The 115,343-nt window shown below is 40.7% G+C and carries 91 protein-coding genes and 1 pseudogene (1 of these 92 running past the window's edge); 49 read left to right on the top strand and 43 right to left on the bottom strand.

Going from position 1 to position 115,343, the window contains the following annotated elements; all coding sequences use genetic code 11:
- Together MMO42_RS13515 and MMO42_RS13510 are read right to left on the bottom strand one after the other, a co-directional pair.
- A protein-coding gene (locus tag MMO42_RS13515; protein ID WP_241320896.1) for an arylsulfatase crosses the window boundary here: on the bottom strand, positions 1 to 113 show its beginning. 1,570 nt of this gene lie to the left of the window's left edge; 113 of the gene's 1,683 nt are visible here — the first part of the coding sequence; it begins with the start codon at positions 111 to 113; its stop codon lies beyond the left edge, outside the window.
- A 134-nt stretch (positions 114 to 247) separates the two neighbouring features.
- On the bottom strand, positions 248 to 865 hold the full coding sequence (locus tag MMO42_RS13510; protein WP_241320895.1) for a rhomboid family intramembrane serine protease: 618 nt from the start codon (positions 863 to 865) through the stop codon (positions 248 to 250).
- Positions 866 to 1,018: 153 nt separating this feature from the next.
- Here MMO42_RS13510 and nfuA point away from each other — a divergent pair, with 153 nt between their 5' ends.
- Both nfuA and MMO42_RS13500 read left to right on the top strand, forming a co-directional pair.
- Positions 1,019 to 1,657 carry a Fe-S biogenesis protein NfuA gene (gene nfuA, locus MMO42_RS13505; RefSeq protein WP_004652044.1) on the top strand — a complete coding sequence of 213 codons (639 nt, stop codon included), beginning with the start codon at positions 1,019 to 1,021 and terminating at the stop codon, positions 1,655 to 1,657.
- Between the two features lie 224 nt (positions 1,658 to 1,881).
- Positions 1,882 to 3,927 (top strand): TonB-dependent receptor, encoded by a 2,046-nt coding sequence (locus MMO42_RS13500; protein WP_241320894.1) that lies wholly within the window; start codon positions 1,882 to 1,884, stop codon positions 3,925 to 3,927.
- Positions 3,928 to 3,949: 22 nt separating this feature from the next.
- Here MMO42_RS13500 and MMO42_RS13495 read toward each other — a convergent pair whose 3' ends face one another.
- Together MMO42_RS13495 and MMO42_RS13490 are read right to left on the bottom strand one after the other, a co-directional pair.
- Complete coding sequence (locus MMO42_RS13495; RefSeq protein WP_241320893.1) at positions 3,950 to 4,960, bottom strand: hypothetical protein; 1,011 nt, start codon at positions 4,958 to 4,960, stop codon at positions 3,950 to 3,952.
- Positions 4,961 to 4,985: 25 nt separating this feature from the next.
- Complete coding sequence (locus MMO42_RS13490; protein WP_241320892.1) at positions 4,986 to 6,002, bottom strand: alpha/beta hydrolase; 1,017 nt, start codon at positions 6,000 to 6,002, stop codon at positions 4,986 to 4,988.
- A 233-nt stretch (positions 6,003 to 6,235) separates the two neighbouring features.
- Here MMO42_RS13490 and MMO42_RS13485 point away from each other — a divergent pair, with 233 nt between their 5' ends.
- Together MMO42_RS13485 and aac(6')-I are read left to right on the top strand one after the other, a co-directional pair.
- Entirely contained in the window at positions 6,236 to 6,850 is a 615-nt protein-coding gene (locus MMO42_RS13485; protein ID WP_005145019.1) for a carbonic anhydrase, read from the top strand.
- Positions 6,851 to 6,957: 107 nt separating this feature from the next.
- Positions 6,958 to 7,398, top strand: coding sequence for an AAC(6')-Ighjkrstuvwx family aminoglycoside N-acetyltransferase (gene aac(6')-I, locus MMO42_RS13480; protein ID WP_241320891.1), 441 nt, complete (start codon positions 6,958 to 6,960; stop codon positions 7,396 to 7,398).
- A gap of 25 nt (positions 7,399 to 7,423) precedes the next feature.
- Here the strand turns inward: aac(6')-I and MMO42_RS13475 are convergent, their stop codons facing one another.
- Positions 7,424 to 8,053, bottom strand: coding sequence for an arylesterase (locus tag MMO42_RS13475; RefSeq protein WP_241320890.1), 630 nt, complete (start codon positions 8,051 to 8,053; stop codon positions 7,424 to 7,426).
- 36 nt (positions 8,054 to 8,089) lie between these two features.
- Here MMO42_RS13475 and MMO42_RS13470 point away from each other — a divergent pair, with 36 nt between their 5' ends.
- Together MMO42_RS13470 and MMO42_RS13465 are read left to right on the top strand one after the other, a co-directional pair.
- The gene (locus tag MMO42_RS13470; RefSeq protein WP_241320889.1) at positions 8,090 to 8,794 is read left to right on the top strand and encodes an ABC transporter ATP-binding protein; all 705 of its coding nucleotides are present in this window, start codon (positions 8,090 to 8,092) and stop codon (positions 8,792 to 8,794) included.
- Positions 8,791 to 11,277: an FtsX-like permease family protein gene (locus MMO42_RS13465; RefSeq protein WP_241320888.1), complete on the top strand. Its 2,487-nt coding sequence runs from the start codon at positions 8,791 to 8,793 to the stop codon at positions 11,275 to 11,277. The genes MMO42_RS13470 and MMO42_RS13465 overlap by 4 nt, the downstream gene beginning before the upstream one ends.
- Here MMO42_RS13465 and MMO42_RS13460 read toward each other — a convergent pair.
- Positions 11,274 to 12,080: a rhomboid family intramembrane serine protease gene (locus tag MMO42_RS13460; protein ID WP_241320887.1), complete on the bottom strand. Its 807-nt coding sequence runs from the start codon at positions 12,078 to 12,080 to the stop codon at positions 11,274 to 11,276. The two genes, MMO42_RS13465 and MMO42_RS13460, sit on opposite strands and share 4 nt — an antisense overlap.
- A 72-nt stretch (positions 12,081 to 12,152) precedes the next feature.
- Here MMO42_RS13460 and mtgA point away from each other — a divergent pair, with 72 nt between their 5' ends.
- Positions 12,153 to 12,827: a monofunctional biosynthetic peptidoglycan transglycosylase gene (mtgA, locus tag MMO42_RS13455; RefSeq protein ID WP_005296075.1), complete on the top strand. Its 675-nt coding sequence runs from the start codon at positions 12,153 to 12,155 to the stop codon at positions 12,825 to 12,827.
- A 113-nt stretch (positions 12,828 to 12,940) separates the two neighbouring features.
- Entirely contained in the window at positions 12,941 to 15,019 is a 2,079-nt protein-coding gene (ppk1, locus tag MMO42_RS13450; protein ID WP_005296072.1) for a polyphosphate kinase 1, read from the top strand.
- Between the two features lie 48 nt (positions 15,020 to 15,067).
- Here ppk1 and MMO42_RS13445 read toward each other — a convergent pair whose 3' ends face one another.
- Both MMO42_RS13445 and MMO42_RS13440 read right to left on the bottom strand, forming a co-directional pair.
- On the bottom strand, positions 15,068 to 16,111 hold the full coding sequence (locus tag MMO42_RS13445) for a nitronate monooxygenase (protein ID WP_241320886.1): 1,044 nt from the start codon (positions 16,109 to 16,111) through the stop codon (positions 15,068 to 15,070).
- Between the two features lie 118 nt (positions 16,112 to 16,229).
- Positions 16,230 to 16,931, bottom strand: a complete 702-nt coding sequence (locus MMO42_RS13440) for a VIT family protein (RefSeq protein WP_005296065.1) — start codon at positions 16,929 to 16,931, stop codon at positions 16,230 to 16,232.
- A gap of 230 nt (positions 16,932 to 17,161) precedes the next feature.
- Here MMO42_RS13440 and MMO42_RS13435 point away from each other — a divergent pair, with 230 nt between their 5' ends.
- Positions 17,162 to 18,376, top strand: coding sequence for a hypothetical protein (locus tag MMO42_RS13435; RefSeq protein WP_241320885.1), 1,215 nt, complete (start codon positions 17,162 to 17,164; stop codon positions 18,374 to 18,376).
- On the opposite strand, the gene MMO42_RS13430 is transcribed toward MMO42_RS13435, so the two are convergent.
- From MMO42_RS13430 to MMO42_RS13390, 9 genes are all read right to left on the bottom strand, one after another.
- A complete protein-coding gene (locus MMO42_RS13430) occupies positions 18,373 to 19,272 on the bottom strand; it encodes a hypothetical protein (RefSeq protein WP_241320884.1) in 900 nt (299 codons plus the stop codon). The two genes, MMO42_RS13435 and MMO42_RS13430, sit on opposite strands and share 4 nt — an antisense overlap.
- Complete coding sequence (locus MMO42_RS13425; protein ID WP_241320883.1) at positions 19,250 to 21,097, bottom strand: hypothetical protein; 1,848 nt, start codon at positions 21,095 to 21,097, stop codon at positions 19,250 to 19,252. Before MMO42_RS13425 ends, MMO42_RS13430 begins: the two co-directional genes overlap by 23 nt.
- Complete coding sequence (locus tag MMO42_RS13420) at positions 21,098 to 22,348, bottom strand: glycosyltransferase (protein WP_005296056.1); 1,251 nt, start codon at positions 22,346 to 22,348, stop codon at positions 21,098 to 21,100.
- Positions 22,335 to 23,240 carry a hypothetical protein gene (locus MMO42_RS13415; protein WP_241320882.1) on the bottom strand — a complete coding sequence of 302 codons (906 nt, stop codon included), beginning with the start codon at positions 23,238 to 23,240 and terminating at the stop codon, positions 22,335 to 22,337. Before MMO42_RS13415 ends, MMO42_RS13420 begins: the two co-directional genes overlap by 14 nt.
- Complete coding sequence (locus MMO42_RS13410; protein ID WP_241320881.1) at positions 23,240 to 23,989, bottom strand: hypothetical protein; 750 nt, start codon at positions 23,987 to 23,989, stop codon at positions 23,240 to 23,242. Before MMO42_RS13410 ends, MMO42_RS13415 begins: the two co-directional genes overlap by 1 nt.
- Before the next feature lie 186 nt (positions 23,990 to 24,175).
- Positions 24,176 to 25,615, bottom strand: a complete 1,440-nt coding sequence (locus tag MMO42_RS13405) for a deoxyribodipyrimidine photo-lyase (protein ID WP_241320880.1) — start codon at positions 25,613 to 25,615, stop codon at positions 24,176 to 24,178.
- 119 nt (positions 25,616 to 25,734) lie between these two features.
- Positions 25,735 to 26,217, bottom strand: coding sequence for a peptidylprolyl isomerase (locus MMO42_RS13400; RefSeq protein ID WP_004801387.1), 483 nt, complete (start codon positions 26,215 to 26,217; stop codon positions 25,735 to 25,737).
- A gap of 125 nt (positions 26,218 to 26,342) precedes the next feature.
- On the bottom strand, positions 26,343 to 27,629 hold the full coding sequence (locus MMO42_RS13395; RefSeq protein WP_241320879.1) for an NAD(P)/FAD-dependent oxidoreductase: 1,287 nt from the start codon (positions 27,627 to 27,629) through the stop codon (positions 26,343 to 26,345).
- A 95-nt stretch (positions 27,630 to 27,724) separates the two neighbouring features.
- Entirely contained in the window at positions 27,725 to 29,044 is a 1,320-nt protein-coding gene (locus MMO42_RS13390) for a D-alanyl-D-alanine carboxypeptidase PBP6B (RefSeq protein WP_241320878.1), read from the bottom strand.
- Positions 29,045 to 29,481: 437 nt separating this feature from the next.
- On the opposite strand from MMO42_RS13390, the gene MMO42_RS13385 reads away from it, so the two are divergent.
- Entirely contained in the window at positions 29,482 to 31,182 is a 1,701-nt protein-coding gene (locus tag MMO42_RS13385) for a PDZ domain-containing protein (protein ID WP_241320877.1), read from the top strand.
- Between the two features lie 127 nt (positions 31,183 to 31,309).
- Here the strand turns inward: MMO42_RS13385 and paaI are convergent, their stop codons facing one another.
- Entirely contained in the window at positions 31,310 to 31,708 is a 399-nt protein-coding gene (gene paaI / locus MMO42_RS13380) for a hydroxyphenylacetyl-CoA thioesterase PaaI (protein WP_241320876.1), read from the bottom strand.
- 109 nt (positions 31,709 to 31,817) lie between these two features.
- Between paaI and MMO42_RS13375 the strand changes: the two are divergent.
- The 3 genes and pseudogenes from MMO42_RS13375 to MMO42_RS13365 form a co-directional block, all read left to right on the top strand.
- Positions 31,818 to 31,997 (top strand): annotated as a pseudogene (locus MMO42_RS13375) (ATP-binding protein); the annotation flags it as partial.
- A 328-nt stretch (positions 31,998 to 32,325) separates the two neighbouring features.
- Positions 32,326 to 34,557: an NADP-dependent isocitrate dehydrogenase gene (locus tag MMO42_RS13370; protein ID WP_241320875.1), complete on the top strand. Its 2,232-nt coding sequence runs from the start codon at positions 32,326 to 32,328 to the stop codon at positions 34,555 to 34,557.
- 112 nt (positions 34,558 to 34,669) lie between these two features.
- A complete protein-coding gene (locus MMO42_RS13365) occupies positions 34,670 to 35,314 on the top strand; it encodes a hypothetical protein (RefSeq protein WP_241320874.1) in 645 nt (214 codons plus the stop codon).
- A 62-nt stretch (positions 35,315 to 35,376) separates the two neighbouring features.
- Here MMO42_RS13365 and MMO42_RS13360 read toward each other — a convergent pair whose 3' ends face one another.
- A complete protein-coding gene (locus MMO42_RS13360; RefSeq protein WP_005184119.1) occupies positions 35,377 to 36,195 on the bottom strand; it encodes an rRNA large subunit pseudouridine synthase E in 819 nt (272 codons plus the stop codon).
- 193 nt (positions 36,196 to 36,388) lie between these two features.
- Between MMO42_RS13360 and icd the strand changes: the two genes are divergently transcribed.
- Positions 36,389 to 37,642, top strand: coding sequence for an NADP-dependent isocitrate dehydrogenase (gene icd / locus MMO42_RS13355; RefSeq protein ID WP_005296019.1), 1,254 nt, complete (start codon positions 36,389 to 36,391; stop codon positions 37,640 to 37,642).
- A 142-nt stretch (positions 37,643 to 37,784) separates the two neighbouring features.
- Entirely contained in the window at positions 37,785 to 38,405 is a 621-nt protein-coding gene (locus MMO42_RS13350) for a pentapeptide repeat-containing protein (protein ID WP_241320873.1), read from the top strand.
- A 79-nt stretch (positions 38,406 to 38,484) separates the two neighbouring features.
- On the opposite strand, the gene MMO42_RS13345 is transcribed toward MMO42_RS13350, so the two are convergent.
- Positions 38,485 to 38,649 (bottom strand): DUF1427 family protein, encoded by a 165-nt coding sequence (locus tag MMO42_RS13345; protein WP_241320872.1) that lies wholly within the window; start codon positions 38,647 to 38,649, stop codon positions 38,485 to 38,487.
- Between the two features lie 13 nt (positions 38,650 to 38,662).
- Complete coding sequence (locus MMO42_RS13340) at positions 38,663 to 39,274, bottom strand: DJ-1/PfpI family protein (protein ID WP_241320952.1); 612 nt, start codon at positions 39,272 to 39,274, stop codon at positions 38,663 to 38,665.
- A gap of 273 nt (positions 39,275 to 39,547) precedes the next feature.
- Between MMO42_RS13340 and MMO42_RS13335 the strand changes: the two genes are divergently transcribed.
- Both MMO42_RS13335 and MMO42_RS13330 read left to right on the top strand, forming a co-directional pair.
- Positions 39,548 to 40,366: a PhzF family phenazine biosynthesis protein gene (locus MMO42_RS13335; RefSeq protein WP_241320871.1), complete on the top strand. Its 819-nt coding sequence runs from the start codon at positions 39,548 to 39,550 to the stop codon at positions 40,364 to 40,366.
- Between the two features lie 144 nt (positions 40,367 to 40,510).
- Positions 40,511 to 43,279 carry a pitrilysin family protein gene (locus MMO42_RS13330; protein ID WP_241320870.1) on the top strand — a complete coding sequence of 923 codons (2,769 nt, stop codon included), beginning with the start codon at positions 40,511 to 40,513 and terminating at the stop codon, positions 43,277 to 43,279.
- A 43-nt stretch (positions 43,280 to 43,322) separates the two neighbouring features.
- Here MMO42_RS13330 and MMO42_RS13325 read toward each other — a convergent pair whose 3' ends face one another.
- A complete protein-coding gene (locus tag MMO42_RS13325) occupies positions 43,323 to 43,706 on the bottom strand; it encodes a DUF3144 domain-containing protein (RefSeq protein WP_005145099.1) in 384 nt (127 codons plus the stop codon).
- Positions 43,707 to 43,811: 105 nt separating this feature from the next.
- Between MMO42_RS13325 and MMO42_RS13320 the strand changes: the two genes are divergently transcribed.
- Positions 43,812 to 44,444 carry a hypothetical protein gene (locus tag MMO42_RS13320; protein WP_241320869.1) on the top strand — a complete coding sequence of 211 codons (633 nt, stop codon included), beginning with the start codon at positions 43,812 to 43,814 and terminating at the stop codon, positions 44,442 to 44,444.
- Between the two features lie 390 nt (positions 44,445 to 44,834).
- Here MMO42_RS13320 and MMO42_RS13315 read toward each other — a convergent pair whose 3' ends face one another.
- On the bottom strand, positions 44,835 to 46,292 hold the full coding sequence (locus MMO42_RS13315; RefSeq protein ID WP_241320868.1) for a CYTH and CHAD domain-containing protein: 1,458 nt from the start codon (positions 46,290 to 46,292) through the stop codon (positions 44,835 to 44,837).
- Between the two features lie 177 nt (positions 46,293 to 46,469).
- Between MMO42_RS13315 and MMO42_RS13310 the strand changes: the two genes are divergently transcribed.
- From MMO42_RS13310 to rapA, 6 genes are all read left to right on the top strand, one after another.
- Positions 46,470 to 46,841, top strand: a complete 372-nt coding sequence (locus tag MMO42_RS13310) for a DUF962 domain-containing protein (protein WP_070076818.1) — start codon at positions 46,470 to 46,472, stop codon at positions 46,839 to 46,841.
- A gap of 153 nt (positions 46,842 to 46,994) precedes the next feature.
- Complete coding sequence (gene thiE, locus MMO42_RS13305) at positions 46,995 to 47,606, top strand: thiamine phosphate synthase (RefSeq protein WP_241320951.1); 612 nt, start codon at positions 46,995 to 46,997, stop codon at positions 47,604 to 47,606.
- Between the two features lie 82 nt (positions 47,607 to 47,688).
- Positions 47,689 to 48,987, top strand: coding sequence for a glutamate-1-semialdehyde 2,1-aminomutase (gene hemL / locus MMO42_RS13300; RefSeq protein ID WP_241320867.1), 1,299 nt, complete (start codon positions 47,689 to 47,691; stop codon positions 48,985 to 48,987).
- Positions 48,988 to 49,340: 353 nt separating this feature from the next.
- Positions 49,341 to 49,757 carry a heme-binding protein gene (locus tag MMO42_RS13295; protein WP_241320866.1) on the top strand — a complete coding sequence of 139 codons (417 nt, stop codon included), beginning with the start codon at positions 49,341 to 49,343 and terminating at the stop codon, positions 49,755 to 49,757.
- 143 nt (positions 49,758 to 49,900) lie between these two features.
- Positions 49,901 to 50,545, top strand: a complete 645-nt coding sequence (locus MMO42_RS13290) for an RluA family pseudouridine synthase (protein WP_241320865.1) — start codon at positions 49,901 to 49,903, stop codon at positions 50,543 to 50,545.
- Between the two features lie 143 nt (positions 50,546 to 50,688).
- Positions 50,689 to 53,526: an RNA polymerase-associated protein RapA gene (gene rapA, locus MMO42_RS13285; RefSeq protein WP_241320864.1), complete on the top strand. Its 2,838-nt coding sequence runs from the start codon at positions 50,689 to 50,691 to the stop codon at positions 53,524 to 53,526.
- A 57-nt stretch (positions 53,527 to 53,583) separates the two neighbouring features.
- Here rapA and dps read toward each other — a convergent pair whose 3' ends face one another.
- The 3 genes from dps to fabR all read right to left on the bottom strand — a co-directional run bounded on the left by dps (position 53,584) and on the right by fabR (position 56,102).
- Entirely contained in the window at positions 53,584 to 54,081 is a 498-nt protein-coding gene (gene dps, locus MMO42_RS13280) for a DNA starvation/stationary phase protection protein Dps (protein ID WP_241320863.1), read from the bottom strand.
- A gap of 216 nt (positions 54,082 to 54,297) precedes the next feature.
- Entirely contained in the window at positions 54,298 to 55,314 is a 1,017-nt protein-coding gene (locus MMO42_RS13275) for an AI-2E family transporter (RefSeq protein WP_005145126.1), read from the bottom strand.
- A 92-nt stretch (positions 55,315 to 55,406) separates the two neighbouring features.
- Positions 55,407 to 56,102 (bottom strand): HTH-type transcriptional repressor FabR, encoded by a 696-nt coding sequence (gene fabR, locus MMO42_RS13270; RefSeq protein ID WP_005145127.1) that lies wholly within the window; start codon positions 56,100 to 56,102, stop codon positions 55,407 to 55,409.
- 140 nt (positions 56,103 to 56,242) lie between these two features.
- On the opposite strand from fabR, the gene MMO42_RS13265 reads away from it, so the two are divergent.
- Both MMO42_RS13265 and MMO42_RS13260 read left to right on the top strand, forming a co-directional pair.
- Positions 56,243 to 57,310 (top strand): ferredoxin reductase, encoded by a 1,068-nt coding sequence (locus tag MMO42_RS13265; RefSeq protein WP_241320862.1) that lies wholly within the window; start codon positions 56,243 to 56,245, stop codon positions 57,308 to 57,310.
- 14 nt (positions 57,311 to 57,324) lie between these two features.
- Positions 57,325 to 58,419 carry an acyl-CoA desaturase gene (locus tag MMO42_RS13260; RefSeq protein WP_241320861.1) on the top strand — a complete coding sequence of 365 codons (1,095 nt, stop codon included), beginning with the start codon at positions 57,325 to 57,327 and terminating at the stop codon, positions 58,417 to 58,419.
- A 52-nt stretch (positions 58,420 to 58,471) separates the two neighbouring features.
- Here the strand turns inward: MMO42_RS13260 and MMO42_RS13255 are convergent, their stop codons facing one another.
- A complete protein-coding gene (locus MMO42_RS13255; protein WP_241320860.1) occupies positions 58,472 to 58,939 on the bottom strand; it encodes a hotdog fold domain-containing protein in 468 nt (155 codons plus the stop codon).
- Between the two features lie 112 nt (positions 58,940 to 59,051).
- On the opposite strand from MMO42_RS13255, the gene MMO42_RS13250 reads away from it, so the two are divergent.
- Both MMO42_RS13250 and MMO42_RS13245 read left to right on the top strand, forming a co-directional pair.
- Positions 59,052 to 59,684 (top strand): TetR/AcrR family transcriptional regulator, encoded by a 633-nt coding sequence (locus tag MMO42_RS13250; protein WP_241320859.1) that lies wholly within the window; start codon positions 59,052 to 59,054, stop codon positions 59,682 to 59,684.
- 25 nt (positions 59,685 to 59,709) lie between these two features.
- On the top strand, positions 59,710 to 60,171 hold the full coding sequence (locus MMO42_RS13245; protein WP_241320858.1) for a GFA family protein: 462 nt from the start codon (positions 59,710 to 59,712) through the stop codon (positions 60,169 to 60,171).
- A 49-nt stretch (positions 60,172 to 60,220) separates the two neighbouring features.
- On the opposite strand, the gene MMO42_RS13240 is transcribed toward MMO42_RS13245, so the two are convergent.
- From MMO42_RS13240 to MMO42_RS13230, 3 genes are all read right to left on the bottom strand, one after another.
- Entirely contained in the window at positions 60,221 to 62,377 is a 2,157-nt protein-coding gene (locus MMO42_RS13240) for a TonB-dependent siderophore receptor (protein ID WP_241320857.1), read from the bottom strand.
- A gap of 260 nt (positions 62,378 to 62,637) precedes the next feature.
- The gene (locus tag MMO42_RS13235) at positions 62,638 to 64,854 is read right to left on the bottom strand and encodes a TonB-dependent siderophore receptor (RefSeq protein ID WP_241320856.1); all 2,217 of its coding nucleotides are present in this window, start codon (positions 64,852 to 64,854) and stop codon (positions 62,638 to 62,640) included.
- A gap of 189 nt (positions 64,855 to 65,043) precedes the next feature.
- The gene (locus tag MMO42_RS13230) at positions 65,044 to 65,745 is read right to left on the bottom strand and encodes an SIMPL domain-containing protein (RefSeq protein WP_241320855.1); all 702 of its coding nucleotides are present in this window, start codon (positions 65,743 to 65,745) and stop codon (positions 65,044 to 65,046) included.
- A 466-nt stretch (positions 65,746 to 66,211) separates the two neighbouring features.
- Between MMO42_RS13230 and MMO42_RS13225 the strand changes: the two genes are divergently transcribed.
- The 3 genes from MMO42_RS13225 (at position 66,212) to MMO42_RS13215 (ending at position 70,845) form a co-directional block, all read left to right on the top strand.
- A complete protein-coding gene (locus MMO42_RS13225; RefSeq protein WP_241320854.1) occupies positions 66,212 to 67,582 on the top strand; it encodes a diaminobutyrate--2-oxoglutarate transaminase in 1,371 nt (456 codons plus the stop codon).
- Positions 67,583 to 67,585: 3 nt separating this feature from the next.
- Positions 67,586 to 69,118, top strand: a complete 1,533-nt coding sequence (locus MMO42_RS13220) for an aspartate aminotransferase family protein (RefSeq protein WP_241320853.1) — start codon at positions 67,586 to 67,588, stop codon at positions 69,116 to 69,118.
- A gap of 296 nt (positions 69,119 to 69,414) precedes the next feature.
- Positions 69,415 to 70,845 carry an aldehyde dehydrogenase family protein gene (locus MMO42_RS13215; RefSeq protein WP_241320852.1) on the top strand — a complete coding sequence of 477 codons (1,431 nt, stop codon included), beginning with the start codon at positions 69,415 to 69,417 and terminating at the stop codon, positions 70,843 to 70,845.
- Positions 70,846 to 70,917: 72 nt separating this feature from the next.
- Here MMO42_RS13215 and MMO42_RS13210 read toward each other — a convergent pair whose 3' ends face one another.
- On the bottom strand, positions 70,918 to 71,403 hold the full coding sequence (locus MMO42_RS13210; RefSeq protein ID WP_241320851.1) for an Lrp/AsnC family transcriptional regulator: 486 nt from the start codon (positions 71,401 to 71,403) through the stop codon (positions 70,918 to 70,920).
- Between the two features lie 135 nt (positions 71,404 to 71,538).
- Between MMO42_RS13210 and MMO42_RS13205 the strand changes: the two genes are divergently transcribed.
- The 3 genes from MMO42_RS13205 to MMO42_RS13195 all read left to right on the top strand — a co-directional run bounded on the left by MMO42_RS13205 (position 71,539) and on the right by MMO42_RS13195 (position 76,075).
- On the top strand, positions 71,539 to 73,260 hold the full coding sequence (locus tag MMO42_RS13205; RefSeq protein WP_241320850.1) for a thiamine pyrophosphate-binding protein: 1,722 nt from the start codon (positions 71,539 to 71,541) through the stop codon (positions 73,258 to 73,260).
- A 137-nt stretch (positions 73,261 to 73,397) separates the two neighbouring features.
- Positions 73,398 to 74,780: an amino acid permease gene (locus MMO42_RS13200; protein WP_241320849.1), complete on the top strand. Its 1,383-nt coding sequence runs from the start codon at positions 73,398 to 73,400 to the stop codon at positions 74,778 to 74,780.
- A gap of 242 nt (positions 74,781 to 75,022) precedes the next feature.
- Entirely contained in the window at positions 75,023 to 76,075 is a 1,053-nt protein-coding gene (locus tag MMO42_RS13195) for a DUF6670 family protein (protein WP_241320848.1), read from the top strand.
- Positions 76,076 to 76,168: 93 nt separating this feature from the next.
- Here the strand turns inward: MMO42_RS13195 and MMO42_RS13190 are convergent, their stop codons facing one another.
- A complete protein-coding gene (locus MMO42_RS13190) occupies positions 76,169 to 76,618 on the bottom strand; it encodes an SRPBCC family protein (protein WP_241320847.1) in 450 nt (149 codons plus the stop codon).
- 356 nt (positions 76,619 to 76,974) lie between these two features.
- Here MMO42_RS13190 and MMO42_RS13185 point away from each other — a divergent pair, with 356 nt between their 5' ends.
- From MMO42_RS13185 to blp2, 6 genes are all read left to right on the top strand, one after another.
- A complete protein-coding gene (locus MMO42_RS13185) occupies positions 76,975 to 78,006 on the top strand; it encodes a substrate-binding domain-containing protein (protein WP_005295954.1) in 1,032 nt (343 codons plus the stop codon).
- Positions 78,007 to 78,105: 99 nt separating this feature from the next.
- Positions 78,106 to 79,485: a phosphate ABC transporter permease subunit PstC gene (gene pstC, locus MMO42_RS13180; protein ID WP_241320846.1), complete on the top strand. Its 1,380-nt coding sequence runs from the start codon at positions 78,106 to 78,108 to the stop codon at positions 79,483 to 79,485.
- Entirely contained in the window at positions 79,482 to 80,876 is a 1,395-nt protein-coding gene (gene pstA / locus MMO42_RS13175) for a phosphate ABC transporter permease PstA (protein WP_241320845.1), read from the top strand. The genes pstC and pstA overlap by 4 nt, the downstream gene beginning before the upstream one ends.
- Before the next feature lie 14 nt (positions 80,877 to 80,890).
- A complete protein-coding gene (gene pstB, locus MMO42_RS13170) occupies positions 80,891 to 81,805 on the top strand; it encodes a phosphate ABC transporter ATP-binding protein PstB (RefSeq protein ID WP_241320844.1) in 915 nt (304 codons plus the stop codon).
- A gap of 146 nt (positions 81,806 to 81,951) precedes the next feature.
- The gene (gene sohB, locus MMO42_RS13165) at positions 81,952 to 82,914 is read left to right on the top strand and encodes a protease SohB (protein ID WP_241320843.1); all 963 of its coding nucleotides are present in this window, start codon (positions 81,952 to 81,954) and stop codon (positions 82,912 to 82,914) included.
- A 229-nt stretch (positions 82,915 to 83,143) separates the two neighbouring features.
- On the top strand, positions 83,144 to 85,291 hold the full coding sequence (gene blp2, locus MMO42_RS13160) for an Ig-like repeat protein Blp2 (protein ID WP_241320842.1): 2,148 nt from the start codon (positions 83,144 to 83,146) through the stop codon (positions 85,289 to 85,291).
- Between the two features lie 25 nt (positions 85,292 to 85,316).
- Here blp2 and MMO42_RS13155 read toward each other — a convergent pair whose 3' ends face one another.
- On the bottom strand, positions 85,317 to 85,955 hold the full coding sequence (locus tag MMO42_RS13155) for a DUF2238 domain-containing protein (RefSeq protein WP_241320841.1): 639 nt from the start codon (positions 85,953 to 85,955) through the stop codon (positions 85,317 to 85,319).
- A 38-nt stretch (positions 85,956 to 85,993) separates the two neighbouring features.
- A complete protein-coding gene (locus MMO42_RS13150; protein WP_241320840.1) occupies positions 85,994 to 86,344 on the bottom strand; it encodes a hypothetical protein in 351 nt (116 codons plus the stop codon).
- Positions 86,345 to 86,675: 331 nt separating this feature from the next.
- On the opposite strand from MMO42_RS13150, the gene MMO42_RS13145 reads away from it, so the two are divergent.
- Positions 86,676 to 87,083 carry a hypothetical protein gene (locus MMO42_RS13145; protein ID WP_005295932.1) on the top strand — a complete coding sequence of 136 codons (408 nt, stop codon included), beginning with the start codon at positions 86,676 to 86,678 and terminating at the stop codon, positions 87,081 to 87,083.
- Here the strand turns inward: MMO42_RS13145 and rsmD are convergent.
- Positions 87,080 to 87,628 carry a 16S rRNA (guanine(966)-N(2))-methyltransferase RsmD gene (gene rsmD / locus MMO42_RS13140; protein ID WP_241320839.1) on the bottom strand — a complete coding sequence of 183 codons (549 nt, stop codon included), beginning with the start codon at positions 87,626 to 87,628 and terminating at the stop codon, positions 87,080 to 87,082. The genes MMO42_RS13145 and rsmD overlap by 4 nt on opposite strands.
- Positions 87,628 to 89,646, bottom strand: coding sequence for a penicillin-binding protein 2 (gene mrdA, locus MMO42_RS13135; protein WP_241320838.1), 2,019 nt, complete (start codon positions 89,644 to 89,646; stop codon positions 87,628 to 87,630). The genes rsmD and mrdA overlap by 1 nt, the downstream gene beginning before the upstream one ends.
- 239 nt (positions 89,647 to 89,885) lie before the next feature.
- Between mrdA and MMO42_RS13130 the strand changes: the two genes are divergently transcribed.
- The 4 genes from MMO42_RS13130 to MMO42_RS13115 all read left to right on the top strand — a co-directional run bounded on the left by MMO42_RS13130 (position 89,886) and on the right by MMO42_RS13115 (position 92,761).
- The gene (locus MMO42_RS13130) at positions 89,886 to 90,404 is read left to right on the top strand and encodes a hypothetical protein (RefSeq protein WP_005295925.1); all 519 of its coding nucleotides are present in this window, start codon (positions 89,886 to 89,888) and stop codon (positions 90,402 to 90,404) included.
- A gap of 62 nt (positions 90,405 to 90,466) precedes the next feature.
- Positions 90,467 to 91,780: a hypothetical protein gene (locus MMO42_RS13125; RefSeq protein ID WP_005145186.1), complete on the top strand. Its 1,314-nt coding sequence runs from the start codon at positions 90,467 to 90,469 to the stop codon at positions 91,778 to 91,780.
- A gap of 83 nt (positions 91,781 to 91,863) precedes the next feature.
- Positions 91,864 to 92,517: an adenylate kinase gene (gene adk / locus MMO42_RS13120; protein ID WP_241320837.1), complete on the top strand. Its 654-nt coding sequence runs from the start codon at positions 91,864 to 91,866 to the stop codon at positions 92,515 to 92,517.
- Between the two features lie 61 nt (positions 92,518 to 92,578).
- Entirely contained in the window at positions 92,579 to 92,761 is a 183-nt protein-coding gene (locus MMO42_RS13115) for a hypothetical protein (RefSeq protein ID WP_005208308.1), read from the top strand.
- Here MMO42_RS13115 and nth read toward each other — a convergent pair.
- Positions 92,758 to 93,444: an endonuclease III gene (gene nth / locus MMO42_RS13110; protein ID WP_005183976.1), complete on the bottom strand. Its 687-nt coding sequence runs from the start codon at positions 93,442 to 93,444 to the stop codon at positions 92,758 to 92,760. The two genes, MMO42_RS13115 and nth, sit on opposite strands and share 4 nt — an antisense overlap.
- On the bottom strand, positions 93,445 to 94,242 hold the full coding sequence (locus tag MMO42_RS13105; protein ID WP_241320836.1) for an RnfABCDGE type electron transport complex subunit B: 798 nt from the start codon (positions 94,240 to 94,242) through the stop codon (positions 93,445 to 93,447).
- A 374-nt stretch (positions 94,243 to 94,616) separates the two neighbouring features.
- Between MMO42_RS13105 and gdhA the strand changes: the two genes are divergently transcribed.
- Positions 94,617 to 95,963 carry an NADP-specific glutamate dehydrogenase gene (gdhA, locus tag MMO42_RS13100; RefSeq protein WP_241320835.1) on the top strand — a complete coding sequence of 449 codons (1,347 nt, stop codon included), beginning with the start codon at positions 94,617 to 94,619 and terminating at the stop codon, positions 95,961 to 95,963.
- 91 nt (positions 95,964 to 96,054) lie between these two features.
- Here the strand turns inward: gdhA and MMO42_RS13095 are convergent, their stop codons facing one another.
- The 5 genes from MMO42_RS13095 to MMO42_RS13075 form a co-directional block, all read right to left on the bottom strand.
- A complete protein-coding gene (locus tag MMO42_RS13095; protein ID WP_241320834.1) occupies positions 96,055 to 97,161 on the bottom strand; it encodes an META and DUF4377 domain-containing protein in 1,107 nt (368 codons plus the stop codon).
- Between the two features lie 190 nt (positions 97,162 to 97,351).
- Positions 97,352 to 98,125: a dioxygenase gene (locus tag MMO42_RS13090; RefSeq protein ID WP_241320833.1), complete on the bottom strand. Its 774-nt coding sequence runs from the start codon at positions 98,123 to 98,125 to the stop codon at positions 97,352 to 97,354.
- Between the two features lie 100 nt (positions 98,126 to 98,225).
- Complete coding sequence (gene rlmH, locus MMO42_RS13085) at positions 98,226 to 98,705, bottom strand: 23S rRNA (pseudouridine(1915)-N(3))-methyltransferase RlmH (RefSeq protein ID WP_241320832.1); 480 nt, start codon at positions 98,703 to 98,705, stop codon at positions 98,226 to 98,228.
- A gap of 326 nt (positions 98,706 to 99,031) precedes the next feature.
- On the bottom strand, positions 99,032 to 101,461 hold the full coding sequence (gene lon / locus MMO42_RS13080; RefSeq protein WP_241320831.1) for an endopeptidase La: 2,430 nt from the start codon (positions 101,459 to 101,461) through the stop codon (positions 99,032 to 99,034).
- 144 nt (positions 101,462 to 101,605) lie between these two features.
- Positions 101,606 to 102,193, bottom strand: a complete 588-nt coding sequence (locus MMO42_RS13075) for a 5-formyltetrahydrofolate cyclo-ligase (protein WP_241320830.1) — start codon at positions 102,191 to 102,193, stop codon at positions 101,606 to 101,608.
- Positions 102,194 to 102,675: 482 nt separating this feature from the next.
- Here MMO42_RS13075 and ata point away from each other — a divergent pair, with 482 nt between their 5' ends.
- The 3 genes from ata to MMO42_RS13060 form a co-directional block, all read left to right on the top strand.
- Positions 102,676 to 110,109, top strand: coding sequence for a trimeric autotransporter adhesin Ata (gene ata, locus MMO42_RS13070; protein WP_241320829.1), 7,434 nt, complete (start codon positions 102,676 to 102,678; stop codon positions 110,107 to 110,109).
- Between the two features lie 62 nt (positions 110,110 to 110,171).
- Positions 110,172 to 110,963 (top strand): OmpA family protein, encoded by a 792-nt coding sequence (locus tag MMO42_RS13065; protein WP_241320828.1) that lies wholly within the window; start codon positions 110,172 to 110,174, stop codon positions 110,961 to 110,963.
- A gap of 412 nt (positions 110,964 to 111,375) precedes the next feature.
- A partial coding sequence (locus tag MMO42_RS13060; protein ID WP_277603341.1) for an ESPR-type extended signal peptide-containing protein occupies positions 111,376 to 115,343 on the top strand: 3,968 nt, incomplete at its 3' end.

Here is a 115,343-nt window from a genome sequence, read left to right as displayed (position 1 = left end):
TTCTTGGTTTCAACTACAGTATTTGAATCATCAGAATCATTATTACTGCAGGCTGAAATTGAAAGGCTAAAAAGTGCAATCGAGAGTGTGCTCAGGAGGCTGTTACGAGACATTAGAATCAGCTGAATTTTATAAAAGAATTATGGCGAGTTTAGAGAGATGATTTTTATGATAAAAATAATTAAAATTTGATTATTAATCTAAAAAAAAGAAAAGCCCCGATATCGGGGCTCATGCTTAAAATGATTTAGAACGGCAGTTTGGCCAATTGGTTCAGAAAATGAGGAATGACTCTAGGTTCCAGAATGATGGTTACTACGACACCATAGGCAGCACCCCACAGATGAGCGCTGTGGTTGATGTTGCTATTGCCGCGTTTGCCAGACCAGATGCTATAGGCCACATACAAAATGGCGAAAATAATCGCAGGAACAGGGATAAAGAATACAAAAATCAAGTTCCAAGGCTGGAACAGGATGTAAGCAAACAAGACCGCAGAAACTGCACCAGAAGCACCTAAGCTTGCCCAGCGTGCATCATGACGATGTTTTATGTAACTCGGTAGAATCGCAACAATCAATCCGCCGAGGTAAAATAAGACAAAGCCCATGTCGTAGAAAAACTGACGATAAAAGCTTTCAATGATATTGCCAAAGAAAAACAACGTGATCATGTTGAACAATAAATGCGTGCCATCGGCATGAATAAAACCATGCGTGATAAAACGGTCATATTGCCCACGTTGCATTGCAGGTGGCCAAAAGATCAAACGATTCATTACTGCTTGATTGGAGAATGCCAACAAGGAAATTGCCACAGTAATAATGATCAGCGTCACAGTGTGACCAAAGGGTAGATGTAACATAAATATTTTAAATTGATCAGAGTCTAAGCAATAATGCCATTAAAAACTTAATAAACAATGTTCTTGCATAGAATTCCTACAAAAATGGTTGATTTTTTTTAATTACCCTCCATCTTCGGTTAATATAACGACATCAGCTTGAGGATTATTGTTATGTCGACTGAGAACACCAACACTGCTGTCGCAGAAGAAATTCCAAACCTTTTAATTACTCCCTCTGCACAAGAGTATTTAGGTGATTTATTAGCAAAGCAGAATACCCCAGGAATTGGCGTTCGTGTTTTTGTAGAACATCCAGGTACTCCACGTGCTGAATGTTGTATGGCATATAGCGCGCCTGAAGAAGTCGTACCGACAGACTATAAGCAGGATTATCCTAACTTTCCTGCTTATGTTGACGCGCCATCAATTCCGTATTTGGTTGATGCTGTAATTGACTACAACAAAGATCGTTTTGGTGGTCAATTAACATTCCGTGCACCAAACTCGAAAGTGCCACGCGTAGGCCCAGATGCTTCAATTGAAGAGCGCATTACTTATGTATTGCAATCTGAAATTAATCCAGGTCTTGAAGGGCATGGCGGTAATTGTAGTTTGGTAGAAGTCAATAATGATCCAGAACACGGTCTTACTGCTGTATTGAAATTCGGTGGTGGTTGCCAAGGTTGTTCTGCGATTGATGTCACCTTAAAACAGGGTGTGGAAACAACGTTGAGACAGCATGTGCCTGAACTACAGCGTGTGGTTGACCAAACGGATCATACACAAGCAGAAGGCGCTTATTTTAAATAATTGCTAGAAATTTACTGTATTTTTAAAAGCCCTTTCGAGGGCTTTTTTTATTGATTGATCAAAAAATACGGTATTTTTCTTTATTTCATAACAAGATATATGCAAAATAAAGTGAATACATAAATAATAATAATTATCATTTTTATTGAGTTTTATTTGTTTTTTGTTAGAATTCTCATGAATTTTTAAGCAAATCTTAAGATTTATCTGAATCAGGTGGGAATATGTCTAACAAAATAGCACGTCGATCATTACTCGCAGTCTCTGTTATTAGCAGTATGATGACCGTTGCATATGCAGCAGAAACTCAAACGACTAAAGATGCGGTTCAATTAGAAAAGATCGTTGTGACAGCAAGTAGTCAAGCTGTAGACGTAAAGGATGCACCAGCCAGTATTAGTGTTATTACGCGTGAAGACATAGAAAAACAACCAGTTAGCAGTATTGGTGAATTATTGAATAAAGTTCCTGGTGTTACAGGTGGAACGAGTCCTAATGGTGATGGTTCAAAAATTAAATTACGCGGTTTACCTGACAATTACACTCTTATTTTAATTGATGGAAAACGTATTGGCTCTTCTCGTGATACAAACTATCGCCCAGATTTAGGTCGTCAGGATTTAAACTGGATTACACCTGAAATGATTGAGCGAATTGAAGTGGTACGAGGCCCAATGTCTTCACTTTATGGTTCAGATGCGATGGGTGGGGTAATCAACATCATTACCCGTAAGATTCCAACCAAATGGGGCGGGAGCTTAACTCGTAATTATACTGTTCCGACGACTTCAGGGGATTTAGGCCATACTGACCAAATGGGTGTTATGGTGACAGGCCCATTAACTGATAGTTTAGGCTTGCGCTTAACTGCTGGTCGTACAGAGCGTGAAGCTGATCAGAATATTAAAGCTGGTAAAGGGACTTCTGGATACATTGATGAAAACTATAATGCATTATTGAATTATAAAATTAATGATAAACATCAAGTTGCTGTTGAAGCAGGAATTTCAACTCAAAAAAATAAAGCAGGATTTGGTGAGGTCGTTGGACGTGGTGGTGCGATTAGTGAGGGGGAGATCTCTTGGGGACCAGACAATTTAGAACATCACACTTATAGTATTTCCCATGATGGGGATTGGGGTTTTGGTAAATCTAAACTATCTGCATATTACAATGATTACGATAGTAGTAATGAGAGTGGAATTGCCAAATCAAATGAAACAATTGTTGAAGGTAATTTGAATATCCCATTCAATGTACTGTTTGAACAATCGTTAACAGTTGGTGGGCAGTGGAAGAAAAATGAGTTAACCAATACTCAAACGATTGGAACATCGCCAGATGGAAGTTGGGATGGGCAGAAATATTCAGACCCAACTGTTGATAATAAGACTTGGGCAGTTTTCTTGGAAAATAATATAAGTTTATTAGACAACTTAAATTTAACGATTGGTGATCGCTTAGACCATGATGATAAATACGGTTCACATCATAGTCCACGAGCTTATCTTGTTTTTCATCCAGTGACAGATTTCACTATCAAAGGTGGAGTTGCAAAAGGTTTCCGAGCACCATCATTAAAAGAAACAACTGCAGGTGCAGCGACCTTTTCTAGAGGGGGCGGTTGTAGTTCTCTAATCCCATTGGGATATACCACAGGTGGTTGTTACATGGCAGGTAATCCAAATCTGCAACCTGAAGAAAGTACCAACTATGAAATTAGCTTCAATTATACGGGCTTTAACGCTGATCTTGGTGTGACGTATTTCCATACTGATTTCAAAGATAAAATTGATTATGCTGCATTAGATAAGATTAACGGTCGTTGGTATACCCGTTATGAAAATATAGGTAAAGCACGGACGAAAGGTTTAGAGGTCGTTGCAAACTTCCCACTCACAGATACGTTGTATTGGAACAATAATATGACTTATTTCTTTGAGGCAAAAAACTTAGATACAGGTGAAGAGCTAATTACGACACCTAAAATTACAGTGAACTCAGCTTTAAATTGGAAACCAACAGATGCTTTTGCTTTTGAATTCAATGCAAAACATTCAGGAAAACAATATTTTGGTAATAATGTAACAACCAGTAGCCTGCAAAAACCTCATACCATTTTTGGGGTGTCTGCAAACTATAACTACAATGACAATCTGACGTTTAGAACTGGTTTGAGCAATCTATTTGATAAGAACTTATCAAATGGCGATGATTCATATTTAGTAGAACGTCAACGTGCATTTGTCGGCGTAACTGTTAAATACTAAGTGAATAAGTCAGAAAGATCGTTTAACGATCTTTCTGACTTAGAATGTTTTGGGTTTTTTCAGAATAATAAAACTTTTCTAAATACGTACGTGCGCGTTGTCTTAAGTAACCTGTTTGAATAACTTGATTTAAAATTGGTGTAAGTAGGTCAGTTAGCTCATTTTCAATCAATTCTTCATCGATATTCAGATCACGCAATAACAGGTCAAAAGTGCGTTCCTGATTATGTGCATACCATGCATATACGCCATCGTGCACTTGCTGTTTGAGATAAGGGGTTTGACGAATGTGATCCCAAATTTCGTGTCCCATGCCCACTGTTTTAGGTAAATCTTGCACTTCGACATAATGACGCAATACCGATAAAGGCATGACTTTAATTTTATGCCAAAGGTTGGCTTGGAAATGGTAAAGCTTATCGTCATTAAAATGTTGATTTAAGACTTTTTCACTCATCTGGCTAATTTTTAAAATATTCTTTTGCAGGTAATGTCCAATCGTGTCATTCAGGTTGGAATCAGTCACAGATTCTAAAACTGATTTTCCCATTTTCATGAAATGTCCAACACCAGGAACACGTTTAGACACCATGGAGTTATCTAAATAGTCTTGAATGGAATGCTGAATCAGTTGTGTAATCAGTGCTGAGAAAGCAGGATTATTGACAATGGTTTTGATCAAACGTTGGCGATGACTACTTTTACTCGCCACATACTGTGCGATTGAGTCGATGGTAAGTACAGGAATGACATCTTCAATGCGGGTTTGATCGTTGGCAGGATGGATCAAGGCAAAGCGGATATGTTCAGCAATCTGTTCAACTAAAAATGAGCTGGCAGGTGTAGCTAAAATTTGTGTTTCGATCAATTTAAAAATTTGTTCAAACGACCAAATATGTTGTAGCTGTTGTAGACGCAACCAATGATAGAACTGTTTAAACTCAAGTTGAATGGTTTCTGCTTGTGCAAACTCTGCATCAAGGAAATCAAGTTGTGCATCAATCAGTTGTTCTATCATTGGATGTTTAGACATAAAATCTCAAATTATTGCTTCAAAGTTATGGTGATGGCGCAGTTGCAGGTTTTTGTGCCTGAATTTTGCTTAAAAACGGTAAATATTGCTGAACCACCAATTGATCTGCTTCCAAGATTGGCATATGTCCAACATTATCCAAGATCACTGGTGCTTGCGCATTTTTCATCAGTGATTTTAACTCAGGTGCAACCTCGACATTGATAATTTTATCTTGCTTGCCCCATAAAATGAGTGTTGGTGCATCAATTGAACGCGCAAGTAAGGCAAATGAATCGGGTGTATATAATTTATTGAGTGCAATGATTTGATCGACCATTTTCTGGGTTTGCTCAATCTGACCAATCATCATTTTTTCTTGCGCTTGGGCAATTTCCTTTGGAATGAAAGGTGGGCTATACATGGCCTGTTGCATTAAGAAGTTAAAGTCACCTTTCTTGCTCACGATCATGTTTTTCAACTGATTTGGATCTTTTAAGTAAGGGGTGGTGGCAGACTTATAAACACCAGCAGCATCTATCAAAAACAAACTTTTGGTTTCAAACGGATATTGGCCTGCATAGAGCATCGCAATTGAGCCACCCAATGAATGACCAGCAACATGTGCAGGTCCTGTGAGGTTGGCTGCTTCGACAAAACGACGGAGTTTTTCGGTAACATTTGGAACCGAATAATCAAAGTCTTTCGGAACCTGTGTTTCACCGCTGGCCGGCAAATCTGGAATCACCACATGATAATTTGCAGTCAGCGCACGTGCGACACGGTTCCAGTTATCACGGCTTCCTGCTAAACCATGAATCAAAATCACAATCGGTTTTCCGGCCTGTCCGCCTTCACTATACGACCATGTAATATCACCCACTTTTAACGTCTTGGTTTGTAGGCCAGCCCATGCACGTTCTTGTTGTAGAACATTTTGAAAGCTCATCTCAATTTCTGCTGCTTGTGTCGTGCTGATTGCAGCTGTTGTGAAACTACAGGCAAGCAAAGCAGCGGTTAAGGTCTTACGAAAGGGGAAGGAAAATCGATTTCTCATGTTCATTGTTCTGTCCTTGATTTATTTTTAAACATATTGATTATTAGGGAAGACGCTACAGGAGTCATTTGCATAATTTACAGATGTCTGGAAATTCTTGCCAATGAAATCATCAATTTTCTACGATTTTCGCAATGAAAAGATTGCGAGTTCGATTGAGAGTTTCTGTTTTTGTCAGTGACTTTCAAACAGGCGCACATTAAACTGTTTGGCTAGCTCAATCACAAATGGATACACGCATGCTCACCGCACAAGAAGCATTAGAACGTTTAAAAGCTGGTAATGCCCGTTTTGTAAAAGGGGAAGCAGTTCAACAAAAGTTGTTATCTCACCAAGAACGTGCCGAGATGGCAAGTGATCAAAATCCTTTTGCAATTGTTCTAGGTTGTTCTGATTCACGTGTACCCGCAGAAATGGTGTTTGATCAAGGCTTAGGTGACTTGTTCGTGATTCGCGTTGCAGGAAATATCGTTGCGCCGTCACAAGTGGGAAGTGTTGAATTTGCTGCTGAGCGCTATGATTGTGCAGTTGTGGTGGTACTTGGTCATAGCCACTGTGGTGCGATTCAGGCCACGATTGACACCTTGATGCATCCTGATCACCCGCCTTCATCAAATTTAATGTCGATTGTGAACCGTGTTCGCCCTTCGGTTGAAATTTTGATGCAAACTGAATTGAAAAACGATTTGAAAAAGCTGTCTGCGCATGCGGTACGTTCCAATGTATTTGCTTCGGTAAATCAACTTCGTCATGGTTCTGCCGTGTTAGAAAGCCTGATTGAAAAAGGTAAAATGATTGTTGTCGGGGCAGAATATTCGCTTGAAACAGGTGAAGTAACTTTTTTTGATTTTTAATACTGATAGCGGGTGAATAAGCTCGCCATTATTTTTGCGAATGCAGCAAATCGAAATTTCTTTTTTGTGGTTTCATGCAGTAATGGATAGAGAAGGGTCATAGGGCTATGAAAATTATGCCTATATCTGAAGCGTTATTGGCAGATTGGTTACAATTAAGAATTTTGCTTTGGCCTGATCATGAAGATGCGCATTTATTGGAAATGCGTCAGTTACTTACACGAGCAGATAGTTTGCAGTTATTGGCATATTCAGAAAGGCAACAGCCGATTGCGATGTTAGAAGCATCAATTCGACATGAATATGTGAACGGTACGCAAACTTCACCTGTGGCGTTTCTGGAAGGGATTTATGTCCTGCCTGAGCACCGACGTTCAGGTATTGCCACTCAATTGATTCAACAAGTAGAACAATGGGCCAAACAATATGCATGTACTGAATTTGCTTCAGATGCAGCAATTGATAATACCATCAGTCATGCAATGCATCAGGCTTTAGGTTTTCATGAAACTGAACGCGTGGTTTATTTCAAGAAAAATATCAGTTAAAAGATTCTAGTTATTAAAGAGGCGCTTATAAGGCGCCTTTAATATAAGGATAAGCCACATTCAGCATCATTGGTTGTGCTTTGGCATTGGGATGGATTTGATCATTCTGGATCAAATTTTTCTGCCCAGCCACACCTTCAAGGAAGAAAGGCAGTAATTTCACTTTATATTGCTGACTTACAATTTTGTAATTATTTTCAAAAGCCGCACTATAGGCTGTCCCATAATTCGGTGGTATTTTCATACCAAACAGTAAAACATTGGCTTTCTGTTTTTGGCTAAGTTGTACCAATTGAGCAAGGTTCTTTTGGATCATTTGTGGCGGTTGACCACGTAATCCATCATTGCCGCCAAGTTCAATGACGACCACTTCAGGTTTATAGGTTTGCAATAATTTTGGCAGTCTTGCCAGTGCACCACTGGTGGTTTCACCACTGACACTTGCATTGACCACTTTATGCTGTTTCGGATACTGTTGGTCTAAACGCTGTTGTAATAAATGAACCCAACCTTGCTTTACATCTATGCCATAACCAGCACTCAGGCTATCACCCAAAATCAAAATAGTCTTTGCTGAAACCCATGTTGGGATCAAACACATGCTGATGATCCCAACTGCTTTTGATACTGACCAGATAACTTTAGATTTTTGCATCGTATTTCAAATTTGTCCTAAAGGATACGTGACATCATGCCACAACCGATTATCTCTGCCCAAAAAGTTACACAACATATTCAAATTAATCAGCAAAGTCTTACGATTTTAAAAGACATTGATTTAGATATTTATCAAGGTGAACAAATCGCGATTACGGGACGTTCAGGCTCAGGAAAATCAACTTTACTCGGTATTCTCGCGACACTGGATCGACCAAGTTTGGGTGAGTTATGGGTCTGTGGTGAGGCAGTACATAGCTTATCAGAAGAGCAACGGGCTCGTGTTCGGCTAGAAAATATTGGCTTTGTATTTCAGTCTTTTCAGCTGTTACCGCAGTTGAGTGCTTTGGAAAATGTGATGTTGCCATTACGTTTGCAGCCTGATTTTAATTTCAAGCAAGCTGAGCAAAAAGCATTGGCGTGGCTGGGACGGGTGGGATTAATTCGACAGGCTCAGCAAACGCCGAAGGTCCTTTCTGGTGGAGAGCAACAACGTGTCGCGATTGCACGTGCCTTGATTGCAGAACCAAAAATTATTTTTGCCGATGAACCTACAGGCAATCTCGATGGGCAAACTGCGGAAGAGGTTGAGCAACTTTTATTTGATTTAAATCAAGAACTCGGTACAACTTTAGTGTTGGTGACGCATGATCAGAGCTTGGCTGCCTTATGCCAACGTCATGTCAAACTTGCCGATGGTCGGATCCAGGAAATCGTAAAGCTGAAGGAGGGACTATGAGTTCAGTACTTAAACCCTTACTGCTACAAAGCTTTCGGACAGGTGGATTATATCTGCTGATTATTGCACTTTCGTTGGCAATCAGTGCCACCACGGCACTCAAGTTTAGTAATACCCAAGTCCAAAATGCAGTTGCATTGCAAGCAGCTGAGATGTTGGGAGCCGACTTGGTGCTATCGGATAAAGATCCGATTCAAGCCAACTGGCGGCAACAGGCAGACCAGTTGAAGTTGAAACAAGCGCCTGTCACCCTATTTAGTTCTATGGCGCATACACAAGATCAGTTTGTGATGGTTAATGTCAAAGCGGTAGATACGAATTTTCCGTTACGTGGTCAGTTAGATATTCAACCTAAAGCACAAGCGATACAGCCTGGGCAGGTTTGGTTAAGTCAGCGAGCCATGGATTTATTGCAGGCAAAAATGGGAGAGCCGCTTGCGATTGCTGATGGCCAATTTACAGTCACAGGCATTATTGAGCGTGATTCTAACCAAGAGACTGGATTTTCAGGTTTCTCTCCAACAGTGATGATTCACCAAGCTGATATTGCGAAAACCAATGCAGTTCAGGTGGGCAGTCGAATCGAATATCGACTGTTAATCGCGGGTGGGCCAGATGCAGTCAAGCGCTATAAACAGATTTTTCAGCAATCGCAGCATCCTGAACAGGATGTTGATCCGCAGGCAGATCAACAATTGGAGGAGAATGAACAGAGTTCGCTTAAACTCCGAGATGCCAGCCAATCCAATACTCGTTTAATGAAGCCGATTGAAAATCTGGATACTTTCTTACAGCTTGCCAATTTATTAACCATATTGCTGTGTGGCATTGCGATTGCTTTAACCAGTCAGCGTTATGTGCAGCAGAATCAAGATCATATTGCATTGATGCGTTGTTTAGGGGCGAGTAAGCGACAAATTTTATGGGCTTATATTGCCTTGCTTGGCATCGTCAGTGCCTTGTCGATTGTATTGGGCAGTTTGATTGGGATTGCTTTGGGCTATGGCTTATTGCAGTTGATGCTGCAACTGATTCCACAACTGCAATTGAGTTTCGCAATCGCAGATCTGCTTTATGCCTTGCCGATTGCGATTTTTACCAGTGTGATGGTGTTGGTTGGCTTTATTTTGCCAAGCATTTGGGAATTACTGAATACACCACCGATTCGAGTGATCCGCCAACAAGAACGTTCGCGTAAGTCATATTTCGCTATGTTTGCGATTGGTATCGCCAGTTTGATTATGTTCAGTTTGGTGTTGAGTGATAACTTGCAGTTGAGCATGTTGGTGCTCACTGCAATTTTGTTGCTTTGCGCTATTCTTTATGCGGTGATTTGGTTGTTACTGAAAGCCATTAAACAGCTTAAGCATCCTATTTCTGCCTATGTTCGGATTCCTCATCAGACCGCCTTACAGATTACTGCTTTGGCGTTGGGGTTAAGCTTGATCACGGTATTGAGTGTATTAAGAACAGACCTACTGCAACGTTGGCAACAGCAATTACCTGTGGGTACACCCAATCAATTTGTTTACGGTTTACCGCCATTTGATATGCCGCAGTTTAAACAACAAATTGAACAAAATGGTTGGCAATCGACACCGCTATATCCAAATATTCGCGGGCGGCTGGTCGCTAAAAATGGTCATGCCTTTGCGCCAGAGTTAGTTAAACAAAACAATTCATTGCGCCGTGAATTGAATTTGACTCAAGCAGATTCCTATCCCAAAGACAATGTGATTACTCAAGGTGTAGCTCATTTTACTCAAGTCGGGCAAGTGTCTGTGGAGGAAAAAACAGCGCAGGAGTTAGGGATTCAAATTGGTGATCAACTTAGTTTTAGCTTACCTGAAGGGACATTAGAGGCAACGGTGATTAACCTGCGTACAGTGGAATGGGAAAGCTTTAGTCCGAATTTCTTCTTTATCTTCTCACCTAAAACCATGGATGAAAATGCGGGTAGTTATTTAGGTAGCTTCTATTTACCCTCAGCGGATCAGCCAAAAATGGTGCAACTGATTCAGCAGTTTTCCAATACGGTTTTTATTGATGTTGGACGTATCTTGGAAGAAGTGAAACGGTTGATGAATGTATTGGTTCAGATTGTCACCGTACTGGCTGTATTGGTCGGGCTATCTGGTGTGTTGGTGCTGATCGCTTGTTTGAATGTCTTGATGGATGAGCGTCGCAAAGAGGTTGCTTTATTGCGTTCATTTGGTATTGCTAAAAATAAACTCAAACGTATGCTCAGTCTTGAGATTGGTTTCATTGGATTGTTAGCAGGTATTGTTGCCTGTTTATTTGCTGAGGTCATTAGTGCGATTGCAAGTCACAGGATGCAAATGGCAGTGCAATGGCATCCTGAAATTTGGTTGATTTTACCGCTGAGCATGATGATCATTTGTACGTTGATCGGCCGTTATCGTCTCAGTTATTTATGCGATATTCCACCGCTACAGAGTTTAAGAGAAATGAATCAGTCTTAAAATGTAGATTGGTTTTGGCGCAGGATTTCATGCCACAATGGATTGAGTCCTGTGCTTAACGCGGTGCAATACCAATAAAATGCAGCAAGTAATAGCGTACCCAAAATTAAAGCAAGGATTTGAAAGAAGGCTTTATTTTGCATTTTTTGGCTGAAATACCATGTTGCTGCAAGTAGAGCACCCATGATCATGCCACCGATATGTGCAGCATTATTAATACCTGAAACCGTAAAACCAAAGACAAGGTTAATCCCCATAATCATCAACAAGGATTTTTTATCCAGCCAAAAACGTTGCTGTGGTAATGCAGGAAATAGAGAGATGACCGTCAGTGCAGCACCAAGTCCCATGACTGCTCCTGATGCGCCTGCACTGATACGTGGCAAGAGATTAGGATCAAAGTGCTGCAACAGTTCATAGCCATCACGAATGCTTAAATAACTTGAAAGTACGCTTCCCATTAAACCCGCAAGGAAATACAGCCCGATGTAGTAGCTTCGTCCAAATAGTTGCTCGGCAACGCTGCCAAAGATATACAGTGCCCACATGTTGAGCATTAAATGAATCATGCCAAAATGGAAAAACATGCTACTGAACAATCGTTCTGGTTCACCTGTGAAGGTGAGTGGCGTAAAATCTGCACCCCAAGCAATTGCATCTACTGGGGCAGGGTCGGTAATATTCACACCTGAAAGAATTTGCCAGCCAAATAATCCGACATTGACTGCAATCAGTAGCGCAGTAAACCACCATGTTTGTATTTGCAATTTTTGATTGATTTGTGGTGGAGTCGTTTCAGTCATGTGTTTACGCTAGTTATTGATATAAAAAATAGCTTAGCATGAATTTGTTGCACGATGGAGTGATGCACTTTAATGAAAGCCTTTTTAGCACGCGCAGTAATGTTGATTATCGGGGTTATTCTACTGATCCAACTATGGATCTTCAGTAGTTTGGTCTGGTGGCGGACACATCCTGTTGAAACCACAATGTTTATGCGTTGGGACTATTTGACCGACTTCAAACCGATTAAGCAAGAATGGCGTGACTATGACAATATTAGCGATAATTTCAAACGCGCCATTTTAGCGGGTGAAGATGCCAAATTTATTCATCACCATGGTTTTGATTGGGCTGGGATTCAATTTGCATTGGAACGAAATAGTGAAAAAGGTGAGCTCGTTGCAGGCGGTTCAACGGTTTCGCAACAGTTGGCAAAAAACCTGTTTTTATATAATAAACGTTCATTCATTCGTAAGGGACAGGAAGCGGTTGCAACTTGGATGATGGAACGGATGTGGTCGAAACGCCGTATTTTAGAAGTGTATATGAACTCGGTTGAGTTTGGCCAAAACATTTATGGGGTTGAAGCTGCAGCTCAATTTTATTATGGCAAAAGTGCGAAAAGCCTGACTCGGGAGCAGGCTGCTTTCTTGGCTGCATTATTGCCAAATCCTAAATATTATCAAGACAATCGCAATGATCGTAAGCTGCAATACCGTAAACGTGTGATCTTGAAATATATGAATGGTATACAACTTCCGCAATAATTCGAAAATTTTTAAAAAAAGCCCAATAATTTTGGGCTTTTTTACCAAATTGACATAATTTTGCAGCATACTTAAATCATCACTTGATGAATGATAAAGCGACAAGGTTCGGTATGAATACTGCAGTGACGACAACAGCGCCCATAGAATATAGTTACAACGATCGTTATATTAATCGTGAACTTTCAATTCTCGATTTCCACCTTCGAGTACTGGAACAGGCTGTCGATCCACTTCACCCATTGTTAGAACGGATGAACTTCCTGCTGATTTTTTCACGCAATTTAGACGAATTTTTTGAAATTCGTGTTGCCGGCGTGATGGAGCAACTGACCTTAGACAATGAAAGTCGTACCCCAGATGGTTTAACCCCTAAACAAGTTTTAGATCAAATCTCAAAAACCACACATGCTGCAATTGAGCGTCAATACCGTATTTTAAATGAACAAATCTTGCCGAAGCTGCGCGAAGAAGATATCTGTTTCTTACGTCGTGGAGAATTAACCCCTGCACAATCGGCTTGGATTAAAAAATATTTCCAAGAGCAAGTCGCACCTGTACTTACTCCAATTAGCCTTGATCCTGCACATCCATTCCCACGCTTAGTCAACAAAAGCTTAAACTTTATTGTGACTTTAGAAGGGAAGGATGCGTTTGGCCGTCAGATTGATCTTGCGGTTGTGCCTGCACCGCGCTCTTTACCGCGTGTAGTACGTTTGCCTGATGAGCTAACGGATGGTAAAGAACATCATGTGATGCTCTCGGCGATTATTCATGAACATGTGTCTGATCTGTTCCCTGGAATGACTGCAACGGGTTGTTATCAATTCCGTGTCACACGCAATGCCGATTTGGCTCTGAATGAAGATGTAGAGGATCTGGCGAAAGCACTCAAAGGTGAATTAAGTTCACGTCGTTTTGGTCGTGCAGTCCGTTTGGAAGTAACGCATAACTGTCCAAAGCATATCTATGAATATTTGTTAGATGAGTTTGATCTAAACGAAGAGCAACTTTATCGTGTTGATGGTCCAGTCAATTTGGCTCGCTTACTCTCTAATTTTAAGCGTCCGCATTTGCGTTATGACTCACATACACCTGTCATTCCAAAAGCATTTAAAAAGTCTGAAAGTATTTTTGCTGCGATGCAGAAACAGGACATTTTATTGCACCACCCATTTGAATCCTTCGCACCTGTGATTCAGTTGTTGCGTGAAGCTGCGCGTGATCCACAAGTATTGGCAATTAAGCAAACGCTTTACCGTAGTGGGGCAGATTCGGAAATCGTACAGGTACTTGCCGAAGCCGCTCGTAATGGTAAAGAGGTGACGGCTGTTATTGAGCTTCGTGCACGTTTTGATGAAGAGTCCAATATCGAAGTGGCGAACGTGTTGCAAGAAGCGGGTGCTGTGGTGGTATATGGCATCGTGGGGTATAAGACTCATGCCAAAATGATTCTGGTGGTCCGCCGTGAAAACAATAAACTGGTGCGTTATGTGCATTTGGGAACAGGGAACTATCATGCAACCAATGCGCGTATTTATACTGACTATGGTTTGATGACCACAGATAAAGACCTCTGTGAAGACGTACACCGTATTTTCCAAGAATTAACGGGTATGGGGAAAATGGCCAAGCCGAAAAAGCTGCTCCATGCACCATTCACTTTGCATGCACAACTCATTAACTATATTGATGATGAAATTGCCAATGCCAAAGAAGGTAAACCTGCGCAAATTATCATTAAGGTAAATGCACTAACTGAAGTGCAGTTAATCAATAAATTGTATGAAGCATCGCAAGCAGGTGTGCAGGTTGACCTGATTATTCGTTCGATTTGCTGTTTACGTCCAGGTTTGCCACATCTATCTGAAAATATCCGCGTGCGTTCGATTGTTGGGCGTTTCTTGGAACATACACGGGTTTATTATTTCAGCAATAATGGTAATCCACGTATTTATGGTTCAAGTGCAGACTGGATGGATCGTAATCTATTCAACCGTGTTGAAGCCTGTTTCCCGATTGAAGACCCTGCTTTGAAAAAGCGTATCTATCAACAAGGGTTATTAAATTATCTCAAAGATAATCAACAAGCGTGGTTGTTACAGGGAGATGGTGTTTGGGATCGTGTGCGACCTGTAGCAGGCGAGGCTCCACACAATGCACAACATACTTTGCTTGAAGCAATTAAATAAGATCAATAAAAAACCGACCTGCATAGGTCGGTTTTTTGATTCAAATATTTAATAACTTTTGATTTCTAACACCAGTTGGTTTACGAGATCGGCTGCTTCCAGTTCTCTGATTTGCCCGACATTGCTGCCTGCCCAAAATGCTCCATAACTAAAATCTTGCTTTGCACTTGCAACAGCCATGAGTTGTTTAGCCAAATCATAGGTATAAGGGTAAGCAGGGACCTTAGGACGATTCGGTGAGTCAATCTGTGTATGCCATGTCCCAAGCAAGCCACGTGCTGGTCGGCCAGACAGGCTGGCGCTGATTTGAGTAATGTTCTGATTAAATAATGCTTTACGGTATGCTGCATTTGCACTTGAACTTTTGCATTGTACAAAGGCAGTACCCAGTTGTACTGCGGCAGCTCCTAATTTGAGTGCGGCTTTAGCTTGATCACCATTCATGATGCCACCAGCTGCAATCACGGGCAGCGTGCAATGTTGGGTGATGAGTTGGACAAGATCAAAGGTTTTTATTGCAGCATCAAAATGTTGATTGAAAATACCACGATGCCCACCTGCTTCAATTCCTTGAGCAATAATGATGTCTATACCTGCTGCTTCAATTGCTTGGGCTTCAAGCAGATTGGTCGCAGATACCATGGTGATAATACCTGCATCTTTTAGCGCTTGAATTTGATGCGGATGTGGAATTCCAAAATGAAAACTGACCGCTTTGGGAGCTGTTTCAAGAACCACATTCAGAAAGTCATCATTATCTAAAAAACTTGGATAAATGCAGTTCAGTTGAGTCGGTACTGCTGCACCAAATTTCTCAAATTGGGGGCGAATATAATCAATCCAGTGTTGTGCTGTTCCAGGATCCAGTTGTTCAGATTGATGGCAAAAAAAGTTAACTTGAAATGGTTTGTCGGTAAGTTCTTGAGTCTTTAGGATTTGGACTTTAGCTGCTTCTGGCGTATTTGCGCCGAGACCCAAAGAGCCCAAGCCACCTTGATTAGAAACTTCAGCGGCAAGTTCTGGCGTTGAAACGCCTGCCATCGGTGCAAGTAAAATCGGATGTTTTATTTCTAATAATTCTAAAATTGACATGATGTTTTACTCAATCCATTTTTAATCACCTTAACGTAAAAACAAAAAGGCTTGCAAATAATAATCGCTATTTACTTATTGAATATAGAGGTTATTTTTAGATCAAAAAAATAGCTTTCTATAATGGTGTGACATTAAATAGAGAGCCGACCCAACTCGAAAATGCCATTGCAAGCATGCCCCATAAGGTAATGCGTAAACTGCCTTTGAGCATGGAGGTGCGTGCAAAGTAGCTGGATAATGCACCAAGCAGAGCCAGTGAAATTACCCCAGTAATGAGTACTGAACGTGCGACCCAAGAATCTGGAGTGAGTAAAATTGCTAACATCGGCAGGGCTGCACCGCAAGAGAAGGAGGCTGCTGAGGATAAAGCGGCTTGAACTGGATTGGCTGCGGTATTTTCATGAATCCCAATCTCATCTCGTGCATGTGCGCCGAGTGCATCGTGTTCGGTCAGTTGTTTGGCAACTTCATGCGCAAGTTCAGGGTTTAGGCCACGTGAAATATAAATTTGTGTCAGTTCTTTCAGTTCTGCATGTGGATTTTTTTCCAGTTCTCTGGCCTCAAATCGCAGATCAGACTTTTCAATGTCTTCTTGAGATTTGACCGAAATGTATTCGCCAGCCGCCATGGATGTGGCACCAGAAATAAGTCCTGCAATACAGGTAATCAATAGGGTATGAGAGCTTGCACCGCTTGCAGCCATCCCCATAATCAGACTGGTGACAGAAATAATGCCATCATTGGCACCCAAAACAGCCGCACGCAGCCAGCCTGAACGTTGTATGACATGCGGTTCTGCATGTTGGGAATAGGACATAATGTACTCTTTAAAATCGGTTGAATTTAATTATTTATAACGTAGTGAATCATGGGTTATTTGTAAAATTCTATTGATGATTCATAAACTTAATCTATTATAAAATAACTTATTTTAACGATAGCATAACGATGATTTGGTTATAATATGTGAATAATTTAACACTTTAACTTTGGGTTACATTGGTGTTTTATGGCCCATATTGTTGATATTTTTAGTTGAGATCTGCGATGAACAATTCGAACAATAAGCTGCTGAGTCATACACTATTAATGTTGGGTCTTATCTTACCTGTACAACATGCATTCAGTGCTGAAGCTGATTTTGTCAAAGAAGGGGATGCCGCGTATAAACCCGGTAATCCAATTTATGATCGTTGGGACAAGTTTTATAAAATTGAACAAAGCCAACCCGAACAGGCCGAGAAAATTTTGATTGAGTTAGGCCAACTCACGCCCCAAGATATTAAGGTCTGGAAAAGTCTGACTTATTTGCAGATTCGGTTAAATAAACAAAATGATGCGCTCCAAAGCGTACGCAAGGCTGAACAGCTTGCTCCACAAGACGATCAATTGAAATTACAAGAAGCCTATTTGCTGAATCAGCAGAAACGGAATAAAGAAGCCTTAGTTATTTTTAAAGGATTATCGACATCATCAGATGCTGATATTGCTGCAAAAGCGCAACAAGCCGTGCAAAATCTGAGTGGTTCAAGTGTTCCATCCACCTTTAAGGATGTTTATTTTGCGCCGTCTTATGAGTCACGCTATGACGATTTCATTTTTCCATTGAAAATGCGTTATGGGAAGAACTTGGATAACGGACGGGCGCAAGTCTATGGCTTTGTAAATCTAAACCGTGATACTAAATCTAAAGGTGGCGTTCGTCCCGAAATCATTGATGAAAATGCAGTCACTGTCGGCATCGGGGCAAACTATCAGCCATGGCAATCGATCCCTGTTCGTGCCTATTTGGAAGTAGGGGGAAGTTATGATTTGATCGATCGTAATCGTGATAAATTCCGTGAAAGTGTGGTAGGTGGGGTCACTGGCTATCAAGAGTGGTATGCCAATCCTGCTGTAGAACAACGTACACTATGGAATGATTACTTTACTGACTTGTATGGCAATGTCGCGAGTTACTCGCGTGAAGATTATAATGTGATTGCTGATTTGAGATTGCGTTCTGGTTTTAATGTTTATCGTGGTGAAGTAGGTACAGTACAAGCCTATGGCAAACTGCACACCTTAGCGGATTCAGAAGGCGAAAATTACAATAATTTATTTGAATATGGTGCTGGTGTTGCCTGGCAGCCATTTAACTATATTCCAGTGAAATTGCGAGTTGAGCGTCTATATGGGCATTATTTCAAAGATGCTTTAGCCGATGGAACTGAAAACTATAATAACACCCGTACTGAACTGGTTTTTTATAAGAACTTCTAACTAGCTTTAATGGTATGTGCTCCATACCTCAGCTTGTACCACAACGCGACAGTGTAAACAGTCATACGGTTCATATAGTGTGGGCCGTCAAAGATATACACTTTTTGCCCTTCGTATGCTTTAAGCTGTTCAATGACTTCCCATGGATAGGCGGAACGGAACTTACCGCCTTTCACTGGTCGAAAAGCTTCTAATACAATGATGATATTATCTTTTCCAAATTCTTTTTGAAGGTCTTCAAGCACAATACGTGCTTGTTTCGGAGAGCGAGTTCCGACGCCTACACCATCCTGAAAGAATACGCCCGTATGACTAGGTAACCAGCTTTTTAACCAAGTATCTAAATGTTCTGGTGCTTGTTCACCACTATAGATACTGATCCAAAGTGGTTTGGGTAACGTTCGAATTGCTTTGGCGAGATCATCTACACAGATCCATGTTGGGTCTGCCTCGACAGGAAAATAATAACCTTTGAGTGGAATGATTTTAGTATTGTCGATGATTTTTTTCGAATTTTCAGCCAGTTGTAAAACATTGGAGCGAGCTAATTTTTCATCATATTCTCCAGCCAAGCCTAAAAGAATATGTTGGGCCCATGGTTTTTGCTGAAGTTGCTTAAGGTTGATGTTTTTATCCCATTTTTGTAATCCGATCTCATGATCGAACCATGATTTGGACTGCACCACAGACCATTGCGGAACAAACGTAGAAACACCGAGTAGATTCCAATTTCCAGAAGGTGGCGTGGTCGCTAAATCAGGTTGCCAAAACATTCCTTCAATTTGTGGAGGTTGTACATCTGCTTTAAGCTGATGAATACAACCTCCTAAAAATAAGAGGGTTGATAGGGTTAGCGTAATAAATATTGTTGATTTATTCTGCCTTATTTTTAGCATTAGGTCGTTTACGCCAGTACCAGAGCAAAATTGCAATAATCATGATAGCAGAGATCGTCACAACCAAGATAAAGAATGATGATTGCTTAACCAGAGGTGCTTTTTGATTGCCGACCAGAATCTTCTGTAAAATAAAGACTTGCCCACTTTCTGTGACCAAAATTTTACTGGCATTGTTTGGGATATTTTGTTGAATTTTCTCCCAAAGTTTGGTGAAGTTTTGCGCGCCTTGCATTGAATCCGTAATAATATCAAAACGTTGATCATGGAAGCTGACCAAGAAGCCATTGGTAGCAGCAGGTGCGTAAAGGGTATTTTGATGCATTAAAACTTGTTGGCGATAAATATTTGGATTCACTTGTACATTCAAAAGTTCAGGTTTATTTGGATCTAATTTCACCAGATTTAAGGGAATTGGATCATTGGTCATCAGCATTTTCTTGGCCACTTGGCTGACAACCATTGCAATTTCCAAACTGCCTGCATTGCCATCAATAGCGATAGTAGGGTGCGTTGCAAAGGTCATTGATAAAGATGCAACACCATTTTTCAATTTATGTGGCAATTTCACTGTCGATTTTTGCGTATCAATCCAAAGTGAACCTTTTGCAGTAGGCAAGCACTGCGAATTTACGATCACTGAATTTTCAAGTTTCAGGTTAAAGGTCGTATTATTCGAAATAGTCTTGGCGAAGTAATTAAACTGACGGTTAACTGGGTCTGAATCTAGGTTGGCTGTTTTTAAACTGCCTGCCAAGCCCCCATCAATCCACGTGGTAATGTTGGAACCTTCCAGTAAACCACTTTGTACGCGAAGTGCGATTTGCCCCTGTAAAATATCAGTAGGCTGCCAAACCGCAGGGAAATTTAAAAATAGATTTTTCTCAGCTTGGTTCAAACGGAAATCACTAATGCCCAAGTCGGCAAGGGTATGGATTTGCTTGATCTTAGCCCAGTTTGGTGCTGCGAGTTTATTTGGAAGAAAGGTCGCAGAGGTATTTAATTGTTGTAAGTAATTGGGATTGAGTAATCCATTGATTGCAGAAACGAGTTTCTCAGGCTGATCATATTGAATCTGTAAGGTCGGAATATCATTTGCCGTACTGATTTGGACTAGCGTCCCTTTCGGTAAGGGTGCTGCTGATTTTGTAATTTCAATATAGAAGTTTGGTGTTTGCTCTATTGGCGCATTTTGTTCATACCATTGGATAGGTGTGACCGAACCCCACGCACTGATCAAACGTCCTAACATGCTTGCTTCGTTTACGTTTGCTGGGTTGTATTTTAAGACACCGACAAAAGGCGTCGGACGGACAACCTGTGGATTAAATAAAGCATCAGGCAAATCTTTTAAACGATAAATCGGTCTATATCGAACGTAGTCAATTTTAGAATTGCTTAAATAGGTGACTTGATCGACATCCTCACTACAGAAGGTGGTTCGGTCAGCGGCAGGTGAGGTATTGGGTGAGTACTGCTGCAAAATAAAGTCTAGGCGATGGAAGCCACTTTGGGTCGCTGGAATATCAAAGCTTAATGAGCCATCCCCGTTTAAAGTGGTGTTGTAAATCAGCTTGTCATCAAATTTGACCAATAAAGTCGTGAAATGCTCGGTGGAATAATCACTGGTAAAGCGGATATTCTGCCATTCAGAACCTTTGCCCACATAAAAGAAGTGCGGTTCAATGGTATATTTATTGGAGGTGTTGATGTTATCAAACGTCCAAGTATTGAGCGTGTCTGCCACAGAAAAGACGGGCAAGAAAAGAGCGACACTTGCAACTACTACTTTTAGAAAATGATGATGTAATGGGTTATTTTTCATTTATTTTTTCTCCTTGCTACGCTCAGTTTTATACCACTGCAATGAATTTCCTTGGATCTTATTTTTGAGCATGTCATATGCAGCTTTAAACACGATAAATAAGAACACTTGTGAATACGTTACGTAAGATAAGACCGCGAAGAAATATAGTTGAGGTTTGGCTCTTTCTAAAGATAAGGTGAACCACATTTGTGCGACATATAAACAGAAGGATAGGCCCCAAAGTAGGGTAAATGGACCAGGAACGGTAATCCCTGCAATACCCAGTAAACCTAAAGTTAAGGTGACATGACTCCAGATCAGTGCAGGTACAAACAGTACATAACACATGATGTTGTTAAAAATTTCGATTCCGATCGGGAACGGTTTCCGAAGTGCGATTGGCAAGTATTTACTGGTGACGTAGAAATTCCCTTGAGTCCAGCGTGAACGTTGTTTTACAAATACACTGAGAGAGGGTGGGTCTTGTTGCCAACCAACGGCGTAGGGCACCCATTTAATCCGTCTTTGGCCCAAGAAAATCCGAAAGCTCATCTCGGTATCATCAACCAAAGACTTTTCATCAAAACCACCCAGCGTTTCTAAGGCATCGCGCCAGATCACATAATTTGTGCCCATTAACGTCGATAATTCAAAACGTTGCCAGCGGCCGCCTTGGAAAATCCACTGGAAGAAAATAAATTCAATCGCAATAAAACGGGTCAAAATACTGTCACGCCAGTTACGGGTACGAACTTTACCGTTTACCGCGACGAGTTTTTTATCCGCCAATAAGGTCTGTGCCAATAGGCGGACACAGTCGGGTTCAGGGGTACTGTCTGCATCATAGACGACAATCAATTCTCCGGTGGCATGCGGTAAACCATTATTCAGGGTACGTGATTTACCTTTCCCGCCCATGCCTTTGGGTACATTGACAATTTTGATGCAGGGATAAATGGCTGCCATGCGTTCCGCAATTTCTAAAGTATTGTCTTTAGAGCCGTCATTAATCAGTAGAACTTCATAGGCATGTGCAGGATAGTCCTGCTGAGCAATGGCATGTAGGGTATCTTCAATCACCACACCTTCGTTATAGGCAGGAATCAAGACACTGAGAACTGGCCATTGTTCAGGGACTGGCATATTTTCCAGTTCTTTGGCTGCATTTTTAGAATACTTCCATGCCTGAAAACTCAACCACGCCCAAAAGGCTTGTGGAATCCAGATTCCCAGAAAACCAAATAAGAAAAGAATATCAATTGCGGGCATTTATTCTTCTCCTGCGAATGATAGAAATGATCAAAATTAGGAGTAATCCGCCGCCAAGTAATAATGAAATCCAAGAAATTGAACTGCCAAAAGTACTGAGTAAACTTGGATAATGTGCTGAATAGATATAGTCGAGTGGGATCACTACGGTGCTTAGCACAATTAGAATATAGCCGAATAAGCTGGTTTCAACGCCATCTGTGGTGCTGGTAAATTGGGTACGATTCAGATCCCATGAGATACCGAGTTTAGGATACTCAATGGTATTTAAAGGCATACCGACAGGTGGGTTAATTACTACTTGATAACCTGAAGTTTGTGATGGATCGGTAATTGCTTGATAGAAATAATGTTGATGGTGCTGAATTTGACGGGCAGGGATACGCAGTTCATTGGGGCTGTCAGATTGAATAATATAGCTGCCAGCAGGTTGAGCAATCAGGTTTTCATCCCAGCCTGTTTCAATCAATGCGGCCAAGGGGCGTAAGCCAATGGCTGTGGAAAAAGTTGCTTTGGCCGCAAAATACTTTGCATGAGACATTTGATAGAAGGCGACAGGAATAGCGCCGTCATTGACGGCTTTTTTAATTCTATAATATTTAATCGCACTAAAATATTCATTCGGCAGAATCACACCAGGTTTGATTCCTTGTGCAATCAATTGCTTAAAGCTGTCGGAGTCCAGTTGATCAGAGGTAAACACTGGCCACCAAGTCGCAGGCTGTGGAAAGAGTTGAGCTACCGTTTGCGGCGTTTGTGTTTGAGCTGTTGATTCTGTGCGTGCAGTTTCAATCTTGCAGTGATAGTACTGCTGATAAAATTGCTGCATGGTGGTATCAGGAATGTTACTTGTCGCGACCAGAACACCACAGATATTGAGTAGAACAGACATCAGCGTACCTCTCTGCTTGGAGAGGCTAAGTATTCGGTGTGTTGTTCAATCTGCAGTTTGAGTACGGTAAGTTCTTGTAGGTCTTGAATGAAGCGTGGATAGATCTGATTTTCTTCACTGCTGGGTTCATGAATCACAATACTTTTAATTTCACTAAGTTCTTCATTAATAAAGTGGTAAATCACGCTGTCTCTTTCAGTAGAGAGAATCGCCATAATTTTATTTTGAGTCTCTTTCCAGACATCTTCACCCAGCATTTCACGAATCAGCACGGTATTATTGATATGCGTGGTGATGATTTTATAGTGATCTTTGTGGGTGAGCTGCAATAGCTTTTTTAATTCGCCTTGAAAATGTGCTAAGGCAGTGAGTGGTAAAATATCGTGTTGATAGTTACGATCATAACTTTGAATGGCACGAAAGCTTTTTAAGGCATTTTGAATATTATGACGTATTGCACTTAAAAAGATCGGGGTAATCGGCAGCACAAACAATAACAGCAGTTGTCGTTCGACATAGGTTTGATTAGCCAAATCAAGAAAGAAATAGACTGCAACGCCGACAAATGTAATCAAGCCAAGCAGCAAGGCCATGCCGACATTTAAAAAAGCGCCAGAAATTAACAGAATGAGCAGAAATACCCAACTACCGCGATAACTGGCTGGAAGCCATTCATACGCGACAATGCCCATAAAAACTTGAGCGGAAATAATCCACAAGACGAGTGCTGGTGCTGGATTTTTTTGCATAATAATTTTAGTTTTAATAAATGTCTTTTGTGATCAAGGTAGCATTATTTTACGATTATTACGATAGCTTTTCTGTTTGTTACTTTGTAAAATAATTTTATAAACAGTAACATACAGTATAGTCTGTATTTCAAAAGAATAAAAAGTAGCTTATTTCAGACGTTTATTTAATTTATGTAACCTTGTTTAGTTCGATTTGAATGCTTCAATGGCACGTAGGCGACTGGCCTTTAGATCAACCATTGGCTCAGGATAATCCAGTGCTAAAAGCTGATTTTTGGCATAAGGTTCATGAATCATTTTATTATCAAGATGGGCCAGTTCAGACACCCATGTACGGATATATTCACCTTCGGGATCAAACTTTTGTGATTGAGTTATCGGATTAAACACACGGAAATATGGTACAGCATCCGTGCCAGTCGATGCACACCATTGCCAACCGCCGTTATTGGCAGCCAAGTCACCATCAATCAGGTTTTGCATAAACCACTGTTCACCTTTACGCCAGTCAATAAGCAGATTTTTACTTAAAAACATGGCACAGATCATACGTACCCGATTGTGCATCCAACCTGTGGCCAAGAGTTGGCGCATACCCGCATCAATGATTGGAATGCCCGTTTGTCCTTGTTGCCATTGGTGTAATGCGATTGGGTCATCGCGCCAACAGATGTTTTCGGTGGTAGTTTGGAAAGGTTGATGTTTTGAAACCTTGGGGAAGTCAAACAGGATATGTTGATAAAATTCACGCCAAAGAAGCTCATCCAACCAAGTTTGTTGGCCTTCGGATTGAATCTCAAAATGTCCTTGTTGTTGCCTAAATAGTGCTTGCAGACATTGGCGGACTGAAATAATACCAATATTTAAATAGGCGGAAAGTTGGCTGGTGCCAGATACAGCAGGTAGGTCCCGTGCTGTTTTATAGTCAGTCAACCGTTCATCAATAAATTGGTCCAAAAGCGCGAGTGCATGTGCTTCTCCAACCTGCCATTCGGAAAAATTGGTCTGTTGGATTTGTTTTATATAGTCGCGTTGTAATTCTTGAATGTCATTTTGTTGAAAGCAGGACAGATCGAGGGAGAGTGGTTGTTGCTTCGTTGGATATGGATAACATTGCGGTAAACTATGCTGTAAGCGTTGACAGCAGGTTTTCTTAAACGCACCAAAAACTCGGTAGGGTGAGTTGGATTGATTGCGGATAGAGGCCACAGGAAATAACGTTCGATCATGCAAAAGAATTAATTGTTTTTTATGTTGATTGAGCTGCTGCTGTACGGTTTGATCTCGTTTTAGTTCATTGATGCCAAGTTCAATGTTGGCATACACATTTTCAATATTAAGTTGTTGGATTAAATGTGAAAAAAAATCAGGGATATCTTTCCACAGAGGAATCGTTTGAATCAGTAAGGGAATATTCAGGTCTGCAAGTTGCTGTTTGAACTGTTGTAATTGACGTAGATAAAATTCGATTTTAATCGCTGCATCGTCGTGTTGCTGCCACTGTGCAGGAGATAGAACGACAAGTGCGATGGTGGGTCCAGCCTGAGTCGCATGCCAAAGCGCTGCATGATCATGGATTCTGAGATCTTGGCGAAACCAAATCAGTTGAGAGGGTTGAGACATAGCTGAGGATTATAATCGAGAGTTAGACAACGTTAAGCGATTTTCTGATTTTGGAAAAGTACTTGGCAATAAAAAAGCAAAGCCGAAGCTTTGCTTTTTCCATCTAATTCAAAAGTGAATTAGTGGTGGTGACCACCTGCACCATGAACGTGACCGTGATCTAATTCTTCTTGAGAAGCATCACGGATTTCAACGATTTCTACTTCAAAAGTAAGATCTTGGCCAGCAAGTGGGAAGTTTGCATCAACGATGATGTTGTCACCTTCAATCGCTTTAACAGTAACGATTTGAACGCCGTCATCAGTTTGAGCTTGGAATTGCATACCAGGTTGGATGTTGTCCACACCTTGGAACATTTGAGCTGGAACTTCTTGAACTAGGTCTGGGTTGTATTCGCCATAACCTTCAGCAGCTGGAACGTTTACAGTGAATTTTTCACCAACAGTTTTACCTGTAAGTGCATTTTCTAAACCAGGAATGATGTTGCCTGCGCCGTGCAAATATGCAAGTGGTTCACCTTGAGATTGATCAAGTGTTTCACCCTCAGCGTTTGTTAAAGTGTAGTGGAATGAAACCACGTGGTTAAGTGCAATAGCAGTCATGTTTTGAATCCATGTCATCAATAGTTTTAGCTGTATATCATAAAGTGAAAAATAGATTTTGTTGACTATTTTCCACTTTTTGAAACGATTTAGTTAAATATTGAGACGAAATATCAAATTTCAACTCAATACAGTTTAATTTTTGGACGTACACGACGTGTCAGGAAATCTTTCATGGTCAGCATACCGGCTTGGGTATAACCATGAATATTGGCTTGATGCAATCGGTATAGCGATACATACATGGTTTTGGCAATAAAGCCTTGTACGCTTACATCGCCCAATAATTCTCCCACAGCTTGATTGTGGCTTAATGACACCAGTGACCCTTTCTCACTAAAGCTGAACATCGGTTGCGGAGAACCTGACAAACGTGCAGCCATTGCATCGACTAGGAATGTTGCTTGCTGACTCGCGACTTGTGCACGTGGACCTAAAGGTGGCTGACGAGCATCTAATTGACAGTTGGCGCAATCACCAAAGGCAAATACATTTGGGTCAGAGTAGGTTTGTAGTGTTGCATACACCATTAAACGATTAATCTTGTCACGTTTAAAATCAGTGAATGATTCTAGAACTTTCGGTGCTTTTACACCTGCAGCCCAAACCGTAATATCTGAGTGCAGCACATTGCCATTACTAAAATAGACATTTGATTCATCGACTTTTTGTACTTTGTGCTGAGTCAGAATCTCAATACCCATTTTCTGGAGTTGTTTGGCACTATGTGCAGCGGTTTTTTCCGTCAGCGCAGGGAGAATGCGATCAGAGGCTTCAATGAGGGTGATTTTGACCTGCTTCGGATCAATTTTCTTTAAACCATAACGGTAAAAGTTTTTCGTGGTTTCAATCAGTTCTGCCGCCAGCTCAACACCTGTTGCACCTGCACCCACAATACCAATATTTAACGCCCGTTCGGTGGGCTGGTTTTGTGCTTCGATATAAAGATGGAACAAATCTTGTTGGAAGATGTCTGCCTGTTTGCGGCTATCGAGGAAATGGCAATGTTCGCGCACACCTTCTGTACCAAAGTCGTTTGATACTGAACCGACCGCCAGCACAAGTGTGTCGTAGTTGAGACTTTGGGTCAGTGGGGTGTGTTCTTTAGAAAGCTGTGGGGGAGAAAGTAGAATTTGTTTTTGATCTTTATTGACATCGATTAAGGTGCCAAGCACGAACTCAAAATGATGTTTTTCTGCGTGAGCAAAATAATTAGTTTGTTCTTCGTGAGGATTGAGTGAACCTGCAGCGATTTCATGCAGGAGAGGTTTCCATATGTGCGTGAGGTTTTGATCGACTAGGGTTATTCGGGCTTTCTTTCGTCTACCAAAACGTTCACCTAGTTGTGTCGCAAGTTCTAAACCACCTGCGCCACCACCCACAATCACGATATGATGTAAGGTTTTGCTCATGATTAACCTAATTATTTTTGTGAAAGGATGGCTGGATTATGCCATCCTTTTTTCGATCATGTATGGTTAATCTTGATAAAAAAAGTAGGTTTTTTTTATCCTTGATTCAAAGGGTAAAGTTTTGGGTTTTTTGTGTCATTGGTGGAAAAGAATGAAAACAAGTTAGAAAACCAAATCATAATTTTCTGGAAAATATTAGCTTCTTCAATTTGCACATCATTTTCGATCTGTAAACTACGAATCAACTGATTGTTTTGATAGATTGACACTGTTGCCAAGTTCATTACTTGGGTCAAAGGTGCAGTCAAATGTTGTTCATTGAGCTCAATATTGATACGTGTATTGGTGGTTTGCAGCGGCTCAACTGTGGTGATTTGTTGGTTTGCATCAATCAGATGAATACGTTGGGTGAGTAGATCAAAGCTATTCAAATCAATCGGTGCAGTTTGGCCATATAAAGAAGTGGTCACAATGGTTGGCTGCTGTGTTTCTACTTTAAACATTTTCAAAGTCGATTTAATCACAGGGAGTTCTGCAATCAATCGTTGCTTAGGAATTACTTCTTCATCGCGAGTATAGGTATAAGCCAAGTTCATTAACTTATGCGCCACTTCAGCACGTTTTACTGCGCTTGGTGTACCTAACACCACCACAATTAAACGACGTTTTTCAACATGCGGGTTAAACGTCGGACGCTCTGCTGTTAACGCAAGATTATAACCTGCTGCTTTGGTATAACCTGTTTTTAGACCATCCGCTGTTGGGTCCATTTTTAATGCAAGGTTAGTGGCGTGATGGAAGCGTTGGTTATAGCTAAAACTTGGCATTTTTGAATAATACAAATATTCAGGTGTTTCTTTCACGATTGCTTTTGCAAGTAAGCTGAGATCTGCTGCGGTTGAGTAGTGATCTGTCATGGTGATACCAGCAGGGTTGCTGAAATGCGTATCTTTCATGCCAAGTGCTTGTGCTTCTTGGTTCATACGTGCAACGAACTGCGGCACACTGCCTGAGATTTTTTCAGCAAGAGTGACTGCTGCATCATTGGCAGACATGACGATCAGACCTGCTAACAGTTGATCAACAGAAATCTGCTCACCTGCTTTTAGGTACATTTGTGACTCATCCCACATGACTGTGCTGACCACAGGTGTTGCGGTCAATACGTCTGCTTTATGCAATTTACCCGCCTCAATTTCTTTTAAAGCGATGTAAGCCACCATCATTTTGGTTAAAGAGGCTGGCGCGCGTTGAACATGACTGTTGTGTTCTGCAATGATTTGTCCTGATTGGGCATCAATCACCGACCATGCTTGAGCATCCACTGTTTCGGATGCAATGTTGAGTAAATTTGCATGTGCAAGGTTTGCACAAACGAGACTAAACAACGTAAAGAGGGAGAGGAGAAATTTCACGTGAATACCTTGTATTGCCGATCCGATGGCCTAGAATGCGAGACAAGAATGCTATGACTTTTTTGTTGAAGAATCTAGGGGCTATTGACATTTTATATATGAATTGCGTTGTAGGCTAAAAATTCATCAGACGAGGCATGAAACGCAGGGAATGGCTATTCCCTTGCCAAGTTTCATAACGAAGTATGAGGGTATTTTAGCCACAACCCTTTGGGACAGGGACATTTTTTGTCGCTACTACGTTATGCCTTGTTTATTTAGAATGACTAAATTTCACAAGACATGCCTTGTATCGCCTAAAAAATATCCGCTGTCGCAACCATAGATAAAGTGACAATAGCCCTTAAACTTTTGCCGACAATTACGACATCTACGCATGACTTTGTAAAAAAATGCTAAGCTGTGTGAAATTGTTCCTATTTTCATGATTAAAAATTATGTTGCACTACCAAATTGAGTTCGACGATTATCGCCAGCACCTAATTCATGTCACACTTCGTTTTCTTGCAAATCCCAATCAAGAACTTTGGTTGCCTACTTGGATTCCAGGTAGTTATTTGATTCGAGAGTTCTCAAAGCATATCGAGTCGGTGAAAGCATCTGATGAAGCAGGGCGATTACTGACCATTAAAAAAACAGAAAAAAATCGTTGGCGTTTATTCAATACCGATCATGAACTGATTACGGTTGAATATGATGTGTATGCCTATGATTTGTCCGTACGCGGTGCCTATGTCGATCAGACACGTTTATATGTTAACCCTGCCTGTGTGTGTTTAGGACTGGTAGATCAAGAACAAGCCGCATGTGAACTTGAACTATTCCTACCTGATGAATTAAAACATTTCCAAATAGCGACAGGTTTGCCATCAAAAAGCTTAGTGAAGGGGCGTTTCACTTTAAAAGCAGAAAACTATGACCAACTGATTGATAGTCCATTTGAATTGGCAGATCAAAGTCGTTTTAGTTTTGACGCCAACGGCATTGCGCATGAGTTTGTGATTTCTGGCAAGCACACGACAAATTTAGCTCGTTTAGAGGCAGACATTAAAAAGATTTGCCAAACAGAAATTGACATGTTTGGTTCAGCACCATTTCAAAACTATACCTTTATGACCATGGCAACTGGCAATAGTTATGGTGGTTTAGAGCACTGTAATAGCACCAGTTTAATTACACCGCGTGATGATTTACCGCAAGCCAATGAAGCAGAAGAACCGTCTAAAGACTATCAGCGTTTCTTGGGTTTATGCAGCCATGAATATTTTCACTCATGGTTGGTGAAATTTATTCGTCCTGAAAATTTTGCCAATTATGATTTGCATAAAGAAGCCTACACCAGCTTACTGTGGATTTTTGAAGGTTTTACGTCTTATTACGATGATTTGATTTTATTGCGTAGTGGCGTGATTTCACAGAAGTCTTATTTGGATCTACTGAAAGCGCAAATTGATCGTTATCTACAGAATCCAGGACGTTTGATTCAATCCGTTTCTGAGTCTAGTTTTGATGCATGGATCAAGTTCTATCGACAGGATGAAAACTCAAATAATGCGGGAACGAGTTACTATAACAAAGGCAGTTTGGTCGCACTTTGTCTAGACTTGGGCTTGCGCTTGCGTGGTTCCAATTTAGATGCATTAATGCGTCGTTTGTATGAAAATACCCAAAATGGTATTCAGGTCAACGATCGGACTATTTTTGAATTATGTAATGAATTGACAGGTGATAACTGGATTGAGCAAATCAATCACTTGATCAACACCACCGATGAGTTACCACTGGATCAATTATTCCCTGAGTTTGGTTTAAGTTTTAGCAGCAAAGATGACAAGGCTTTACCATTCGGCTTAAAAGTGGTTGATAAAGCTGAAGGTGTGGTAGTGCAACAGCTTCGTCGTGACAGTGCTGCAGCTCAAGCAGGCTTATCGGCCAATGATGTGATTGTCGCGATTGATGGCATCAAAGCATCAGAAAAACTTTTAGCGAAGTATGCAAAGCAACAGGGTAGCTTTATGGTTTATGCATTCCGCCGCGATGAGTTTTTACAATTTGAATTGCAAGCGGGTGAGAACTCACTCACAACAGTTGAACTCAAAGTTGAAGATCAAAAGAAACTCGATAGTTGGTTGAAGTAATCGTGAGCTGAATAAAAAAGGAAGAGCTGAATCTCTTCCTTTTTTTGTATTTAATCTTTTGTATTAGCGTGGATTTATTCTTGCTGACGCTTTGATTTTGAGATGGTGATTATCTATAAAGGAACATCTATTTCTGCTGAGTCACCAAACGTGAAACACCTCTAAATTCGGCAATGATTTCATTGTGCTGATTAGAGATCGTAATATCATAAATTTCAGATCGCCCACTCGGTGCTTTAAAACTTGCTGTGGCAGTTAGTGTATCGCCGATTTTTCCAGGTTTGATATAGCTAATATTACAATGCTGTCCAACGGCAGGTTGTTCACTATTGCACGCAATCGCAAAGGCACTATCTGCAATCGCAAAAATAATTGCCCCATGGCAGGTTCCATGACCTTGTGTATGGCTTTCTTTTACAGTTAAAGAGACTTCGGCCGAACGATGGCCCGATGCTGTGAGTTTTGCACCGATCATTTGCATTACTGCATCTTGTTGGAATAATGCATTCATATTGTACTGATCCATGTTTATAATTTGATATGGTTTTAAATATAAATTAAATTTCATGAATCATAAATACTATTTGTAGGATTGGTGCAGAAGATTAGATGAAATCCAGTATATGGTCTGTGATCTAGAGCATTTATTTGACTGACTTTATCAGCTCGATGAAAGTCGACATCAAAAAGTACAAACAGGTGGTCTAGGCTTAGCTATTGTGAACTCAATTATGCAGTTACATGTAGGTTTCGCCGAGGTTGAAAATCGAACTGACGGTGTGGTGTTTAAATTGATCTTACCACTAAAGAATTAACGAATTCTTCATCAAGCTCTGTCAAAATAGGACGCGATATTTAGTAATTTGTGTATTTGTTTGCTAAATGATCAATTCAGCGTGTTCATTTAAAGATGGTAACGGTTTGTATTTGAAAAGACGAAACTTGGCCGCATATATACACAACTGAATGTTACTATTATATCATTTTGTAGTATTTTTTAGCGAAATGTCGTTATCACCGGATATTGCGTTGACTAGCATGTGATGAACACTGATACTCTCAAGTTTATTCAAGCAAATCGGTTCTAGGAGCTGGGCCACAAGCGCAGTTTTCCATAACTCAATCCAACACAAGGGGCTATATATGGCTGGTGGAAAGTCAAAAATCATTTATACACTGACTGATGAGGCGCCGTTATTAGCGACCTATTCATTGCTACCGATCATTGAGACCTTTACAAAACCTGCTGGCATTGAGATCGTTAAAAGCGATATCTCAGTTGCAGTTCGTGTACTCGCAGAATTTTCAGATTATCTGAAAGATGAACAAAAGGTAACTAATAACCTTGCCGAGTTAGGTCGTCTTACTCAAGACCCAGATACCAATATCATTAAACTGCCAAACATCAGTGCGTCTGTTGCTCAGTTAGTTTCATGCATTAAAGAGCTTCAGTCTAAGGGCTATGCACTTCCTGATTACCCAGAAAATCCAACCACTGAAGAAGAAAAAGAGATCAAGACGCGTTATGGTAAATGCCTTGGTTCAGCAGTAAACCCAGTATTGCGTGAAGGTAACTCTGACCGTCGCGCACCAGCTGCGGTAAAAAATTATGCGAAAAAACACCCGCATTCAATGAGCGAGTGGAAGCAATGGTCACAGACTCACGTTTCTCACATGGATGAAGGCGACTTCTACCATGGCGAAAAATCAATGACTTTAGACCGTGCACGTAATGTGAAAATGGAACTCATCACCAAGTCTGGTGAAACCATCGTACTTAAGCCAAAAGTTGCGCTTCAAGATGGTGAAATCATCGACTCAATGTTTATGAGCAAAAAAGCATTGTGTGACTTCTATGAGAAAGAACTCGAAGACTGTCGTGAAGCAGGCATTTTGTTCTCGTTGCACGTTAAAGCAACCATGATGAAAGTGTCACACCCGATCGTATTCGGTCACTGTGTGAAAATTTACTACAAAGATGCTTTTGAAAAACACGGTAAATTGTTTGACGAATTAGGCATCAACGTCAATAACGGTATGGCGGGTCTTTACGAGAAGATCGCAACCTTACCAACTTCACTTCGTGAAGAAATCATCGAAGATTTACATGCTTGCCAAGAACACCGTCCTGCACTTGCAATGGTGGATTCTGCTAAGGGCATCACTAACTTCCATTCACCAAATGACGTAATTGTAGATGCTTCTATGCCTGCAATGATCCGTGGTGGCGGTAAAATGTGGGGTGCAGACGGCAAACCTTACGATTGTAAAGCAGTTATGCCTGAATCTACATTCGCACGTATTTACCAAGAAATGATCAATTTCTGTAAGTGGAATGGTAACTTCGATCCACGTACCATGGGTACTGTGCCAAACGTTGGTTTAATGGCGCAAAAAGCAGAAGAGTACGGTTCACACGATAAAACTTTTGAAATTTCTGAAGCAGGTATTGCCAACATTACTGATCTCGACACGGGTGAAGTGTTGATGTCACAAAATGTAGAAGAAGGCGATATCTGGCGTATGTGTCAGGTGAAAGATGCACCAATCCGTGACTGGGTGAAACTTGCAGTAACACGTGCACGTAACTCTGGTATGCCTGCGATCTTCTGGCTTGACCCGTACCGTCCACATGAAAATGAATTGATCAAGAAAGTTGAAAAATATCTTGAAGATCACGATACAACTGGTCTTGATATCCAAATCATGTCACAAGTACGTGCAATGCGTTATACACTTGAACGCGTAGCGCGCGGTCTTGATACCATTTCTGTAACAGGTAACATCTTACGTGACTACTTAACGGATTTGTTCCCAATTATGGAATTGGGTACTTCTGCGAAAATGTTGTCGATCGTGCCGTTAATGGCTGGTGGTGGCATGTACGAAACAGGTGCGGGTGGTTCAGCACCAAAACATGTTCAGCAGTTAGTTGAAGAAAACCACTTACGTTGGGATTCTCTTGGTGAGTTCCTTGCGTTGGCTGTTTCTTTAGAAGAACTTGGTATTAAAGAAGACAATAACCGCGCTAAATTGCTTGCGAAAACACTTGACCAAGCAACAGGCAAACTTCTGGATAACGACAAGTCTCCATCACGTCGTACAGGTGAGTTAGATAACCGTGGCAGCCACTTCTATTTAGCATTGTACTGGGCTGAAGCACTTGCTGCACAAGACGAAGATGCTGAGTTAAAAGCGAAATTTGCGCCACTTGCAAAAGCACTTGCTGAAAATGAGCAGAAGATTGTAGCTGAGCTTGCTCAAGTACAAGGCCAAGCTGCTGATATCGGTGGTTACTATGCAATTGATCCAGCGAAAGTAAATGCGGTAATGCGTCCAAGTTCTACATTGAATGCAGCACTTGAAACAGCTTAAGTTTTAAAATATTACTGACAATTTTGTTGGTGGTGAAAAAAGCCGATGCGAAAGCATCGGCTTTTTATTAATATGAGTCGGATTTTTCGATTTTGGGGTTTTAAAGTAAAAGATGGAACAAACTCGGGCTGATACGCATTCCTCTGTTTTTATGGCAGCTTTTTTATTGTTACATCTATCTTATTATATCGTTTCGGAATCCACTTACAGTTTTATTGAAAATCATATTTATCAAAAGAAACAAGAATATGTTGAAGCAGATGAGAAAATAAGAGTTTATGTAGAAAAATATCAGGCTAAAAAAACGACATACTATTTTGAGCTTTACAATGATGGTGCTTATCTCGGAGATATTTTCTGTGGTGCTACTATGATTCATTTATGTCGAGAGTGGAGTGATTATCCGTATAGCTTTAAAGTCGAAAATTTAGCCTACGAAGCCCGAGTTAATGATTTAGGTGAGGTGAAGTCGGTTAGAGTTAAATATTTTGACTTAATTAATAATGATAAATATAAAATTATAAATAATAGGGAGTTTTTTTCTCCATCATTATCAACACTTGTTGGTAAATTAGTGATCAGTCTTATTTTTGCTCTCTGCGTAAATCTTTCGATCTTGATTTATTGGTGTAAAATTCTTCGTGAAAGACAGCTAAATAAATATAAATATGATTACTTTATAATTTATGGTTGTCCCTTACTTATGTTGGGTTATTTCATAAAATGCATTTTTGATATTTATTCTTTTGTATTCTGAATCATCTGTTGTTTAGCGCATGTTTTAAAGCCCACGAAAGTGGGCTTTAAAACATCTAAATTCTAACGCCCATTACGGCTACGACCGCGTGGTGCTTTTGTATTTGGACGCGTGGTGCCATTGGTCTTGCGACGTGGTTTATCTGCATCGTCAGTTTGCCAGATACGAGTTGTACCACCACCAGCTTTTTTCTTGCCTTTAAATGGTTTTTCACCTCGTTCTTCACGTGCTTTATCTTTGGCACGAGAAAAATGCGGTTTATTATTCGATTTTTTCGCGAAAGAACGGCCTTCATAAGGCTTGTCAGCTGGAACGTCTTTAAAATCTGGATAAAGCAAAGGTTCGATTTCCAGTTGTTCACCTGGTTGTAAACCCAGTTTGACCAGATCAATACTACCAATTTGAGTACGAATCAGACGTAAAGTTGGGAAACCCACAGCAGCAGTCATACGACGCACTTGACGGTTACGACCTTCGCAGATTTGTAGTTCGATCCACGTCGTTGGAATATTGGCACGATAACGTACAGGAGGGTTACGTTCCCATAGCCATTCAGGTTGATCGACTTTACGTGCTTTGGCAGGTAAGGTCATACCATCTGCAAGTTCAACACCCTTTTGCAGTTTTTCGATTGCTTCTTCTGTGACATCGCCATCAACTTGAGCAAGATAAGTTTTATATTTCTTATTATCAGGATGGGTGATGAACTGGTTTAAACCACCATGATCAGTAAGAAACATTAAACCTTCAGAGTCTAAATCTAAACGTCCTGCAATACGAAGTTCAGGATCTTTAATAAAACTTGAAACTGTTAAATGTTTTTCATCTTCGCGAAACTGTGACAAAACGTCAAAAGGTTTATTAAATACGACTACTTTCATATGGATATACTACTTTGGCTATGGGCGGCATCATAACAATAAAGGTTTCTATTTAATGGAGAAATGTTGTTATTTCCCGTATAAATCTCAAAAAAACCTGTTTTGAACTAAACTGTTTCATGCAATAAAAAACGAAAGTATGCCATAGAAGGCATAGAGATAATCGCTAAATACATGAGGGAGAACCTACAAAATGGGTTATCAGAAGATTGTGGTTCCTGCTGATGGAGACAAAATCACAGTAAATGCAGACCTGTCATTGAATGTTCCAAATCGTCCAATCATCCCTTTTATTGAAGGTGATGGTATTGGTGTGGATATTACACCAGCAATGAAGGCAGTAGTAGATGCCGCCGTGCTAAAAGCTTACGGTGGCAAACGTTCGATCGAATGGATGGAAGTCTACTGCGGCGAAAAAGCAGATAAAATCTATGGCAATTATATGCCAGAAGAAACTTTTGATGCTTTACGTGAGTTTATTATATCAATAAAAGGCCCATTGACTACACCTGTTGGTGGCGGTATTCGTTCTTTGAATGTTGCATTACGTCAAGAACTCGATTTATATGTCTGTGTGCGTCCAGTACGTTGGTTTGAAGGCGTACCTTCACCAGTGCAACATCCAGAACTTACAGATATGGTCATCTTCCGTGAAAACTCAGAAGATATCTATGCTGGGATTGAATGGAAGGCTGATTCTGCAGAAGCAAAAAAAGTCATTAAATTTTTGCAAGAAGAAATGGGTGTGACCAAAATCCGATTCCCTAAAGATTGTGGGATTGGGATTAAACCTGTTTCGAAAGAAGGGACACAACGTCTGGTTCGTAAAGCCATTCAGTTTGCGATTGATAATGACAAACCTTCTGTGACTTTGGTGCACAAAGGCAACATCATGAAGTACACCGAAGGTGCGTTCAAAGAGTGGGGCTATGAACTTGCGATGGAACGTTTTGGCGGTCAATTGCTGGATGGTGGCCCATGGGTGAAAATCAAAAATCCGAAAACGGGTAAAGACATTATCATTAAAGATGTGATTGCTGATGCGTTCTTACAGCAAATTTTAATGCGCCCAGCAGACTATTCTGTGATTGCGACACTGAACTTAAACGGTGACTATATTTCGGATGCGCTTGCAGCTGAAGTGGGTGGCATTGGGATTGCACCAGGTGCCAATATTGGTGGTGCGATAGCTGTATATGAGGCCACACATGGCACTGCACCGAAGTATGCAGGGCAAGATAAAGTCAATCCAGGGTCAATTATTCTATCTGCTGAAATGATGCTGCGTGATATGGGCTGGGTTGAGGCTGCAGATCTGATTATTCAGGGTGTTTCGGGTGCGATTTCTGCCAAGACCGTGACTTATGACTTTGAGCGTTTAATGCCAAATGCAACCTTATTACGTTGTTCTGAATTTGGACGAGCCATTATTGAACATATGGAATAAGTAAGCTTCATGTCCTTATTAAAAAGAGTAGCAAAGCTGCTCTTTTTTTATTTTAAATGAGATCAATAAGACTGAATAAAAGCATGTACAAAGTGAATGCCATGTAATAATTTTATGCTTTATAAAATAAAACTTGAGCGCAATGGCTGAAAGAAAATATGGTGAGGCTGCACCAAAAACAACAGAAACCATCACCAGCTTGGATTGGTATGAACACGTGCTCAGCAATCAAAAATATGAGCGTACTTTATTTGTCGATTTAGATATGTCCGAGGCAAAAAACACCGCTGCTATTTTTAATGAATGTACTTTTCGCCGTGCACGATTTAATGGATCAACTCATCGAAGTAGTGCTTTTATAAATTGTACTTTTATTTCCTGTAATTTCTTCGACAGTAAATTTACAGACTGTAAGTTTGTCGGCAGCATGTTTAATGATTGCCAGTTTCACCATATGCGGGTAGAGGACAGTGATTGGGCTTTTGTTGGATTGCCGGGCGCTGATTTAGAAAAAGCATCTTTTCTTAGAACGCGGTTAAGAGAGGCAGATTTGACAGGCGCACGTTGTCATGGAAGTTCGGTTCGAGATAGCGATTTATCTGGTGCATGGCTACACAGCGCAGATTTTACTGAGTGTGATCTAAGAGGCAGTGATTTGAGTGCATTAGATCCGAAAGAAACGCAGATTAAAGAGGCGATAATCAACCTTGATCAAACCTTAATGATTGCAGAAAATTTAGGCTTCGATGTCAGAATCGATTGAGGTTAAGTAAAAGGCTTCGACTAAAATGAGTGGTTTTAGGCCACTCATTTTGATGGGAGATGCAATAAAGTCTATCTTATTAAGAAAGATAGATTCGAATAAAAGGGATGAATTGCTCGCCAATGACGATGCCTAATAGACCCAATAAAGCCACAATAGGTGGTGCAGGTGCTTTGACATCTAATAGGTAATACAACACACCAACCAATATACCAACAGCAAGTGATAATAAATAAATCTTCATATTTAACCGTTGATCAGTCTGCTTTTATTTTACAGAAGAGATCGATTTTCGGATCACGATTCCAGATGTATTCTGCTTCTTCTGCACAAAGTTGGGCAACTTCTTCACCTTGTGTGTCATGAATAAAGGCGAGAGTCATATCCATACCTGCACTCACACCCGATGAGGTATAGAATTTTCCATCAATTACCCAACGGGCTTGGGCTTGCCATAACACTTGATCATTGAGTTTTTGCACAAACTCAAACGCCATTTTATTCGACGTTGCTTTAACGCCATTTAAAAGACCCGTTGCTGCAAGTAATGAACTTCCAGTACAAATTGTAAGTACATGTGCACTCTGGGTTGCTAAAGTTTTGAGCTGATCGAGAAATTGCTGATTTTTAATCAGTTCAAACGTCACGATCCCACCAGGGACGAGCAGAATACTTTCTGCAGTTGTTTCCATTTCATGAAATGATTTGGTTTGGATACAAACACCATGCTTATTTGAAACCAGCCCACCATTCAGACTATAAAACTGCACTTGATACTGTTCTTGCAGTAAGCCAAATAATTCGACTGGACCCATAATGTCAAGGGTTTCAAAGTCTTCAAATACGATGGCATTAACAGGAATACGCATTGCTTTTCTCGCTTGTTTAATCTGCGTCATACCATAAAGAGCTTGCATTTTTTGTGTGTGAATATTCTGTATGGCTTATTTTTAATTATGCTAAATCATTGGACTTTTGGTCTGATCTGTTAGCAAGCGGAAGATAAATTTTGTTTTATTTTTAAGCAGTTAATGTCTCTAAATCTAAAAAGATGCGGTGTATCGTAAATTTAGAAAAATCTGTATCTATCATTTATAGACCAAATGTTCAAAATAACTGAACAATAGCGAGAGGACTGTGTCATGAAGATGTATCAAGTGGATGCCTTTACCCAAGAATTATTTAAAGGCAATCCAGCGGCTGTGATCGTGGGCGATGAATGGTTAGATGAACATTTGATGCAAAATATTGCCATGGAAAATAATCTTTCAGAAACAGCCTTTGTCAAAACACTTGATCAGAGTAATTTTGAGATTCGCTGGTTTTCACCTATAGATGAAGTTGCTTTTTGTGGACATGCGACTTTAGCCAGTGCTTTTGTTTTATTTAAGGATTTTACTACGGCAAAAACCATTCAATTTCATGTACGTGATCTTGGTATTTTTATCGTCAGCCAAGATACTGATGGCAAAATTAAAATGAATTTCCCGATTCGTAAAGCTGAGTTGGTGTCTGAATATCCTCAAGTACTTCGAGAAGGTTTAACCAAACCATTTAGAGCGGTCTATCGTAATGCTCAGGCCTATATTGTTGAGTATGAGAGCGTACAGGATGTATTGGATGAGCAGCCTGATCTTGAAAAGTTAAAGCAGCTTGGGCAAGTGCGTACTGCAATTACAGCATCTCAGCCAGACGTGGCGATAACAGCCAGAGGTGAGGGGCAGTTTGATTGTGTATCACGTTATTTTGCACCTGCAATTGGAATTCCAGAAGATCCAGTAACGGGTTCAATTCATACAGCGATTGTGCCACTTTGGGCTGAAAAGTTGAATCAAACTAGGCTGGTTGCATTTCAGGCATCTGCACGTGGCGGAATTTTGGATTGCGTAATTGAATCTGAACAGCGCATTGAAATCTCAGGTTATGCAAAATTGTATATGCAAGGCGAACTGACAATCTGATTTGTAACTTAAATTGTGTAAAAACAAAGATAAAAGCTGTTTAAATAAACAGCTTTTTTCAAAACATAACTATTAAAAATGCGAATCATTCTCTACCATAGCTTGTCTCTATTATTTAAATCACCATAAATACTTGGATAAATTATGTTAATGCGGTTTAAGCAGCTTACTCTCTCGCTTTGTTTGATTGGGTTGAGTACGACGTCTTGGTCTCAGACAGTGCTCGTAAAAAGTGAAAAAAATATCGAAGAATATAAATTAGATAACGGTTTCAGAGTTATTCTTGCACCAAATGATAAAGAAAATAAAGTCTATGTAAATACGGTTTATTTGACTGGCTCGCTGAATGATCCGAAAGGTAAAGGCGGACTTGCACATTTATTAGAACATTTGGCATTTAAAGGTACGCAAAATGTGAAGGGTGACGAGTTTCAACGTCGTTTGGATCAATATACGTTGATGACCAATGCCAGTACCGATTATTACGCGACCAAATACTTGAACATTGTTCGTCCTGAAAAAAATGCACTGAATGAAATTCTGTACCTTGAATCAGAGCGTATGGATAAATTGGTGCTGCAAGAAAAATTTGTACCTTCTGAAATTGAAATCGTAAAACGTGAACGTGAAATCCGTATGGATCAGCCGTTTGCGGTATTAATGGATCAAATGTGGAAAGCCGCTTATGGCAACCAATATTTAGGTCGTTTGCCGATTGGTGATTTACCAGAATTAAAGTCGATTCAGTTAAATGAGTTAAATCAGTTCTATAAAACTTGGTATGCACCAAACAATGCAGTCATGGTGATCTCAGGTAAATTTGATAAGACCGAAGTATTGAGCAAGATTGATCAGTATTTCAGTCCAATTCCAGCACGTCCAGTGCCTGCACAAGTTCAAGTGCCAGTCCTTGATTCAAGCAAAATTGAACAGCGTCAGTTTACGGTGCAAAAGGGTAGCGATTTGGCTAAATTCCATGTCTATATGAATGGAAAAAATACCCCGTTACAACCGACTTTAGCGCTCGCGCCAGCGTTATACACCATGCAGCCAAGCGGTACCTTGTATAAAAGTATGGTGGAAACAGGGATCAGTACCGCAGTGCAATCGACCACATGGTTAGATCAAGACTTTAATGTGGTTTTCATGGGGGCAATTTATGCACCGAATCACGATGCGAAAAAGGTCGATGAAGCACTCAAAACTGGTGTTGAAAACAGCCAGCCATTCACGGAAGCAGAATTACAGCGCATCAAAAATATTACGCAAAATACCGCGGACACCATTGCCAATGATGCAGTCGCTCTAGGTTCACGCCTAAGCGATTATGCAGTTTCATCGTATGGTCAATGGGATCAATATTTTAAAGATTTACGAGCTGTTCAAGACTTAAAGCTGAATGATGCAAATAAAACCTTAAAAGAATTTTTAGTCTCTTCACATCGTATTTCAGGCGATATTTTACCGACGCCAGAAGATCAAAAGAAAGCGATGACCATGAAAGCTGAAGAGAAGCCAAAAACTTTAGATCAAAGCGATGAAAAGCCTGAGCCATTAAAAGATGCAAATGTTTATAAGCAGGAAGTGACTCAGTTCATGGCTCAGTCTGCTCAGCAATTGCAAAAAAATGAACAGAAAATTCAACGTGGTGAATTAAAGAATGGCATTCGCTACGCGCTATTCCCAACCCCGACACGTGACGATAAAACTTATGCCACCATTAGCTTAGATTTTGGTGATGAAAAAACATTATTTGGCAAAGGGGTCACTTTAGATTTAGCCAGCTATTTGATGCTGCGTGGTTCTGAGAAACATACCTTGCAGGAAATTACCGATAAGGCGATTGCGGCGAGTGGTGGTGCATCGGTCAGTTCAAATGGCAATGGTTTTACCATCGTTGTTCAAGCGAAAAAAGACAAGTTCGAAGACTTCTTTAACTTTATTGTCGATGTCCTGAAACAGCCAAAATTCTCGCAAACTGAGTTTGATCTGGCAAAAAATCAAAGTTTGTCTGTACTGGATCGTCCATATACAGAACCAGCCGTTGTGTCATCGATGACCTTATCTAAGATTCTGGAAATCTATCAACCAGGTGATATACGTTATCACTTTGAACCTGAGCTTGCGAAGAAGCAGATTAGTGAAGCAACTCAGCCACAAGTGAAACAATTCTATGATCAATTCTTTGTGACAGATCATGCACAAATTGCGGTGACGGGTGATTTTGATGCCAAGAAAATGCAGAAGACTTTGCAGAACGCTTTTGGTTCTTGGAAAGCAAAACAGCCATTCACCAAAGTGACCGGGCAATATACGGTGTATAAAGCACAAAAAGTGCATGCATTATCTGAACAACGTGAGTTTGGTACCTACCAAAGTGTTTTAGCATTACCCGTCGGTTCGTACCATAAAGATGCGCCTGCTTTAATTATTCTCAGTCATGTTTTAGGTAACTCACAGCTTTCATCTCGTTTGGCGCAAGAGTTACGTGAGAAAAATGCTCTGGTCTATGGTTTTGGTAGTGGTTTAGATCTTGATCCAGACGTTGATGATGGTACTTTAAGTATCACAGCAAACTACACTTCAGGTCGTTCTGCACAAGTATCGCAATCTGTACATAAAGTTCTAAATGAGCTGTTAAGTAAAGGTGTGACCGAGCAGGAAGTGGAAGCAGCGAAAGCGGATATCATGAAGAAGCGAGTGACTGCTTTAGAAGATGAGCGCAATATTCATGGCATGTTGACAGGTCAGTTAGAGCGTAACAAAACGCTGTTGGATCGTGCCGAGCGTGATCAGGAGCTTGCGAAACTAAGCAAAGAAGATGTGAATGCTGCAATTAAAAAATACATCAAACTTGATCAGTTTGTAGAAGTGATGGCTGACCAATATGGTCAAGCACAAGACTTGAAATAAGCAATAAAAGAAAGCCACCGATCAGGTGGCTTTCTTTTAACGATTAATGATCGTGTTTATGTGCATGAAAATCTTCATTCTTACGGAAGCGTAAGTAGTTTTCAAACTGTTCACAATATTCGTCAAAATTATCTTCCAGCATCATTTGGAATTGTTGCAGCAGATAAGACATCACTTGCTCTTTGGCCTCACGCATTTCATTGCCATCTTTAAAGTTATTGGCTGCGACCCATGTATTAAAGCGGGCAGTGGCAAATAACATCGCTGCGCTGACTTGGCCACGTAATTCTTCTGGCTTTGGTTGCTGACCTTTGGGTGGTCGGCAGAAATCATTGGCAAGTTTAATAAATTCATCTGCACGCTCAAAAAACACCGCATTTAAAGCTTCTTCATCCGTCACATCGGTGGCGTTAATTTTTTGAGACATGATATTTTCCAGCGACAAGTAAAGACACCTTATTATAGACAAAGCCTTGTCGAAACTAAACCTTTGCCTTAATCTAAAATAGCCTAAGCAATTAGAATAATCACTATGCAAGATGCAATCTCGATTCAAAGCTTAAAAACAGATATTGCCTTATTACGCCAACATATCTATCCGCCGCAATCTTTAGAGCATGTTGAAGGCTTGCCGATTTATTATGGCTTGCAAGCTGATGTGGATGAATATTACCGACAATGGCAACCGCTGATCGAAAGAGCACAGCAGTTATGCCAGCCATTTATGCAAGATGGGATGATGGATGCGATTCATTTACCAAGTCATTTAAATTTGCTGTTGTTTTTCTTTCATGTCGATCGAATCCGTATTAATAAAACACCTGCCAAAGAGTCTAAAACTTTCCGAGGTGTGGCTGCTTTGTTAGAAAAATGCGGGCAGTTTGAGACCGATCAGATCTTTGCAATGCAAGAATGGTTGGGAAGTGATGATACCGCTGCTTTGGTGGCACATCGTGAGTTTATTGATTTAAGGACTTATGTGTTTCAGCATGGGCAAAGTGAATATACGCGGACTCGTTTTTATATGAATGGCATGATTTTGAGTGTTGAGCCACATTTTAAATTGGTGGATGCACGGGATAAGCCACGTAAGCAGCGGAATGATCGTTATAGTGATCCGATTGCAGATAATGGTACATGGAAGATTTTTGGGAAGTATCGGTAAATGATTTAAGTTGAATAAATAGTTTAACACTCTAATTTTCATTAAAAAAATAATAGCACAGCCACAAGAGCTATATAAAGTTTGGATGTTTTCGCGTAGGCGATTTCCTACTTTGTTTTCGGACAAAGTAGGCAAAACCTGAGGTGCGAATAGCAAAGATTAATAATCTTTGTCGCACCGTAAGCAGAAAGCTATGCTTGAGTATAGACTACGTACTTTGCTTGTCTTGCACTACGTCAAAGCTTTAGTCGCTTTGACTTGCTCAGGTTGCTGATGACGTTTCCGAGTATCCGCTTTTTGTAGGACTTAGATTATTTGTGGCGGCATCCATGCCGCTAGCACGATAGCAGTGTAATGTGGTTTCCGTTATAGAACGATTACCTTATGCAGCTATCGCTTCTCATCCCAAAAAGCGTCCTGAGCAGATAGGGTCTGAAGCTTTTTATTCGCTTTTTTGGCCACATGCGGTTGTTGAGCTTTAACCCAACCTAAAGCAAATAAAAATTGTGAATGCTTCGCAGCCTGTTGTTCAAAGATATGCCCAGCGACAAACAGATCATTATAAAAACCTAAATATTCTTGAATAGGTTGCAGCTTATTCAAAAATTGCTGAACTTGTTTTTCAGGATAAATCCCAGCAATAAAGTCGATGCAATAACGCAGCTGTTTAACGCGTTTACGAGTACGATGTTGTTGTTCGACTTCTAAGCTTGAAAATTGGGCGGCATCTCTTAGAATCTTTTGGTAAAGCTTGCTTAAGCTTTTCGCGGCTTGTTTTGAAAGTTTAGGCTTAGACTCATGCTCACTATAAGTAAAGCTGAATAATGCTAAAAATAGCTGTGTGGTTTTAGGGTGACTTAATAACTGAGAAACACGACTGTCAGCACTCTCTGGGAATGGGAAATCAAAATCACAAACCTCTTTTACTAAAGGAATGATGGAATCTTGAATCGCATCATTATCACGTGATTGTCCCAAAGCTCTAAAAATATCAGCCAATTGATTTTCCCAATTCGGATCAATATGTGCCGACCAATTAGAAAAATGTTTTAAAGCTGAACGTAAACGACGTAAACCAACACGAGCTTGGTGAATATGGTCAGCTTCTGCTACACCATCAGCGATTGCAGCTGCATTTGGCAGGATATGATTTAGGGTATTTTCGATAATCAGTTTAAGGGCTTGTTCAGCACGAACATCTGTATCTAAGTCTAGTAATTTCGCTTTGGTGGCAGGGGATACCGCTTTGCCAACGGCCAGTAAATTGCCACGTTCGGCCTTACTGCGCACATCCAGCCAAAGTTGATATTTATCTACCCACGTTTTGGCAAAATTAATCAGGCCTTGTGCTGATCCTTGTTTTAACTCAAATTCAACTTCGCAGATTTTGGCACGATCAGTTGGGGTTCTGATTTCACCATCATCTAAACAGACCTCAATTTGAGAACCCTCAAACTCGAATACATGAAAGGTACGCTGTACGTCAGTTTGGAACTGCAACTGTAGTTCAGAAGGTTGCTCACCTAAAACATCACGAAGTACAGTTTGAACGGTTTGATTATGTTTGTAGAGAGACAGATCAAGTTCAGGTTCTTGGGCACATTTACCTAGATAGATATCTTCTTCGATGCGTTGTAAATGGTTTTTGCTGGCTGCTTTAAAGGTCTGCACCCAATGTTCACCCTCTTGGCGCAGGCGAATGGCCACATAATTTTTAGCAAGCAAACGGTCAGCGGTGTCATAGTATTTTGCTTGCAATCGAATTTTCTGTGCTTTTTGTTTGCTTAAGGCCTGTAAAACACTTTTTTTCTTAGATTCAGGGAGTTGAAATTTTAGCTCTATTTCCATGATGTTATGACTCCTGACCATCGAGAATGCTAGATACAAAACTTAGTATAACTTGTTGATCTCAAAAATCATTGTAAAGTTGTTTTAAGCAAGTAAAGGATGGCACGCAATGACTTTATTTTGTACAAAAAATGCATTAACGTGTGGAGAGTCTTGCACGATTAGGATGATCCAAAAATGAATGCACCAGCGAATATTACCAAGCCAGTGGAATTTTCATTACCTATTAAAAACTATGATGAATTTTATCACTTTTATTTAACAGAACATCGCAGTATTGCCAGCCGTCGTTTGCATGTCGCAGGCAGCTCGATTGGTTTATATTTCTTTAGTAAAGCCATTCGTAAACGTCAGGCAAAATATGCTTTATATGGTTTGGTATCAGGCTATGCATGTGCTTGGGTGGGGCATTTTTTCTTTGAACATAATAAGCCTGCTAGCTTTAAACAGCCGCTTTATAGCTTCATTTCAGATTGGCGTATGCTGTCTGATGTTGCGCGTGGTCGTTTAAGTTTGATCGATCGCCAGTTTGATAAAATTGATTCTTAAAATTCGGTTGATATTTTAAAAGCTGCTTTGGCAGCTTTTTTATTTGTTCTGATTTATAGCAATTAATGATGTAAATACACTGCCTCCCTTTAAATTTTAAGCAAGAAAATATACTCTGAAGCTAATGTAATTATAGTGAATAGTGAAACGTTCATGCGCGGTCTTTACCTCATTACCAACGATGATCCAATCCAGCTCTTGCTCGAAAAACTAGATGTTGCCTTGGCAACAGGACATATTGCCATTTTGCAGTATCGCCGTAAGAAAGTGGCAAAAGCAGATCAGCCAAGTGAAGTAGAGCAGATAAAAACACTTTGTGAAAAACATCAAGTTCCGTTTGTGATTAATGATGATTTGGCACTGGCTGAACAATTTGGTCTAGGCGTACATCTGGGGCAATCTGATGGTGAAATAAGTGATGCAGCCGCGTGTTTGCCGCAAGGTGTGATCATTGGCCGTACATGTCTAAATTCACTAGATTTGGCTGAAAAAGCAATCGCTGATGGGGCAACCTATGTGGCGTTTGGTGCGGTCTATGCCACCTCAACTAAACCTGAAGCGGGTAATGTCGGGATCGAAGTGATCAAACAAGCCAAGCAAAAATTTGATCTGCCGATTTGTGCCATTGGTGGGTTGACCGTTGAAAACTCTCAATTGGTGATTGAGGCAGGGGCGAGCCTTTGTGCAGTAATTAGTGATATATTAGGGCGATCAACAGCCGAAATTCCTGCTCGTGTACATGCATGGGCAACGTTATTTGACTAATTATATGCATCCGCTTTGCGGAGCTTTCATTGTTTCTCGGAACGACAGCGTTCCTTGTCCTTGATTCTAGGTTGAGTCTTTTATGAGTTTATCTCCAAAGCAAGAACAGTTATTTAAACAAGCAAGTAAACATATTCCAGGTGGGGTTAACTCACCAGTGCGTGCATTTAACGGTGTTGGTGGTACGCCTGTCTTTATTGAAAAGGCCAAAGGTGCGTATTTATGGGATGTTGATGGCAAGCGTTACGTGGACTATGTCGGTTCATGGGGCCCAATGATCTTAGGTCATGCACATCCAGATATTATTCAAGCGGTACAAACCGCAGCAGAAGATGGTTTAAGTTTTGGTGCACCAACCGTGCACGAAACCACGCTGGCAGATACGATTTGCGAAATCATGCCTTCAATTGAAATGGTTCGTATGACCAGCTCAGGCACAGAAGCGACCATGACTGCGATTCGTTTGGCACGTGGTTATACAGGCCGTGACAAGATTGTCAAATTTGAAGGCTGTTACCACGGTCATTCAGATTCATTATTGGTCAAAGCGGGTTCGGGTTTACTGACTTTAGGCGAAGGTGAGCCAACTTCAAAAGGCGTACCTGCTGATTTTGCTAAACATACATTAACGTTGCCATATAACAATATTGAAGCGTTGAAAGAATGCTTTAGCAAATTTGGTCATGAGATTGCCGGTGTAATCATTGAGCCTGTTGCAGGCAATATGAATCTGGTGACGCCAATCGATGGTTTCTTGCAAGCGATTCGTGATGTCTGTGATGAATACAAATCAGTATTTATTATTGATGAAGTGATGACAGGTTTCCGTGTTGCTTTAGGTGGTGCACAATCGGTCTATAAGGTTAAACCTGACTTGACTACTTTGGGCAAAATCATTGGTGCTGGCTTACCTGTGGGTGCTTTTGGCGGTAAACGTGAAATCATGGAATGCATCGCGCCTTTAGGCGGTGTGTATCAAGCAGGTACATTGTCAGGGAATCCATTGGCAATGCGTGCAGGTATTGCGATGTTCAAGCATCTACGAGAGCCTGAGTTTTATGACAAGCTGGCTGCACAGTTAACCAAATTACTTGCAGGTTTACAGGCCGCAGCAGACGAAGCGGGTATCCCATTTAAGACTCAGCAAGTGGGTGGCATGTTTGGTTTGTATTTCACTGATCAAGATGACATTACCAGCTTTGATTCAATGTTGGCCTGTGATGTTGATGCATTTAAGAAATTTTTCCATGGCATGTTAAAGCGTGGTGTGTATCTTGCACCATCTGCATTTGAAGCAGGATTTATTTCATCGATGCATTCAGATCAAGACATTGCAGAGACGATTCAAGCAGCAAAAGAAACCTTTGCTGAAATGAAATAACGTTGTGATGCATACAGAAGCCCGATTTGTTCGGGCTTTTTTATGGCAACGGTTTAGGTTGATCTGAATAAAAAGAGACCTTAATGGATTTAAAAATAATGTTTGATCGGAACGGAATCCTACGAAGTTTCTATCTATTTATATAATAAATCTCAGCTACGGATAGCAGTAAAGATAAAGAATCTTTACTGTACTGCAAGCTAAAATATGCTTGAATAATCCACTATCTTTGCGGTTGTCTTCGGCTGCACCAAAGTGAGAACATTTTGGCTTATGCAGGCTGTGGATGGCGTTGCGAGATATCATATTTTAAATAAGCGTTTTATAAGAAACTCATAGGAATGGAGTAAAACATGAAAACTAAACATTATTTAGCTTCCGCTGATGTAGACATTCTGGTTGATGCAGCATTGCAATATGCAACAGAGCACAGCTTTAATGTCAGCATTGCAGTGGTTGATGACGGTGGAACGCTGTTGATGATGAAGCGCATGGATGGTGCATCGGTATTATCGACAGCGATTTGTCAAGAAAAAGCATATTCTGCCGCGGTCAGCCGAAGAACAACCAAGGCATCAGAAGATATGATCCGTGATGGTAAAATCGGCTTCTTAACGATCAATGCAGCAAAAGGCATGTTAGAAGGTGGTGAGCCGATTGTATATCAAGGGCAGGTCGTCGGAGCTGTTGGTATTTCAGGCGTACAATCTTTTCAAGATGCAGAAATTGCCCAGCATGCAATTCAACAATTTTTAGCGCAACAGAGCTAAATCATCATTTAAATTCGATTCTGGATGAAATATCGAGAGAAACACGAAAAAAAATCAGTAAAAATACGTGTCATGCATTGTAATTCAGCCCCAAGCTTTTTATGATTGCCCGCTTGTTTTCATCCAGTCGTTGGAAGGCTACCTTGAATGATTTTCTAACTGAACATTTGATTCATCGTGATGAAGATTTTATGGTCATCCATAAACCTGCAGGCTTGCTCACCGTACCGGGAAAAACACCTGATTTACAAGATTGTTTGATCAATCGTTTATTAGAATTAGAACCAAAAACCTTACTGATTCATCGTTTAGATCGTGATACCTCTGGCATTTTGGTATTTGGTTTGTCCAAATTTGGACAAAGTACTATTTCACGTCAGTTTCAAGACCGTCAAACCTCAAAAATTTATCAAGCTTTGGTTGCAGGGCATTTAGAAGGTCAGGGCACAGTTGATATTCCTGTGATTTATGATCCAAGCCGTCCACCCTTACATATCGTTGATGCGTCTTATCACAAACCTGCATTAACAGAATGGCAAGCGATCGAACATTTAGAGATTCAAGGACAAGCGGTCACCCGAGTTAAATTAATTCCAATTACAGGCCGTTCACATCAGCTCCGTGTGCATATGCAATATTTAGGTCATCCGATTCTTGGTGATACCTTATATGCCACACCCGAACAGCAACAGCTTTATGCGCGTTTGTGCTTACATGCAACGCAGTTAAGCTTCACTCATCCTAAAACAGGTGCACAACTGACATTTGATTGTTCTGTACCGTTTTAATCTAAAACTTTTTTATGAAACACGATGTGATGCACGCTATTTGGTTGCGCTTTGTGTCAAAATACATCGCTTAAAACTACATAAAATGCCTTAACTTTTAATTGAGTCAGGGCATAAAATATGTAGGCTAACATGAGATAAAGGTGGAAAAATTGCAGCAATTTGCTATTGGTCAACGTTGGTTATCAGATACAGAAACTGAACTCGGTCTAGGGGTTCTTATTGATGTAGATGAACGTTCTATCAGCATTTTATTCCCTAAAAGTGATGAAACTCGTGTTTATGCACGGAACAACGCGCCTTTAACTCGTATCATCTTCAATGTGAAAGATGAAGTGCAAGACCAAGAAGGGATCAAGTGGATTGTTGAGTCGATTGAAGACCGTCATGGTGTTCTTCGTTATGATGTTGTTCGCAACTTAGACAATGGCGAACAAGAGCGCAAGGCACTGAATGAAACTCGTATTGGTGCGCAAATCCAGCTGTCAAAACCTTTAGAGCGTCTGTTAGCAAGCCAAGTCGATTATAAAGAATGGTATGACCTGCGTATTGAAGCGATGTTGTTGCAAGCACAAATGCATACCAGTCCTTTACGCGGTTTTTTGGGTGCTCGTGTTGGTTTGATCCCACACCAACTGTATATCGCACATGAAGTCGGTAAACGTTTTGCACCACGCGTTTTGTTAGCGGATGAAGTGGGTTTAGGTAAAACCATTGAAGCTGGTTTGATTATCCACCAGCAACTGAAAACAGGCCGTTCAGAACGTATCCTGATTTTAGTACCAGATTCATTGCAATATCAGTGGATGATTGAAATGCGTCGCCGTTTCAATCTGCAATTCTCTCTGTTTGATTTAACCCGTACTGCTTCGATTAAAGAGCACGATCCTGATCTAAATCCATTCCTGACTGAACAATGCATTATTGCCAGTGTCGATCTGATGGTTGACCATGATGACTTGCGTGAGCAAGCGATTGAAGCAGGTTTTGATTTGCTTGTGGTCGATGAAGCGCATCACTTGATGTGGAGCGAAGAAGAAGGCGGTAATGATCGCTATGATTTAATCGAAGAGTTGTCTGAACAAACGGCGGGTGTATTACTGCTCACCGCAACACCTGAGCAATTAGGGGTTGAAAGCCATTTTGCGCGTTTACGTTTACTTGATCCGCAACGTTTCAGCAGTCTTGATCGTTTCCTTGATGAAGAAGAACAATATCAACAAACCGCAAAAATTGCGGAAGTGTTGATGTCAGATGAAGCATTAACAGAAGAGCATTTGGCTGCATTGGAAGGCTTGTTGGGTCATCGTATTGATGATCAGCCTGAACATCGTATGCGTGCGATTCATGAATTATTAGACCGTCATGGTACAGGTCGTATCTTATTCCGTAATACTCGTGAAGCAATTCAGGGTTTCCCTGGTCGTGATTGCCAACCTGCGCCATTGCCAGCACCAGAAGACTGGTCTTTCGATGGCAAAATGCGTGAGCAAATGTGGCCAGAAGAAGGTCAACTTGATGGCGCATGGATGGAAAATGATCCGCGTGTGCTTTGGTTGATGGAAGTGCTGCGTAAAGATTTAAAACATAAAAAAGTGTTATTGATCGCGCGTAGTGGACCTGTGGTTGAAGCATTGGAAAATGTATTACGTCTACATGCAGGCATTCGTACCGCGATGTTCCATGAAGGCATGAGTTTGTTGGAGCGTGACCAAGCAGCGGCATATTTTGCTGAAGAAAGTTATGGTGCGCAAATCCTGCTGTGTTCTGAAATTGGTTCAGAAGGACGTAATTTCCAGTTTGCCAGTGATTTAATTTTATTTGATTTACCTGCAAACCCTGACGTACTTGAACAACGTATTGGTCGTCTGGATCGTATTGGTCAAGAGAATCGTATTCAGATTCATGTGCCGTATTTAATTGGCACAGCGCAAGAGCGCATGTTCCGTTGGTACAACGAAGCGCTCAATATTTTCAGCAGTATTTCTCCAACCGCGCAAACGCTACAAGAGAATTTTATTGTTGAGTTAAAAGATTGCTTGTTGGCAGATCAAGGTCAGACTTTTGAAGATTTACTTGAAGAAGTGAATGTACAACGTCAAGCACTGGAAGCAGAGTTGCAAGCAGGACGTGACCGTTTGCTCGAGTACAATTCATGTCGTCCAGTTGTGGCGCAAGGCATTGTGCAAGCCCTTGAAGATTATGATGACAACACGACTTTACCAATGTTCGTGAAGCGTTTCATGTCATCAACCAATATCGATTTTGATGAGCAAAGCAACGGTACGGTAATCATTAAGCCGACTGATCAAATGCAAGTTCAAGGAATTACCTTAGACGAAGAAGGCATGACTGCGACCTTCTATCGTGATCAGGCACAAATCCGTGAAGATGCACAATATTTGACCTTGGAACATCCATTTATTGAAAGTGTGATGGAGATGATCCGTACTCAATCATTTGGTAGTACCAATGTTGCCTTACTGAAATCCAATGCATTGAAACAAGGTTCGGTGTTATTGGAAGTCTGGTTTAAGGTCGATGTGGTTGCACCAAAAGCATTGAACCTGCCATCCAGCTTACCGAAGCAATTGATTCGTGTGTTGCTCAGTGAAAATGGTCAGGACTTGTCTGCCAAGATTGATCCAAGCATTTTACGTCCGTACCTGCATCATCTCGATGGCAATAGTTGCCGTCAAGTGGTGAAAGCGCGTCGTGACGTGATTGAAACCCGCTATGCGCAAGCTTTAGATATTGCTAAAACCTCTTTGCCAGAATTGATGCAACAAGCCAAAGAGCATTACAGCGGCAAATGGCAATACGAGATTGACCGTTTAACTTATCTCAAGCAATTTAACCCAAGTATTCGTGAAGATGAGATTGAGCGTTTACAGAAATTCCAGAAAGAAGGCTTAGGTCTATTGGACGGCCTATCTGTGACACCAGAAGCGATTCAGGTCTTGGTTGTGGTTAAGCCATAACCTAGGCATAAAAAAAGAGGACTTGAATGGTCCTCTTTTTTTTTGCCGTGAATAAACTTAGTTTTGATCGATATTGGCTTCCAAGAACCATAAATATTGATCCAGATCTTCGAGTGCCGCATGCAGAATATCTTCGGAAATTGGATCCTGAATTTCTTCAATGGTGTCACGTAAGTGATTGGCGACCACACCATAACGATCTGCCAGTTCTTTTAAGTGATCTTGTACCGCGTGAATGGCGACAGGATAGGCTTTCAGATGCGATGTTTCCGCAACAGTCTGCGTTGTTCCTAACGCTGTTCCACCGATTTGAACCGCACGCTCTGCGACATTGTCTAAATGGGTGATCAGCGAAGTACGGAACATATCCAACATTTCATGTACCGCAATAAAGTTGCTCCCCCTCATGTTCCAATGCGCTTGCTTGGTGAGTAATGAAAGATCAATCAAGTTGGCAAGGATCTGATTTAATATTTTTACTGTAGCCTCTTTAATCGAGCCATCTAAATTATTACGTGTATATACTTTTAAAGCTTTTGCTGCTGAAGAACTCATAGTTACCTCATTCAATTATAATGTGATGAAATATAGTGAATAAAAACCATTCGATTCATCACTAGCTTATCCCTTGAATCAGCACTTAAGTGTTTTCATTTTCTAGGCTTTTGTAAGTTTGCTTATCATCAATTTTCTTTTTGATACAGCCCGTTTGAATTCAGATTAAATGATGATGACATCTGTTAAACTGCATCTATACGGGTTGAAAATTCCTTAAATCAATCCTGCATCTTTGCATTCTAATTTAATGTACGCATAGAAAACTGGCGCAACAATGAGTCCACTTAAGCCAAAAATAGATTCAAAAATCAGCATTGCCAATAACACTTCCCACGCACTGGCATTAATTTTGGTGCCAATGATTTTGGCATTTACGAAATATTCAAGCTTATGAATAATCACCAAATAGGCTAAGGCAATCGCTGCAACAGATAAGGAAATTGTCAGGCCAGCCATGATGATCAAGGTATTGGAAATCAGGTTTCCAATAATCGGCAATAAACCAAAGATAAAGGTCAGGATGGTGAGGGTTTTCGCAAAAGGCAGGTGAATGTCAAACAACGGTAGCACGATAAAGACAAAGATCATGAACAGTGCTGTATTGATTAGAGAAATCTTGACCTGAGCAAACACGACATTTTTAAAAGAAACCGATAGCTTTTGAATACGATGTAAAATCGCGGCTTTGAACACAGGCTGTGGCGCATGCTGTTTGAAATTTTGGATCGAGACCAAGATGCCGACAATCAGGCCAATCACCATGGTGGCCAAGTTATGCAGAATATCGGTGCCTGTATTTTTCACAATGGAAATATTATTTTTGATAAAAGACAAGATCTGATTTTTGATATCGGCAACGCTATGGGGTAGATAGCCTGGCAAATATTGACTCATTTCAGCCTGAAATTTAATCAGGGTTTGATCAATTTTAAAATTGAAGGAATTTAGCCCAGTGCCTTTTAAATCATAGATCACAAAACTAATCAGACTGGTAATAAAGAAACCAATCAAGAAAGTGGTTAAAACCCCAAGAATAATACTGATAAAGATACGTGCGCGTTGCCCATCAATATGTTTTTCGACAATCGAACTTAAGCTGTTAATAATTTCAAAGATCAGAAAGCCTGCAAAAAAGCTGGGTAGCAGATGCAGGGGAATGACCATCATCAAAAACAAAAACATCAGAATGAAACTGGCGATGATGCTTTGACGGTCACTGAGAAGATTCATGATCTGTATGCCTAATTTAGCTTGTCATTATAATAGCGGACAAAGATACAATTTTTGTTACATTCAGTTTTAGTTTAGGCCGATGCAAAGCTTTAATCAATTTCCATTTCATTGATATGACGTGCACCCTCTAAAATCATGCGGATCATGATCATGGTTTGTTCTGCCACTTCAGTACGCTGTTCTATCGGTAGATCAAGCACTTTTGCGCCCATATTGAATACCAGTTGAGTAATGGCTTTAGCAACAAGATCAGCATGACTGATTTTGCTGTTATTCATCTGCTCTAAACGAATGAGGTCTTCTTGAAGCTCTTGCTGAAAGAAGTTCAGTTGACGGTCAACCGCTGCTTTATAAGAGGTTGAACCGGTATAACCTTCGCGGAGTAATAAGCTCAGATTTCCTTCATCGGTATTCAATTGTTGAATAAACACTTCAACCGAACTACGGATAATGCTTTGCTGCTTTGACGCTTGTAAGCGTGCTTCACGAATAATACGGCGGAGTACCAAACCAGACTGGTCAATCAGCGCGATTGCGAGTTCATCAATATCTTTGAAATGACGATAAAAGCTATTCGGAGCAATACCAGCTTCACGTGCAATTTCACGCAAGCTAAGCGATGCGATACTTTTTTGCGGACCAATCAGACTCAGTGTGGCTTGAAACAACTCTTCTTTGGTAATGGTTGCTTTTCTACCCACTGAGCGAACAGGAGATTTCATAGGAATGACATCTTGTTCATTTATGTTGTCATGGCCGAGCGGTAAAAAAGAAGAATGAACCATTGTTTTCAATATATAAGTAAGCTACTCGGGATTATAACGATTGTCGGTGTACTTGTGAAATGTAAATTCTTATACGAGCGTATATACAAATATATATACATATGTATAATAATTAGCAAACAACCAGAGTAAACCTGCTCATGCAAGCAATTGAAAAGAGAAATTCTCTATTTAATTCGTTGGCTCAAAGTGTAATGAACAGCCATGACGCCAATTTTTGGTTACAGAAAATCAATCCATTGTGGTCAATTAATCAGTCTCTTGCCAAAATCGTAAAAAAACAAATCGTGGCAAAAGATACGGTCAGTCTTATTTTGCAATGTAACAGACACGTCACGCGCGGAGTTGCAGGGCAGCACCATCCAGTTACGGTTGATATTGCGGGTCGTCATTACGAACGAACCTATAGCTTGATGCAGGTAGATGCAGATCATCTTTGTTTAACGGTTAAAAAAGTTGATCAAGGTTTAGTGAGTTCTTGGCTGGTTGAGCAAAGCCAAACAGGTGATATCTTACGTTTGGGGCAACCTTATGGTGAGATGCAGCAGTCTGTTGCAACACCTCATTTGGTATTACTGGCGGCTGGTAGCGGTATCACGCCGATGTTGAGTTTGATAGAAGGTCTATGCCAATCCAAACAATTGAACAAAACTGCTGTGCAATTGATGTATTGGGTGAAAACCCAAGCGGATGCTGCTTATATTGAGTATTTGAAAGAGGTCTCTGAGAATTTCTCTCAGTTTAGTTATCAAATTTTTTATACACAGGAACAGGATCAGCGTTTAAATCAAAGCCATGTTGATCAATTGACGGCTTTGGATAAAACCACGGTTTATGCCTGTGGGCCATCAGGGTTTGCGGCTACAGCAGAAAGTTTGTTTCAAGACGCTGCTGCGCTGCAAACAGAAGCTTTTAGCTTAAGCCAGTTGGGTAGCGATATAGCAGAAACGGGTTTTATCAATGTTACTTTGACCCAATCAAATAAAACTGTTGCGATTCCAAAAGGTCAGTCGATTTTAGCCAGTTTGGAACATCAAGGCATAAAGCCCAATCATGGCTGTCGTATGGGGATCTGTAATAAATGTGCCTGTAACAAAGCACAGGGCGCGACTAAAAATTTATTGAATGGCGCTGCCAATAGTGAACCAACGCAGTTATTAAAAATTTGTGTCAATTCAGCCCAGTCTGATCTTGTGATTGATCTATAAGTGAGAAATTGATTATGAACATGCCTGTTAAAATTGAATTTTTTAAAAATCCAAAAAATCGTGATTTAACTGCTGCTGAGTTAGATGCTTTTGCTCGTGAACTAGATCAGATCAAACAAGAAGTGCTGGATGATTTGGGTGAGAAAGACGCCAAATATATCCGCCGTGTTTATTCCACCATTCGTTATAGCAGTATGCTTGGGCGCGCTTGCTTATTCTTGGGATGGTTCCCTCCAGCGTGGTTACTCGGTACAGGCTTACTTGGTTTTGCCAAGATCATGGAAAATATGGAACTCGGTCATAACGTCATGCATGGTCAGTATGACTGGATGAACGATCCTAAATTCAATGGTCAAACCTATGAATGGGACACGGTTGGAACTTCAGATAACTGGCGTCAAACCCATAACTATAAGCACCATACCTATACCAATGTAAAAGGCATGGATGATGACGTAGGTTATGGCGTATTCCGTTTGTTCCCTGAACAACGCTGGTCTAAATTTACCCTAATCCAACCTATGTATATCTTGCCATTTGGCCTGTTATTCCAGTGGGGGGTGGCAATTCAAAACCTAGAATTGGGCAAAGTGGTGTATAAACGTAAAACCATGACTGAGTTCAAACAAGAGTGGCAGCCTGCACAGAAGAAAATTTTAAAGCAAATGTTTAAGGATTATGTGTTCTTCCCATTGATTGCGGGTCCTGCAGCGCTTCCTGTATTTACTGGGAATTTGGTGGCGAACGGGATTCGTAATGTTTGGACATTCAGCATTATTTTCTGTGGTCACTTTACCAAAGATGTAGAAGTGTTTCCTAAAGCGGTTTTAAAAGATGAAAGCCGTGGACATTGGTATATGCGCCAGATTCGTGGTTCATCCAACCTGACTGGATCAGAGGCTTTTCATATTTTGACAGGGCATTTGAGTCATCAGATTGAACACCATTTATTCCCAGATATTCCTGCACGTCGCTACCGCCAAGTTGCACCTAAAGTTCAGGCAGTCTGTGAAAAATATGGTCTGCATTATAATAATGCGAGCTTCGTTAAACAGTTTAGTGAAGTCGTTGGTCGTATTTTTAAATATGCACTGCCTTTCAAAAAATAATATCTAGCATTAAAAAAAGCCCTGAATACTTTTGCTTCAGGGCTTTTTTATTTTATTTCTTCTTTTGGGAAATCCACATGGTAATGGTGGCATGGAAAACTTTTTCATTATGCTGATCAAGCACATCAACATTCACTAGGTATTCACCTGCTTTTTCCCAATCATAATCAGACTCAACAGGTCTCGCGATCGCGATCAGATCAGTTTCAGCCTTCTTTAAATATTCAACGGTCATGCCTTTCGGAATCCAGCGATGCGTGTTAGGAACCGTCACCTCAGTCATGGTACCACCAGCAAGTTCTGCCATATTGCACATCGCAATCGCATGAACCGTACCTATATGATTGAGTACATTTCGTTTTTTCTTAATGCTGATTTTACAAGAGTTGGCTTTTAATTCCTCAAATAGCGGAGAAATGCTACTGAAATAAGGTGCCTTTAAGCACAGCATACGTGTGAATGTCCACTTTCCAGCAGGCAAGGCAGATACTTTGTTCCATAGATCTAGAGTTGAGGCCATGGCTAAAACTTCCTATAACAGAATTAAATTCTTTTACAGAATATAATTCTGTTTACAAGTTATGGTCAAGTCATACACAATAGTTCCGACGATTGGTGAATTTGATTAAACTATGCAAGCAGCCCAACAATTATTAGAACGTTTATATCCACAACGTAGATCATTATTAAAAAGACAGATTCTACAAGATGCTTTGTCATGTTTTCTTGAATATGGCTTGGACACCACCAGTATTGAAATGATTCGGGAAAAATCTGACAGTAGTGTGGGGGCGATTTACCATCATTTTAAGAATAAAGATGGAATCATTGCAGCATTGGTATTTGCCGCTTTAGATGATCAAGCACAATTGCGTGAGGAATATTTGCAAGAAGCAAAATCGCTTAAAGAACTGCTCTATGCGCTGATTTACAGTTATGTCGATTGGGTAGCTGACCAGCCCAAGTTTGCACAGTTTTTATTACTTGCCCATTTTAGTGTGTTACAAGGCGAATATCGACAACGCTTGAATGAAAAAAATAAACTCAGGAATCAAAAAATCGTTGGGTATGTTTCAAACTATGCCGATGCTGCATTATTAAAATCAGTGCCAACAGAGTTAATGATGTCTTTGGTCATTGGTGCAACAGAAAGTTATTGTCGTGCTTGGCTCTCTGGAAAAGTTGTGACCAATCCTAAAGCATATCGAGAAACTTTAGCTCAGGCTGCTTGGGATTCATTGCAAAATCTAGCTCAGCATCAATAAAACAAAAAACGATCAGGAAGAATAGATGTCAGCAATGAAAGAACAGCAAAAATATACAGGGGCTTGCTTATGCGGGGCAGTGCGCTTTGCGTTTCATCAGACAAAAATTAAGATGATGTATCGTTGCTATTGCAGCCTATGTCGTAAGCAGAGTGGAGCTGCTTCCAATGCCTCAACCTTTGTTCAAGCTGAATTATTCCAATGGCAGCAAGGCGAGCAGTTGATTCAAACCTATGTCAAGGATACAGGCTTTACCAGCAGCTTCTGTACTAAATGTGGTTCACCTGTGCCTAATGCACTTGGTATCAATCCAAGGATTATGTGGATTCCTTTAGGATTGATTCAGGAAGATTTTAGCCCTGAGCTTGAATTAAATTTTTGCGTGAACTCTAAGACTAGTTGGGCTGATACTCACCAAAAACTTGTTGAATTTGATGGACTACCAAATATGCTGGAGTTGACTGGTTATTTTGAAATAAACAACTAAAAGCAGAAAACGGGTGTTTCTGCTTTTAGTTAGCGACATGAGTATTGATTTAGAAATCAAACGAAGTCTGTAAATAATAAGTGCGGGAAGGGCCAGCATAGATTCCACCGACCTGATCAGCTGAACGGGTGTAATATTCTTGATCGAATAGATTCTTAACCCCTAATCCTACTTTTAATCCCGACAATGAGGTATTTGCAAAGTCATAGGCAGCACGAACACCCACAATGCCATAGCCTGGGATATTGCCATAACGTCCAGTACCATCATCCTTACCCGCCGCAATTTGGCTAGACTGGGCATATAGATTGGTATTGAATGTCCATTGATCATGTTTGTAATCAACGCCTACATTGGCAATCCAGTTTGAATAGAAATCAAGCTCATTGCCAGCGTCTTGACCAGCAGATGCTGTTGCTTTGGTATAGGTCGTGTTGGCATACATCGAGATATTGGCTAAAGCATCATTGATTGCGCCTAGATTATATTTAAAGCCGAGTTCAGCACCTTTATGCTTGGTTGCACCAAGATTTGAATAGGTTTGAGTGGCATCATCGCGTTTGAGCTGATCTGCGAAATCAATATAGAACAAGGTAAATTCTAGTGATAAATAATCATCTAAATAATGTGTTCCGATTTCATAGTTATCTGCCTTTTCAGGATTTAAACCATCCATGGTCAGATACGCGCCTTTAGCATTGGTATTTGCCATTTGGCTATATTGCAGTGGTGCAAATGATTTGCCATAGTTGGCAAAAATATTCCATTGATCGTTGGCTTTGTACATTACTGAAAGACTTGGCAAAACTGAATCATAAGACTTATTTGCATGTACGCCGTTGAGTACCGAGTAATCTCGATTTAACTTGTACATATTCTCTGTGGTTTTAATTCGTTCAAAACGAACACCAGGTGTGATTGACCAAGCACCAAAATCGGTACGATTATCGATATAAAGGGCATGTGCCTCGGTGTCGCCATCCGCTTTGGTCCAACCATAAGAATCACGAGGACCAGTCTCACTGTTATAACTTGCACGATCAACCGATTCACGGCTGGTTTCTTTTAAATAGCGATAGCCGACAGAGACTTCATTGAGTGTATTGCCAAGAGGAAATGCATGGGAGTAGCGAGGCTCAATCGCCGTGACTTTATAATCACGCGGCGCAGTTTGATAAACACTCGAACCACTCCTTTCTACGCCAGCATCACGATAACTATCAAGGTGATAAGTTAAAACTTCAAAAGCATTATTGTCTTTTTTATAGTTATATTTTAGTGATACATCATTACGATTTCCTTCCATATAGTCGTGGTTACGCAAAGACTGATAGGGGTTTTGAGCATACTGAGCAGGAGTTAAGCCACCGGGCATGTCGACCTTGGCTTCGTAACGATGCAGGTTCGCTTCGATACTTGAATAATCATCTAAAGCGTAGCTGGCTTTCAAACGTAGATCATTGATATTTGAATAATCGTTTTGATCACGATAACCATCGCCGTTTACACCTGAATAGAGTAAAGCCAGTCCTAAACCATTGTCTAGTGTGGTTCCGACAAACAGGTTTGGATTTACTTTTAAATTGCCATTTTCAGCAATTTCTGTGGTCATGCCAAGGCTGGCTGCAAAACTTTCAGGAATGCGGCGCGTATTGAAATTGATAATTCCACCAACGTTTTGTGGCCCAAAACGTACTGAACCTGCACCACGAACCACGTCAATCGATTCCATATTGCCCAATGTGGTGGGTGCTAAAGAAAGCTGAGGTTGTCCATAAGGTGCAACAGCTAACGGAACACCATCAATCATCAATTGTGAGCGTGGTGAAAATCTTGAGGCGAGACCACGCACCCCAATACTTAAAGAGGCATCGCTACCTGAAGTACCTGAATTTTCAGAGGCTTGCACACCAGGAACGGTGCGTAGGGCTTCTTTTACCGATGTAATACCACGTGATTCTAATGCTTGCTGATCAACCACAGTACGGGCACCAGAATGATTTAAAACCTTTTGAGCATTGGCCTGTTCTAACCAGTTTCCTTCTGCCTGAATTGAAATAGTTGCGAGTGTTTGTGTTGTATTCGCTTGGTTATCATCTGCAAATGTTGTTGTGGCAACACAACTGAGCAATGTCGTGATTGCAAAGCTTAAGGGTGAGCGTTTAAATTTTGAGAAATAAAGAGAATGAGAAAATGAACACATCATAAATTGATTGCCGAATGGGGTGGGATAAAGGAGATATTTTGCGCTATTATTCTAATTGATTGTAATTCTCATTTATAGCTATTGTTTAGCTAAACTAATTAAAATTTCACATAAAATATATAATTTTTATTGAAGACATAAAAATCGATATTTATCCAGTTAACATAAAAAGATGTGATTTTTATATAAGTGGGATGAGCAATTCTTTGTACAGGCAGGATGCAGAAAAAAGCCGAACTTATCAGCTCGGCTTTTTTGATTTAGAAATCATATGAGGTTTGTAAGAAGAAGGTTCGTGGTTGTCCCACGTATTTACCCCCAGTTGAGTCTGATGAGCGCGTATAATATTGCGTATCAAATAGGTTTTTTACACCACCTGCAATTTTTAAGCCTTTGAGCTGATTGTTAAAGTCATAACCTGCTCGTACCGCAAAGGTTGAATAGCCAGGGATGTCGCCTGTGCGGCCATCTGCGGTTTCTTCGGTAATATAAACGGTACCTGAACCTGGTGCATGTTGTTTAGACTGAGCGAACATATCCGCATTGATTGACCATTGATCGACTTGATAAGCTAGCCCTAGATTGCCTATATGACGTGAATAGTAAGGTAAGTCTTTACCTTCAAACTTTCCTGCTTCAGAGGTTGCTTTGGTAAAGGTGTAGTTACCATAGAGTCTTAGTCCTTCTAAAGCATCAGCGAGCTGACCAAAATCATAGCTGATTCCAGTTTCAACGCCTTTATGACTGGTGGCACCTAAATTAGTCCAAATTCCTGTACCGATATTATCAGGACGTTCCAGCATCAATTCTTTGTCAAAATCTAAATAGAAGACGGTCAATTCAGCACTCAAACCATTGCCTAGGTACTTGGTTCCTATCTCATAGTTTTTAGATTTTTCAGGATGTAGTCCATCAAGGGTAGTAAAGGCAGTATTGATGGTTTTATTCACCATTTGAGTGGTGACTAACTGGTTATATTGTTGTGGGCCAAACGAAACGCCTGCATTGGCAAAAATATTCCAGTTTTCAGTGGCTTTATAAAGTACCGATAGGCTTGGCAGGAATTCTTCTGACTTGATTTTTGGATAAACCGTATTGGTGACGACACCATCTTGATAAGCTGTGAAGTCATTATGTGTATCAATCGATTCAAAACGCACACCAGGCGTAATCACCCAATTGCCTAAACCAAAACGGTTATCGATATACACGGCATGGGCTTTGGTGCCACCATCACTGGTTGTATTCGGAATGCGATCACCTGGCATGCCAGTGAGGGTGTTATATGGGAGCGTACGTCCTGAAAACTCTGAACTTTCTTCCTGTAAATATCGATAGCCAACGGTCACTTCGTTATCCATACCTGCCCAGCTATAGGCACGTGAATAGCGTGGTTCAATGCCAAAATATTTATAATCACGCGGTGAGTTACTAATACGGCTTGTACCATTATTGGCAATGGACTCTAAGTCACTGGTACGAAAAGAGTCGACGTAATAGCCTAAAACCTCAAAGTTATTCTGTTCGTCTTTATGGCTATATTTCACAGAAATATCAGAGCGACGACCGGCGAAATAATTACGGCTTTGATTGGACTGATAAGGATTGTCTGCAAATTGTGCGGCTGTTAAACCTTCTGGCATTTCTCCACGGCCTTCGTAATGGTGTAGATTGACTGCAATCGCATCCTGATCAGTCCATTGGTAGGCAGTTTTTAACATGACATCATCGATATCAATTTTATTGTTGGCTTCTCGATAGCCATCGCCTTTACTGCCAGAATAAAGTAAGGCTACCCCCAAACCATTATCCAGTGTCCCACCAATAAACAAATTCGGTGTGTACTTCAGTTGGTCAGTTCCTGTTGCAAACTCAGTGGTTAAGCCGACTGAACCTGAAAACTCTTGTGGAATTGCACGAGTGGTAAAATTAATGATTCCACCGACATTTTGTGGCCCAAAGCGAACGGAACCCGCACCACGAACCACATCAACTGAGTCAATATTCCCCATCGAAACAGGTGCTAAAGACAATTGGGGCTGACCATATGGGGCAAAAGAAAGTGGTACACCATCCATTAACACAGTCGAACGTGGTGATAAACGTGAAGTCAGGCCACGTACCCCAAGATTGAGTGAAACATCGCTACCACCTGTACCATTGCTGTCCTGAACTTGTACGCCTGGAATTTGTTTTAACGCATCACGAATCGAAGTGGTTGCGATTTCATCCAATCGTTTGCGGTCAATAATTGTTCGAGCACCTGCATGCTGTTGTACTTTTTCTGCATTGGCATTTTCCAGCCAATTACCTTGTGCTTGAATTGAAATTGTCGCAAGCGTTTGAGTTTCATTCGCTTGTGCTTCATCGGCAAAAGCCGCATGAGATAACCCACTGAGCGAGATAGCAATCGCGAGACTGAGAGAGGAGGGCTGAAATTTTATCAATGACGCAGCAGAACAGGATGCAGATTTCATAGAGATGGCAAATGCTGTAAATTTTCCGAATATTAATCAGTTATTCGAACAAATGAAATAAGAACGATTATCACTTATAACTATAGGATGAGTTAAGTTAATTGTTTTTTTGCTAAAGATATTTTTGGCTATTTAAAAACATAAAAAACCGTGCTTGAGCACGGTTTTTTATGGGGGATGAAATTGATTTTATTTGAACTGAATTGAACCGTTGGCATTAACTGTGATTTTAGATTCGCCTGCTGCCATATCCTGTGCAGGTGCCGCTTCTGCCATGGCAAATTTCGCCATACCACCACGCATCATTGGTTGTGGGAAGTAATTGCTGGTATTCAGATTCAAGCTAACCAGATTGTATTGGGCTTTACTCCAAGCTTGAGTAATCGCTTGCGCGCGTTGCTGGAAGTTTTTCGATGCTTCAATCATCAGCTCATTTTCAACTTTTTTACGTTGTTCGTCCGACACGGTAAAGTTGATTGATTGAGTCTGGAAGCTTTGCTGTAACTCACTGATCAGCTGACTTGCTGCCTTGAAGTCTTTACTTTCAAGTTGGATCTCGGCACGGGCACGCCATTCTTTCAGTTTATTGCTGTCATTGTCATAAACAGGGTAAGTGCTTTGTGTACCTGTTTCGACTTTGACCTGATTATATTTACGTGCAATTGCTTGCGCCTGATTCATCAGTTGATTGATCTGATTTGACAATTCCGCAGGTTGTTTGTTGCTTTTTTCGATATAAAGAACGGCACGCATTTCATCATTCGCGACTTGGCGTGAAGCATCCGCTTGGATATTGACAATATTGTAGTTCAAATTTTCTGTCTCGTGAGCAAAAAGGCTTGGGCTGAGTGCTGCCCCGATCATCATTGTTGCAAGTGCTAAAGTACGCATAAAAATTTCCTTAAAATTTGGTATCGAAAATTTATTTTTTACAAGTTTGATATTAAAAAGAACTCATGGCGAACTTCTGCATATTTTGTGGTGACTTTGTAAGAGATTAGCAGTGTTTTGCAACAGAAAAATAAAACAAAACATATTAAAAATGAATGAATTATATAGATTAATTTGACCATTCATCTAAAAACAGAAGTCCGATTAAAAAAAGCTTACTTTCTTTAGCTTGTCACATAGTATGATGATAATTCATCATACTTGTTGGAACGAAACATTTTTTCAATAAGATTAGATGAACGTAAGACATAAAAAGTGTTTATTTTATTTCAAAATTAGGTATCATCTCGCTCCTAGTTGAAAGATATAAAATTTGTGTCTCACTAGATTCTAAAAAGCACCGAGTCAAACGACCGCAAGTCACCAGACTTATTTCTTTTACCCATATCAGAGATGGTAATTCGATATGAGCGTTACTTCTGTAAACCCTGCCACTAATTCTACTAACGAATACTACCTGACTCGCCAAAGTCAGATGGAATCCAATGTTCGTAGCTATCCACGTAAATTACCATTAGCGATAGCCAAAGCATTAGGTTGCTGGGTTACTGATGTTGAAGGTACTGAGTACCTCGATTGTCTAGCTGGGGCAGGAACATTGGCTTTAGGTCATAACCATCCTGCGGTAATTCAAAGTATTCAAGATACGCTTGCAAGCGGTCTCCCATTGCATACTTTAGATTTAACAACGCCTTTAAAAGATGCATTTACTGAAGCATTACTTGAGCAATTACCAGGTGGTAAGGAAGAGTATTGTCTACAGTTCTGTGGTCCATCTGGTGCAGATGGTACAGAGGCTGCAATTAAATTAGCGAAAACCTATACAGGTCGTAGCACCGTGATTAGTTTCTCTGGTGGCTACCACGGCATGACGCACGGCGCACTTGCAATGACAGGTAACTTGTCTGCTAAGAACGCTGTAAATGGCTTAATGCCTGGCGTACAGTTTATGCCATACCCGCATGAATACCGTTGCCCACTTGGTTTAGGTGGTGAAGCGGGTGTTAATGCTTTAACTTACTTCTTTGAAAATTTCATTGAAGATGTTGAAAGCGGTGTGACGAAACCTGCTGCTGTGATTCTTGAAGCAATTCAAGGTGAGGGTGGTGTCGTGACTGCACCTGTTAAATGGTTGCAAAAAATTCGTGAAGTGACTGAAAAGCACAACATCGTTTTAATTTTGGACGAAGTTCAAGCTGGTTTTGCACGTTCAGGTAAAATGTTTGCCTTTGAACATGCAGGTATCGAGCCTGATGTTGTGGTGATGTCTAAAGCGGTAGGTGGTAGTTTGCCACTTGCAGTACTGGGTATTAAACGTAAGTTTGATGCTTGGCAACCAGCAGGTCACACGGGTACTTTCCGTGGTAACCAACTTGCAATGGGTACAGGTTTAGCTTCACTTAAAGTGATCAAAGAACAAAACCTTGCTCAAAATGCGCAAGAGCGTGGTGACTTCTTACAAGCTGAGTTCAAGAAACTTGCTCAAGAATTCCCATGTATCGGTAACGTACGGGGTCGTGGTTTGATGATCGGTATTGAGATCGTTGACGAGCGTAAACCAACGGATCATATGGGTTCACTACCAGCTGATGCTCAATTGGCTGCTGCAATCCAGACTGCTTGTTTCAACAATAAATTATTGCTTGAAAAAGGCGGCCGCAACGGTACGGTCATCCGTTTACTTTGCCCATTAATTATCAATCACGAAGAATGCGTAGAAGCGGTTGCTCGTTTCAAGAAAGCTGTTGCTGAAGCATTAAAAGCAGTACGAGGCTAATTCATGGTTGATTTTGCAGAACATCGTAAAGCGTTACTCTGCAATGATGCTCAATCTATTGCTGACTATGAGTCAGCAATGGGCGAGGCGGTACAAGCCGTTTCAGCATGGTTGCAAAACGATAAAATGTATACTGGTGGCAGCATTAAAGATTTGCGTGCAGCAATCTCTTTTGCACCTTCAAAAGAAGGTCTAGGTGTACAACAATCTTTACAACGCATGATTGAGCTTTTCCTCAATAAAAGCTTAAAAGTACATCACCCACACTCACTTGCACACTTACACTGCCCGACTATGGTGATGAGCCAAATCGCGGAAGTGTTAATCAATGCAACCAACCAATCAATGGATTCATGGGATCAAAGCCCAGCGGGTTCGTTGATGGAAGTTCAGTTGATTGATTGGCTTCGCCAAAAAGTGGGCTATGGTGCTGGTCAAGCAGGTGTGTTCACTTCTGGTGGTACGCAGTCAAACTTGATGGGTGTATTGCTTGCGCGTGACTGGTGCATTTCGAAAAACTGGAAAGACGAAAATGGTAAGCCATGGTCTGTTCAGCGTGATGGTATCCCAGCTGAGGCAATGAAAAACGTCAAAGTCATCTGTTCTGAAAATGCACACTTCTCTGTGCAAAAGAACATGGCAATGATGGGGATGGGCTTCCAGTCTGTTGTGACCGTTCCTGTGAATGAAAATGCACAGATGGATGTCGATGCACTGGAAAAAACCATGGCGCATCTTCAAGCTGAAGGTAAAATTGTAGCGTGTGTTGTTGCAACCGCGGGTACAACAGATGCGGGTGCGATTGATCCACTCAAGAAAATCCGTGAAATTACCACCAAGTATGGTTCATGGATGCACATTGATGCAGCTTGGGGGGGGGCATTGATTCTTTCCAATGACCATCGTGCAATGCTTGATGGGATTGAATTATCAGACTCAATTACGCTTGATTTCCATAAACATTATTTCCAAAGCATTAGCTGTGGCGCTTTCTTGTTGAAAGACGAAGCAAACTATCGCTTTATGCATTATGAAGCAGAATATTTGAATTCTGCTTATGACGAAGAGCATGGTGTACCTAACCTGGTGTCTAAATCATTACAAACGACACGTCGTTTTGATGCATTGAAATTATGGATGACCGTTGAAGCATTAGGCGAAGAGCTTTATGGTTCGATGATTGATCATGGTGTGAAATTAACACGTGAAGTTGCTGATTATATTAAAGCGACAGCAGGTCTTGAATTGTTGATTGAGCCGCAGTTTGCTTCAGTCTTATTCCGTGTTGTACCAGAAGGTTATCCTGCTGAATTTATCGATAGCTTGAACCAAAACGTTGCAGATGAATTATTTGCACGTGGTGAAGCGAATATTGGTGTGACCAAAGTGGGCAATGTTCAATCATTGAAAATGACCACTTTAAGCCCAGTTGCAACACTTGAAAACGTTCAGAACTTGCTTGCATTAGTGCTTGCAGAAACTGATCGTATTAAAGACGCAATTGCTGCAGGAACTTATGTTCCAGCCATCGATTAATTGATCTTGATGCAATAAAAAAGGCACGTTATGTGCCTTTTTTATTGCCGCAAAATTTTCTTTATTCAGTTCTTGTGTCTGTTTTGCAATGTTTATGCACAAAGTATGCATTTTAAATAAGAATCAGAAATAATTACGCATAAATTGTGACGCGCAAATTTCATATTGTATTGAAAGATTCTCAGGTTTTTGATGGATAAATATCACTTGTCTTGCGCTTGGTAGCGGTCTATTTCCTTGATAAGAGCAAAATCAAAAATGAGAACCATGATGACAATGAATTGAAGGAACAACACATGCAACAATTGAATATGCAAAACGAATTTAAACTGATTATTAACGGTCAATCTTGCCTCGGTGAAGCAGGCGAACTCGATATTATCAATCCAGCAACCGGTATGGTTGCAGCAAGTTGCGTCAAAGCTTCAGTTGCGCAGGTGAATCAAGCAGTTGTTGCAGCGCAACAAGCATTTAAAAGCTGGCAGCGTTGTTCCCATGAAGAACGTAAAAGCATACTCAATAAAATTGCCGATGGCATAGAAAAACATGCGGAAATGTTGGCTGAGTTAGTGGTCCTTGAGCAGGGTAAGCCACTGGCATTGGCGCAAATGGAAGTACAGGGTGCGATTGGCTGGACACGGTATACCGCAACTTTAGACATGCCTGTTGATGTATTGGAAGATAGCGAGCAGAAGCGTATTGAACGTCATTATCAGCCCTTAGGTGTGGTGGCTTCAATCACGCCGTGGAACTGGCCGCTGATGATCGCCGTCTGGCATATTATGCCTGCTTTACGTGCAGGGAATGTGGTCATCAATAAACCTTCTGAATTTACTCCTTTAGCCACTTTAAAGTTGTGTGAAATCATTCAGCAAGAAGTCCCTGCAGGTGTCATTTCGATCGTCGTAGGGGATGGTGATATTGGTGAAGCACTATCAACGCATTCAGATGTAAAAAAGGTCATCTTTACTGGCTCAACCAAAACCGGACAACATATTATGTCGGGCGCAGTAAAGACCTTAAAACACTTAACTTTAGAGCTTGGCGGTAACGATGCAGGTATTGTGTTACCTGATTCAGATCTAGACCAGATTGCCAATCGTATTTTTAACGTCGCATTTTTAAATGGCGGTCAGACATGCGCGGCTTTAAAACGCTTATATGTACATGAAAGCCAATACGATGCTTTGGCACAAAAACTTGCGGATATCGCCAATGCGCAGATCATAGGTGATGGTATGGCGGCTGAAACGACCTTCGGGCCAGTGCAAAATCAGATGCAATATCAGAAAGTCAAAGCTTTAATTTCTGATGCTATGGCGCAGGGAGCGAAAGCTTTATCGGGTGATCAGAGATTACCTACACAAGGCTATTTTATTGCGCCAACCATTCTCACTGGTCTGGATGAAACATGTCGAGTGGTGCAGGAGGAACAGTTTGGTCCAGTGTTGCCAATTCTCAAATATATCAGCATTGATGATGCGATCGCGCGTGCCAATGCGAGTGAGTTTGGATTAGGTGGTTCAATTTGGTCGAGTGATTTGAAAGCGGCACAGTTCTATGCAGCACAACTCGAATGTGGAACGGTGTGGATCAATACTCATGCGGAAATTGTCCCACATGCGCCTTTTGGTGGCTGGAAAATGTCGGGTGTTGGTGCTGAGTTTGGGATGGAAGGTTTGCTGGAAAATACCATTGGGCAAACGCTGCATATCAATAAAGTTTAAACTTTTATAATTTTAAGGCGGATTCAATATCCGCCTTTTTCTTTTTATGCATGCTGCTGCTTAAAACTGGGTTTAAGTGGCAGGGTGGTAACTATGGCTTTTGGTTTTACTTAAAAAATGATTCTGTTCTTTGATTTTTTTTAACACGATGTAAGATTTGATATGTCCAATAAAACCATAAGAAAGCAGCCGTTCGGTAACGAATTGGGAAAGCTGTTCCAGATTTTCCGCGACAACTTTTAAAATAAAGTCTGCATCGCCACTAATTGAAAAGGCATCTTGAATATTGTCTTCAGCTTCAATGAGATCCTGAAATGCTTGCTGTGACTTGGCTTCATGAATACGCAAATTAATATGGATCATTGCTGTTACCTCCAAACCTAAGGCTTGTTGGTGAATGCGGGCTGTATAACCCAAGATCACGCCTTTTTGCTCCAGTAGTTGCCGTCGTCTAGAACACTGGGAAGCAGATAAGCCGATTAAATCTCCGACTTCTTGATTGGTGAGCCGTCCATTCTTTTGTAATGCCTGAATGATTTGCCAGTCGAACTTATCCATTGCATAAAATCCTTTTATGATACACAAATATTGTATTTTTATTAAAATCCGTTTTTATTATGCACGAAATTTAACAGGTAGATGAAATATTATTTTTCTATGGAATAAAAAATTGACTTGAAAGGATGTAGAGCAATGTTCATAGAAATTGGTGATTTTTTAAATCTTCGTCTTCAACAAATGGGTATCCAACATCTGTTTGGTGTACCTGGTGATTTTAACCTTTCTTATCTCGAACAAGTTGAAGCAGACGCACAACTTGAATTTATCGGTAATTGTAATGAATTAAATGCTGCTTATGCGGCAGATGGTTATGCGCGGATCAATGGGTTTGCCGCACTCACCACCACTTATGGTGTGGGTGATTTAAGTGCTATCAATGGCATTGCGGGTGCGTATGCAGAGAATGTGCCTGTGGTGCATATTTCGGGTATTCCACCTTTGCATGTGGTGCAGAAAGGAACTTTAGTACATCACACACTGGTGGATGGCAACTACGACAACATCATGAACTGTATGAAAGAGTTTACGGTCGCGCAAACACGTTTAACCCCCGCCAACGCAGCCTTTGAAATTGACCGTGTATTACGCCAGTGTTTTCTGGATCGTCGCCCAGTTCATATCCAGCTACCTTCAGATATTACCCACGTTAAAATTGAAGTGTCAGATCGTGCATTAGATTTGTCTTATCCAGCGGTGGAGCCAGAGCTATTACACAGTGCTGTCGCGAAACTGTGTGAGGTAATTGGTTCTGCTAAAAATCCGGCATTGTTAATTGATAATGAAGCGTCGGTATTTGGGGTAACTTCACTCCTGAGTGATTTATCACAAAAATGTTCGATTCCCTTTGCCAGCATGCTCACGGCAAAAAATATTATGGATGAAGGGTCACCACGTTATGTGGGAACGTATGTCGGTGGAGCGAGCCAGCCGCAGGTTCGTAATACCATTGAACAGTCCGACTGTTTGATTGGGATTGGTGTACGTTTTAGTGATGTAGGAACAGGCGTGTTTACCCACCAAATTGCCACTGAAAACTATATCGAAATTAAGCCGTATGCATTAACGATTTTTGGACAGGATTTTCCAGGCATTGAAATTGGACAACTTCTGGTAGAGCTGAACAAGAAAGTTGCACCGCGTAAACTATCCAAACCGATTTTGGAAAAACAGTCTTTAAAAACTGTGGAAGTTCCTGAACAGCAAACATTAAGTCAGGACATTTTATGGAATGCAATTGCAGGTTTTCTAAAAGAAGATGATGTCATTATCGGAGAGGTTGGAACCTCGAACTCTGCTTTGGCAGGTTTACAGTTACCTGCAACTGCGAAATATATTGCCCAACCACTGTGGGGTTCGATTGGTTATACCTTGCCTGCTTTGCTCGGCAGTTTGCTGGCGGCACCTGAACGACGCCAAATCCTGTTTATTGGGGATGGTTCGTTTCAGCTCACCGTACAAGAGCTCTCAACCATTATTCGTCATGATCTCAAGCCGATTATCTTCTTATTGAATAATGGCGGTTATACCATTGAACGTTTAATCATGGGGGAGAATGCTGTGTATAACGATGTCCAAAATTGGAAATATACTGAAATTCCAAACGTCTTTAATGGCACGAAAGCCTATAAAAGTTGTGTGGTAGAAACCGCAGGTCAACTTAAACAAACATTAAAAAATATCGATCAATTCGATGGTCTGACCTTTATTGAATTAAAACTGCCCGCCATGGATGCGCCCTTGAGCCTGAAAAAATTTGCTTCGGTGATTGCCCGTTTTGATTATGGCGATCGTGGTTATGAAATCTTAAAACAACGTTCCCAAGCATTACCGTGTAAAAAAGCAATTTCCTTCTAATCAGAAGAAAATTGGAAAATCTTCAAATTTATAAATTGATAAGAGAGCGAATCAGATTCGGAGCTTCATGTTGAGCTTCGAATCATGCGCTGTATAAAAGGTGTACAGGATGTGACACACACATTGGAGATAAAGTGATGGATGTAAACAATAAACATGAGTTAAAACAAGGATTGTCCAATCGGCATATTCAGTTAATTGCGCTAGGTGGCGCGATTGGTACAGGATTATTTCTCGGTCTTTCACAAACCATCAAACTGGCAGGGCCTTCTATATTATTGGGTTATGCGATTGCAGGTGTGATTGCTTTTTTAATCATGCGTCATTTAGGTGAGATGGTAGTCGAAGAGCCAGTCAGTGGTTCATTTAGTTATTTTGCCAATAAGTACTGGGGCCGAATGGCAGGCTTTATGTCAGGTTGGAATTATTGGGTGCTGTATGTGCTGGTTAGTATGGCAGAACTCAGTGCAATTGGGACCTTTATCCAGTTTTGGTGGCCTGAAATTCCCACATGGTTGACTGCACTGGTTTTCTTCGTGTTGATCAATGCGATTAATCTGGTCAATGTAAGGTTCTTTGGTGAGTCAGAATTTCTGTTTTCCTGCATCAAGATTGTTGCGATTTTAAGCATGATTGGCTTTGGTGCTTATCTTTTACTTTCTGGTTCTGCTGGACCGCAAGCAGGCATTGCCAATTTATGGCAGCACGGTGGCTTTTTCCCACATGGAGCGCATGGTTTTGTCATGGCACTTGCGGTCATTATGTTTGCGTTTGGCGGACTTGAGCTGATTGGGATCGCTGCAGCAGAAACCAAAAAACCTGAAACTACCATTCCGAAAGCGGTTAATCAGATCGTGTATCGTATTTTGATTTTCTACATTGGTGCAATTGGGATTTTATTGTGTCTTTATCCGTGGAATATGGTGGCGGAAGGGGGAAGTCCTTTTGTCTTAATCTTCCAGTCGTTAAACAGTAATGGTGTGGCGAATGTACTGAACTTTGTGGTTCTGATTGCGGCGGTTTCGGTCTATAACAGCTGTATTTACTGTAATAGCCGCATGTTGCATGGCTTGGCAGAACAGGGCAATGCACCTGCGCTGCTGAAAAAAGTCAATGCGCGTGGTATTCCTGTACCTGCTGCTATAGTCTCGGCATCGGTGACGGCAATTTGTGTGGTGGTTAACTATTTAATTCCTGGTGAAGCTTTTCAATTATTTATGATGCTGGTGGTTGCTGCTTTGGTGATTAACTGGTTGATGATTTCGGTCACACATTTGAAATTTAATAAAGCAATGCGCCTGAAGCAACATCAGACCAAGTTTAAAAGTCTCTGGAGCCCATGGAGTAATTATTTAACCATTAGCTTTGTCTGCTTTATCCTGATTATTATGGCGATGACACCTGATATGCGTTTAGCGGTGATTCTTGGGCCGATTTGGTTGGGTGTTTTAGCGCTGATGTACGTACTAAAATATAAAAAGAAGAACGTTATCTCTACAGCTGTGCAACCAAATATTTGAGTTGAAGTTTGCCTACGCAGTGTAGGAAAAGGAGTCCAAGATTTGGACTCTTTTTCTTTATGCGAGGTGCACATTGCTGGGTTGTGTCGGGACGTACATTAAAAATGTCATTTTTAGTCAAAAAACTAGACCCATTTCAATAAAATTATCTGGATAAATCTATGTATTTTATAAAAGGAAAAAATATGAACAAGGACGCGTTCTAGGCAACTCGAACTCATCCCAAAACTGAGAAAAACAATATGTTCAATCAATGGCCTGCTTTCATGGGCTTTATAAAGCAAATGCATAAGGCAATCGATCATCCGACGATACGCTCCAAGCGGTCTTTTTTACAAGAATACGCTTGGCAACCTCAACATCGGGCCCAACAAAAAGGTTGGAGTCGTTACGGAATTATTATTCCAGATTTACCTGATCCACATCAATTTTTTAGCTTTCTTTCTATTGTTAGTTCAGCCGAGTCAGAGGTGGTTGAGCTTGATCCATTGTTGCAAACCCATCTCGGTAAGAATGCCATGATTGTGACAGGTACTGCGGCAAAAATGGCACGACATTCTCAAAGTCATTTAATCCCGCAAAATTATCAGTCTGCTGAAGCTAATCCATTTTTACAGTTTGGCAAAGATGTCAGCATTGCAGGGCAGTATCCATATTACCGTGTTGTGATTCGTCAAGCTGAATTCAAACTGGATATCCAACTTAAAAACACTGATAAGGTGTCTTGGTTTATACAAATGCCGATGTATGACCACTTTAGCTTGTTATCACATTATGAAGGATATTTTCGCTATCAAGGTGGTATCCAAAAAATTTCAGGATTATGTACCTTTGAATATGCTTTCTGTAAGAGTTTGAATGATTCATCATCTATTGCGGAGAGAAAAATCCCGCTCGATTTTAGTACCTATCATATTGTTTCACTTGATGAACAGACGCAGCTTTTATTGAATGAAACACACTTTAATGGCGAAAAAATGGTGAATAAAGCCTTTCTTCGCAATATAGAAGGGGAGAATCAAGCTTTGGACGCTGAATTTGAAATTTTAAGCTATCAGTCTCGGTTAGCGATTGCAGAAGATGGTCGACCGCTTAAACTGCCATTTAAATTCCGTTGGTTAGTCAAAAATAAACGTGGTGATGCTGAGATTATTATTCGTGGAGAAGTGGATACCACCATGTTATATGGGATCAGTAATGGATATGTCGGTGGTTACGGTTATGAGGGTTTTTATAAAGGACGTGAGATCGAGGGGCGAGGGTACATGGAATATATTGACCGTCGAGTGGGTTAATAATTGACTGACGGCGTGGCGTTATGGTTTTTAAATGAATCAAGAGCAATGCATTGTGATTGATCTTATTGATTGTTCTGATTTATTGATTAGTTAGAAGGGCGGAAACTTATCCTGTACCAGATTAAGTTGTAGATTATGTTCTAAATAGGCTTTTAAACTATCCAGTACTGTTGTGAAACCGCCCGTACTATCAATAATAAAAGCAATCAGTTCATCGCCGTGCAAAGCAATATTGTAGTTTTGAATCTTCAGATAGGTTTGATCATCAGTTAATGGCTCAAAGATAAAGTCGACGGTACTGCTGGGCTCACCCCACTGAATTTGAATCAGTTCATTGGCAATGATTTTTATTACGGTCACTTTGCTTGAAACTTGGTATTTTTCCCATGTCCATTCAACGGTTGTACCCTGCTCAAGTTTCCCTGTAGATGAGCTAAACCAGAACTTTGAGCTGATTTCAGGATGGACAAAAGCATCGAATACCTGTTGAACAGGTTTACGAATCATCATCTGTGTTTCAATTATGACAGGATTGAGCATGCTATCCGTTCTTTTTGATAGGGAATTGTCATAAAACATATATAAACTCTCAGAGATGACCAAGATGCTTTTTGTTAAGTCAATGTTCTTCTGATAATTAAAAAATTATAAAATTCAATGCTTCGTTGCTACTTTTTTCCGTGTTCATCTATAATTATTTTATAAAAATACAGCGAAAAATACGGTTTTATGACCAAGAATTTTCTAAAAATTAGTCTTGGAAAATGACCATCACAAAAGCGTCATAAAGTTGTCACTTAATTGTCATATTATCTGCTCAAAATGCAGTTAACCAAAGTACAACACTTAACTTGAAAAGAGTTGTAAATCAAATTGCATAAATGAGAGAAAACAGAATGCGCTTAAATCCACGTCACATCGCAATTGCATTAGCTGTATCTGGGGCAACTGTAGCAACGACTGCGAATGCAGCTCGTGATACGATTCAAATTGCTGGTTCATCTACTGTATTACCATTTGCAAGTATTGTTGCTGAAGAGTTTGGCAACACATTCCCACAGTTCAAAGCACCAGTTGTTGGTTCAGGTGGTACGGGTGGTGGTTTGAAGCAGTTCTGTCAAGGTGTGGGTGATAACACCATCGACATCGCAAACGCTTCTCGTCAAATTAAAGACACAGAATTAGATGCATGTAAAAAGTCTGGCGTAAACCAAGTACAAGAAATCAAAGTGGGTTATGACGGTATCGTATTCGCATCAAATGTAAAAAAAGCGGCTTATAAATTAAAACCAGTTCATGTATTCACTGCATTATCTGCACAATTGCCTTCAAACGGTAAATTAGTTCCAAACCCATATACGACTTGGAACCAAATTGATAAATCATTACCAAATGAACCAATTACACTGGTCATTCCTGCATCTAACCACGGTACACGTGAAGTGTTCCAAGAGAAAATGATTGATGCGGGTTGTGAAGCATTTGATTACTACAAAGCTTTAAGCAAAGATGATCAAAAGAAAGCATGTTCAACTTTCCGTAAAGATGGTCGTGTAATTGAAATCGCAGGTGACTATACTGAAACTCTAGCTCGCTTGAAGACTTCTCCAAACGCAGTTGGTGTATTTGGCTTAGGTTTTTATGACTCAAACCGCGATAAATTACGCGTAGCGACTGTAAATGGCGTGACACCATCAGAGAAAACAGTATTAGATGGTAGCTACCTTGTTTCTCGTCCATTGTTCTTCTATGTGAAGGGCGAGCACTTGAAATCAATCAAAGGCTTACCACAGTACACAGAATTCTTCTTAAACAAGAAAATTTCTGGTAAAGGTTCTAAATTAGAAAAAGCTGGTTTAATTCCTTTAAGCGACAAAGAGCGCGCAAAAATCCTAGCTGATTTCAAAGCTGGTAAATCAGTTAAGTAATATTGTTAAAAGGGAGGCTGGTGAGACGTTGGATCATCAGCCTTTTTGTCTAGCTAAGTTTTTTCAAATCATGAAAATTGAGAAAACAGTGGAGATTACATGAATCTGCTACTTATCGGTGTGTTATTAGCCCTTGTGGCAATTGCATATCAAATCGGGCTGAGTAAAAGCCGTAACCTAGCAGGTAAGGGAAATAACTCAGCAACACTACATTCTCGCCCAGGATATTATGGGGCGTTGGTTGCTTTGTGGTGTGGTATTCCTGCTTTTTTAATTTTGATTATTTGGAACTTGGTTGAACCAAGTATTTTACAACATATCATCTTCAATAATATTCCTGCATCTGTAAGTTCGACTTTAGATGCGGCGGGTCGTGATGTTTTAACCAGTCGAGTGCAAGCAATTGCGTCTGGTTTCGGGGTAACAGATCAACCAGCAGCCTATGAACTTGCAGCAGCGCAACAGCTTTCAAAATTCCAAACCATTGGTTCATTTGCAAAACTTGCAGTGGTCATTAGTGCAGGGTTGGCTGGCTTGGTTTGGGCAAAGCGCCATGTGAGCCAACAATTCCGTGCGCGTAACCAAGTCGAAAAAACTATTAATGTTGCATTGATACTATGTTCTGGTGTCGCAATCCTGACCACCATCGGTATTGTTTTATCGATGTTGAAAGAAGCTTTACACTTTTTCCATTTTGTTAGCCCAGTTGATTTCTTCTTTGGTACTGAATGGAATCCAGGCTTTAGCACATCAGGAAATGCAGAAGGCAGTTACGGTATCTTACCGTTGATTTGGGGTACTTTAATGGTCAGTGGTATCGCATTATTGGTTGCGGTGCCCATTGGTTTGTTGGTTGCGATTTATTTAGCTGAATATGCATCGCCAAGCTTACGTTCTTGGGCAAAACCTGCGATTGAGGTTTTGGCAGGGATTCCTACGATTGTTTATGGTGTATTTGCCTTAATGGTCATTGGTCCATTCTTCAAGATCGTTGGTGAAAGCGTTGGTATTAATATCAATGCGACCAGTGCTCTCACGGCAGGTTTTGTAATGGGAATTATGATTATCCCATTCGTTTCATCATTATCAGATGACATTATTACTCAGGTGCCTCGCGCATTACGCGACGGTTCTCTGGGCTTAGGTGCAACCAAATCAGAAACCATTCGTCAAGTGGTTTTACCTGCCGCCCTACCAGGGATTACAGGTGCATTCTTGCTTGCTGTATCCCGTGCAGTCGGTGAGACCATGATTGTGGTGCTAGCAGCAGGGAACAGTCCATTGTTGCATGCCAATCCATTTGAAGCAGTTTCGACAGTGACCGTGACGATTGTGAAGCAATTAACGGGAGATACTGACTTTGCGAGCCCACAAGCACTGGTGGCATTTGCACTGGGTTTAACGCTGTTTGTGATTACTTTGGGTCTAAACATTATTGCACTGTACATCGTGCGTAAATATCGTGAGCAATACGAATGAGTTCATCAAATACATCTCCTCTGGATCAGAACGTATTGGATCCTCAAGTAGCTGCTGAACAACGTGAGCAGCGTAAAAGAAAGATCCAAAGTTCTTTGGCCAAGCGTCATCGTAAAGAAAAAACCTTTCGCTTTGCAGGTATCTCGGCGGTTGTTATTGCACTAGCATTTGTTGCTTTACTGTTTGGCAGCATTTTGGCGAAAGGTCTACCATCTTTTTGGCAAAGTAGCATGACCGTTCCTGTTTATTTTGATCCAGCCATTATCAATGTGGGTGCGAAGCCAAAACAAACAGCAGGTGAAACACCCGCTCACTTTGAAGAGCGCATGGTTGCTTGGCAAACTGAAATGGGCATGGTGGACTGGGATGCCTTGATCGTAAATGGCATCGTTGCTAAAAATAAAGCATTAGAGCCTCAACGTGATTATCTGAGCAGTTTATATACCAGTTCGGAAGCGTATCGCTTACGTGATATGGTGCTTAAAAATCCTGCGCTGATTGGAACGAAAGACGAGATCAAATTCCTAGCCGATGCCAATGTTGATGTGTGGTTGGCTGGTAATATTGACCGTAGTTTACCTGATGATCAGCAACAACTTGAACCAGAAGTACGTCAACTTGCAGATCAATTAAAGGCTGAAGGGATTATTAAAAATACCTTCAATACCAACTTGTTCTTTAGTCCAGATTCTCGTAGTTCACCTGCAACAAGTGGTTTAGCGGGTGCATTTATGGGTTCATTATTCATGATGATGATCGTGATCGTGATCTCGATTCCAATTGGTGTTGCGAGTGCAATCTATCTTGAAGAGTTTGCGCCTAAGAACATGATGACCGACATTATTGAAGTTAACATTAACAACTTGGCAGCAGTTCCTTCGATTGTATTTGGTTTGTTGGGCGCGGCGATCTTTATTGGTTGGATGCAACTACCATTATCAGCACCATTAGTGGGTGGTTTAGTACTCAGCTTAATGACTTTGCCAACGGTGATTATTACCACGCGTGCATCGTTAAAAGCAGTGCCTCCTTCGATTCGTCAAGCGGCTTTGGGGCTAGGTGCGTCGAAAGTACAAACAATTTTCCATCATGTGTTACCGCTGGCATTACCCGGCATTATGACCGGTGCGATTATTGGGGTGGCGCATGCACTGGGTGAAACTGCACCATTACTTTTAATCGGAATGAGTGCTTTCGTGGCAAGCGTACCAACGACACCACTCGATCAAGCGACAGCGTTGCCAGTACAGGTTTATTTATGGCAAGGTAATGAATTACGTAACTTCTTCGAAGGACGTACTGCTGCTGCGATTATTGTGTTACTGGCATTAATGATTGGTTTGAACAGCCTTGCTATTTGGCTCCGTAAGAAATTTGAAGTGCGTTGGTAATTGAGGAGAGTACAATGAATACGATTGATATTATGAACGCCGTAGAAAAGGATAAATCAGTGAACCCACAGCAAAAAGAATTTACGTCATCTGAAGCGCAAGTTCAGCAATCAAATACTGCATTTGTCTCTCAGTTTGAAACGGCTTCATCAAATAAAAAGCCAAAGACAAGTGAAGTGAAAATCAGTACCAAGGATGTTCATGTTTATTATGGTGACTCTGAGGCGATCAAAGGGATTGACCTTGATGTTTACCAAAATGAAGTGATTGCATTCATTGGCCCATCGGGTTGTGGTAAATCGACTTTCTTACGTACTTTAAATCGTATGAATGACACCATCGATAGCTGCCGTGTAACGGGTAAGGTGACATTGGATAATCAAGATATTTATGATCCAAATCTTGATGTGGTGTTATTACGTGCACAAGTAGGTATGGTCTTCCAAAAACCAAACCCATTCCCAAAATCAATTTTTGACAATGTTGCTTATGGCCCTAAATTACATGGTCTGGCACGTGACAAATATGATTTAGAAGAAATTGTTGAAAATAGTTTGCGTAAAGCAGGCTTATGGGATGAAGTTAAAGATCGTCTGAATCAACCAGGTACAGGTCTTTCAGGTGGTCAGCAACAACGTTTGTGTATCGCACGTACCATTGCAGTGAGTCCTGAAGTGATCTTGATGGATGAGCCATGTTCGGCACTCGATCCAATTGCGACTGCAAAAATTGAAGAATTGATCTCAGAATTGTCAGAACAATTCACCATTGCAATCGTAACTCACTCCATGCAGCAAGCAGCGCGTGTATCTGATCGTACCGCTTACTTCCATTTGGGTGACTTGATTGAAGTGAACTCGACTGAAAAAGTGTTTACTCAACCTGACCATCAATTGACTGAAGCTTATATTACAGGCCGTTTTGGTTAATTTTTACGGTGATAGAAAAGAGGGTCTTCGGACTCTTTTTTTATATATAAATGAAAATGAATCTATTTTGCAAAATCGCTATTGAATTTTTATTGAGCAGACCACATCTTAGAACAATAACGCCGAACTTATAGAGCACATACTTCATGTTATTCCATTTACCTAAGTTTCCTGCTGAAATTCGTATTAGTCATTTAAATGCGCGTGTGAATGAACAAAGAAAAAGAATTGCGCAAACGACAGCATCTCGTTTGGAGTTATTGCAACTTGTTCAACAACTTGGCAAAGAAGCCAAGATCCGTAAAAAGAATGATCAAAAAATCTATGTCCTCGACTTTAAAGGGGATGTTCAAGCTTCTGCAGTAGATACCATTCGTGAAGAAATTACTCTGATTTTAGCGACTGCTAAAGCAGGGCATGACCGTGTCGTGGTCCGTTTAGAGAGCCCAGGTGGTATGGTGCATGGCTATGGTCTTGCAGCGGCTCAATTGGTGCGTTTGCGTGATGCTGGTTTTAACGTCACTATCTGCGTCGATAAAGTCGCAGCGAGTGGTGGTTATATGATGGCATGTATTGCCAACGAAATTATTTCTGCGCCGTTTGCTGTGGTGGGTTCGATTGGTGTGGTTGCACAAGTACCCAACTTCAATCGTTTGCTAAAGCAGCATAATGTTGATTTTGAGCTATATACCGCAGGTGAATACAAGCGTACCGTGACCATGTTTGGTGAAAATACGCCAGAAGGTAAGGCGAAGTTTGAAGAAGAATTGCAGCAGACTCATTCGTTATTTAAACACTTTGTGGAGAAATACCGTCCTCAACTGGATATCACAAAAGTTGCCACTGGTGAGCATTGGTATGGCGAAGATGCGCGTGAGCTGAACTTGGTTGATAAGTTACAAACCTCAGATGAGTATTTATTAAGCCTGTTACCAAAGCATGATATTTATGTGATTAATACCCGTAAACGGCCAACATTTGGTGAAAAATTGGGCTTACAAGCTGCACAAATGGCAGAGAGTCTAATTCCAACCGTATTGGGTAAAATTACTGATAGTCTTGCCAAAGCCAATAGCACTTTGGTGCAAATGCGTGATCCTAAATTTTAAGCATCTGTATTCAACTGTTCTGTTAAAAAACCAGCCGACATGGCTGGTTTTTTATTATAGATAGGACTGGATTTTAAACATTTGGTCAATTTAATAAACATGACAAAACTTCTGATAGAAGAGATTGTAGTCATATCGATCATTTGATATTTTATTTGCAAGATGAATTACTTAATTATTCATTAATCTAAAAATTATTTAAAAATATAATTGATAAGTGAGCATAAGAATGACAAGAGTCGTTGTTTCTTCGAAGAAAAACTCGAATATTCTACAGGATGCCCAACTAAAAAGTGTGGTTTTAGACCAACCTTCGATTGTGCAAATTGGTGTAAATCAGGCGGATATTAAGTCAATTATCAAACAAGGTAATGATCTTGTCATTACACTAAAAAATGGTGAGAAAATTATTCTCAGCGATTTCTATAATGATGCCAATCTGACTGAACATAGTTTGGCTATTTCTAAAACAGATGGTTCCTACGCAGTTGCAGAGTTTGATGATTCAGGCAAATTTGTAGGTTATGCACCAGCCACATCACTGGCGCAATTTGCCTATACCGAGCCAGTTACACAAGCGACGCCTGTTCAAAGTACGGAGAATGATCTAGGGATTAGTAAATCGCAATTGTGGAAAGTCGGCTTAGCTGCTTTAGTCGCGGAAGGGACATATTTGTGGGTGGTTAAAGATGACGATAAAGATGATAAAAATAAAAGTGATAACAAACCAATAGATATCACTCCACCTGCAACACCGACAGCAACTTTAGGAGCAGACACACAAACTATTACCGGTAAAACTGAAGCTCAGGCAAAGATTGAAATCAAAGATGCGACGGGTAAAGTCATTGCGATGGGTCAAGCAGATGCTGAAGGAAATTATACGATTAAGTTGGACCAACCTCTAGTTAATGGTAGCAAGGTGAGCGTCACAGCAATTGATGGTTCTGGTAATGCATCGAAAGCAGCCGTAGTCACGGGGAATAAAGATACCATCGCACCAGATGCGCCAACAGCACAACTCAATGCAGATGGTACCATTGTAACAGGTAAGACTGAGTCGAATGCTAAGGTTTCAATTTACGATGCTAATGGGAATTTACTTGGTACGGTTACCGCAAATAAAGAAGGGCTATACTCAATTAAAGTTTCACCAGCACTAACCAGTGATAAGGGCGGAACGGTGATTGCTGAAGATGCAGCAGGAAATAAATCCACACCGTCTAAAGTCATTGCTGGAAAAGATACGTTACCCCCTGACCAACCTTTGATTGATGTAAATAAAGAGGGGACTTCCATTCAAGGGCGTGCTGAAGCCAATAGCAAGATACAGATCAAAGATACCGATGGAAAAGTGATTGGCAGTGGAACTGCCGATGCGCAAGGTAAATTTCAAATTACGCTTTCACCTGCATTAGCCGCAGATAAAAAAGCCTCGATCATTATTGAAGATGCAGCCGGTAATCAATCTAAGCCTCTTGAGATTACAGCAGGCAAAGATACCATCGCACCAGATAAAGCTATTGCTGAGATTAATGCTGCAGGTGACTCTGTTACAGGAACAGCCGAAGCGAACAGTAAAATAGAAATTAAAAGTATCGATGGAAAAACGGTTTATGGTACAGGGACCGTGGGTGCTGATGGAAAATTTACCATTACGTTATCACCCGTTTTGACTGATAAAAATATCGGTAAAGTTTATGTTGTTGATGCGGCAGGTAATCGTTCTGAAGCGACTGACGTATTGGGGACAAAGGATACTATTGCTCCAAATAAACCTATCTTGCAAACTGTGACGGATGATGTCGGTGCAGTAAAAGGGGCGATAGCAGCAGGCGGAGATACCGATGACACAAAACCCAAGTTAGAAGGTGTAGGTGAAGCAAAAGCCGTACTTACGATTTATGATAATGGATTACCGATTGGTACTGTAACAGTCGGGGACAATGGAAAATGGAGTTTTACTGTCGGCCAAGATCTTAGTCTAGGTGTACATAAAATCACGCTAACGCTGACTGACGCCTCGGGCAATATCAGTGAGGTGAGCGATGCATTTAATTTTAATGTTGTGGCACCAGCAGCGAAAGCCTCTTTGGTGGATTCAATTGATTTAGATGCTTTGCAAGCCAATCAAGTCGAGCCACCAGTAAATGAATCTGCAACGACTGAAAAGTTAGGCGTAAATGAGTTGCTAACGCCTTCTAGCCAAACCTCAAACCAACTGGATGAGGTTTTGAATCAATTGCTTGTTGGCCAAACGACTACGACGCTGATGAACAACGCAGGCACTTCGGATTCAAGTAATCTAGAGTATGCACAAAGTATCAAAGCTGATCCATTAGATCAGCTTGCTGTCCTGCAACACTCGATTATTTAACAGGTCTTTGTCTCAATCGAAACGCTTATTTCTGAATAAGCGTTTTTTCTTTGATGAGTTGGATGAAACCAATCAGGATTGCTCCGAGGGTGGCAAGGAACATGTCTTTGTGAGCATCCCAGATATCGCCTTGTTGACCATTATAGTTCTCGGCATCTTCAGGAGATAAGCCGATTGCAATCCACCACTCAATCAATTCATAGAACATACTCGATGCCATGACAAATTGCACAACCAGCAGGAATAAGGTAAAGGGTTTAGTGGAAGGTAACCATACTTGGAAACAACGATAAAAAAATGGATAGAGCAGTAAACCATAAGCAAAATGAACCAGCCGATCATACATATTACGTGACCAGCCCATCGTTTGATTGAGGTCAAAATGAAACAGATGTTCAATCCATTCATTATACGGAACATATGAATAGAGATAGTGTGCGCCTAAAATATGAATCAAAAGAAAGCCGAGGTAGAGGCAAAAACTATAAAAATGAATACCAATCTTTTTCATGATCACAATCAAGGCAATCAGCATCAATGCTGTCCCTGCCTGATGTAATAAATAGGATTCAAATTCAAGCGGGTCAATACTTGCTATCACGACAATCAGTAGCACAATAGCAAGCGCAATATAATGTTTTAAAATGAGTTGTTTTTCGATCATGCTGTATCCTAAATACAGTCAGGCAAATGTTATTGATCTTACTCAGCGGTCCCTAAAGCAATTGTTTCTTTGGTTGCAGAGATACCACCGAGAGCCTGACACGCTTGTTTATATAATTGATATTTTTGTTGTACAACTTCATCCAGTGGAATGTCAAAGAGATCTTCACCATTTTTATATTGTTCAATATAGTTTGCAGCTTTTTCTTTATTGGCTGCCAAAGATTGTTGATAAAAATTTGACATAGAAGATGTTGCTAACTCATTGGATTCAATATTGTTACATTGAAAACTCTGAAGCACTTTTTCAGCGCGTTTTACTTCGTTTGATTTTCCAAAGATGCAACCTGTTAAGCTCAAGGTGGCAATGAGTACGTACAAAAGCTTCATAATCAATAAAGTAGAATTTTAAAGGACGTATTATTGTATATATGATTCATTTTATAAATTCATTATTTATGTCTAACACAATAAAATTTAATCTTTTTTCAATGTGATGATTTTATTGGACAAAAAATAAATAGGATAATTATGCAAAATAGGGAACTCAGCGGAGCAGAATCGGTGCTTGTTTATATTTACTTGATGTTGCGAATCGTCATTGTAGGCGAAGATGAGAGCAGAGTACGGATTCTTTGGCGAAGGTAAAAATATTCAATCGGTTGATATAAAATGATTTTTAGCGTTATGCTAAACAAGGGCGGCATCAAAACATCGAGTTATGTACATCAAGCACATTTTTTTATTCTGTTTTCTGATCAGCTTATCACTTGGGTCTTATGCGGATGACTATGATTTTTTTGCAGAGTATGAGCCAGAAGACACGGAACAAATGTTTGATTCAGCCTATCCGCAGACCAAAACAGAATATTCCGTTTTGCATAACATGTTTTTTCAGAATGAGCGGTGGCGCGTTTATAACTATACTGCATATCAAACCAATCAGTTTAATCATAAAATGCTGACGGGTGACACCACTAGTCTTTCACTGGATGATTTTTCGATTTCAGTGGGTTACGGCATGATGTATCAGTTGAACCAGACCAACCGCATAGGTTATGAATATCTATCCAGTTTTCCCTTTGATCGGGGGCAATTGATTCGATTCTTCTGGTTACGTATTTTTTAACTGGTTTTTTGATATAAGCCAGCTCGTACAACACCTGCTTTGGTTTCTTTGATTTTCTGCCATGTACTTGGCAGTTTCAGCTGCGATAAATCTTGATCTGCTTCTACATAGATAAATGCATTGTTGCTGATCATCGGGTCAGCGAGTTCGGCCAGTTCTTGCCATAAATTCAGTCTATAAGGTGGATCGAGAAACACCACATCAAATGTTGTATTTAACTGCTTTAATGTTTGTTGTGCTGTAGCAACGTGTAATTGGCAATTCTTAGCGTTTAACAGTTGAATATTGTCTTTTAAAAAGCGTGCTTGGGTCTGATTCGGTTCAATCATTAAAACGTTGGCCGCACCACGAGAAAGGGCTTCAAAGCCCAACGCGCCTGAGCCGGTGCATAGGTCCAAGACCTGTGCATTTTGAATATCCCACATCAACCAATTGAACAAAGTTTCACGGACACGATCAGGTGTGGGGCGTAGGCCTTCAATACTTGCGAACGGCAAAGTACGACGTTTCCATTCACCACCAATAATGCGTAATTGATTTTTCATTATTCAGTTACTCCATCAACTGGTTGAGGCGTCGCTGCAACTGGTGTAGAGGCTGCGGGTGTTGATGCCGCCTGTGGATTTTGTGCTGTGCTTGTAGAAATACTACTGCTTGGCAACTCGCCTGGTTTAATGCCTGCTGTCATTAAACCACCACTGACTTGATGCGTGGCAGGGCGAAGTGGATTCTTTTTACGGGTTACTAACCAATAGTCAAATATTGGACGTGCCAGTTGAGCGGCAGACCCACCATGTTTACCGTTTTCCCAAACCACTGCAATCGCAATTTCAGGGTTCTCGGCAGGCGCAAAGCCGACAAATAAACCATGGTCCCATTGTCGAGATGAAAGTGCGGCCTCGTTATAACGTTTACCTTGGGCAATACTTTTGACTTGGGCTGTTCCTGTTTTACCCGCAATCGAATATTGCAAACCACCTTTAATACCACGTCCTGTACCAGATTGAATGACATCAACCATGGCGTCGTGCATATTGATCCAGTCTTGCTCTGTACCATTGAAATTGATTTTGCCATCAGGTGCATTGTGTACGCTAAATTTTTTGACGCCTTTCGTTTCTCTGAGTACATGCGGTGTGACATGTGAACCTTTATTGGCGGTAATCGCTGTGGCCATCGCCAGTTGCAAAGGCGTTGAAGTAAAGGCCCCTTGTCCGATACTGACCGAAATGGTTTCGCCTTTCAGCCATTTTGATTTGCGTGTACGCATTTTCCATTCTGGACTTGGATAAAGACCAGAACTTTCGCTTGGTAAGTCGACACCAGTTTTTTCACCAAAGCCAAATTGACGCATCCAGTCATTCATTTTTTCAATGCCCATCCGATAGGACAAGACATAGAAATAGGTATCGCACGACACAATTTGTGCTTTGTGCATATTGACTGAACCATGACCACTTTTCTTATGGTCGCGGAAGCGGTGACTATCGCCAGGCAGTGAGAAATAACCTGGATCGGAGATCGCGGTACTCCAATCCACAAGACCATAATGAATGCCACCTAAACCAAACATTGGTTTAATGGTCGAGCCAGGAGGGTAAGCCCCCTGAACCGCGCGGTTATAAAGCGGTTGATCAAGGTTATCACGCAGGCCGCTATAGTCTTTGGAGCTAATCCCTGTAACGAATAAGTTTGGATTGAAGCTCGGACTTGAAACCAAGGCCAGAATTTCACCTGTGCGCGGGTCCATAGCTACGATCGCACCACGACGATCAGCCAATTGCTTTGCGGCAATAGTTTGCAGACCATAATCGAGCGATAAATAAAGATCATTACCACGTGCTGGATTTTGGCGACCTAAATTACGTAAAACATTACCGTGTGCATCTGCTTCGACCGACTCATAGCCAGGTACGCCATGCAACAGGTCTTCATAACTTTTCTCGACCCCAATTTTACCAATCAGGTTAGTTCCCGCATATAAATCTTTATCAATCGATTTGAGTTCTTTATCGTTAATACGTCCCACATAACCAATTACATGCGCAAATAGCTCACCATGTGGATAGTAACGGGTCATCTGGGTTTCGATTTTCACCCCAGGAAAGGCATATTTGACTTCACTAAATTTGGCAATGTCGGCTTCAGTCAAATTTAGCTTAATCGCCAAGCGTTCGGTTTTACGTGCTGTTTTAACGCGGCTTTTAAAGCGGTCAACGTCATCCTGACTCAATCCTAAGATTGGGATTAAACGAGTGATGGTTGCATCAATATCACTAACATCGGCACGGCTTAAGGTCGCGGTAAACACAGGGTAGTTATCTGCCAATAACACACCATTACGATCGTAGATATAACCACGCGCTGGTGGCAGCGGTTGTAAGCGAATTCGGTTCTTATCTGAGGCCGTTGTAAAATCATCGTAATGAACAATCTGTAAATATGCATAACGACAGATCAGTAAAAGCAGAAAAATAGTCACAACTGAAATTGCAAAAAAGATTCGACCCCGATAAATGCGCTTTTCTTGTTGCATGTTTTTTAAAGGAAAGTGCTGTTTCATAGGGTGTCGACTTAATTACAAGATGGAGAGAATACGAAAGCTACGTATTTTAACGTAAGTTGCATGATCATACTGTAGAATTTTCAACAATTCATGCAAATCACAGCGCGACAGCTTTTGACTTTGCAGACATTAAAATTGTATGGTCTTGTATATTAGAAGCAAAATAATTCTGTTAAAGTCACAAACAGTTTGAAATAGGATTTTCCAATACACTCTTAGGGAAAATGGAGAAAATAATGAGAAAAATTTGCCTTTTATTATCGGTTTTAACATTTACAGGCTTAACCCATGCGGATGAAAATCCTTTTAAGCCTGAGCCTAAATTAAAAGACGCAAACGTTTCCACATGGAATGTGGGTGCAGGTTTTACCAAAAAATTATTACACGCCAACCTTGAATGGGTAAATCCGTATGGTATTGCTTATGCCAAAGCGGGTGCCTTTTTAAATGATGACAACGAGGCAGGTGGGCAAGTTGGGTTCCGTTATCCTTATTATTTAACAGGGACCGATAAAAATGGTTATTACATCGGTGTCTATGCAGGTCATCTAGACACTAAAAATTTCGGCGGTAAAGAAAAGGCAAATCTGGGTGTGGGTGCTGATATTGCTTATGTTTGGCTGAATAGCGAACGCATCAGTACTTTCAGTGTGGGAGCTGGGGTACGTGAGAAAATAGAAGATGGCAATGGCAATACGGTGAAAAAATCAGAGCCAGTTCTTCAGTTTTCTTATACCTTAAGTTTTGGTTTATAAGAGAGGAATCAAGATTCATCCTTTTATAGGCCATCATGTATCAATAATTCTGAGAGTCATGCATGTTTGATTACGTCAATGAATTGTGGCAGATTTTCTTAAATCGACCTGACCATCTGGCAGTCTTAAGTATCATTCCTGTGACCGCCTTTGTAACATGGGCGCACGTGTGGATGGCATTAAAAATGGTGTTTTACCCAATTAACTTTTGGGGATTCCATTTAGGACCATTACCTGTAGGTTGGCAAGGGATCGTGCCACGTAAAGCTGGACGTATTTCAGGCATCATTACTGACAATACTTTATCTAAATTGGGTTCATTGCGTGAGTTTTTAGAAGCAATGGATCCTGAAGATATGGCGATGATCATTGGTGAGCAAGTCGGATTCGAGCTTGAGCATCTGATTGATGAAGTCATGATTGATCGTAATGCCGTGCTTTGGGAAAACCTACCTTATTCAATTAAACGACGTATCTATGCACAAGCACATAAACAGTTGCCAACCACTCTTCGGGAACTTGTGACTGAGCTGACCATGAACGTCGAGTCACTGGTTGATATGCGTGAAATGGTGGTTAGCCAAATGGAAGGCGATCGTCGTTTAATGGTCCGCATGTTCCTAAAAGTCGGCCAGAAAGAAATTAACTTTATTTGGCATATCAGTGCATTAATCGGGATGTTCTTTGGTATTTTCCAAATGATCGTCTGGTTCGTGGTGCCATGGCATTGGACTGTACCGTTCTGGGCGGCAATTTGGGGCTTTTTAACCAACTGGATTGCCATCTGGATGGTATTCAATCCGATTGAGCCACATTATATTCGTTATCCACAGATTTTCCGTCGCACTAAAGACCGTAAATTCCCTTGGATTGTACCTGTTTTAAAGATTGGTACTTACAATGTTCAAGGCGCATTTATGAAGCGTCAGGAAGAGGTTTCTGATGTGTTTGCCAGTGTGGTGACTGAAGATTTAATTACCTTAAAATCGATTATGACTGAAATGATGTATGGCAGTAAAAAAGACAAAACCCGTCGTATTGTCAAGCGTCATATCAATGAAATTATGGAAACCCCATTGGTCAGAACCTCATTGCAGCTTTCATTAGGTCCAAGAGAGTATGCTAGACTCAAGACCGACTTGATTGATCGCTCAATTGAAATTACCATGGGACCTGTATGTGACCCAGCTCTGAATGCAAGTCGCGCGCAGAAGATCTTTCAAATGTTTAGAGACCGCATCCGTGAACTAACACCGAAAGAGTTCCAGAACTTATTGCGTCCTGCGTTCCAAGAAGATGAGTGGATCTTAATTGTACTCGGTGGTGTGACTGGTTTCTTTGCTGGTTTAATCCACTTATTTGTTGCTTTCTTATAATTAATTTGATGTTGGTTGAGCGATAAGTCTGTATGATATTGCTCAATTTAAGATTTATTGTTTTTAAATGAGGATGTTCTTTTATGCGCATTATTTTACTCGGACCACCTGGGGCAGGCAAAGGTACTCAAGCTCAGTTGATCTGTAAGCGCTACAATATCCCACAAATTTCAACCGGTGATATGCTCCGTGCTGCAATTCGTGAAGGTACTGAACTTGGCTTAAAAGCGAAAAGTGTCATGGAGTCAGGCGGTTTAGTTTCTGATGAACTGATTATTGGCTTGGTTAAAGAACGTATTGCTCAGCCTGATTGTGAAAATGGTTGTATCTTTGACGGTTTCCCGCGCACAATTCCACAAGCTGAAGCATTAGAAACAGCAGGGATTGGCATTGATCACGTGATTGAAATTGCTGTACCAGACGAAGAGATTGTGCAACGTCTTTCTGGTCGTCGTCAGCACCCAGCTTCTGGTCGTGTTTATCACACTGTTTACAATCCACCAAAAGTGGAAGGTAAAGATGACGAAACAGGTGAAGACCTTGTACAACGTCCAGATGACCAAGAAGAAACGATTCGTAAGCGTCTAACGTCTTACCATACTGAAACTGAACAATTGGTTGGTTTCTATCAAGGTCGCGCAGCTTCTGGTGAAAATGCGCCAACTTATGACAAATTAGATGGCCTACGTGCGATCGAAAATGTTCAAGCTGATTTATTTGCAATCTTAGATAAATAATTTAAGTTGCCGATTTTAAAAGAGCTCTGAATATAGGGCTCTTTTTATTTGGAGAAAGTTCATGCTTAAAGTCGTTTTGATTTTAGTGGTCATTTTCAGCATTGTTTTACTGTTGTTTTTATTGTATCAGAGCCAGAAAATGCTACGTCATGTACAGAAACAGCAGGCTTTGGAAAATAAATTGAATGGTAAAGCTCGCCAATTGCATCCAAAACTGCAACAGCAAAAAAAACCTCAGGATTAACTGAGGTTTTTTATTGCAATGGGTTTGCTAGCGCCAAATTCGAATCGATCTGGCCAGTTACAGACATCCGCAACGATACATTCACCACACTTGGGTTTACGTGCGATGCAGCAATAACGGCCGTGTAAGATTAGCCAGTGATGGGCATCTATAATAAATTCTTTCGGAATCACTTTAATCAAGCGATCTTCCACTTCTAATACGTTTTTTCCAACAGCCAAACCTGTTCGATTACCCACCCGAAAGATATGTGTATCGACAGCCATCGTCGGTTGACCAAAGGCGGTGTTCAGCACCACATTCGCTGTTTTACGTCCTACACCGGGTAGTGCTTCTAATTCTTTGCGTGTTTCTGGAATTTGACCTTGATATTGATCGACCAAGATTCGGCAGGTTTTGATGACATTTTCAGCCTTGGAATTATATAAGCCAATGGTCTTGATATATGATTTCAAACCATCAATTCCGAGGTCTAAAATGGCTTGGGCAGTATTAGCAACAGGATATAGTTTATCCGTGGCTTTGTTGACACTCACATCAGTTGCTTGAGCAGACAGCAAGACCGCAATCAGTAATTCAAAAGGAGAGGAGTAGTTCAACTCTGTCTGTGGATGTGGTCTTTGTTCACGTAAACGTTCAAAAAAGGTCTGGATCTGCTTTTTTGTCATATTCTTTACGGACATTTAGACCTCCTGCAATTCAGTTAAACGTTGTTGTAAGGCAAGCAATTGGGCTTGCTTTGATTCATCAGCACGAACACTTAACTGCTTTTCTAATTTTTTAATCTGTGTACGTACTTTTGCAAGTTCGATTGTTGTTTTTGCATCGAGCGTTGGACTTTCTTTCGGCTTATCCACTAAGGTTATCACGGGCACATTATTGAGTGCCTGAGAAAATTGGGCGAAGAACTCCACATCAATTTCAGCACGCACAATGGGCCCTTTACGATTTAATCGACGTTTTTCTTCACGTTGGATATGCGCGTAATAACGATGTCTTAAATCATCCTGTTCAGCACTACGTAACTCAGCTGTAGGCATGGGTTTAGTATCAGCCACCAGATCAATACAATCAACAGGACACGGTGGAATACATAACTCACAACCTGTACACAGATCGGTCAAAATGCTGTGCATCAACTTGCCGCTACCAATGATGGCGTCTACAGGACAAGCACTGATACATTTGGTGCAACCAATACATTCATCTTCACGAATCACTGCTTTAATTCGTTGCGGTCGACCATCTCGCTGAATTTCCCAAACACTGGGTTCTGCTTTGAGTGGTGGACGCTCTAACAAGGCTGCTAGTGCATCCGCAACGGGTTGTCCACCAGGCACACATTTATTGGCTTCCTCACCCTCTGCAATTGATTTTGCGTAAGGTAAGCAGCCATCACGATGCCCACATAAACCACATTGTGTTTGTGGTAACAGTTGGTCAATTTGGACAATAAGTGCGTGTTGTGCAGTTGCGGACATGTATCGAGGATGAAGCAAAAAACAGGGAGCTTAGTATAGCAAATAATGATTTATTGCGGCGCAGCAATCTCAAAATATCCAGATAGATGAAAAGGTCTTGTGCTTAAAAATAGTGCTTTAATTGATTTCTTTTAGTGCGATTGCGTTTGTGGAACCATCTGACTTTCAGTAATAACGTGACTTTTTCTACATTTTTGACCTTTATTTAGTATATAAATAATGAATATTTACTAACTTAAGGTTATGATTTTAATTAATAAAAATAGTTAACCCTAAAAATAATATTGTGATGAAATAGTAATCTGTATTTAATAGGTGAAAACTCTATTTTGGTGCACTTTTCGCACCAAGATAAATCACTAACTCGGGGGTGAATGTTGAAATACAATAGCTTAAATGACTTTCTGGATTATGTTAAAGCTAGAGATCCATATCAACCTGAATTTTTACAAGCGGTCGAAGAAGTCATGACCAGTTTGTGGCCATTCATTGAGAAAAATCCGAAATATGCTCAATATGGTTTATTGGAACGACTGGTTGAACCTGAGCGAGCGATTCAATTTCGTGTATCGTGGATGGATGACCAAGGTCAGACCCATGTTAATCGTGGTTTCCGCGTGCAATACAACTCGGCAATTGGTCCATACAAAGGGGGAATGCGCTTTCATCCTTCTGTGAACTTGTCCATTTTAAAGTTTTTAGGTTTTGAGCAAACATTTAAAAATGCTTTAACGACCTTGCCGATGGGTGGTGGTAAAGGTGGTTCAGATTTTGACCCGAAAGGTAAATCTGAAGCAGAAATCATGCGTTTTTGCCAAGCATTGATGCTGGAGTTGTACCGCCATCTTGGTTCAAACACAGATATTCCTGCTGGAGATATTGGTGTCGGTGGCCGTGAAGTTGGCTATATGACGGGGATGATGAAGAAGTTAAGTAACGACACATCATGTGTGTTTACTGGCAAGGGTATTTCTTTTGGCGGGTCACTGGCTCGCCCTGAAGCAACAGGTTATGGTACGGTTTATTTTGCTGAAGAAATGCTAAAAACCCGTGGCGATAGTTTTGCCAATAAAACAGTATCAATTTCAGGTTCAGGCAATGTGGCGCAATATGCTGCCGAAAAGGCCTTGTTCTTGGGTGCGAAAGTGGTGACCTTGTCGGATTCAAATGGTACGGTCTATTTGAAAAATGGATTTACCAAAGCCTTGCTCGATGAAGTGATGGAACTGAAAAATGTTCAACGTGGACGTATGTCAGCGTTTGCATCAAAGCACGGTTTTGAATATTTCGAGGGTAAAACCCCGTGGCATATTCCAGTCGATATTGCTCTGCCATGTGCAACGCAAAACGAATTAAATGCGGATGATGCAGTAACGCTATTGGCGAATGGCGTGATATGTGTGGCAGAAGGCGCGAATATGCCATCTACACTTGAAGCAGTTGAAAAGTTTGTTGCAGCGAAGATTTTGTATGCACCAGGTAAAGCTTCAAATGCGGGCGGCGTTGCAACATCTGGTCTTGAAATGTCGCAAAATGCCAATCGTCTAGGTTGGTCTTTTGAACAGGTGGATGAGCGTTTACATGCGATCATGAAAGAGATTCACCGTAATTGTGTAAAATACGGTACTCAGGAAGATGGTTCAATCAACTATGTCGATGGTGCCAATATTGCTGGTTTTGTAAAAGTTGCTGATGCCATTTTAGCGCAGGGCATTTATTAAAAATTTCTATAACTCCCTCTTTAATCAAGAGGGAGTTTGCATAAAAAAATCCGATGCTTTGTCATCGGATTTTTTTATTTCTATAATGAAATTATGGTTTTTTCACAATTTCTTGTTCAACAACCATATCTAATACGTCTGCAATGCTTGATTGGTCAGCAGCAGGGTTTTTAATGTCAAAGCGTTTAACACGTACGATCACACGTTGTTGTGGATTGTGTTCAAAACCTTCGATTTGACCGTAGTAAAGTGACCAGTTTTTATCTGCGTAAGTTTTTAAACCTTTGTCATCATATTTAATTTCACGAACTTGCATACAAGTTTGTGGTGCAACGCCTGTGCAAGATTTAGTTTCTGGTGAAATTTCCAAGAAAACAGTTTTACCTTCAGACTGGTATTTTGCTTCAGGTGTCATTTTACCTACGAAAGTATATTTTTGACCTTTGGCATCAGCGATGACTAAAGTCGGTTGTTCTGGGTTGCTTGCATTCACTTCAAAAGCGATTTTACGTTTTTGTAAAAGTTCGCCAGCAAATTGTTCTTGCTTCATTAGTGCAGGATCACAAGCCATTAATGTTGATGCACCGTCACCCGTCGTGATCAAACCATTTTCAACTTTCCATGATGTATTTAAGCGGTTACAACCTGTGTCTACAGATAAACGATCATTCGCCAAGAAGCTTAATACGATTGGGCGTTTAGTATCAGTAGGTTGATATGACCATGTGTAGTTGGTTAATACATTGTTATCAGCCACTTTTGCACCTGTAAATACATGCTTTTGACCTTTGCCATCAGTAACAGTCAAAATTGCTTGACCATTTACTGTGCTAATTTCAAATGGTACTTTTTTCTCGCTGAAAATATCAGAAGATAAACGCTCTTGTTGCATTAAATCATCAGCACAAGCCATCATGGTTGATACAAGTGGTGACGTGACAATGCTATTGCCTTCAACTTTCCAAGTACCACCTTGGTTATTACAACCCGTTTGGATTGCAAGTTTTTGGTCAGCGTTAAAAGATAAAACTAAAGGTTTAGATGCTTTAGAACCTTGGTAAGTCCAATTATATTCAGTTAAGTTTTTTGCAGCAGTTGTATTAATTTGAGAAATTACATTATCAGTCACATTTTGCACTGTTTGGCACGCCATTAAAGAAAGTGGAAGTAATGCAAGAACTAAATATTTGATTTTCATATTCAAAACAACAGTAAATAAATAACAGTCATAAGCTTAAAGTATTCTTAAAAAGAGAACATGTCATCCTTTTAGCAATTAAGTTTGTTAAATGTTTCTATTTGTAAATTTTAAGAAAATATAGCAGATTTATAGGCTTGCCTTTATTTTAAGCAAGCCCATTTTATTTTTATGTGATTTAGTTGGATATTTAATCAAAACGATAAATATCCATACCGAGAGAACCCATGGAGAAGCTGCTATGTACAATATTGAAGCGAAGGCCTGTGCCCATAGCAAAAAATAAAGGCGCAAGATGTTCAAGAGTGGGGTGGTTGCGCTTGATATAGGGAAGCGTTGGCCAGTCCAATACAGCATCGTAGTCTTGATGCGTAAGTTTACTCACAACAGTATTGCGGAAGGTGCTGGCCCATGTTGGTACGTCGGCATCTGCTTGCCACGACAGTTCTGCAAGGTTGTGGGTAATACTGCCTGAACCAATCAACAGAATTTGTTGTTCACGTAATGGCGACAGGACTTGTCCAATTTTGTAGATCTCATCCGCATTCATATTGATCGGCAATGAAATCTCAATCACAGGAATGTCTGCATCGGGATACATGTGTAGTAAAGGCATCCAAACGCCATGATCACGTGGGCGTGTACTATTTGCATGTGCAGCAATCTCTGCTTCGGCAAATCGTGTAAGAATTTCTTCTGCTAGTTTTGGCGCACCTGCGGCTGGGTAGTGGATGTTATACAGTTCAGGTGGAAAACCACGAAAGTCATGCCAAGTTTGTGGTCGTGTTGATGTATTGACCTCTAAGGCTTGGCTTTCCCAATGTGCCGACATCACCACAATAGCTTGAGGTTTAGGCAGGTTATTACCCAAGCGATGAAGTGCAGGTCCCACTTGTTCAGGATTAAGGGCAAGCATGGGTGAACCATGGGAAATAAATAATCCGGGTAACGTCTGGAGATCCATAAATAAGCACCTGAGAGGGAATACCTCATTATCCTGACAAAACTGGCATCAGAATGACAGCCCTGAAACTTCAACATGTTGTTCTAAAATCAGAACAGTTTTACGCCCGATGGTAAGGGTGGTTATGATTAATCGTCATGGCTCGATATAGTTGCTCAATCAGCAAAATACGCACCATGGGGTGAGGCATAGTCAATTTTGAAAGTGACCAATGCCAAGCAGCAGCTTTACGAACAGCATCGGAATGTCCATCAGGACCGCCAATTGCAATCGCAATATCATTGCCTTCAAGCATCCATTGCTTCATGGTATCCGCAAGTTTTTCGGTACTCAATTCACGACCACCCACTTCTAAAGCAATTAAGGTTTCATTGGATTTAAGTGCATTAAGAATGCTTTCACCTTCAATGTGACAATATTTCAAAATATCTGCTTCAGAGTCATTTTTACCGCGCTTTGCCATTGGAAGTTCAACGACTTGAGTTTGTACAAAAGGTTGAATACGTTTGAAATAGTCTTCAAATCCAGTCAACACCCAAGCAGGCATTTTTTGACCAATGGTGAGAATGCGGATTTTCATAAGGCATGTGCGATTGAGGAAATGAACAATATTATAAACGCTGTTGTCTCTTCCATGCAGGCAAGTACGGGTTATCTTGTCATAAAAAATACAAAAAACAGCGATAGAGTACTCATAAAAAACGCAGCTCAAAACGCGTATGAGCTGCGATCAAAGTGCCATCCGTCTGGAGTTCGGATGGCGCTAAAATGAGTTCATGAGTCAAATTTAGCCTTTGTTTTTATCGACTCTATTTTATTATGCCGTATGTTGGTTATTTTTCAACCATATTGTGTAACAAAAAAAGAGAGCCGAAGCTCTCTTTTTATTTTCAACTATTTAGCAGATTAGTGACGTGCCGCTTTTGCATCTTCGACTGGTTTCACAATCGGTGTTTTCGGCAAAGGCTTTGGTGTATCCGTCAATGCTAAAGGTAGGATGTCATCAATGCTTTTCACCGCTTTGATTTCTAAGCCTTCTTTTACGTTGTCTGGGATCTCAGCCAAATCACGAACGTTATCGTGTGGGATGAAAACCAGTTTAATTCCACCACGATGCGCTGCAAGAAGTTTCTCTTTTAAGCCACCAATACGCATCGCACGACCACCAAGACTTGTTTCACCTGTCATGGCAATGTCTGGACGAATCGCAATACCTGTAAATGCTGATACAAGTGCCGTCGTGAGTGCCAGACCAGCTGATGGACCATCTTTTGGTGTTGCACCTTCAGGTAAGTGAACATGCACATCCGTTTCTTCAAAACGAGAAGCTTCAATACCAAGTTCATCAGCACGGGTACGTACAACAGTCATTGCTGCGGTAATTGATTCTTTCATGACATCACCGAGTGAACCCGTAGTAATGAATTTACCTTTACCTTTTACTGCTGCAACTTCAATGGTAAGTAATTCACCACCCACTGAAGTCCAAGCCAAGCCATTTACACGACCTACTTGTGCTTCATCTTCGGCAATACCAAAGTCAAACTTGTGTGGACCTAAGTATTCTGGAAGATTTGCAGAAGTAACATCAATCTGTAAATTCTTCGACTTTTTACTGACTGCTTCTTTCACAACTTTACGGGCAATTTTAGACACTTCACGTTCTAAACTACGGACACCTGCTTCACGTGTATAACGTTGTACGATGTCACGGATTACTTCTTCGTGAACAGTCAACTCTTTTGCACGTAGACCATTGTTCTTGATTGCTTTAGGAACAAGGTAACGTTCAGCAATATTCACTTTCTCATCTTCGGTATAACCCGGAAGACGAATCACTTCCATACGATCCAGCAAGGCTTCAGGGATATTCATACTGTTTGCTGTACAGATGAACATGACTTCTGAAAGGTCAAGATCAAGATCTAAGTAATGGTCATTGAACTTGCTGTTTTGTGATGGATCAAGTACTTCAAGCAATGCTGATGCAGGATCGCCACGGTAGTCTTGCGCCATCTTGTCAATTTCGTCGAGCAAGAATAACGGGTTCTTGACACCAACTTTTGTCAACGATTGCACGATTTTACCTGGCATCGCACCGATATAGGTACGACGGTGACCGCGAATTTCAGCTTCATCACGTACACCACCAAGTGCCATACGGACAAACTCACGACCTGTTGCTTTCGCCACAGATTCACCAAGCGAGGTTTTACCCACACCCGGAGGACCAACCAAACAGAGGATCGGACCTTTGAGTTTTTTAACACGAGACTGGACAGCCAAGTATTCAACAATACGATCTTTTACATCATCTAAGCCGTAATGATCGGTATCTAGAATTTCCTGTGCTTTAGCAAGGTTGATGCTGACTTTACTCGCTTTATTCCAAGGCGTATCTAAAATCACTTCTAGATAGTTGCGAACAACAGCGGCTTCACTCGAAGCAGGTTGCATTGCTTTAAGTTTACGAAACTCAGCTTCAGCTTTTTTGCGTACGTGTTCAGGTAAATCTGCTTCAGCAAGACGGTTTTCAATTTCAGCAACGTCATCTTCAGCACCGCCATTCATATCGGAAAGTTCACGTTGAATGACTTTCATTTTTTCATTTAGAAAGTATTCACGTTGGTTCTTTTCCATTTGGCGTTTTACACTGTCATGCAGCGTTTGCTCAATTTGCTGTTCAGCAGATTGATTCATCAAATAGCTCATTAACTCTTGCAAGTGAGCTTCAAACTCGTCGTGCTCTAAAAACTTTTGTTTTACTTCAATATTTAAAGGCACACGAGTTGCAACGAAGAACATCAATTGCAATAAGTCTTCGATTTTATTTGCTGCTGCAACGAGTTCACGTGCATTACGTAATTTCGCTTCTGCATATTGAGCGAATAGGGTACGTAATTCATTTAAGCGAGTCTCTTGGGTCTCTTGGTCCAAAGGCAATGTCATTGGGCTTAAATGATGCTCAGCTGTTAAGTATTCTTCGCCATCAATAATGCGTTCGAGTTTTGAACGATGCAGGCCTTCAATCAGTACTTTGATGCAGTTTTCATCATTCTCATGATTCACCACTTGTACGATTTTAGCCACAGTTCCATATTGATAGAGATTATCGTGATCAATTTCTTCTGTGAGCGAATCTTTTTGCGCAACTACAAATACTAAATTGTCACTGTTACGAGCCACATCCACTGCATTGATCGATTTTTCACGACCCACAAATAGCGCGATTTGCATATGTGGATAGACCACAACATCACGTAATGCTAAGAGTGGTAATACACTTGGAACCTGTGGCTCTAAGCTAGTTTCATTATTTAAAATATATTCAGACATGGGCACTCCTAATGAGTGACAACGGTGTTGCCATGTTTTTTATAGTGATGTGCATTTCAAAAAATACAAGGGGTTTTGATTAGAAAATATAAAAAAAAGACTAAATTACTCAAGATTCATTGCGGAAAGAAGAAAAACAGAGGGCTACCGTTTGAAATAATAGAATTTTTTAGGGCTAAGCAATCCATCCAGAGGTTGATCCCATTTTTGTCTTGATAAGGGGTGCTCTACATATTGAAAGTTATGTGCGAGACCAAGACGATAAGGAGAATGGGCCGCCGTGGCGAGTGTTCGATCATAATAGCCACCTCCCATACCGATTCGTGTTCCCTCATGATCACAAGCCAATAAAGGTATGATGAGTAAATCTAAGTGTGAAACATGCCGACCACGACTTGCCATCGGTTCTTTCATGCCGAGTGGATGATGGGAAAAACGTTTATTTAAATATTGTCTTGCGCTTACTCTGACCCAGACCAAATTCTGATTCATATTACAGATCATGGGTAAATAAACCTGTTTTTTTCGCTGAAAACAAAGCTTGATGAGCTTGTGAGTATGAACTTCGCCAAAGGCGTGTAGATAGAGGCCAACTTTTTGTGCAGCTTTAAATCGAGGGAAGTGATTAAGTTGTACTAAGACCTGTTGTTCAGCTTTATTTTGCTCATAAGGAGAGAGTTGCCTTCTTTTTGAGCGAAGTTGTTTTCTTAATGAGTTTAGGGTAGGGCTCATAAGGTTTTAAAACCAATCCTGATGGAAGTAATCATACTTGATTTATTCAATAAATTCTAAAAACAAAGATCCTGTTATTTATAAGTAAAATTTCAAACTTATAGTATTATTTGTATTTTTTCTAATAAATGTAGTTTTAATAATTTATTCCAATAATTAATGTGAATTTTAGGCATTGCATATTATTTTATTATTTATTATGGAGCTATTACTCTATTTTTCATGTTCTTTATAAAATAAAACAAAAGCAGAACAAAATAAAACAATTTTGTATTTTTGTGATTTAAATCATGTATTTATTTGTTTGGTTTTTTTATAAATATGAGAAATATGTCTCATATTTTTAATAATAATATTTACTGAATCTTTACCAATTTACTCGATTTTATTAGCATCCGCGACTCTTTTTCGGCACCGAAACTAAAAATGCTTATTGGCATTTTTAGACCATCAATAACTGTTGTAATGATCTGAGAATTTTTATGAATAAAGTCTATAAAGTGGTTTGGAATGCATCGATTGGCGCATGGGTTGCAACGTCTGAACTTGCAAAAAGTAAAACAAAAACTAAATCTAACGTTCTCAATTTGTCAGCTGCTATTTTAGCTGGGGCAATTAGTTTTTCTCCTAGTGCATTTGCGGCAACGAATATTGAAGGGGGTGCAGGCTCTGGAACTTCTATTTCTGCAAATCGATGTGCTGAAGGTGTTGCAAGCACTGCCAATGGTAAAGATATTGCTATGGGGTGTGGAGCACAAACACAAGATAGTTCAAGGTCAAATATTGCAAATCGTCAAAACCCATATAATAACTCGACAGGTGCATTTGGCGGTACGAGTAATAAAGAAGGCGGTGCGATTGCACTTGGAACAGGTGCAACAACTGAAAAAGGTCTTGGTACCGCGATAGGCTCATATGCAACAACAAAAAATATTGCAGGTGTTGCGATTGGTACTGCGGCACTATCTAGTGGAAACACTGCGTTAGCAATTGGGCGTCAATCAGCTGCGACAGGGGATTTTGCTCAAGCACTTGGTAATGTTGCTGCGGCAACAGGTAAAGGGTCTTTAGCAATTGGTCATTCTGCAACAGCAGAAGGCTATCGTGCAATTGCAATCGGTTCGCCTGATATTGAAAATGCAGGTTCTGTTGCAGGTCAGGCAGGTGCTGAATATCAATCAAAAATGGCAACGAAAGCGACAGGTAAAGATTCAATCGCATTTGGTGGTGGTGCGGTTGCAACACAAGAAAATTCGTTAGCGATCGGAGCATTCTCTGAATCTACAGGTGCAAAATCGGTTGCAATTGGTACTGGCGCAAAAGCAAAAAAAGACAATGCAGTCGTGATTGGTGACCAAGCAGAGACCACTTTTGAAGGTGGTGTTGCGATTGGTAAAGGTGCGCGTTCGGAAGCTGAAAATAGTATTGCTCTCGGTAAAGATTCAAAAGCAACACAAGCAACAGAAAAGAGTTTTTTAACCAAACAAGCTGCGCCAACAGGGGTTTTATCTGTAGGTGATGTTGGCGCTGAACGCCGTATTCAAAATGTAGCAGACGGTGCAGTAGATTCTGATGCTGCGACTGTAGGTCAGTTAAAAGCAGCTCGTACACATTATGTGAGTGTAAATGATAATGGGGTACAGGGCGGTAACTATGAAAATGACGGTGCAAAAGGCCGTAATTCGATTGCTGTAGGCGTAAGCGCAAGTGCGACAGGTTATGATGCCGTTGTAGTCGGGTCACAAGCGAAAGGTGCAGGGATTGGCGCAGTTTCTGTAGGTAATGCAAGTGAAACCGTAGGTAGTGGTGATGTTGCGATTGGCCGTAATGCTTCAACAAAGGGAGCAGCTGGTACAGCAACAAGCTATAGCAATCAATCGATTGCAATTGGTGATCAGACAAAGGCTGTAGGTGATCAATCCATTGCGATTGGTGCCGATGTGGTTGCGCGTGGTAACTCATCTGTTGCGATTGGTGGAGATGACGTTGATAAAATTGCTCAAGATGCTGAGCTAAGTAAAACCTATACTGAAATTACGGGTGGCGTACTTAAATCTGGTCGTTATCCAACAACGGAAACCAATCACGGTTCAACAGCGGTCGGTGTTCAAGCTGTTGGTACTGGTGCATTTGCATCAGCATTTGGTATGACATCTAAAGCGACAGGTGATGCGTCATCGGCTTTTGGTGTCATGTCGAATGCCTCTGGTAAAGGTGCTGCGGCATTTGGTGCTGTTTCTCAAGCAACAGGCGATGGCGCGTCGGCGATGGGTATTAACTCAGTTGCTTCTGGTACAAATTCGACTGCAATTGGTTCTGGTAATAAGCCCGGTGAAGGTGCATTAGCCACAGGTAATGGTGCAGCTGCTGTTGGTAGTGGTGCGAAAGCAACGGGTGATAGTGCTGCTGCAATTGGTAAAGGTGCAGAGGCAAGCAATGAAAATGCTGCTGCCGTTGGCGGTGGAGCAAAAGCAACAGGTAAGAACTCTGCTGCAATTGGCGGTGGTGCAATTGCAGATCAGGAAAATGCAGTAGCAGTTGGTCAAGGTGCACAATCAATGGTTGTTGGTGGTGTCGCATTAGGTGCGCGCAGCCGAGTTGAAGCTGAAAACAGTGTTGCATTGGGCCAAGATGCTGTCGCAACTGAAGCAACAGGAAGTTCATTCCTGACGAATCGCGATGCTTCGATGTCAAACGGTGTGGTTTCTGTTGGTTCTGCTGGCAAAGAACGTCGTATTACCAATGTTGAAGATGGTTCGGCTGATTCTGATGCAGTTACCGTACGTCAGTTGAAGAACGTTGATACTCGTGTAAATCAAAACACTCAAAATATTACCAATTTAGATCAAAAAATTGATGCTACGAAAACTGATTTAGGTAACCAAATCACCGATACCAACAACAAGTTGGATGATGCGAAAAAAGACTTGGGTAACCAAATTACGGATACCAACAACAAGTTAAATGACACTAAAGATCAGTTAACGACTCAGATCACAGATACCAAGACCGAGTTAAATAATACGATCAACAACACCAAAACAGAACTCAATACCAAGATTGACAACACCAAGACTGAGTTGGAAAACAAAGGTCTGAACTTTGCAGGTAATGCAGGTAAAGATGTTCATCGTAAGTTGGGTGATAAGTTAAACATCGTAGGTGGTGCTGATGCAGAAACTGCAGAAGACAAGACTAGCGGTGAGAACGTCATTACTCGTACCACAGAAGATGGCATCAAGATTGAATTGTTGAAAGATGCGAAGTTTGACAGTATTACCACTGGCGACAGCGTATTAAACAACAATGGCTTAACTGTCAAAGACGGTCCAAGCATCACCAAAGATGGCATTAATGCAGGCAATAAAGTCATTAGCAATGTTGCAGATGGTAAAGATGGAAAAGATGCAGTCAATGTAGATCAGTTAACCAATGTTAAAGATGGTTTAGATGGCAAGATCACTGATACCAACAACAAGTTAGACGATGCGAAGAAAGACTTGGGTAACCAGATCACCAATACTAAAGATCAGTTAACTAATCAGATTACAGATACCAAGACTGAATTAAACAACACGATCAACAACACCAAGACTGAGTTGGAAAACAAAGGTCTAAACTTTGCAGGCAATGCAGGTAAAGATGTTCATCGTAAGTTGGGTGATAAGTTAAACATCGTGGGTGGTGCGGATGCTGCAACAGCGGAAGACAAAACCAGCGGTGAGAACGTGATTACCCGTACCACAGAAGATGGCATCAAGATTGAATTGTTGAAAGATGCGAAGTTTGACAGCATTACCACTGGCGACAGCGTATTAAACAACAATGGCTTAACCATCAAAGATGGTCCAAGCATCACTAAAGATGGCATCAATGCAGGTAATAAAGTCATTAGCAATGTTGCTGATGGTAAAGATGGTAAAGATGCAGTGAATGTTGATCAGTTAACCAACGTTAAAGATGGTTTAGATGGCAAGATCACCGATACCAACAACAAATTGGATGATGCGAAAAAAGACTTGGGTAACCAAATTACGGATACCAACAACAAGTTAAATGACACTAAAGATCAGTTAACGACTCAGATCACAGATACCAAGACCGAGTTAAATAACACGATCAACAACACTAAAACAGAACTCAACACCAAGATTGACAACACCAAGACCGAATTGGAAAATAAAGGTCTGAACTTTGCTGGTAATGCAGGTAAAGATGTTCATCGTAAGTTGGGTGATAAGTTAAACATCGTGGGTGGTGCGGATGCTGCAACAGCAGAAGACAAAACCAGCGGTGAGAACGTGATTACCCGTACCACAGAAGATGGCATCAAGATTGAATTGTTGAAAGATGCGAAGTTTGACAGTATTACCACTGGCGATAGCGTATTAAACAACAATGGCTTAACCATCAAAGATGGTCCAAGCATCACTAAAGATGGCATCAATGCAGGTAATAAAGTCATTACTAATGTAGCTGATGGTTCAATTGCGCAAGGTTCTAAAGATGCCGTGAATGGTGGTCAGATTCAGAATATCTCTGACAGCATCAAGAACAGCATTGGTGGTAATACCACGGTTAATAAAGACGGCAGTATTACCACCAATAACATTGGCGGAACTGGTAAAGACAACATCAATGATGCGATCAAATCAGTCGATGACAAAGTCACTACTGGTGTGAATGATTTAACCAACAAGGGTCTAAACTTTGCAGGTAATGCAGGTAAAGATGTTCATCGTAAGTTGGGTGATAAGTTAAACATCGTGGGTGGTGCGGATGCTGCAACAGCAGAAGACAAGACCAGCGGTGAGAACGTCATTACTCGTACCACAGAAGATGGCATCAAGATTGAATTGTTGAAAGATGCGAAGTTCGACAGTATTACCACTGGCGACAGCGTATTAAACAACAATGGCTTAACCATCAAAGATGGCCCAAGTATCACCAAAGATGGCATCAATGCAGGCAATAAAGTCATCAGCAATGTTGCAGATGGTAAAGATGGCAAAGATGCAGTCAATGTTGATCAGTTAACCAACGTTAAAGATGGTTTAGATGGCAAGATCACTGATACCAACAACAAGTTAGACGATGCGAAGAAAGACTTGGGTAACCAGATCACGAATACTAAAGATCAGTTAACTAATCAGATTACAGATACCAAGACTGAATTAAACAACACGATCAACAACACCAAGACTGAGTTGGAAAATAAAGGTCTAAACTTTGCAGGCAATGCAGGTAAGGATGTCCATCGTAAGTTGGGTGATAAGTTAAACATCGTGGGTGGTGCGGATGCTGCAACTGCAGAAGACAAAACCAGCGGTGAGAACGTGATTACCCGTACCACAGAAGATGGTATCAAGATTGAATTGTTGAAAGATGCGAAGTTTGACAGCATTACCACTGGCGACAGCGTATTAAACAATAATGGCTTAACCATCAAAGATGGTCCAAGCATTACCAAAGATGGCATCAATGCAGGCAATAAAGTCATTACTAATGTAGCTGATGGCTCAATTGCGAAAGGTTCTAAAGATGCCGTAAATGGTGGTCAGATTCAGAATATCTCTGACAGTATCAAGAACAGTATTGGTGGCAATACTACAGTTAATCAAGACGGCAGCATCTCGACCAATAACATTGGTGGAACAGGTAAAGATAACATCAATGATGCGATCAAATCTGTAGATGACAAAGTCACTACTGGTGTGAATGATTTAACCAACAAGGGTCTAAACTTTGCAGGTAATGCAGGTAAAGATGTTCATCGTAAGTTGGGTGATAAGTTAAACATCGTGGGTAGTGCGGATGCTGCAACAGCGGAAGACAAAACCAGCGGTGAGAACGTGATTACCCGTACCACAGAAGATGGTATTAAGATTGAATTGTTGAAAGATGCGAAGTTTGACAGCATTACCACTGGCGACAGCGTATTAAACAACAATGGCTTAACCATCAAAGATGGCCCAAGCATCACTAAAGATGGCATCAATGCAGGCAATAAAGTCATCAGCAATGTTACTGATGGTTCAATTGCGAAAGGTTCTAAAGATGCCGTGAATGGTGGTCAGATTCAGAATATTTCTGACAGCATCAAGAACAGCATCGGTGGTAATACAACTGTTAATCCAGACGGTAGCATTACAACCAACAACATTGGTGGAACAGGCAAAAACAACATCAATGATGCAATCAGCAATGTAAAAGACGCTGCAACTAAAGCGAAGACGACAGTTACTGAAGGTGACAACATTGTAGTTAAAGAAACCACCAATAAAGATGGTAGTACTAACTACGAAGTTTCGACCAAGAAAGACTTAACTTTAGACAGTATCACGACTGGTGATAGCGTATTAAACAACAATGGCTTAACTATTAAAGATGGTCCAAGCATCACTAAAGATGGCATCAATGCAGGTAATAAAGTCATTACTCATGTTGCAGATGGTTCAATTGCGAAAGGTTCTAAAGATGCTGTGAATGGTGGTCAGATTCAGAATATTTCTGACAGCATCAAGAACAGCATTGGTGGCAATACTACAGTTAATCCAGATGGCAGCATCACCACCAATAACATTGGTGGAACAGGTAAAGACAACATTAATGATGCGATCAAGTCTGTAGATGACAAAGTCACAAATGGTGTTAATGATTTAACCAACAAAGGTCTGAACTTTGCAGGTAATGCAGGTAAAGATGTTCATCGTAAGTTGGGTGATAAGTTAAACATCGTGGGTGGTGCGGATGCTGCAACTGCAGAAGACAAAACCAGCGGTGAGAACGTGATCACACGTACCACAGAAGATGGTATCAAGATTGAATTGTTGAAAGATGCAAAGTTTGACAGCATTACCACGGGTAATACCGTACTAAACAACAATGGTCTAACCATTAAAGGTGGTCCAAGTATCACAATCAATGGTATTGATGCAGGCGGTAAGAACATCACTAACGTTGCGGATGGTGTTAATGGTAAAGACGCAGTCAATGTTGATCAGTTGAATAAATTGAAAGACCAGATTGGTAAAGACATCGGTAATCTTTCAGATAATGCAGTTCAATATGACAAAGACAAAAATGGCAATGTTGACAAAAACTCAGTGACCTTAGGTGGTGGTGAAGACGGGACAAACTTGAAGAATGTTGCTGATGGTAAGGTTGAGCAAGGTTCTAAAGATGCGGTCAATGGTGGTCAATTGTGGGATGTTAAGCAAAACGTCGACAAGAACACAAATGATATCCAAAACATCCAGAACAACATCCAAAACATCAACGATGGTAAGACTGGATTAGTTCAGCAGCAGAAACCAAACGGTGAAATCACTGTTGGTAAAGACACTGGTGGTACAAGTGTCAATATGGCGGGTAAAGATGGTGACCGTGTTGTTAAGGGTGTGGCTGATGGTTCAATTGCAAAAGATTCTAAAGATGCAGTGAACGGTGGTCAAATCCATAATATTTCTGACAGCATCAAGAACAGCATTGGTGGCAACACGACGGTTAATCAAGACGGTACGATTAAAACCAACAATATTGGTGGTACGGGCAAAGATAATATTCATGATGCGATTGGAACCTTAAATCAATCAAACCAAGAATTGGGTAACAAGATCAATAACCTTGGTGATCAGTTACAGCAAGTTTTCTATGATACCAACAAGCGTATTGATAACTTGGAAGATAAAATGTCTGCCGGTATTGCAGCGACTGCAGCACTTGAACAAGCCCCATTTGTTCCAGGTAAATTAACCATGGCTGTCGGTGCTGCATATTACAACGATCAAAATGCAGTGGGTGTGACCTTCAGACGTACAGCAGATAATGGACGCTGGTCGTTGACAACAGGTGCTGCATTAGGTAGCCAAGGCAGTCCGTTGGTGCGTATTGGTGTAAGTACAATTATTGACTAATTGCCTTCAGTAAGGAGAGTCATGGGCTCTCCTTATATTCAACAGATATTGTGAGTAAAGAAATGAACAAAAATATTCAAGTTTTGATGATGGCAACATTAGTTGGTTTAAGTGTGACCACTACATTTGCACAAAAAGAAGCAGTAACGCAAACAGAGGAAATTAAATTTCCTGAGATTGAAAAAAGCTATTTAAAACAAGTGCAACGTTATGAATATGATAATGTTGCACGTTTGGATACAGGTTTAACCAAAGACCAGATTCGCCATATTTTGGGTCATCCTCAATTTAGTGAAGGCGTATTCTTTGTAAAGACTTGGAATTATGTTTTAGATATTCGTCAGCCAAACAGTCAGGACTATTTACGTTGTCAACTCCGTGTTGATTTTGACAAGAAATATCTTTCAGAAAGATTATCTTGGAAAGGTGAGGCATGTGAAGGTTTAATGGCATGGGGTGCAAATAATCAGGTGCCTAATGATGCAAATTTAAATTCTGCTCGTTCAGGTAGTGTATTTTTTGCCTTTGATCGTTTCAGTGCCAATGCGATTGAGCAAGGTTCAAGTTCAGTTACTTCGATTGCACAACGTATTAAGCAAAGTAATTCAACAGGCCCAATTGTGGTTGCAGGTTTTACAGATACATTAGGTAAATTTGCTTACAACCAACAGTTATCATCACAACGTGCCAATACTGTGGCGAAGTTATTGGTAAATGAAGGGATTGATGCAAACCGCATTCAGATTCAGGCTAACAGCCAAACTGATTTATATCAGCAATGCGCTGGTAATAAAGCAAATTCACAATTGGTGGGCTGCTTGGCACCGAATCGACGTGTTAACGTAACTTGGTAAAAGATCCAAGAATGAAAAGCCAGCATTTATGCTGGCTTTTTTTTAACTTTTGACATTTAGATACAAATATTAATGAAAAAAAATCGAATAAATTTAGTGAAAGCCTGTCAATTACTGTCATGTATCGACTTTTTTTGTATATCTTTCTACATTAGATAAAAAATATTAGATTGAGTTTTTATTATTTATTAAATATTAATTATTGATTTTAAAAATTTTAATATTAAAAAATAAAAAAATATGTGGGATTTAATTAGTGATTTTATGGGTAAATAACACATGTTACTGTGATTTACTTCTCATTTTAAAAAAGTTATTTTATTGGCAATAAATTACATTTCTTTACTTAATAGACAGACTTGTACACATATTTGTACATGTTGTAACTTTTATCTGCGTTTGGAAAAATATTATGAATAAGGTTTATAAGGTTGTATGGAACGCCTCATTAGGTGCTTGGGTGGCAGTTTCAGAGCTTGCTAAAGGAAAAACAAAAAATAGTGGCAACGTCGGTCAGGTCGTTTCTTTAGAGCTACAGCAAGTAGCGAAGAGCGAAGAAAGTTTATTTTTTAATTACAAAACATTATCTCTAGCTATTTTTACAGTATTTACCACAACCTTTGCTTTCGCAGGTTATGAAGCTGGTAATGCTAGTACAAGAACAAATTGTACAGCGACAAGTGCTGGTAGTGGTGGTGAAGCTACAGGTGCAATTGCGATTGGGAGTGATAGTGGTCAAACTTGTGCAAAAGGCACAGACTCGGTAGCTATCGGTCGAGCTGCTGTTGCTACTGGTACTGGTGCGGTCGTGCTTGGCCCAAGCTCAGTAGCAGGGGAAGCCTATACAACAGCGATTGGAAATAACGCGCAGGCAATGAGCCGCGGTTCTGTGGCAATCGGTAGTGGTGCTTATGCTGATTCCAAAGAGAATACTTTGGATGGTAAAGGGGCTGTCGCGATTGGTAATGATGCTTCGGCACTAGGAAAAAACTCGTATGCACTTGGCGCAGAATCCAGTGCAGTTGAAGACGATACAGTTTCTTTTGGTCACGCTGCTGGTGATGATAGATATTATTCAGGTACGAAAAGTGGGACTTGGGCAACAGATCGTTTTATGCGTTTAACAAATGTAGCAAATGGTTATAAAGCAAATGATGCTACGAATGTATCACAACTTAATCAAGTTGCTGCAATTTTAGGCTCGACAGGAATTAGTGCTTCAGCTAAAACGGGAGCTGTTGCACTTCCAAGCTATGTAATAGCAAAAACTGATGGTACATCATATGCTGCGGCAACCACAGTTCCGCAGGCAATTTCAAATTTAAATACAGAAGTTTTAAAGTCATTAGGCTTTGTGGGTGATTCAGGGACGAAAGCAACGCGTAAACTAGGTGAAGATTTAAATGTTAAAGGTGGTGCGACAGGTACATTAACCAGTGGCAATATTGGTGTTGTATCGAATGGTAGTAACCAGCTTGATATTAAACTTGCTGAAACTGTTAATTTAGGTACCAATGGTAGTGTGACTACAGGTAATACCAAGATTAACAACAGTGGTTTAACGATTACGGGTGGTCCAAGCGTTACCAGTACGGGGATTAATGTAGGGAATAAAAATATCAGTAATGTTGCAGATGCAACTACTGCTGATCAGGCCGTAAACAAAGGTCAGTTAGACACCGTAAGCACACAAGTGAATAAAGCGATTACCTTTACAGGTAATGCAAGAAAATCAGGTGATACCACCGATGTTAACCGTAAGCTTGGTGAAGCTATTGCGATTAGTGGTGCAGCAAGCACAGCAGGTACATACAGTGGTTCGAATGTAAAAACGGTAACGGATCAAACTGGTTCAATTGCGATTCAAATTGCGGATGCACCTAATTTTGCAGGCACAGTAACTTCAACTGGTCAGCAAGTGAATGGTAACAGTGTTGTTACTGGTACATCAACGATAGGTAGCGGTGCGAATGCAGTTACTCTATCAGGTACAGCAAGTGGTTTAGATGTTGGCAATAAAAAGATCACCAATGTAGCGGCACCAACAGTTGGTAGTGATGCGACTAACAAGACTTATGTTGATGGTAAGGTGCAGACCTTGGCGGATAATCCACTTGGTTTTGTGGGGGATTCAGGGACTAAGGCAACCCGTAAATTAGGCGAAGACCTGAATGTTAAAGGTGGTGCGACAGGTACATTAACCAGTGGCAATATTGGTGTTGTATCGAATGGTACGAATCAACTTGATATTAAATTGGCTGAGACTGTTAATTTAGGTACTAATGGTAGTGTGACCACAGGTAATACTGTTATTAATAATGCTGGCGTTACAGCTGATAAAGTAACAGTGGGTAGTGTTGTCATTGATAAAACTACAGGAATCAATGCTGGTAATAAGAAGATTACTGGTGTTACAGCAGGTGACATTAGTTCAGCAGTTTCAACTGATGCAGTGAATGGTGGTCAATTATTCACGACGAATCAAAATGTTAGCAATTTAACGACAACAGTTACCACTCAAGGTAATGATATTACGACTTTAAAAGGCGGTTTTAATCTACAAACAAATGGTAAGAATAGCGGTGCGATCAAAGCAGGCGATACCGTTGATATTGGTGTTGCAACACCGTCAGATACCAACCTTACAGCAACGAAGACAGGTAATAATGTTGCGTTTGCTTTAAGCAAAGATTTGAACTTAACCAGTGTTACAACAGACAAAGTAACCGTTGGTACGGTTGTTGTTGATAAAACCACAGGGATCAATGCAGGTAACAAGAAGATTACCAGTGTTACAGCAGGAGACATCAGTTCAGCGACATCTACCGATGCAGTGAATGGCGGTCAGTTATTCACGACGAATCAGAATGTTAGCAATTTAACGACGACAGTCACGAATCAAGGTAATCAGATTACAACGAATACCTCTGATATCAGTACGTTAAAAGGCGGTTTTAATCTACAAACAAATGGTAAGAATAGTGGTGCGATCAAAGCAGGCGATACCGTTGATATTGGTGTTGCAACACCATCAGATACCAACCTTACAGCAACGAAGACAGGTAACAATGTTGCGTTTGCTTTAAGCAAAGACTTGAACTTAACCAGTGTTACAACAGACAAAGTAACCGTTGGTACAGTTGTTATTGATAAAACCACAGGGATCAATGCTGGTAACAAGAAGATTACGGGTGTTACAGCAGGAGACATCAGTTCAGCAAGTTCAACAGATGCAGTGAATGGTGGCCAGTTATTCACGACGAATCAGAATGTTAGCAATTTAACGACGACAGTCACGAATCAAGGTAATCAGATTACAACGAATACCTCTGATATCAGTACATTAAAAGGCGGTTTTAATCTACAAACAAATGGTAAGAATAGCGGTGCGATCAAAGCAGGCGATACCGTTGATATCGGTGTAGCAACACCATCAGATACCAACCTTACAGCAACGAAGACGGGTAATAATGTTGCGTTTGCTTTAAGCAAAGATTTGAACTTAAGCAGTGTTACAACAGACAAAGTAACCGTTGGTACGGTTGTTGTTGATAAAACTACAGGGATCAATGCTGGTAACAAGAAGATTACGGGTGTTACAGCAGGAGACATCAGTTCAGCAAGTTCAACAGATGCAGTGAATGGCGGTCAGTTATTCACGACGAATCAGAATGTTAGCAATTTAACGACGACAGTCACGAATCAAGGTAATCAGATTACAACGAATACCTCTGATATCAGTACATTAAAAGGCGGTTTTAATCTACAAACAAATGGTAAGAATAGCGGTGCGATCAAAGCAGGCGATACCGTTGATATCGGTGTAGCAACACCATCAGATACCAACCTTACAGCAACGAAGACGGGTAATAATGTTGCGTTTGCTTTAAGCAAAGATTTGAACTTAAGCAGTGTTACAACAGACAAAGTAACCGTTGGTACGGTTGTTGTTGATAAAACTACAGGAATCAATGCTGGTAACAAGAAGATTACTGGTGTTACAGCAGGTGACATCAGTTCAGCGGCATCAACAGATGCAGTGAATGGTGGCCAGTTATTCACGACGAATCAGAATGTCACCACTGCGCAAACTGCAGCCGATGCAGCACAAGCGACAGCGGACAAAGGCATCAAGTTTGGTAATGGTAGCAGCAGCAACCAATTTGCATTAGGCGATACACTGAATGTGAAAGGTGATAGCAACATCACCAGTACCACCACAGCAGATGGGGTACAGCTTGGCTTAGGCAATACCATTAAAGTGGGTACTGCAAATCCAGTCACCATTGATGGCACAACCAATACCATTGGTGGCTTAAGCAATAAAACTTGGAACGGCACAGCGGTTTCAGGTCAAGCAGCAACAGAAGACCAGTTGGC

The organism is Acinetobacter sp. ANC 3882 (assembly GCF_022549545.1).
Classification (GTDB): domain Bacteria; phylum Pseudomonadota; class Gammaproteobacteria; order Pseudomonadales; family Moraxellaceae; genus Acinetobacter.
Note: the sequence above shows the minus strand (reverse complement) of the source record. Positions and strands in the feature narration are given on the sequence as shown.

Coding starts and splice junctions, on each gene's coding strand:
- ata (WP_241320829.1), top strand. CDS start 102,676: ATGAATAAAGTCTATAAAGTGGTTTGGAATGCATCGATTGGCGCATGG.
- MMO42_RS13215 (WP_241320852.1), top strand. CDS start 69,415: ATGCAACAATTGAATATGCAAAACGAATTTAAACTGATTATTAACGGT.
- MMO42_RS13365 (WP_241320874.1), top strand. CDS start 34,670: ATGGAACAAACTCGGGCTGATACGCATTCCTCTGTTTTTATGGCAGCT.
- rsmD (WP_241320839.1), bottom strand. CDS start 87,628: ATGAAAAATCAATTACGCATTATTGGTGGTGAATGGAAACGTCGTACT.
- rlmH (WP_241320832.1), bottom strand. CDS start 98,705: ATGAAAATCCGCATTCTCACCATTGGTCAAAAAATGCCTGCTTGGGTG.
- MMO42_RS13230 (WP_241320855.1), bottom strand. CDS start 65,745: ATGCGTACTTTAGCACTTGCAACAATGATGATCGGGGCAGCACTCAGC.
- pstA (WP_241320845.1), top strand. CDS start 79,482: ATGAGTTCATCAAATACATCTCCTCTGGATCAGAACGTATTGGATCCT.
- MMO42_RS13465 (WP_241320888.1), top strand. CDS start 8,791: ATGAGTTCAGTACTTAAACCCTTACTGCTACAAAGCTTTCGGACAGGT.
- MMO42_RS13255 (WP_241320860.1), bottom strand. CDS start 58,939: ATGGCCTCAACTCTAGATCTATGGAACAAAGTATCTGCCTTGCCTGCT.
- nfuA (WP_004652044.1), top strand. CDS start 1,019: ATGTCGACTGAGAACACCAACACTGCTGTCGCAGAAGAAATTCCAAAC.
- MMO42_RS13415 (WP_241320882.1), bottom strand. CDS start 23,240: ATGTCTGTTCTACTCAATATCTGTGGTGTTCTGGTCGCGACAAGTAAC.
- MMO42_RS13325 (WP_005145099.1), bottom strand. CDS start 43,706: ATGTCTCAAAAAATTAACGCCACCGATGTGACGGATGAAGAAGCTTTA.
- MMO42_RS13425 (WP_241320883.1), bottom strand. CDS start 21,097: ATGAAAAATAACCCATTACATCATCATTTTCTAAAAGTAGTAGTTGCA.
- lon (WP_241320831.1), bottom strand. CDS start 101,461: ATGTCTGAATATATTTTAAATAATGAAACTAGCTTAGAGCCACAGGTT.
- MMO42_RS13210 (WP_241320851.1), bottom strand. CDS start 71,403: ATGGATAAGTTCGACTGGCAAATCATTCAGGCATTACAAAAGAATGGA.
- MMO42_RS13500 (WP_241320894.1), top strand. CDS start 1,882: ATGTCTAACAAAATAGCACGTCGATCATTACTCGCAGTCTCTGTTATT.
- gdhA (WP_241320835.1), top strand. CDS start 94,617: ATGTTGAAATACAATAGCTTAAATGACTTTCTGGATTATGTTAAAGCT.
- MMO42_RS13195 (WP_241320848.1), top strand. CDS start 75,023: ATGTTCAATCAATGGCCTGCTTTCATGGGCTTTATAAAGCAAATGCAT.
- mrdA (WP_241320838.1), bottom strand. CDS start 89,646: ATGAAACAGCACTTTCCTTTAAAAAACATGCAACAAGAAAAGCGCATT.
- MMO42_RS13435 (WP_241320885.1), top strand. CDS start 17,162: ATGAACAATTCGAACAATAAGCTGCTGAGTCATACACTATTAATGTTG.
- MMO42_RS13440 (WP_005296065.1), bottom strand. CDS start 16,931: ATGTCCTATTCCCAACATGCAGAACCGCATGTCATACAACGTTCAGGC.
- MMO42_RS13335 (WP_241320871.1), top strand. CDS start 39,548: ATGAAGATGTATCAAGTGGATGCCTTTACCCAAGAATTATTTAAAGGC.
- icd (WP_005296019.1), top strand. CDS start 36,389: ATGGGTTATCAGAAGATTGTGGTTCCTGCTGATGGAGACAAAATCACA.
- MMO42_RS13310 (WP_070076818.1), top strand. CDS start 46,470: ATGAATGCACCAGCGAATATTACCAAGCCAGTGGAATTTTCATTACCT.
- MMO42_RS13260 (WP_241320861.1), top strand. CDS start 57,325: ATGAACATGCCTGTTAAAATTGAATTTTTTAAAAATCCAAAAAATCGT.
- MMO42_RS13125 (WP_005145186.1), top strand. CDS start 90,467: ATGTTTGATTACGTCAATGAATTGTGGCAGATTTTCTTAAATCGACCT.
- MMO42_RS13200 (WP_241320849.1), top strand. CDS start 73,398: ATGGATGTAAACAATAAACATGAGTTAAAACAAGGATTGTCCAATCGG.
- MMO42_RS13395 (WP_241320879.1), bottom strand. CDS start 27,629: ATGAGCAAAACCTTACATCATATCGTGATTGTGGGTGGTGGCGCAGGT.
- thiE (WP_241320951.1), top strand. CDS start 46,995: ATGCGCGGTCTTTACCTCATTACCAACGATGATCCAATCCAGCTCTTG.
- mtgA (WP_005296075.1), top strand. CDS start 12,153: ATGAAAGCCTTTTTAGCACGCGCAGTAATGTTGATTATCGGGGTTATT.
- MMO42_RS13460 (WP_241320887.1), bottom strand. CDS start 12,080: ATGACTGAAACGACTCCACCACAAATCAATCAAAAATTGCAAATACAA.
- MMO42_RS13205 (WP_241320850.1), top strand. CDS start 71,539: ATGTTCATAGAAATTGGTGATTTTTTAAATCTTCGTCTTCAACAAATG.
- MMO42_RS13145 (WP_005295932.1), top strand. CDS start 86,676: ATGTACATCAAGCACATTTTTTTATTCTGTTTTCTGATCAGCTTATCA.
- MMO42_RS13410 (WP_241320881.1), bottom strand. CDS start 23,989: ATGCAAAAAAATCCAGCACCAGCACTCGTCTTGTGGATTATTTCCGCT.
- MMO42_RS13350 (WP_241320873.1), top strand. CDS start 37,785: ATGGCTGAAAGAAAATATGGTGAGGCTGCACCAAAAACAACAGAAACC.
- MMO42_RS13400 (WP_004801387.1), bottom strand. CDS start 26,217: ATGACTGCTATTGCACTTAACCACGTGGTTTCATTCCACTACACTTTA.
- MMO42_RS13295 (WP_241320866.1), top strand. CDS start 49,341: ATGAAAACTAAACATTATTTAGCTTCCGCTGATGTAGACATTCTGGTT.
- MMO42_RS13115 (WP_005208308.1), top strand. CDS start 92,579: ATGCTTAAAGTCGTTTTGATTTTAGTGGTCATTTTCAGCATTGTTTTA.
- MMO42_RS13485 (WP_005145019.1), top strand. CDS start 6,236: ATGCTCACCGCACAAGAAGCATTAGAACGTTTAAAAGCTGGTAATGCC.
- MMO42_RS13225 (WP_241320854.1), top strand. CDS start 66,212: ATGAGCGTTACTTCTGTAAACCCTGCCACTAATTCTACTAACGAATAC.
- MMO42_RS13385 (WP_241320877.1), top strand. CDS start 29,482: ATGTTGCACTACCAAATTGAGTTCGACGATTATCGCCAGCACCTAATT.
- MMO42_RS13190 (WP_241320847.1), bottom strand. CDS start 76,618: ATGCTCAATCCTGTCATAATTGAAACACAGATGATGATTCGTAAACCT.
- blp2 (WP_241320842.1), top strand. CDS start 83,144: ATGACAAGAGTCGTTGTTTCTTCGAAGAAAAACTCGAATATTCTACAG.
- MMO42_RS13370 (WP_241320875.1), top strand. CDS start 32,326: ATGGCTGGTGGAAAGTCAAAAATCATTTATACACTGACTGATGAGGCG.
- MMO42_RS13475 (WP_241320890.1), bottom strand. CDS start 8,053: ATGCAAAAATCTAAAGTTATCTGGTCAGTATCAAAAGCAGTTGGGATC.
- MMO42_RS13095 (WP_241320834.1), bottom strand. CDS start 97,161: ATGAAAATCAAATATTTAGTTCTTGCATTACTTCCACTTTCTTTAATG.
- ppk1 (WP_005296072.1), top strand. CDS start 12,941: ATGAATACTGCAGTGACGACAACAGCGCCCATAGAATATAGTTACAAC.
- MMO42_RS13495 (WP_241320893.1), bottom strand. CDS start 4,960: ATGTCTAAACATCCAATGATAGAACAACTGATTGATGCACAACTTGAT.
- MMO42_RS13345 (WP_241320872.1), bottom strand. CDS start 38,649: ATGAAGATTTATTTATTATCACTTGCTGTTGGTATATTGGTTGGTGTG.
- MMO42_RS13360 (WP_005184119.1), bottom strand. CDS start 36,195: ATGAAAGTAGTCGTATTTAATAAACCTTTTGACGTTTTGTCACAGTTT.
- MMO42_RS13105 (WP_241320836.1), bottom strand. CDS start 94,242: ATGTCCGCAACTGCACAACACGCACTTATTGTCCAAATTGACCAACTG.
- MMO42_RS13090 (WP_241320833.1), bottom strand. CDS start 98,125: ATGGATCTCCAGACGTTACCCGGATTATTTATTTCCCATGGTTCACCC.
- MMO42_RS13065 (WP_241320828.1), top strand. CDS start 110,172: ATGAACAAAAATATTCAAGTTTTGATGATGGCAACATTAGTTGGTTTA.
- MMO42_RS13490 (WP_241320892.1), bottom strand. CDS start 6,002: ATGAACATGAGAAATCGATTTTCCTTCCCCTTTCGTAAGACCTTAACC.
- MMO42_RS13470 (WP_241320889.1), top strand. CDS start 8,090: ATGCCACAACCGATTATCTCTGCCCAAAAAGTTACACAACATATTCAA.
- MMO42_RS13510 (WP_241320895.1), bottom strand. CDS start 865: ATGTTACATCTACCCTTTGGTCACACTGTGACGCTGATCATTATTACT.
- MMO42_RS13340 (WP_241320952.1), bottom strand. CDS start 39,274: ATGCGTATTCCTGTTAATGCCATCGTATTTGAAGACTTTGAAACCCTT.
- hemL (WP_241320867.1), top strand. CDS start 47,689: ATGAGTTTATCTCCAAAGCAAGAACAGTTATTTAAACAAGCAAGTAAA.
- dps (WP_241320863.1), bottom strand. CDS start 54,081: ATGAGTTCTTCAGCAGCAAAAGCTTTAAAAGTATATACACGTAATAAT.
- MMO42_RS13275 (WP_005145126.1), bottom strand. CDS start 55,314: ATGAATCTTCTCAGTGACCGTCAAAGCATCATCGCCAGTTTCATTCTG.
- MMO42_RS13075 (WP_241320830.1), bottom strand. CDS start 102,193: ATGAGCCCTACCCTAAACTCATTAAGAAAACAACTTCGCTCAAAAAGA.
- MMO42_RS13405 (WP_241320880.1), bottom strand. CDS start 25,615: ATGTCTCAACCCTCTCAACTGATTTGGTTTCGCCAAGATCTCAGAATC.
- MMO42_RS13265 (WP_241320862.1), top strand. CDS start 56,243: ATGCAAGCAATTGAAAAGAGAAATTCTCTATTTAATTCGTTGGCTCAA.
- nth (WP_005183976.1), bottom strand. CDS start 93,444: ATGTCCGTAAAGAATATGACAAAAAAGCAGATCCAGACCTTTTTTGAA.
- adk (WP_241320837.1), top strand. CDS start 91,864: ATGCGCATTATTTTACTCGGACCACCTGGGGCAGGCAAAGGTACTCAA.
- MMO42_RS13430 (WP_241320884.1), bottom strand. CDS start 19,272: ATGCTAAAAATAAGGCAGAATAAATCAACAATATTTATTACGCTAACC.
- MMO42_RS13330 (WP_241320870.1), top strand. CDS start 40,511: ATGTTAATGCGGTTTAAGCAGCTTACTCTCTCGCTTTGTTTGATTGGG.
- pstB (WP_241320844.1), top strand. CDS start 80,891: ATGAATACGATTGATATTATGAACGCCGTAGAAAAGGATAAATCAGTG.
- paaI (WP_241320876.1), bottom strand. CDS start 31,708: ATGGATCAGTACAATATGAATGCATTATTCCAACAAGATGCAGTAATG.
- MMO42_RS13445 (WP_241320886.1), bottom strand. CDS start 16,111: ATGTCAATTTTAGAATTATTAGAAATAAAACATCCGATTTTACTTGCA.
- MMO42_RS13320 (WP_241320869.1), top strand. CDS start 43,812: ATGCAAGATGCAATCTCGATTCAAAGCTTAAAAACAGATATTGCCTTA.
- MMO42_RS13150 (WP_241320840.1), bottom strand. CDS start 86,344: ATGAAGCTTTTGTACGTACTCATTGCCACCTTGAGCTTAACAGGTTGC.
- MMO42_RS13130 (WP_005295925.1), top strand. CDS start 89,886: ATGAGAAAAATTTGCCTTTTATTATCGGTTTTAACATTTACAGGCTTA.
- MMO42_RS13185 (WP_005295954.1), top strand. CDS start 76,975: ATGCGCTTAAATCCACGTCACATCGCAATTGCATTAGCTGTATCTGGG.
- MMO42_RS13235 (WP_241320856.1), bottom strand. CDS start 64,854: ATGAAATCTGCATCCTGTTCTGCTGCGTCATTGATAAAATTTCAGCCC.
- MMO42_RS13245 (WP_241320858.1), top strand. CDS start 59,710: ATGTCAGCAATGAAAGAACAGCAAAAATATACAGGGGCTTGCTTATGC.
- pstC (WP_241320846.1), top strand. CDS start 78,106: ATGAATCTGCTACTTATCGGTGTGTTATTAGCCCTTGTGGCAATTGCA.
- MMO42_RS13240 (WP_241320857.1), bottom strand. CDS start 62,377: ATGATGTGTTCATTTTCTCATTCTCTTTATTTCTCAAAATTTAAACGC.
- MMO42_RS13250 (WP_241320859.1), top strand. CDS start 59,052: ATGCAAGCAGCCCAACAATTATTAGAACGTTTATATCCACAACGTAGA.
- sohB (WP_241320843.1), top strand. CDS start 81,952: ATGTTATTCCATTTACCTAAGTTTCCTGCTGAAATTCGTATTAGTCAT.
- MMO42_RS13155 (WP_241320841.1), bottom strand. CDS start 85,955: ATGATCGAAAAACAACTCATTTTAAAACATTATATTGCGCTTGCTATT.
- MMO42_RS13315 (WP_241320868.1), bottom strand. CDS start 46,292: ATGGAAATAGAGCTAAAATTTCAACTCCCTGAATCTAAGAAAAAAAGT.
- fabR (WP_005145127.1), bottom strand. CDS start 56,102: ATGGTTCATTCTTCTTTTTTACCGCTCGGCCATGACAACATAAATGAA.
- MMO42_RS13420 (WP_005296056.1), bottom strand. CDS start 22,348: ATGCCCGCAATTGATATTCTTTTCTTATTTGGTTTTCTGGGAATCTGG.
- MMO42_RS13220 (WP_241320853.1), top strand. CDS start 67,586: ATGGTTGATTTTGCAGAACATCGTAAAGCGTTACTCTGCAATGATGCT.